General features: G+C 34.8%; 112 protein-coding genes, 1 tRNA gene, 1 rRNA gene and 1 pseudogene (1 of these 115 running past the window's edge). 70 read left to right on the forward strand and 45 right to left on the reverse strand.

Annotation, left to right across the window (positions count from 1 at the left end):
- Positions 1-158, reverse strand: a 158-nt coding sequence (locus tag F1Z66_RS16425) for an NAD(P)-binding domain-containing protein (protein WP_438502941.1), incomplete at its 3' end; no start/stop codon positions are given.
- Between the two features lie 108 nt (positions 159-266).
- The gene (locus F1Z66_RS07145; RefSeq protein WP_320410717.1) at positions 267-974 is read right to left on the reverse strand and encodes a hypothetical protein; all 708 of its coding nucleotides are present in this window, start codon (positions 972-974) and stop codon (positions 267-269) included.
- A 50-nt stretch (positions 975-1,024) separates the two neighbouring features.
- Here F1Z66_RS07145 and F1Z66_RS07150 point away from each other — a divergent pair, with 50 nt between their 5' ends.
- The 6 genes from F1Z66_RS07150 to F1Z66_RS07175 all read left to right on the forward strand — a co-directional run bounded on the left by F1Z66_RS07150 (position 1,025) and on the right by F1Z66_RS07175 (position 6,441).
- The gene (locus F1Z66_RS07150) at positions 1,025-1,291 is read left to right on the forward strand and encodes an LSM domain-containing protein (RefSeq protein ID WP_201448517.1); all 267 of its coding nucleotides are present in this window, start codon (positions 1,025-1,027) and stop codon (positions 1,289-1,291) included.
- Between the two features lie 33 nt (positions 1,292-1,324).
- Entirely contained in the window at positions 1,325-2,476 is a 1,152-nt protein-coding gene (gene metK / locus F1Z66_RS07155) for a methionine adenosyltransferase (protein ID WP_149862928.1), read from the forward strand.
- 58 nt (positions 2,477-2,534) lie between these two features.
- Positions 2,535-3,713 carry a cobalt-precorrin-5B (C(1))-methyltransferase gene (locus F1Z66_RS07160; RefSeq protein ID WP_230207483.1) on the forward strand — a complete coding sequence of 393 codons (1,179 nt, stop codon included), beginning with the start codon at positions 2,535-2,537 and terminating at the stop codon, positions 3,711-3,713.
- Between the two features lie 204 nt (positions 3,714-3,917).
- Positions 3,918-4,997 carry a cobalt-precorrin 5A hydrolase gene (locus F1Z66_RS07165; RefSeq protein WP_149862929.1) on the forward strand — a complete coding sequence of 360 codons (1,080 nt, stop codon included), beginning with the start codon at positions 3,918-3,920 and terminating at the stop codon, positions 4,995-4,997.
- Positions 4,998-5,756 carry a sirohydrochlorin chelatase gene (locus F1Z66_RS07170; protein ID WP_159357343.1) on the forward strand — a complete coding sequence of 253 codons (759 nt, stop codon included), beginning with the start codon at positions 4,998-5,000 and terminating at the stop codon, positions 5,754-5,756.
- Positions 5,743-6,441, forward strand: a complete 699-nt coding sequence (locus tag F1Z66_RS07175; RefSeq protein ID WP_230207484.1) for a precorrin-8X methylmutase — start codon at positions 5,743-5,745, stop codon at positions 6,439-6,441. The genes F1Z66_RS07170 and F1Z66_RS07175 overlap by 14 nt, the downstream gene beginning before the upstream one ends.
- 35 nt (positions 6,442-6,476) lie before the next feature.
- Here F1Z66_RS07175 and F1Z66_RS07180 read toward each other — a convergent pair whose 3' ends face one another.
- The 5 genes from F1Z66_RS07180 to F1Z66_RS07200 form a co-directional block, all read right to left on the reverse strand.
- On the reverse strand, positions 6,477-7,925 hold the full coding sequence (locus tag F1Z66_RS07180) for a cobyrinate a,c-diamide synthase (protein WP_149862931.1): 1,449 nt from the start codon (positions 7,923-7,925) through the stop codon (positions 6,477-6,479).
- A gap of 69 nt (positions 7,926-7,994) precedes the next feature.
- A complete protein-coding gene (uvrC, locus tag F1Z66_RS07185; RefSeq protein WP_230207485.1) occupies positions 7,995-9,710 on the reverse strand; it encodes an excinuclease ABC subunit UvrC in 1,716 nt (571 codons plus the stop codon).
- Positions 9,711-9,782: 72 nt separating this feature from the next.
- Positions 9,783-12,665, reverse strand: coding sequence for an excinuclease ABC subunit UvrA (gene uvrA / locus F1Z66_RS07190; RefSeq protein WP_149862932.1), 2,883 nt, complete (start codon positions 12,663-12,665; stop codon positions 9,783-9,785).
- A 6-nt stretch (positions 12,666-12,671) separates the two neighbouring features.
- Entirely contained in the window at positions 12,672-14,630 is a 1,959-nt protein-coding gene (uvrB, locus tag F1Z66_RS07195; RefSeq protein WP_149862933.1) for an excinuclease ABC subunit UvrB, read from the reverse strand.
- Positions 14,631-14,728: 98 nt separating this feature from the next.
- A complete protein-coding gene (locus tag F1Z66_RS07200; protein WP_149862934.1) occupies positions 14,729-16,075 on the reverse strand; it encodes an ABC transporter permease in 1,347 nt (448 codons plus the stop codon).
- Between the two features lie 58 nt (positions 16,076-16,133).
- Between F1Z66_RS07200 and F1Z66_RS07205 the strand changes: the two genes are divergently transcribed.
- On the forward strand, positions 16,134-16,832 hold the full coding sequence (locus F1Z66_RS07205; protein ID WP_159357345.1) for a type 1 glutamine amidotransferase: 699 nt from the start codon (positions 16,134-16,136) through the stop codon (positions 16,830-16,832).
- Between the two features lie 260 nt (positions 16,833-17,092).
- Here F1Z66_RS07205 and F1Z66_RS15370 read toward each other — a convergent pair whose 3' ends face one another.
- Positions 17,093-17,260 (reverse strand): hypothetical protein, encoded by a 168-nt coding sequence (locus F1Z66_RS15370; protein WP_154670507.1) that lies wholly within the window; start codon positions 17,258-17,260, stop codon positions 17,093-17,095.
- A gap of 127 nt (positions 17,261-17,387) precedes the next feature.
- On the opposite strand from F1Z66_RS15370, the gene F1Z66_RS07210 reads away from it, so the two are divergent.
- A complete protein-coding gene (locus F1Z66_RS07210) occupies positions 17,388-17,975 on the forward strand; it encodes a DDE-type integrase/transposase/recombinase (RefSeq protein WP_149862936.1) in 588 nt (195 codons plus the stop codon).
- Between the two features lie 496 nt (positions 17,976-18,471).
- Here the strand turns inward: F1Z66_RS07210 and F1Z66_RS07215 are convergent, their stop codons facing one another.
- On the reverse strand, positions 18,472-18,651 hold the full coding sequence (locus F1Z66_RS07215; RefSeq protein ID WP_149862937.1) for a hypothetical protein: 180 nt from the start codon (positions 18,649-18,651) through the stop codon (positions 18,472-18,474).
- Positions 18,652-18,793: 142 nt separating this feature from the next.
- Positions 18,794-18,898, reverse strand: a tRNA-His gene (locus tag F1Z66_RS07220).
- A gap of 134 nt (positions 18,899-19,032) precedes the next feature.
- Here F1Z66_RS07220 and twy1 point away from each other — a divergent pair.
- Positions 19,033-20,064, forward strand: coding sequence for a 4-demethylwyosine synthase TYW1 (gene twy1, locus F1Z66_RS07225; RefSeq protein ID WP_149862938.1), 1,032 nt, complete (start codon positions 19,033-19,035; stop codon positions 20,062-20,064).
- Between the two features lie 16 nt (positions 20,065-20,080).
- On the opposite strand, the gene rdgB is transcribed toward twy1, so the two are convergent.
- A complete protein-coding gene (rdgB, locus tag F1Z66_RS07230) occupies positions 20,081-20,641 on the reverse strand; it encodes an RdgB/HAM1 family non-canonical purine NTP pyrophosphatase (protein WP_149862939.1) in 561 nt (186 codons plus the stop codon).
- A 108-nt stretch (positions 20,642-20,749) separates the two neighbouring features.
- Here rdgB and F1Z66_RS07235 point away from each other — a divergent pair, with 108 nt between their 5' ends.
- Positions 20,750-21,793, forward strand: a complete 1,044-nt coding sequence (locus tag F1Z66_RS07235; RefSeq protein ID WP_149862940.1) for a sodium:calcium antiporter — start codon at positions 20,750-20,752, stop codon at positions 21,791-21,793.
- 165 nt (positions 21,794-21,958) lie between these two features.
- A complete protein-coding gene (locus F1Z66_RS07240) occupies positions 21,959-22,423 on the forward strand; it encodes a hypothetical protein (RefSeq protein WP_149862941.1) in 465 nt (154 codons plus the stop codon).
- A gap of 52 nt (positions 22,424-22,475) precedes the next feature.
- Here F1Z66_RS07240 and F1Z66_RS07245 read toward each other — a convergent pair whose 3' ends face one another.
- Both F1Z66_RS07245 and F1Z66_RS07250 read right to left on the reverse strand, forming a co-directional pair.
- On the reverse strand, positions 22,476-23,357 hold the full coding sequence (locus tag F1Z66_RS07245; protein WP_149862942.1) for a radical SAM protein: 882 nt from the start codon (positions 23,355-23,357) through the stop codon (positions 22,476-22,478).
- 398 nt (positions 23,358-23,755) lie between these two features.
- Positions 23,756-24,883: a M24 family metallopeptidase gene (locus F1Z66_RS07250; protein ID WP_149862943.1), complete on the reverse strand. Its 1,128-nt coding sequence runs from the start codon at positions 24,881-24,883 to the stop codon at positions 23,756-23,758.
- Between the two features lie 94 nt (positions 24,884-24,977).
- Between F1Z66_RS07250 and F1Z66_RS07255 the strand changes: the two genes are divergently transcribed.
- Positions 24,978-26,096: a pyridoxal-phosphate-dependent aminotransferase family protein gene (locus tag F1Z66_RS07255; protein WP_201448518.1), complete on the forward strand. Its 1,119-nt coding sequence runs from the start codon at positions 24,978-24,980 to the stop codon at positions 26,094-26,096.
- Between the two features lie 55 nt (positions 26,097-26,151).
- Positions 26,152-26,991, forward strand: a complete 840-nt coding sequence (locus F1Z66_RS07260) for a peptidylprolyl isomerase (RefSeq protein ID WP_149862945.1) — start codon at positions 26,152-26,154, stop codon at positions 26,989-26,991.
- A gap of 34 nt (positions 26,992-27,025) precedes the next feature.
- On the opposite strand, the gene F1Z66_RS07265 is transcribed toward F1Z66_RS07260, so the two are convergent.
- Together F1Z66_RS07265 and F1Z66_RS16040 are read right to left on the reverse strand one after the other, a co-directional pair.
- Complete coding sequence (locus tag F1Z66_RS07265; protein WP_149862946.1) at positions 27,026-28,099, reverse strand: sn-glycerol-1-phosphate dehydrogenase; 1,074 nt, start codon at positions 28,097-28,099, stop codon at positions 27,026-27,028.
- Positions 28,100-28,145: 46 nt separating this feature from the next.
- The gene (locus tag F1Z66_RS16040) at positions 28,146-28,490 is read right to left on the reverse strand and encodes a TRAM domain-containing protein (RefSeq protein ID WP_201448520.1); all 345 of its coding nucleotides are present in this window, start codon (positions 28,488-28,490) and stop codon (positions 28,146-28,148) included.
- Positions 28,491-28,597: 107 nt separating this feature from the next.
- Here F1Z66_RS16040 and egtB point away from each other — a divergent pair, with 107 nt between their 5' ends.
- Entirely contained in the window at positions 28,598-29,935 is a 1,338-nt protein-coding gene (egtB, locus tag F1Z66_RS07275; protein ID WP_149862947.1) for an ergothioneine biosynthesis protein EgtB, read from the forward strand.
- A 32-nt stretch (positions 29,936-29,967) separates the two neighbouring features.
- Here egtB and F1Z66_RS07280 read toward each other — a convergent pair whose 3' ends face one another.
- On the reverse strand, positions 29,968-31,818 hold the full coding sequence (locus tag F1Z66_RS07280; protein WP_149862948.1) for a Vgb family protein: 1,851 nt from the start codon (positions 31,816-31,818) through the stop codon (positions 29,968-29,970).
- 285 nt (positions 31,819-32,103) lie between these two features.
- On the opposite strand from F1Z66_RS07280, the gene F1Z66_RS07285 reads away from it, so the two are divergent.
- The 6 genes from F1Z66_RS07285 (at position 32,104) to sepF (ending at position 35,696) form a co-directional block, all read left to right on the forward strand.
- Positions 32,104-32,814: a 30S ribosomal protein S3ae gene (locus F1Z66_RS07285; protein WP_149862949.1), complete on the forward strand. Its 711-nt coding sequence runs from the start codon at positions 32,104-32,106 to the stop codon at positions 32,812-32,814.
- A gap of 14 nt (positions 32,815-32,828) precedes the next feature.
- Positions 32,829-33,233 (forward strand): RNA-binding domain-containing protein, encoded by a 405-nt coding sequence (locus F1Z66_RS07290; RefSeq protein ID WP_149862950.1) that lies wholly within the window; start codon positions 32,829-32,831, stop codon positions 33,231-33,233.
- Entirely contained in the window at positions 33,230-33,826 is a 597-nt protein-coding gene (locus F1Z66_RS07295; RefSeq protein ID WP_149862951.1) for a hypothetical protein, read from the forward strand. The genes F1Z66_RS07290 and F1Z66_RS07295 overlap by 4 nt, the downstream gene beginning before the upstream one ends.
- Entirely contained in the window at positions 33,813-34,181 is a 369-nt protein-coding gene (locus tag F1Z66_RS07300) for a hypothetical protein (RefSeq protein WP_149862952.1), read from the forward strand. The genes F1Z66_RS07295 and F1Z66_RS07300 overlap by 14 nt, the downstream gene beginning before the upstream one ends.
- A gap of 41 nt (positions 34,182-34,222) precedes the next feature.
- The gene (locus F1Z66_RS07305; protein ID WP_230207486.1) at positions 34,223-35,338 is read left to right on the forward strand and encodes a tRNA (5-methylaminomethyl-2-thiouridylate)-methyltransferase; all 1,116 of its coding nucleotides are present in this window, start codon (positions 34,223-34,225) and stop codon (positions 35,336-35,338) included.
- An 82-nt stretch (positions 35,339-35,420) separates the two neighbouring features.
- The gene (sepF, locus tag F1Z66_RS07310) at positions 35,421-35,696 is read left to right on the forward strand and encodes a cell division protein SepF (protein ID WP_149862953.1); all 276 of its coding nucleotides are present in this window, start codon (positions 35,421-35,423) and stop codon (positions 35,694-35,696) included.
- 73 nt (positions 35,697-35,769) lie between these two features.
- Here sepF and F1Z66_RS07315 read toward each other — a convergent pair whose 3' ends face one another.
- Positions 35,770-37,665, reverse strand: a complete 1,896-nt coding sequence (locus tag F1Z66_RS07315) for an MBL fold metallo-hydrolase (protein WP_149862954.1) — start codon at positions 37,663-37,665, stop codon at positions 35,770-35,772.
- 315 nt (positions 37,666-37,980) lie between these two features.
- Here F1Z66_RS07315 and F1Z66_RS07320 point away from each other — a divergent pair, with 315 nt between their 5' ends.
- Complete coding sequence (locus F1Z66_RS07320) at positions 37,981-40,797, forward strand: DEAD/DEAH box helicase (RefSeq protein WP_195907499.1); 2,817 nt, start codon at positions 37,981-37,983, stop codon at positions 40,795-40,797.
- Positions 40,798-40,824: 27 nt separating this feature from the next.
- Here the strand turns inward: F1Z66_RS07320 and F1Z66_RS07325 are convergent, their stop codons facing one another.
- Positions 40,825-42,249: a hypothetical protein gene (locus F1Z66_RS07325; RefSeq protein WP_159357347.1), complete on the reverse strand. Its 1,425-nt coding sequence runs from the start codon at positions 42,247-42,249 to the stop codon at positions 40,825-40,827.
- Positions 42,250-42,643: 394 nt separating this feature from the next.
- A complete protein-coding gene (locus tag F1Z66_RS07330) occupies positions 42,644-43,855 on the reverse strand; it encodes a hypothetical protein (RefSeq protein WP_149862957.1) in 1,212 nt (403 codons plus the stop codon).
- A 314-nt stretch (positions 43,856-44,169) separates the two neighbouring features.
- On the opposite strand from F1Z66_RS07330, the gene F1Z66_RS07335 reads away from it, so the two are divergent.
- From F1Z66_RS07335 to F1Z66_RS07400, 14 genes are all read left to right on the forward strand, one after another.
- A complete protein-coding gene (locus tag F1Z66_RS07335; RefSeq protein ID WP_149862958.1) occupies positions 44,170-44,421 on the forward strand; it encodes a DNA-directed RNA polymerase subunit H in 252 nt (83 codons plus the stop codon).
- A gap of 8 nt (positions 44,422-44,429) precedes the next feature.
- Positions 44,430-47,795 carry a DNA-directed RNA polymerase subunit B gene (locus F1Z66_RS07340; RefSeq protein WP_149862959.1) on the forward strand — a complete coding sequence of 1,122 codons (3,366 nt, stop codon included), beginning with the start codon at positions 44,430-44,432 and terminating at the stop codon, positions 47,793-47,795.
- 38 nt (positions 47,796-47,833) lie between these two features.
- Positions 47,834-51,628, forward strand: coding sequence for a DNA-directed RNA polymerase subunit A' (locus F1Z66_RS07345; RefSeq protein ID WP_149862960.1), 3,795 nt, complete (start codon positions 47,834-47,836; stop codon positions 51,626-51,628).
- A 6-nt stretch (positions 51,629-51,634) separates the two neighbouring features.
- Complete coding sequence (locus tag F1Z66_RS07350; protein WP_149862961.1) at positions 51,635-51,934, forward strand: ribosomal L7Ae/L30e/S12e/Gadd45 family protein; 300 nt, start codon at positions 51,635-51,637, stop codon at positions 51,932-51,934.
- A gap of 159 nt (positions 51,935-52,093) precedes the next feature.
- Positions 52,094-52,564 (forward strand): NusA-like transcription termination signal-binding factor, encoded by a 471-nt coding sequence (locus tag F1Z66_RS07355; RefSeq protein WP_149862962.1) that lies wholly within the window; start codon positions 52,094-52,096, stop codon positions 52,562-52,564.
- 6 nt (positions 52,565-52,570) lie between these two features.
- A complete protein-coding gene (locus tag F1Z66_RS07360; RefSeq protein ID WP_149862963.1) occupies positions 52,571-53,008 on the forward strand; it encodes a 30S ribosomal protein S12 in 438 nt (145 codons plus the stop codon).
- Positions 53,009-53,010: 2 nt separating this feature from the next.
- Positions 53,011-53,619, forward strand: coding sequence for a 30S ribosomal protein S7 (locus F1Z66_RS07365; RefSeq protein ID WP_149862964.1), 609 nt, complete (start codon positions 53,011-53,013; stop codon positions 53,617-53,619).
- Positions 53,620-53,655: 36 nt separating this feature from the next.
- On the forward strand, positions 53,656-54,783 hold the full coding sequence (locus F1Z66_RS07370) for a hypothetical protein (protein ID WP_149862965.1): 1,128 nt from the start codon (positions 53,656-53,658) through the stop codon (positions 54,781-54,783).
- A 23-nt stretch (positions 54,784-54,806) separates the two neighbouring features.
- Positions 54,807-56,033, forward strand: coding sequence for an AAA family ATPase (locus tag F1Z66_RS07375; protein WP_149862966.1), 1,227 nt, complete (start codon positions 54,807-54,809; stop codon positions 56,031-56,033).
- Positions 56,034-56,093: 60 nt separating this feature from the next.
- Positions 56,094-56,549: a hypothetical protein gene (locus tag F1Z66_RS07380; protein ID WP_149862967.1), complete on the forward strand. Its 456-nt coding sequence runs from the start codon at positions 56,094-56,096 to the stop codon at positions 56,547-56,549.
- Between the two features lie 65 nt (positions 56,550-56,614).
- Complete coding sequence (locus F1Z66_RS07385; RefSeq protein WP_149862968.1) at positions 56,615-56,842, forward strand: hypothetical protein; 228 nt, start codon at positions 56,615-56,617, stop codon at positions 56,840-56,842.
- A gap of 178 nt (positions 56,843-57,020) precedes the next feature.
- The gene (locus F1Z66_RS07390; protein WP_149862969.1) at positions 57,021-58,565 is read left to right on the forward strand and encodes an acyl-CoA carboxylase subunit beta; all 1,545 of its coding nucleotides are present in this window, start codon (positions 57,021-57,023) and stop codon (positions 58,563-58,565) included.
- An 11-nt stretch (positions 58,566-58,576) separates the two neighbouring features.
- Positions 58,577-60,088 (forward strand): acetyl-CoA carboxylase biotin carboxylase subunit, encoded by a 1,512-nt coding sequence (locus F1Z66_RS07395; RefSeq protein WP_149862970.1) that lies wholly within the window; start codon positions 58,577-58,579, stop codon positions 60,086-60,088.
- Positions 60,089-60,601 carry a biotin/lipoyl-containing protein gene (locus F1Z66_RS07400; RefSeq protein ID WP_149862971.1) on the forward strand — a complete coding sequence of 171 codons (513 nt, stop codon included), beginning with the start codon at positions 60,089-60,091 and terminating at the stop codon, positions 60,599-60,601.
- A 60-nt stretch (positions 60,602-60,661) separates the two neighbouring features.
- Here F1Z66_RS07400 and F1Z66_RS07405 read toward each other — a convergent pair whose 3' ends face one another.
- From F1Z66_RS07405 to larC, 4 genes are all read right to left on the reverse strand, one after another.
- Positions 60,662-61,156: a redoxin domain-containing protein gene (locus F1Z66_RS07405; RefSeq protein ID WP_149862972.1), complete on the reverse strand. Its 495-nt coding sequence runs from the start codon at positions 61,154-61,156 to the stop codon at positions 60,662-60,664.
- Positions 61,157-61,259: 103 nt separating this feature from the next.
- On the reverse strand, positions 61,260-62,459 hold the full coding sequence (locus F1Z66_RS07410; protein ID WP_149862973.1) for a cysteine desulfurase family protein: 1,200 nt from the start codon (positions 62,457-62,459) through the stop codon (positions 61,260-61,262).
- A 39-nt stretch (positions 62,460-62,498) separates the two neighbouring features.
- On the reverse strand, positions 62,499-63,332 hold the full coding sequence (larE, locus tag F1Z66_RS07415) for an ATP-dependent sacrificial sulfur transferase LarE (protein ID WP_149862974.1): 834 nt from the start codon (positions 63,330-63,332) through the stop codon (positions 62,499-62,501).
- Between the two features lie 2 nt (positions 63,333-63,334).
- Positions 63,335-64,600 (reverse strand): nickel pincer cofactor biosynthesis protein LarC, encoded by a 1,266-nt coding sequence (gene larC / locus F1Z66_RS07420; protein WP_149862975.1) that lies wholly within the window; start codon positions 64,598-64,600, stop codon positions 63,335-63,337.
- A 131-nt stretch (positions 64,601-64,731) separates the two neighbouring features.
- Here larC and F1Z66_RS07425 point away from each other — a divergent pair, with 131 nt between their 5' ends.
- The 10 genes from F1Z66_RS07425 (at position 64,732) to F1Z66_RS07470 (ending at position 73,088) form a co-directional block, all read left to right on the forward strand.
- Positions 64,732-65,649 (forward strand): malate dehydrogenase, encoded by a 918-nt coding sequence (locus tag F1Z66_RS07425; RefSeq protein ID WP_149862976.1) that lies wholly within the window; start codon positions 64,732-64,734, stop codon positions 65,647-65,649.
- 93 nt (positions 65,650-65,742) lie between these two features.
- A complete protein-coding gene (gene larB / locus F1Z66_RS07430; protein ID WP_159357349.1) occupies positions 65,743-66,462 on the forward strand; it encodes a nickel pincer cofactor biosynthesis protein LarB in 720 nt (239 codons plus the stop codon).
- A gap of 297 nt (positions 66,463-66,759) precedes the next feature.
- A complete protein-coding gene (locus tag F1Z66_RS07435; RefSeq protein ID WP_149862978.1) occupies positions 66,760-67,332 on the forward strand; it encodes a 50S ribosomal protein L18 in 573 nt (190 codons plus the stop codon).
- Between the two features lie 141 nt (positions 67,333-67,473).
- Positions 67,474-68,085 carry a 30S ribosomal protein S5 gene (locus tag F1Z66_RS07440; RefSeq protein WP_149863043.1) on the forward strand — a complete coding sequence of 204 codons (612 nt, stop codon included), beginning with the start codon at positions 67,474-67,476 and terminating at the stop codon, positions 68,083-68,085.
- 7 nt (positions 68,086-68,092) lie between these two features.
- A complete protein-coding gene (locus tag F1Z66_RS07445) occupies positions 68,093-68,563 on the forward strand; it encodes an uL30 family ribosomal protein (RefSeq protein ID WP_149862979.1) in 471 nt (156 codons plus the stop codon).
- 99 nt (positions 68,564-68,662) lie between these two features.
- Positions 68,663-69,100 (forward strand): uL15 family ribosomal protein, encoded by a 438-nt coding sequence (locus tag F1Z66_RS07450; protein ID WP_149862980.1) that lies wholly within the window; start codon positions 68,663-68,665, stop codon positions 69,098-69,100.
- Positions 69,081-70,532: a preprotein translocase subunit SecY gene (secY, locus tag F1Z66_RS07455; RefSeq protein WP_149862981.1), complete on the forward strand. Its 1,452-nt coding sequence runs from the start codon at positions 69,081-69,083 to the stop codon at positions 70,530-70,532. Before F1Z66_RS07450 ends, secY begins: the two co-directional genes overlap by 20 nt.
- 151 nt (positions 70,533-70,683) lie before the next feature.
- Positions 70,684-71,259 (forward strand): adenylate kinase, encoded by a 576-nt coding sequence (locus tag F1Z66_RS07460; protein ID WP_149862982.1) that lies wholly within the window; start codon positions 70,684-70,686, stop codon positions 71,257-71,259.
- A 70-nt stretch (positions 71,260-71,329) separates the two neighbouring features.
- Positions 71,330-71,956, forward strand: coding sequence for an AAA family ATPase (locus tag F1Z66_RS07465; RefSeq protein WP_149862983.1), 627 nt, complete (start codon positions 71,330-71,332; stop codon positions 71,954-71,956).
- 25 nt (positions 71,957-71,981) lie between these two features.
- Positions 71,982-73,088, forward strand: a complete 1,107-nt coding sequence (locus tag F1Z66_RS07470; RefSeq protein WP_149862984.1) for an RNA-guided pseudouridylation complex pseudouridine synthase subunit Cbf5 — start codon at positions 71,982-71,984, stop codon at positions 73,086-73,088.
- Between the two features lie 64 nt (positions 73,089-73,152).
- Here the strand turns inward: F1Z66_RS07470 and F1Z66_RS15375 are convergent, their stop codons facing one another.
- Positions 73,153-73,311, reverse strand: a complete 159-nt coding sequence (locus F1Z66_RS15375) for a hypothetical protein (RefSeq protein ID WP_154670508.1) — start codon at positions 73,309-73,311, stop codon at positions 73,153-73,155.
- Between the two features lie 91 nt (positions 73,312-73,402).
- Between F1Z66_RS15375 and F1Z66_RS07475 the strand changes: the two genes are divergently transcribed.
- Genes F1Z66_RS07475 through F1Z66_RS07485 form a run of 3 tightly spaced genes read left to right on the forward strand, consistent with a single transcriptional unit; the run spans position 73,403 to position 76,139 of the window.
- Positions 73,403-74,458 carry a hypothetical protein gene (locus F1Z66_RS07475; RefSeq protein ID WP_149862985.1) on the forward strand — a complete coding sequence of 352 codons (1,056 nt, stop codon included), beginning with the start codon at positions 73,403-73,405 and terminating at the stop codon, positions 74,456-74,458.
- Entirely contained in the window at positions 74,455-75,708 is a 1,254-nt protein-coding gene (locus F1Z66_RS07480) for a DNA primase small subunit domain-containing protein (RefSeq protein WP_149862986.1), read from the forward strand. Before F1Z66_RS07475 ends, F1Z66_RS07480 begins: the two co-directional genes overlap by 4 nt.
- Before the next feature lie 35 nt (positions 75,709-75,743).
- Positions 75,744-76,139 (forward strand): hypothetical protein, encoded by a 396-nt coding sequence (locus tag F1Z66_RS07485; protein WP_149862987.1) that lies wholly within the window; start codon positions 75,744-75,746, stop codon positions 76,137-76,139.
- Here the strand turns inward: F1Z66_RS07485 and F1Z66_RS07490 are convergent.
- Positions 76,136-76,534 carry a hypothetical protein gene (locus F1Z66_RS07490; RefSeq protein ID WP_149862988.1) on the reverse strand — a complete coding sequence of 133 codons (399 nt, stop codon included), beginning with the start codon at positions 76,532-76,534 and terminating at the stop codon, positions 76,136-76,138. The two genes, F1Z66_RS07485 and F1Z66_RS07490, sit on opposite strands and share 4 nt — an antisense overlap.
- 97 nt (positions 76,535-76,631) lie before the next feature.
- Here F1Z66_RS07490 and mtnA point away from each other — a divergent pair, with 97 nt between their 5' ends.
- Positions 76,632-77,708 (forward strand): S-methyl-5-thioribose-1-phosphate isomerase, encoded by a 1,077-nt coding sequence (gene mtnA / locus F1Z66_RS07495; protein WP_149862989.1) that lies wholly within the window; start codon positions 76,632-76,634, stop codon positions 77,706-77,708.
- A gap of 51 nt (positions 77,709-77,759) precedes the next feature.
- Positions 77,760-78,386 carry a PqqD family peptide modification chaperone gene (locus F1Z66_RS07500; RefSeq protein WP_230207487.1) on the forward strand — a complete coding sequence of 209 codons (627 nt, stop codon included), beginning with the start codon at positions 77,760-77,762 and terminating at the stop codon, positions 78,384-78,386.
- A gap of 20 nt (positions 78,387-78,406) precedes the next feature.
- Here the strand turns inward: F1Z66_RS07500 and F1Z66_RS07505 are convergent, their stop codons facing one another.
- Entirely contained in the window at positions 78,407-78,817 is a 411-nt protein-coding gene (locus F1Z66_RS07505; protein WP_149862990.1) for a hypothetical protein, read from the reverse strand.
- Positions 78,818-78,939: 122 nt separating this feature from the next.
- Here F1Z66_RS07505 and F1Z66_RS07510 point away from each other — a divergent pair, with 122 nt between their 5' ends.
- The 3 genes from F1Z66_RS07510 to F1Z66_RS07520 all read left to right on the forward strand — a co-directional run bounded on the left by F1Z66_RS07510 (position 78,940) and on the right by F1Z66_RS07520 (position 82,608).
- Entirely contained in the window at positions 78,940-80,349 is a 1,410-nt protein-coding gene (locus F1Z66_RS07510) for a nucleotide sugar dehydrogenase (protein ID WP_159357350.1), read from the forward strand.
- 53 nt (positions 80,350-80,402) lie between these two features.
- Positions 80,403-80,957 (forward strand): thioredoxin family protein, encoded by a 555-nt coding sequence (locus F1Z66_RS07515; protein ID WP_149862992.1) that lies wholly within the window; start codon positions 80,403-80,405, stop codon positions 80,955-80,957.
- 121 nt (positions 80,958-81,078) lie between these two features.
- The gene (locus F1Z66_RS07520) at positions 81,079-82,608 is read left to right on the forward strand and encodes a leucyl aminopeptidase (RefSeq protein ID WP_149862993.1); all 1,530 of its coding nucleotides are present in this window, start codon (positions 81,079-81,081) and stop codon (positions 82,606-82,608) included.
- A 71-nt stretch (positions 82,609-82,679) separates the two neighbouring features.
- Here the strand turns inward: F1Z66_RS07520 and rrf are convergent.
- Positions 82,680-82,798 (reverse strand): 5S ribosomal RNA (gene rrf, locus F1Z66_RS07525).
- A 500-nt stretch (positions 82,799-83,298) separates the two neighbouring features.
- Between rrf and F1Z66_RS07530 the strand changes: the two genes are divergently transcribed.
- Positions 83,299-85,107, forward strand: coding sequence for a ribosome biogenesis/translation initiation ATPase RLI (locus tag F1Z66_RS07530; protein WP_149862994.1), 1,809 nt, complete (start codon positions 83,299-83,301; stop codon positions 85,105-85,107).
- A gap of 20 nt (positions 85,108-85,127) precedes the next feature.
- The gene (locus tag F1Z66_RS07535; protein WP_149862995.1) at positions 85,128-85,982 is read left to right on the forward strand and encodes a class I SAM-dependent methyltransferase; all 855 of its coding nucleotides are present in this window, start codon (positions 85,128-85,130) and stop codon (positions 85,980-85,982) included.
- Positions 85,983-85,986: 4 nt separating this feature from the next.
- Here F1Z66_RS07535 and F1Z66_RS07540 read toward each other — a convergent pair whose 3' ends face one another.
- The 6 genes from F1Z66_RS07540 to F1Z66_RS07565 form a co-directional block, all read right to left on the reverse strand.
- Positions 85,987-86,199: a transcriptional regulator gene (locus tag F1Z66_RS07540; RefSeq protein WP_149862996.1), complete on the reverse strand. Its 213-nt coding sequence runs from the start codon at positions 86,197-86,199 to the stop codon at positions 85,987-85,989.
- Positions 86,200-86,267: 68 nt separating this feature from the next.
- The gene (cobT, locus tag F1Z66_RS07545; protein ID WP_230207488.1) at positions 86,268-87,392 is read right to left on the reverse strand and encodes a nicotinate mononucleotide-dependent phosphoribosyltransferase CobT; all 1,125 of its coding nucleotides are present in this window, start codon (positions 87,390-87,392) and stop codon (positions 86,268-86,270) included.
- A gap of 97 nt (positions 87,393-87,489) precedes the next feature.
- On the reverse strand, positions 87,490-88,104 hold the full coding sequence (locus F1Z66_RS07550; RefSeq protein ID WP_149862997.1) for an MBL fold metallo-hydrolase: 615 nt from the start codon (positions 88,102-88,104) through the stop codon (positions 87,490-87,492).
- Positions 88,101-88,847 (reverse strand): NAD(P)H-hydrate epimerase, encoded by a 747-nt coding sequence (locus F1Z66_RS07555; protein WP_149862998.1) that lies wholly within the window; start codon positions 88,845-88,847, stop codon positions 88,101-88,103. The genes F1Z66_RS07550 and F1Z66_RS07555 overlap by 4 nt, the downstream gene beginning before the upstream one ends.
- 46 nt (positions 88,848-88,893) lie before the next feature.
- The gene (locus F1Z66_RS07560; RefSeq protein ID WP_149862999.1) at positions 88,894-89,139 is read right to left on the reverse strand and encodes a hypothetical protein; all 246 of its coding nucleotides are present in this window, start codon (positions 89,137-89,139) and stop codon (positions 88,894-88,896) included.
- A 26-nt stretch (positions 89,140-89,165) separates the two neighbouring features.
- On the reverse strand, positions 89,166-89,690 hold the full coding sequence (locus tag F1Z66_RS07565; protein ID WP_149863000.1) for a resolvase: 525 nt from the start codon (positions 89,688-89,690) through the stop codon (positions 89,166-89,168).
- Positions 89,691-89,755: 65 nt separating this feature from the next.
- Between F1Z66_RS07565 and F1Z66_RS07570 the strand changes: the two genes are divergently transcribed.
- Complete coding sequence (locus tag F1Z66_RS07570) at positions 89,756-90,388, forward strand: translin family protein (RefSeq protein ID WP_149863001.1); 633 nt, start codon at positions 89,756-89,758, stop codon at positions 90,386-90,388.
- A 22-nt stretch (positions 90,389-90,410) separates the two neighbouring features.
- On the opposite strand, the gene F1Z66_RS07575 is transcribed toward F1Z66_RS07570, so the two are convergent.
- Positions 90,411-91,874, reverse strand: coding sequence for an NAD(P)/FAD-dependent oxidoreductase (locus tag F1Z66_RS07575; RefSeq protein WP_149863002.1), 1,464 nt, complete (start codon positions 91,872-91,874; stop codon positions 90,411-90,413).
- A 571-nt stretch (positions 91,875-92,445) separates the two neighbouring features.
- Between F1Z66_RS07575 and F1Z66_RS07580 the strand changes: the two genes are divergently transcribed.
- A complete protein-coding gene (locus F1Z66_RS07580; protein ID WP_154670509.1) occupies positions 92,446-92,850 on the forward strand; it encodes a YybH family protein in 405 nt (134 codons plus the stop codon).
- A gap of 198 nt (positions 92,851-93,048) precedes the next feature.
- Here F1Z66_RS07580 and F1Z66_RS07585 read toward each other — a convergent pair.
- The 4 genes and pseudogenes from F1Z66_RS07585 to arsM form a co-directional block, all read right to left on the reverse strand.
- Positions 93,049-93,528: pseudogene (locus F1Z66_RS07585) on the reverse strand (aquaporin).
- Positions 93,529-93,801: 273 nt separating this feature from the next.
- On the reverse strand, positions 93,802-94,008 hold the full coding sequence (locus tag F1Z66_RS16045) for a hypothetical protein (protein ID WP_201448522.1): 207 nt from the start codon (positions 94,006-94,008) through the stop codon (positions 93,802-93,804).
- Between the two features lie 62 nt (positions 94,009-94,070).
- Positions 94,071-94,166: a hypothetical protein gene (locus F1Z66_RS16430; protein ID WP_438502942.1), complete on the reverse strand. Its 96-nt coding sequence runs from the start codon at positions 94,164-94,166 to the stop codon at positions 94,071-94,073.
- 112 nt (positions 94,167-94,278) lie between these two features.
- A complete protein-coding gene (arsM, locus tag F1Z66_RS07595; protein WP_149863004.1) occupies positions 94,279-95,082 on the reverse strand; it encodes an arsenite methyltransferase in 804 nt (267 codons plus the stop codon).
- Between the two features lie 57 nt (positions 95,083-95,139).
- On the opposite strand from arsM, the gene F1Z66_RS07600 reads away from it, so the two are divergent.
- The 4 genes from F1Z66_RS07600 (at position 95,140) to F1Z66_RS07615 (ending at position 99,151) form a co-directional block, all read left to right on the forward strand.
- Positions 95,140-95,565, forward strand: a complete 426-nt coding sequence (locus F1Z66_RS07600) for a winged helix-turn-helix transcriptional regulator (RefSeq protein WP_230207489.1) — start codon at positions 95,140-95,142, stop codon at positions 95,563-95,565.
- 572 nt (positions 95,566-96,137) lie between these two features.
- The gene (locus F1Z66_RS07605; protein ID WP_149863005.1) at positions 96,138-97,256 is read left to right on the forward strand and encodes an Acg family FMN-binding oxidoreductase; all 1,119 of its coding nucleotides are present in this window, start codon (positions 96,138-96,140) and stop codon (positions 97,254-97,256) included.
- A 56-nt stretch (positions 97,257-97,312) separates the two neighbouring features.
- On the forward strand, positions 97,313-98,191 hold the full coding sequence (locus F1Z66_RS07610) for a DUF6920 family protein (protein WP_149863006.1): 879 nt from the start codon (positions 97,313-97,315) through the stop codon (positions 98,189-98,191).
- A gap of 243 nt (positions 98,192-98,434) precedes the next feature.
- A complete protein-coding gene (locus F1Z66_RS07615) occupies positions 98,435-99,151 on the forward strand; it encodes a DUF4386 family protein (protein WP_149863007.1) in 717 nt (238 codons plus the stop codon).
- 158 nt (positions 99,152-99,309) lie between these two features.
- On the opposite strand, the gene F1Z66_RS07620 is transcribed toward F1Z66_RS07615, so the two are convergent.
- Together F1Z66_RS07620 and F1Z66_RS07625 are read right to left on the reverse strand one after the other, a co-directional pair.
- Positions 99,310-99,864, reverse strand: a complete 555-nt coding sequence (locus F1Z66_RS07620; protein ID WP_149863008.1) for a hypothetical protein — start codon at positions 99,862-99,864, stop codon at positions 99,310-99,312.
- A gap of 825 nt (positions 99,865-100,689) precedes the next feature.
- Positions 100,690-101,244: a hypothetical protein gene (locus F1Z66_RS07625; protein WP_159357351.1), complete on the reverse strand. Its 555-nt coding sequence runs from the start codon at positions 101,242-101,244 to the stop codon at positions 100,690-100,692.
- A gap of 770 nt (positions 101,245-102,014) precedes the next feature.
- Here F1Z66_RS07625 and F1Z66_RS07630 point away from each other — a divergent pair.
- Positions 102,015-103,163 (forward strand): hypothetical protein, encoded by a 1,149-nt coding sequence (locus F1Z66_RS07630; protein ID WP_149863010.1) that lies wholly within the window; start codon positions 102,015-102,017, stop codon positions 103,161-103,163.
- A gap of 54 nt (positions 103,164-103,217) precedes the next feature.
- Positions 103,218-103,388, forward strand: a complete 171-nt coding sequence (locus F1Z66_RS15380; protein ID WP_154670510.1) for a hypothetical protein — start codon at positions 103,218-103,220, stop codon at positions 103,386-103,388.
- Between the two features lie 757 nt (positions 103,389-104,145).
- On the opposite strand, the gene F1Z66_RS07635 is transcribed toward F1Z66_RS15380, so the two are convergent.
- Both F1Z66_RS07635 and F1Z66_RS07640 read right to left on the reverse strand, forming a co-directional pair.
- Complete coding sequence (locus F1Z66_RS07635; RefSeq protein ID WP_149863011.1) at positions 104,146-104,577, reverse strand: helix-turn-helix domain-containing protein; 432 nt, start codon at positions 104,575-104,577, stop codon at positions 104,146-104,148.
- Between the two features lie 1,176 nt (positions 104,578-105,753).
- Entirely contained in the window at positions 105,754-106,362 is a 609-nt protein-coding gene (locus F1Z66_RS07640) for a hypothetical protein (protein WP_149863012.1), read from the reverse strand.
- Positions 106,363-106,475: 113 nt separating this feature from the next.
- Between F1Z66_RS07640 and F1Z66_RS07645 the strand changes: the two genes are divergently transcribed.
- Together F1Z66_RS07645 and F1Z66_RS07650 are read left to right on the forward strand one after the other, a co-directional pair.
- Positions 106,476-107,036, forward strand: a complete 561-nt coding sequence (locus tag F1Z66_RS07645; protein ID WP_149863013.1) for a hypothetical protein — start codon at positions 106,476-106,478, stop codon at positions 107,034-107,036.
- 459 nt (positions 107,037-107,495) lie between these two features.
- A complete protein-coding gene (locus F1Z66_RS07650) occupies positions 107,496-108,599 on the forward strand; it encodes an alpha/beta fold hydrolase (protein WP_149863014.1) in 1,104 nt (367 codons plus the stop codon).
- A gap of 228 nt (positions 108,600-108,827) precedes the next feature.
- Here F1Z66_RS07650 and F1Z66_RS07655 read toward each other — a convergent pair whose 3' ends face one another.
- Positions 108,828-109,337: a pyridoxamine 5'-phosphate oxidase family protein gene (locus F1Z66_RS07655; RefSeq protein WP_159357352.1), complete on the reverse strand. Its 510-nt coding sequence runs from the start codon at positions 109,335-109,337 to the stop codon at positions 108,828-108,830.
- A 304-nt stretch (positions 109,338-109,641) separates the two neighbouring features.
- Between F1Z66_RS07655 and F1Z66_RS07660 the strand changes: the two genes are divergently transcribed.
- The 3 genes from F1Z66_RS07660 (at position 109,642) to F1Z66_RS07670 (ending at position 112,343) form a co-directional block, all read left to right on the forward strand.
- Positions 109,642-110,331 carry a phosphoribosyltransferase gene (locus tag F1Z66_RS07660; RefSeq protein ID WP_149863016.1) on the forward strand — a complete coding sequence of 230 codons (690 nt, stop codon included), beginning with the start codon at positions 109,642-109,644 and terminating at the stop codon, positions 110,329-110,331.
- A gap of 207 nt (positions 110,332-110,538) precedes the next feature.
- Positions 110,539-110,784 carry a hypothetical protein gene (locus F1Z66_RS07665; protein ID WP_149863017.1) on the forward strand — a complete coding sequence of 82 codons (246 nt, stop codon included), beginning with the start codon at positions 110,539-110,541 and terminating at the stop codon, positions 110,782-110,784.
- Positions 110,785-110,990: 206 nt separating this feature from the next.
- Positions 110,991-112,343, forward strand: a complete 1,353-nt coding sequence (locus F1Z66_RS07670) for an erythromycin esterase family protein (protein WP_230207490.1) — start codon at positions 110,991-110,993, stop codon at positions 112,341-112,343.
- A gap of 321 nt (positions 112,344-112,664) precedes the next feature.
- Here the strand turns inward: F1Z66_RS07670 and F1Z66_RS16435 are convergent, their stop codons facing one another.
- A complete protein-coding gene (locus F1Z66_RS16435) occupies positions 112,665-113,444 on the reverse strand; it encodes an APC family permease (protein ID WP_149863047.1) in 780 nt (259 codons plus the stop codon).
- Between the two features lie 231 nt (positions 113,445-113,675).
- On the opposite strand from F1Z66_RS16435, the gene F1Z66_RS15385 reads away from it, so the two are divergent.
- Both F1Z66_RS15385 and F1Z66_RS07680 read left to right on the forward strand, forming a co-directional pair.
- Positions 113,676-113,828: a hypothetical protein gene (locus tag F1Z66_RS15385; RefSeq protein ID WP_154670511.1), complete on the forward strand. Its 153-nt coding sequence runs from the start codon at positions 113,676-113,678 to the stop codon at positions 113,826-113,828.
- Positions 113,829-114,100: 272 nt separating this feature from the next.
- Complete coding sequence (locus F1Z66_RS07680) at positions 114,101-114,541, forward strand: CBS domain-containing protein (RefSeq protein ID WP_149863019.1); 441 nt, start codon at positions 114,101-114,103, stop codon at positions 114,539-114,541.
- Positions 114,542-114,556: 15 nt separating this feature from the next.
- Here the strand turns inward: F1Z66_RS07680 and gap are convergent, their stop codons facing one another.
- Positions 114,557-115,343 carry the 3' portion of a type I glyceraldehyde-3-phosphate dehydrogenase gene (gene gap / locus F1Z66_RS07685; protein ID WP_149863020.1) on the reverse strand. 242 nt of this gene lie beyond the right edge of the window, so the window shows 787 of its 1,029 coding nt (coding positions 243-1,029); its start codon lies off the right edge, out of view — the gene reads right to left on this strand; its stop codon occupies positions 114,557-114,559.

Below are 115,343 nucleotides of genomic sequence, written 5' to 3' on the forward strand. Positions count from 1 at the left end.
TAGTTGGTTTCAGCTGATTGCATGGCCTTTTGATTGATATCATAACCATAAGTATCAAAGCCATGTTCTTTGACATATTTCGCAACTGGAAGCCCAAGCTGACCAAGGCCAATAATAACTACCTTGTCGTAGTTGTTTTTATAATTATAATTAAACATTCTTTTAGTTTCTTCTTTCAAATACCTGAATAGAATAAATAATGATTTCTTATGATTCTATCATTTTTTAAATCTATTACATTTTACTAGAATATTTTCTAGTAGGGTTTAAATCCTATATTTTTTACTTGCTCTTGGAAATAAAATCAATTTCATATTTTCTAATTTCGCTGGATAAACAAATTCACATTCAAGCATATTATGCATTCCCTTACTGATGATTGCCTTAAAATGAATATATCTGACAATGTCGTTGAATCGCAATTCATGTGTAGTAGACCTTGAGGCAAATTTATTGTTAGAGTCCACGAGAAAGGGGTTAGTAAATATTATACAAACTCTTTTACAGAGTGCTAATAAAGCGATCTCTCTGATGATGTTTCTGATCTCTTCCTTTGCATTTCTATCTTGTCGATAAGAATAATAAGTTAATAGATCATCAATTACCACGCAAGCATAATCCATAATCCATAATTTCTTGATAATTGAAAATAAATCACCAACTTCATAAGCCCTTGCATGAGAAACAAGTTTCATTTTCGCATAAATCTCATTGTTCTTTAAAGTTTGGGTGCCTTCCAAGTATTTAAAAATAAATTCGGGATCAAACCTACCCACATTATCTACATAACAAGTCTTTGTATTCTTCAATGAGTTTATTGAGCACATGATATGCAATAGCAAGGTTTTTCCTGATTGTCTACCTCCAGCAAATTCCACTAAAGCACCTGTGGTGGTAAACTCAGTCATTAAATCAGCAAGCTTATGAATATCTGTCGTTATAATGCCTATGACTTTCAGAAATAAAAATATGATGAAATCTCTTTAGGGGAAGCTTTTTATTGTAGCCTAGGGTCCTTTCACAATTGATTAACGAAATGGCAGCATCTTCTTCACAACAACCTACTAAAAGACCATTGAATGTATTACAGCGTTCTTTAAATAGAAAAGTTGCTGTAAGGTTAAAAAGCGAAATCGAATATAGAGGCAAAATGTCTAATGTGGATTCATATATGAACCTCATATTGGTTGATGCCGAAGAATTTGATGGATCTGATTTGTTAGCTAATTACGGCAAGGTCGTTATCAGAGGAAATAATGTACTTTTCATTAAATTAGAAAAAGAATTCTAGATGATATATCAACTTCCTCAATAGACGATTATTATGGAACCAAGAAAATTTATATTCACTTCTGAAAGCGTTACCGAGGGTCATCCAGATAAAATTTGTGATAGAATTTCAGACTCAATACTAGATGAATTCTTAAAACTAGATCCTGACTCGAGAGTAGCGGTAGAAACCATGACCACCACGGGAGTTGTTATAGTTGCAGGTGAAGTTACATCTAAAAACAAATTAGACATACAAGACATTGTGCGAAATGAGATAATAGATATTGGATATGATAAACCTGAATATGGTTTTGATGGTAGCACCTGCTCTGTGCTGGTTTCTTTACACGAACAAAGTCCTGATATTTCTATTGGTGTGACTTCAAATCACGAACGGGAACAAGGCGCAGGTGATCAGGGATTGATGTTTGGATTTGCAATAAACGAAACTTCAGAACTTATGCCATTACCTATTACTTTGGCGCATAATTTGTCTATGCGTCTTTCACAAGTTAGGAAGAAAAAAGAGTTAGATTGGGTTAGACCGGATGGTAAATCTCAGGTTTCAGTAATATATGAGGATAATCAGCCAAAAGCAATTGATACCATAGTTTTATCAACTCAGCATTCTCCTGAAATTTCACAAGATCAATTAACAGAGGATTTAAAGAAAATAGTAATTTCCCCTGTATGCGAGGAGTGGATCACTCCTGAGACCAAAGTATTTGTAAACCCAACTGGGCGATTTGTAATAGGAGGACCACCAGGCGATACTGGTCTAACTGGAAGAAAAATAATTGCAGATACTTATGGAGGTATGGGTAGACATGGTGGTGGGGCCTTTTCTGGTAAAGATCCTACAAAGGTCGATAGATCTGCATGTTATATGGCCAGGTATATTTCGAAGAATATTGTTGCCGCTGATTTAGCTACCAAGTGCGAAGTTCAAATAGCTTATGCAATTGGTGTTGCCAAACCCGTTTCTATAATGGTAGACACTTTCAGAACTGCTAAAGTACCTGAAGAAAAGATTGAGGCTAAGGTAAGGGAAATTTTTGATACTAGTCCGGCCGGCATAATAAAAACATTAGATCTTAAAAGACCAATATATAAGAAAACTTCTGCATATGGGCATTTTGGCAGACGGGATCCCGACTTTAAGTGGGAGCAGACAGACAAAGTAGACTCCTTGGGAAATATCTGATAGCCTTACCTAAAACTTTTTTTGTAAAAATTGAATTTATTATTATTGATGAATTTTATTGAGCAGGTCCAATAACACATTCATTGATGATTTGTCCATCGCTGAAGGCGAACAGGATCTTCCAAAAGAGATTAGCGAAAAGAAATCAAAAGGCCAACTCCGTACTGGATACACAACTGGGACCTCTGCGTCAGCTGCCACAAAAGCGGCATTATATGCTTTAATCTCTAAAAAATCATTGGATAAAGTTACAGTTACTCTTCCAAAAGGACAGGTGGTGAATTTACCTGTTGCCTGGACTAAGCAGTCTGAAACTTCTGCAACATCTGCCGTAATAAAGGACGGTGGTGACGATCCAGATGTTACCCATGGTGCTGAAATATGTTCTACGGTTCAACTTACTTCCGATGCCGGAAAGGTATCTGTTGATGGTGGTTTGGGTGTTGGGAGGGTTACCAAACCTGGTTTGGGCCTTAAGATAGGTGATGCTGCGATTAATCCCGTACCTATGAAAATGATAAGGGAATCTGTAAAAGAACTTTTGACTCAGGTTGCCTATCCATTGAACACTTCTGGCTTAAACATAACCATCTCTGTACCTAACGGTCATACTTTAGCAAAAAAAACTGATAACCCGCGGCTAGGCATACTAGGTGGAATATCGATCCTAGGTACAACTGGAATTGTATTGCCTTATTCAACTGCATCCTTTGCTGCTGCCATTAGGCAGAGTCTAGATGTTGGGATAGCACTAAAAGCTGATACCTTTATTTTGACAACTGGTGGAAGGAGCGAAGATTTTTCAAAAGCTCTTTTTGGTGAAATATACCCGGATCATTGTTATGTACAAATGGGTGATTTTGCTGGTTACAGTATAAAACAATGCCATGATAAAGGGGTAACGAAAGTATTTATTGGCGGATTTATAGGTAAATTAACAAAAATTGCTATGGGTGTGAAACAAACTCATGTCAGAGGATCACATGTTAGCATGGATTTTATGGCCAAATTAGCAAAAGATTCTGGTGCAAATGAAGAAGTAGTGAAATTGATATTAGATGCAAATACTGCAAGACATGTTTCTGAAATAATTGAATCAAACCGACTAGTAGGATTTTACGATCGTATTTGCCGTGAAGCTGTTAGGCAATTGGAGAATTATTCAAAGAAAGAAATGCGTATCGAAGTTATAATGTTTGATTTTGATGGTAAAATTGTTGGTCGTTTCCCTCGTTAGTATTTATTCTGTTGGTGAATTTACTTTGAAATTTTTTATTCTGATTAGTATTTAAAAATCTAAAACAATAATCTTTTAGCTAATTTTAGAGTATTATTGCAAACTCTGTTATAGTAGACCTTACGGCCTTGAAATCCATTGAATGCAAAACCATATTATAAATATGATTTAAAGAGATGTAATAATCTAGGTGAAATCTACTTAATGAATGACTTTCTTGAACCAGATAAAATTGCTATAATAGCTATAACGAGAAAAGGTATTGATATCGCTAAACGAATCAAAAACACCATTAAAGGATCTCATATCTATGTGCCAAAAAAATTTGATAATTCAGATCCTACATTAATTTTTTTTTCGGAATCCGTTACCGATAAGATCGGAACAATTTTTAAAAGTCATAATTCATTAATTTGCATTTTTTCTCTTGGAGCAGTAATCAGATTAATTTCTCCTCATATTAAAGATAAAAAGACAGATCCCGCAGTGGTAGTGATTGATGATGCCGCAAAGTTTGTTATCAGTACATTATCAGGACATTTGGGAGGTGCAAATGAATTAACTCTAAAAATATCTGAATTGTTAAATTCTATCCCAGTTGTAACTACAGCTGCTGATGTAAACAATACTATACCTGTCGACCTACTGGGCAAGACTTTTGGTTGGACTATCGATAATTTTGACAATGTGACAAAAGTGAGCGCAATGATGGTTAATGAGGATACTATAGGTTTCTATCAGGATACAGGTGAAAGAAAATGGTGGAAAGATGATGCTCTTCCTAAAAATATAAAGCTGACAAATAATCTCAAAGACCTATTGTCTGACGAATATAAAGGAGCTCTAATAGTGACTGATCGCATGGTTGAAAACCTTGAATTACTAAAGAAATCGGTAGTTTATCGACCAAAATCCCTTTACGTGGGTATAGGTCTTCATTGGAATACTTCATCTGAAACTATTATTAATGGTGTTACAAAGGTCTTGGAGGAAAATAAGTTGAGTTTTAAGAGTATTAAAGCAGTAACGTCTTTAGACAAGGGTAAACGCGTTAGAGGTTTGGATGAATTTTGTCAGAAGTTTGATATACAGTTGCAATTATACTCCAAAAACGACTTGGATAAAATTCAAGTACCTAATCCATCTGAAATAGTAGGCAAATATGAGGGAACGGCGAGTGTTTCCGAAGCTTCATCAATTGCAGCGTCAAAGGGTAAATTGGTTGTACCTAAAAATAAATTTCCACCCGATTTGACTGTAGCCATTAGCCGGGGGGAATTTTGAGTGAAGAAAGCCTTGTTGATTATAGATCGAGGTAGTAAAATGAATGAGGTCCGTGAAGAATTATTAGAAACATGTAATATCATCAAGAAAGTGTCTGATTATGCTATAGTTGAATATTGCTTTTTGGAAGTTGTACCTCCCTTTATAGACCAAGGAATAAAAACTTGCATTGAAAAAGGTGCTGATTCGATTACCATAGTTCCTTACTTTTTATACCCTGGTATGAAACTTAAAGATGCTGTAACAAAAACAGCTGCTATAATTTCTGAAGAAAAAATTAGGATGGTGGTAACAAAGCCACTGTCTTATCAGCCAACAATCCCAAAAATTGTTATAGATCGTTTACAATACTTGTTAAAAGATAAAAAAATTGATCCAACTAAGAATATTTGTTTATTACTGATTGGACATGGAAGCAGTGATAGGCGAGCCAGAGATGCTTTTATATATACTGTTAAAAGCTTAGAAGCGATTTATCCCAATGTTAGATATTGCTTTTTAGAACTCGAACCCCCTGATATAAACGAAGGATATAAAAATTGTGTTTCACTAGATCCTGACTATATTATTGTGGTTCCTTATTTCTTGCATAAAGGTATACACATACAAAGAGATATTTTGGTCGACCTAGAAAAGGCAAGGGAAAATTATGGACAAAGAGATATCTATATATCCTCTCATATTGGAGTGAATGATTCAATTGTGGACCTCGTTATCTATTTGGCAAAGGAGGCTGAAATGAAAAGTGGATTATTCTAATCCTGACTCGCAAAAAAAATATCATATAGGTAATCCAATTTCGAGGGATATGTCAAATCGTGCCTTTAACATAGAAAAGCAAAGTTTTGACATTATTGAATCTGAAATAGGTAATCATGATTACTCCGAAAATGAATGGACTATAGTAAGACGTGTTATTCATGCAACCGCTGATTTTGATTTTGCCAGATCTAATAAAATTTTATTTCATAAACGTTCCATTGATTCTGCGTTTAAAGCTTTTGAAAGGGGATGCTACATCGTAACAGATGTTGAAATGGTCTTACACGGACTAAACAAACAATCTTTGTCAAAGTTAGGGTTAGAGGGAGTCTGTTTGATTAATGAGCCTCGATTAAAGGATATGGCAAAAACATCTGATAAAACTCGTTCTGAACTTGCAATGCAGGCCTCATCTGAAAAGATTGATCAGGGGATTGTTATTATTGGAAATGCTCCAACCGCTTTGTACGAAGTAATTTCCATGATGAAGGCAAAAAAGATCAATCCATTTCTTGTAATTGGGATACCGGTTGGTTTCGTTTCGGCGGTGGAATCTAAAGAAGAATTATCAAAAATTGATTCACCATATATTACAAATATTGGTAGGAAAGGTGGTAGTTCTGCGGCGTCGTCAATAATTAACTCTCTGATGTTGTTGTATATTTCCAAAAAGTACCAATAACTATATAATGATATTGCTATGAGAGAACAATAATTTTATGATTTTGAATATTTAATACAACATTTAACAAAATTCTCTGATCTTTTTCTTGAAATAAAGCTGTGCATATAAGAAGCCAAGCAGTTTTTTTCATATAAGCCATCCTTTCCATCATTAATACCATTCCCTCTTTTTAAATCATACAACATTTTTGAATCGTTACTGTTGACAGTTACATGCGAATAGTGAAACTCGTGACCTTTAACATTTTTAACTCCTTTAAAAAATGGATGCTGTTGGGAAATTAATCCTTCTGTATATCCAAGTGTCAACTTTCCTGTCATTTTGGTTTCTGCATCAAAAAAACCTACCATTCTATATTTTTTTTTAGAATCTCTAAATCCTGAAATTGATTTGGTTAAATACATCAATCCTCCACATTCTGCGTGAACTGGCATTCCATCTTCCATTAGATTAAAAATTTTTTTACGAAGGTGAGCATTTTCCTCTAATTTATCTGCAATTACTTCAGGAAACCCTCCACCTAATATTATTCCGCTACAGTCATGGGGAATTTCTTTATCATCGATCGGACTAAAGAATTGGATACTCGTCTGCCCAGCAAGGTCGTCTAAGGTATCCTGGTAGTAAAAATTAAAAGATTTATCCAAAGCAACCAATATTTTAACTTTAGATTTAGTTTGACTACTAGTAAAATTCTTCCTCAATTCCTTATTTTGCAGTATATTATTTGATAGGTTTGATTTTGCAAATTGTGAATGCATTTGTGCTAATTGAATTATCTCATCTAGATTCAAATCTCCTGAAATTTTACGTGCGTCGTTGATGATTTTTTGTTTGTTATATCTATCCAATTCTAAACTAGGTATCAGTCCTAAATGTCTCTCCACATAACTACTATAGGGATTTCTAAAAATAGATCCTAAAATTGGTAACTTAATTTTGGTATTAATTGCTTCTTTAATATATTTTAAATGTCTTGCACTTGACAAATTATTGATAATAATTCCTATGATTCTAATTTTTGGTTCAAATTTTAAGAACCCTAATATTACAGCTGCTAAAGATCTAGCAGCCTTTTTCGCGTCTATTATAAGGATTATTGGTAAGCCTAGAATTTTAGAAATATGAGCCGTACTAGCAAAATTGTTCTTTCCATTGAGCCCATCATAAAGCCCCATTACACCCTCTAAAACTGTAAAATCTGTATCAATACTATTTTTAATATATGATTCGATCAGACCTTGTTTATCCATCAACCAAATATCCAAATTCCTTGATTTTCTTTTTGAAATTACGTTATGATATGAGGGGTCAATATAATCTGGTCCAATTTTGAAAGGTTGAACAGTATACCCTCTTGATAATAGTCCGTATATAATCCCCAATGAGATAGTTGTTTTCCCGACCCCACTACTTGTTCCTGCAATAACCACTCCTGGTATTTTCGGGAAGTTTGATAAAATTTTGGTATCTATTCGCATATCTGTTTTTGGTTCCTTTATTTTAGATTTAGAATAATTACACTATCTAAACGTTATATATTTCATATACTATTTGAAAATTTCGTTTCTTAATTTTCTGTTATATCTTAACCCAAATCTATGTGATTCGTCTCTTATATGTTGAAGTATCTTGATTGCCTTTTGATCACGTGGAATGATTATCGGGTCGGCTGCAAATTTCGTGAATATTTCTTCATTTTCTTTAGCGATAGATATGCAATCCGTTTCTTTGAAACCTAACTCTTCAAGTGCCCTAAGTGCAGTGTTTAAGTGACCTCTTCCTCCATCTATTAGTATTAGATCAGGATTCTCTCTAAATTCAGGCTGATTACTGTTGTGACTTTTATACAGATGCACTCTTCCATATCTTCTCTTTATCAACTCGTCCATCATTGAATAATCATTTTGTTGATTTACTTTTTTTACTTTGAATTTCATATATTCGCTTTTTTTTGGTTTTCCATTAACAAATCTAGTACAGGCACCCACTGCATAATCATCTCCGAAATTTGATATATCAAAACAATCTATAATGTAAGGAAGTCTATTAAGTTTCAGTATTTGAACCAAGTCGTCAAGCGCTGGTTCATGACCTTTTTCTATATAGTTCTTTAAATTTGTAAGTAAAAGCCGCATTATTTTTGTTTTCTTTGTTATATAGTCTGAATCATGGGAAACTTCATTCTCATTTTGATTTTGTAGTGTGATTATTCTGATATTGGTGTTAGTAATGTCTAAAATGATTTCTTCTAGTTTTGGAGCATCAGCAATTTCAATATTAGTAAAAACAGTTCTGGGGATTTCTGGATTAGATATATAATATTGACTTATAAAGCTCGAAATTGAGTTATCTCCAATGAGATCAAATTGATACCTTTTCATATCGCTGATAACGCCATTCCTACTTAGAAGGGTCATGACATGTACCATTCCATTTAATTTATCTGAATAGAATCCCATGTACTCTTCTAAAGATCTTTCATATACATTACTTTCAATTTTCTGATTCTCTAGCAAATTCTGGAGTCTATGAATAGTGTCACGAAAATAAATTGCTCGTTCAAACTCTTTGTTCTTTGAGGATTCTCTCATCTCTACTTCTAATTTTTGGCAAAATTCATTCAAGTTATTGTTGTTCTTCAATATACTCTTTAATGATTCCACATTTGCCTTGTATTCTTCAGAGCTGACTTTGTTAATACAAGGCGCATCACAATTTCCAATATGATATTCTAAACACTCTTTCTTTGGAAGAGTATTACATATCCTAATCTTGAACATTTTCCTTAACAGCCCTACCGTTAAATATCTGGAACTTCCTTTGACAAAAGGGCCTATGATTTCACCTGATTCATTTGATAGGTCGCCCTTTCTATTCCTCCTTGCAACATTTAGTCTTGGAAATTTCTCATTTGTAATTCTTAAATACGTATATTTTTGCTGATCCTTAAGCTCTATATTATAAATCGGTCTATATTTTTTTATTAGGTTTGATTCGAGTAAAAAAGCTTCAATTTCATTGTCTGTAATAATATAATCTATGTGTTTGACTTTTGATATCAGAATGCTTGTTTTCCAATGCTGATTGTCTCTATTTGAAGATCTATCGATGAAGTAACTCTTTACCCTTTTTCTGAGGTTTTTTGCTTTTCCAATGTAAATTACTTTGCCTTTGGAATCTTGCATCATATATACCCCAGGTTTTTGAGGATAGGGAAAATCTGATAAATTATTAAGAATGTCTATCATTTTATGCTGTATCATCAGTATCCACAAATATCCCTACTGAAAAGAATTGAATCCAAACCCATGACTGGATCAGTATTTATCATTCCTTCAACTTGTAATTATTTCAGTCTCTTTACCTGCAGATACCAATTTTTCCTTTAAAAATTTTCCAGTATAACTTTTTTTATTTTTAGATATCTCTTCTGGCAATCCCATATCGACAATATATCCGCCATTGATTCCGCCTTCTGGTCCAAGATCGACTATCCAGTCTGCTGAAGATATTACGTCCAGATTATGTTCTATGATTATGATTGTATTTCCTAGATCTCTTAGTCTAAATAAGATATTCAACAACTTTCTTACATCTGAGAAATGTAGTCCTGTAGTAGGTTCATCCAAAATATACAGCGTATTCCCAGAGTCTTTTTTTGAGAGTTCTGAAGCCAACTTTATCCTTTGAGCTTCACCGCCAGATAATGTAGTTGCTGGCTGACCTAGATGTAAGTAACCTAATCCTACATCTTGCAATAGTTCTAATTTTCTCTTTATAGCTAAATTATGTTTGAAAAATTCCAGGGCTTCATCAACCGTCATATTAAGGACCTCTGAAATACTTTTACCTTTGTATTTTACATCTAACGTTTCATCGTTGTATCTATTTCCATTACATTGATCACAAGTTATGTAAACATCTGGCAGAAATTGCATCTCAATTTTTCTAACTCCAGCTCCGTCACAGACGTCGCATCGGCCGCCATGTATATTAAAAGAAAATCTGCCCATTTTATATCCTCTCTCTCTCGAAATTTGAGTTTTTGAGAATATGTCTCTAATATACGTAAAGGCATTGACATAGGTAATGGCGTTGGATCTTGGTGTTCTTCCGATAGGGGACTGATCGATACCAATTACTTTATCAATATATTCAAATCCTTCTATGCTCTTGACTTTTCCTACCCTGAGTTTTGATTTATTAAAGTAGTTGTTTAGAGAGTTAAATAAAATGTCATTTACCAGGGTAGATTTGCCTGAACCAGAAACACCTGTAACTACTGTAATAGCTCCGATCGGAAATTTTGGATTAATTTTTTTTAGATTATTTTCACTTGCATCATTTACACGGATGAATTTGTCTGAAATATTCTTTCTATTTGATTGCTGGTGTGCGGTTTCGTTACCATTTAAAAATCCTGCAGTTATTGATCCTGGATTCGACACAATGCATTCTAATGGGCCTTCAGCAACTACCTGTCCACCATGGATCCCTGCTTTGGGACCAATATCTATTATCCAGTCTGCGTTTTTTATGATTTCTTCGTCATGTTCTACCACAATTACTGTGTTTCCTAAATTTCTGAGATGAAATAGTGTGTTGATTAATAAACTGTTGTCTTTCTGATGAAGACCAATAGTAGGTTCATCAAGTACGTATAAAACTCCGGTAAGATTTGTGCCTATTTGTGTGGCAAGTCGAATTCTCTGAGATTCACCTCCTGATAGTGTTCCTGCACTTCTATTCAAATTTAAATAATCCAAACCTACGTTTGACAAAAATTTTAATCTGCTGTTTATTTCCTTTAACACCTGCTTTGAAATGGTTATATCTGTTTGATTCAATGACAAATTACCAAAGAACTCGATAATTTTATCAACAGAAAGATCACAAACTTCTATGATGGATTTACCATTTATTTTGACCGCTAGACTTTCTTCTTTTAGTCTTTTGCCCTTGCAAGATTCACATGGTTTTTCAATCATGAATTCTTTTATCTCTTCCCTTTTGGAGTCTGATTCTGTCTCGTTGAATACTCTCTGCAGGTTTGGAATGACTCCCTCAAATCTACCTGAATATTCCCATGAACTATCGCTTGATCTGGAAGTATAGTTGTACCGTATTTTAGAATCAGTTCCGTACAATATGGTCTCAATTTGCTTGTGGCTTAGCTTATTTATTGGTGTATTTAAACTAAAACCGAACTGTTTACCTACATCCTTTAGCATAGAAACCCTGAAATTCGCAAATTGTCCCTGTGACCATGGTTTTATAGCTCCTTCCAAAATACTCAAATTCTTATCAGGAATGATCAAATCTGGATCAAATTCTGTTTCGATACCTAGTCCGTGACATGCCTGGCAGGCCCCGAATGGTGAATTGAATGAAAATGATCTAGGTTCCATCTCTCCAATACTTATATTACACACAGGGCAGGCATTCTTTTGAGAGTAGATGTATTCATTGTCTCCAGTTAGTATTTGAACAACTCCTTTACTCTTGTTTAATGCTGTTTGGACAGCTTCAGAAATTCGATCTTTTTCCTCTGTCAAGTCTTCTGAAAAAATTCTGTCTACGACAATTTCAATGGAATGTCTCAAATGCTTCTCTTTTGCAGGAATTAGATTTAGATCTTTTAGTTCACTAAGATCTACTATTTGTTTATCAAGTCTTATTCTGTAATATCCTTCACTCTTGATATCTTCAAGTAATTTTTCATGAGTTCCTTTACGTTCTTTTATTATAGGACTCAAAATGTAAATGAATTCTCCGATCAAATTCGTTTTTGTACTAAGGATTGAGTTAACTATAGAATCAAGTGATTGATAAGAAATTTCTCGATTGCACTTTGGACAATAGGGCACTCCTATCTTCGAATATAACAATCTTAAATAATCATATATTTCAGTTATGGTCCCTACGGTAGAACGAGGATTCTTATTCGTAGTTTTCTGTTGAATAGCTATTGCTGGAGACAGTCCTTCTATAGTATCAACATCTGGTTTGTCCATCGTTTGTAAAAACTGTCTTGCATAAGCTGACAATGATTCAACATATCTTCTCTGTCCTTCTGCAAAAATAGTATCAAAAGCCAGAGTTGATTTTCCTGATCCTGAGAGCCCAGTAATTACCACCAATTTATTTTTGGGAATTTCAAGGCTTATGTTCTTTAAATTGTGCTGTCTTGCACCTTTAATAATAATTCTATTTTCCATTTCAATCTAACTTGTTACTTTTATTGATAACATATCGTTAATCCTTTTTAAGTTTTCCCTGGATTCGATTGCCTTCTCAAATTCCAATTCATCTGCGTATTCATTCATCTGAGCCTCTAATTTTAAAGCGAGCTCTAATAAATCATTACGTGTCATGGTTTTTAGGTCTACCATAGTATTTGAAATGTTCAAATTCTGCGCTGGAATAGACTTAATGATACTGGTAGGGACAATATTATGAGCCGTATTATATTCTATTTGTTTTTTACGTCTTCTCGTTGTTTCTGTAATTGCCTCTTTGATGGATTTTGTAATCTTGTCTGAATACAAAATAACCTTACCATCCACATTTCTTGCAGCCCTCCCAAAGGTCTGAATTAAGCTAGAATAATTACGTAAAAATCCTTCCTTATCGGCATCCAATATAGCAACAAGAGATACTTCGGGCAAGTCTAGCCCTTCTCTTAATAGGTTTATTCCTACTAAAACATCGAACTCACCAATCCGTAACTTTCGAAGCAATTCTGTCCTTTCCAAGCCATTTATTTCTGAATGTATATACCTGACTTTGATTTTGTTCCTTGAAAGGTACTCAGCTAAATCCTCTGCCATTTTCTTAGTCAAAGTTGTAACGAGAGTTCGTTGTTGATTTAATACTCTCTTGTTGATTTGCTCTATTAAATCTTGCATTTGATTATTTGTTTTCTTGATTTCGATTTCAGGGTCGACTAGACCTGTGGGTCTTACCAATTGCTCTACAAGGTTATTTTTATTTTTTATTTCGTAACTTCCTGGTGTCGCAGAAACAAAAATTACATTCTGAAGATATTTTTCAAATTCCTCAAATTTTAGTGGACGGTTGTCAAATGCGCTAGGCAGTCTGAATCCATAATCCACTAATGTTTTCTTTCTCGAAAAATCTCCTTTATACATTCCCATGACTTGAGGTAATGTTACATGTGATTCATCTATTACAAGGAGAAAGTCATCGCCAAAAAAATCTAATAAACAATATGCAGGCTGCCCTGGAGCTCTCCCATCAAAATGTCTTGAATAATTTTCAATACCATTGCAATATCCTAACTCAGATAACATTTCTAGATCATAATTTGTTCTCGAAAGTAGTCTTTGACGTTCCAATTCAGTTGGTAAATGACCCAACCAGTCTGCAAGTTCTGATTTAATCGATTTTATAGCTCGCTTATGACTCTCTTCATCAACGATATAATGTTTTGCTGGAAAGATTGTAATATATTCCAGTTCCTTTTTAAAGTTCTTTGTTATCTTATCATGAATAGTAATCTTTTCGAGGGTTTTAGCAAATAAACTTATCCTTAAAAGCTCGTCTGAATAACCTGGGATTATCTCTATGAGATCGCCCTTTACACTAAAGGTTCCATTTTTAAATTCCAAGTCGTTACGTTCGTATCTTATTTTGAGTAATCTTTTTATTATGTCTCTCCTGTCGACTATCATTTTTTTCCTTAATATAATTGACTGATCTTTCCATTCTTGAGGTGAACCTAGAGAGTATATGCATGATACGGTTGCAACGATTATGGTGGGTTCTCCCGAAAGTAACATAGATGTTGCCTCTAATCTGAATTGTTCTATTCTTGAATTAATCTCAGTATCTTTCTCTATATAAGTATCACTTTGAGGGATATAGCTCTCTGGTTGGTAATAATCATAAAAACTAACAAAGTATCCAACATTATTGTTTGGAAAAAATTCCTTGAATTCTGTATATAACTGAGCTGCTAAAGTTTTGTTGTGAGAAATGATAAGTGTATTTTTATTTACTTTTTGGATTACGTTTGCAATCGTAAAGGTCTTACCACTGCCAGTGACTCCCAAAAGTACTTGTTTGTTCTTGCCGTTCTTTAAACCCTCTACCAAACCCTTAATTGCGCTAGGCTGGTCGCCTTTTGGTACTAGTTCTTTAGAAATTTCAAATCTGTCCATAATTTAAACCCCAAAATTAATTTCACGGAAAAGATAATATTTTCCACCACTCACGGTTTTATCGAGCAATTCGGATAAATAATATTTTGCATAATATCTCAAGTAAACTTGGATAGCGCATCGACTGGGGGAATTTTAGACCCTTTATAAGCTGGATATAAACCTGCAAAAATACTCAAGACTATTACTGTAAATGCTATTTTAGAAATTTCAAGAACATTAAAAATCGGAAGAATCTCAAGAGGTAAATCAAGGAAGTACAAAAAGCCTATTAGCAATAAATAGGAACCAATAAAACCAAATACTATTCCAAATATGGCCCCGAAAACCCCAACAAAAACAGATTCGGTAAGAAACATTCCGAGAATTATTCTGTTGGTACCACCAAGTGCTTTTAGTATGCCTATCTCTCTGGTCCTTTCAACTACTGAAGTGTAAATCGTTATTATTATCCCTAACGCACCAACAATCAAGGATATTACCGCGATGCTTGAAATAAAGGTTGTTACCCCAATTATGAATTTTGTTATACTCTTGACAATTTCCATAGAATTCAATATCGTAATTTGATTATTGAAATGCTTTTGAATTTGCTTTACTAGATCATCTACTTTATTCACGTCGTCATATGTCAGAAATAACAAATCATAATCATTTCCTTTATCAAGAATCTTCTTTCCATTATTTACATCAATAAAAATTGAGTTATCAATAATTGGATTACCTGTAGAATTTAGTAAACTAAAAAGATTGTATTGATTACTCTCAGAAGGTTTGTCTGAAGTTTCAATTATTTCTCGGATTTTGTTTATTGTCACGACAATATTTTTCTGTTGAGGGGGTTCTCTTCCTTCAATGTTACTTTGAATGTCTTTTCGAATCCCTTGCGAGTGAGTAAGTGAAATTTTTTCACCAATTTTTTCTGGAATTATCACACTATTATGATCATTATCCTTGCTTAGTATGGGATCCAGTTTCGCATTTGGAATTATTTTGTTGATGTTTTTGAAGTCCACAGCTAGTATGTTAGTAACTTGAGAATGGTTCTTGTAATTTAGCATCGCAACACCTTGATATGCGGGGTAAATGTCTTGTACTCCGTTTAAATTTTCCAAATAATTAATTGTAGTGCTGTTAAGCGGGATACTCTTTCCTATCATAGTTGTATTTTGATCAAAAAGTACTTGGAGTTTGTTTCGTATTCCTTCTACGCTTGATTCTTGAATGTTATCTGTATTTGAGATAATAATTTGGTTTGGAAGTATATTTTTAAAATTCTGTTCCACAAAGTGTACTAAACCTTGTGATAGACTATTTAAAGAGACAAGCAGTCCACACCCCATAATTATCATTAAGATGGTGAGTGTGTTACGGGTTCTTCTTTCCTTTATCGAACTATAGGTTAAAAAAAGCATCTCCTTAAAGTCCATATGTATTAATATCACGATTTAAGCAACTGGTTATATAATGCTTTTAAGACGTAGCGAACATTAGTTAATGAACTTGGGCCGCAATAATCAAATTTTGTGTTTAAGAAATATTGATATAGAAACCTTAGGTAACTATGAGAAATTATTAACAGAGGATGGCTACCGTATAATTGACATTATGGCCAGTGATTTAGTTACACTATCAGTCCAAGTTGATAGATATGATGCAATTTTTGTTTTAGGTGGACCAATGTCTGCAAACGATGACTATGATTATCTACATTATGAGAAGCAATTGATCTCCCGTGCAGTAGAGAATCACATTCCTTTAATGGGTATTTGTTTAGGATCGCAGCTAATTGCAGCTTCATGCGGAGGGAAAGTCTACAAGGGCGTAAAAAAAGAAATTGGTTGGGGAGATGTCTCTCTGACTAAAATTGGGTCGGAAAGAATATTCAAGAATAATTTTACTAACTCTCTACAGGTGTTTCATTGGCATGGAGATACTTTTTTGCCCCCGGTCGGTGCAGAAATCTTATCTAGAAACGAGTTATATATACAAGCTTTTAAGTATCGATCTGCAATTGGAATCCAATTTCATATTGAAGTTAATCAACGAATGATTATGGATTGGTCTAATAGATATAAAAAAGAAATCGAGCTTGAGGGTATCTCAGTAGATAATTTTTTTCGCAAAAAAGAGCAAGATTTTGCGAGGTTGACTGACACATCGAAAGTGTTCTATGAATATTTCAAATCCTTCTTTAACTGATTAAATGTCATGTGTTACTCTGTTATTATGGTGAAGTTGGGTCGATTTCAGAATTTTAGTTCAATACATTACTAGAAAAATAAAAAACCCATTAATTCTAACTTAACTTGAATTTTGAATATAAATATTTAATTTTTGACTCTAAACGATTTTAGTTGGTGTTTGTATAGATCTTCCAAATTTACTGAACCCTGCTCTGAATACCAAATGTTATATTCTATTTTCTCCGACTTGAACACACAAATTGACACCCTTGTCTGTCACCGATTGGGAATATAAAAATCGGTAAAAACTGCATAGTAAATCTTGCCTATCAAATTCCGAGTATCCTCAAGCTTAACATTAGCCATTGGTTTGACTGTATTACAAGTTCTAACTTTATCATGTAAATTCTTTTCAATTGCTAGTGCTCCCTCGGGATTTACCATATCGTTTAGACAATCAATAAATATTTTTAAATAAAATTCCAGGCTCTGTTAACTTAACGAAAAAGCTATAGTTTGAAGATGTTGTCCCTATTTCAATTATGGTTATAAAAAGAAATAAAGAACATCTTTGTTTGATATCGAACGTGCATTATATTTGTACTTTCTTGGTTTGTCGACTAGATGTGTTGCCAAAGCATTGTTATTCTTACATAATGTTAAGAGAAGCCATGTTTCAATTTGGAAATGGATTCAAAAATGTCATCCTAGAAAAACATCCTCAAAGAAAAGAAGAACAGTTGAGGAATTCATTGTTGATGAAACATTACTTAAGGTAGGTCCAGAATTAATATGGCTTTGGATTGCAATTGAGCCAGAAAACAGGCAGATTCTCGCACAAAATATAACTCAAGAAAGAAACATGTTAATTGCTGAGAGGTTTCTGTCAGGAGCTGTCAGAGACTATGGAAAACACCCTGTATCCACAGATGGCGGAACCTGGTATCCAATGGCTTGTCAGTTTCTCGGACTAGATCATCATGTTCATTCTCCTTTAGAGAAAAGCATGATTGAAAGGACAATGCAATATATCAAGGACATAACGGAAAGTTTTGATGACTACTTTCCGTATAGACAGAAGAACTGTAAACTAAAACATGTGCGGAACTGGTTGAATCTTTTTGTCAACTATCATAATAAGGAGCTGATTTATGCTTAAGTTAACAGCGCCAAATTCCATATCGATTGATTTGTAATCGGAAAGTGCCGAAAATAAGATTTTTTTCCAATTTTAACTTCTTTTCGGCTTGCACCCCCTATGGATTGCATATGATTTTCAAAACCATAAAACTTTCTCGAGATTAATTTGCCAGACTAACAAAAAGATCCCAAACCCTAATCCCATGTCTGCAACCTTGCCTTCAAAAAGAAGAGTACTATTAACATCATGTAGGAGGAGTGTCCAGGTTTTAAAAGATTGGTGAATGATAGGGCTGCAAAAACTCGTTGTTTCTTCAAACAAATCATTGTGGCGAACACCCTACGAACCATCCTTGCCAAATTTAAACATATAAACAAATTTATTCTCATAATTTACCATAGATCTCACTTGATACCCTTTATGAAGAACAATGGGACTTTCTACTTCAGCAAATACCTATTCTTATATTCAAGATAAATAGAATTTTTTTTGTCAGGAGCTTAGGATAGGCAATCTATGACCGCCTGACCGGATATAGATTCTGTGATGTATCTTTTGAAGATGTCTGCCTTCTAGGCAAGTTCTTCAGACAATAACGACTTGTTTTGTTGAGAGCCTTGTACAAACCTGATCTTTCAACTAATATGATTATCATAGCTCCTAAACTACTTTCGATATCTCCTACAGCTCTCATTACAACTTCTTATGATTTTTTGCTGTCTACAGAAATAATGAATTATTATCCATTTAACTATTATTGGCTAGGAAATTGCTTTCATAATATTTACAAAGCAAGTATCGTCTCTATGTGTTAGAATCTTTAAATAATTATGATATGGGGCCTTCGGAGGGATTTGAACCCTCCTCAAGCGGTTTCTATCCTCCTCAAATTTTTTGGAGTTCCACAGCCGCCTATACTAACCAGGCTATACTACGAAGGCCACTCGAATTTGAAATCTTTGTAGGGTTAATTTGTATATAATTGTTTTAAATTTTAAATCGCACCATATTCAAATTAGTGTGTAATGATTCTTGTTCTACAAAACTTATATCTTCAAATTGAGTTTTAAACTCCATGAGTTGTTCAGGGGAGTATTATTCTCATAATAATCAAGGAGATAATTTGATCCAAATTACACCTGCATTAAAGCAAAAGCTAAAGAAAGCTAAATACGGTGTTTTTAATCATTCAGCAGTAGAACTATGCCATTGGACAAAAAAGTCCTTTGCAGATGAGGGCACTTGTTACAAACACAAATTCTATGGGATTTCTACTCATAGATGCATGGAGATGACTCCAACTGCGCTTAATTGTGAAAACCGTTGCCTGTATTGTTGGAGGCCGACTGAGTTTTATGATACCCTTAATATGCCTGCACAACTTGTTGATAGTCCTGACGTAATAGTTCATTCGCTCTTGGAGGAACGTAGGAAATTGATAGTTGGCTTTTACGGTAGTGAGGGTATCAATAAATCAAAATTGGATGAATCTCTTTTTCCCGAGCATTACGCGATATCACTTTCAGGGGAACCTACCATGTACCCTAAATTACCTGACTTGATAAAGTACTTGTTTAGTTTAAAAGCAACAAAATCTATTTTTTTGGTAACAAATGGCCAAGAGCCTGAAATGCTTCAAAGACTATCTGAAGAGGATGCTTTGCCCACTCAACTTTATCTTTCAACCAATGCTTCGAATAAGAATATGTTTTACAAGATAAATGGACCAAAGTATAAAGACGCATGGGAGCGGTGGCTCAAAAGTTTGGAACTTGTTTCACAGTTACGGACAAGAACTGTTTTACGATTTACTCTAATTAGGGATTTTAATACTGATCTAAATTATTTGGATGATTTTGCAAACTTGGTCAAAATAGGGTCTCCTCATTTTATTGAATTAAAGTCTTACATGCATGTAGGAATGTCCACTAACAGGCTAGAGCAATCAAATATGCTCGAAATGGCAGAAGTCAAGAAATTCGCAGAAGGTCTCAAATCAAAGTTGAGCAACTATAGTTATGTAGATGAGAGCATACCTTCAAGAATCGTCTTACTTCAGAATCAATACAGATCCATTGATAGGTGGATTGAAAATTATCGATCCTAGTGACGATCTCATCCTTTTATTTTTGTTTATTTGCTAAAAACCAGGTACATAACTTTTCTAGAGCTATCCTTCTATGTGATATCTTGTTCTTAAATTCATACCCCAGATGCGCAAAGGTATTTTCAAAACCCTCTGGAATAAAAATCGGGTCATATCCCCAACCTTCGCCTTCAGGGGAATGCGATATTGACCCGCATTTTTCTCCAACAAATATCTGGATATTTTTGCCATCATGAAATGCAAAAACAGAACGAAACACTGCTTTCCTGTTCTTTTCATCAGAAAGTAATTTGATAATTCCGCTATTGCCTATAGTTTTAAAGATATATGATGAATATACGCCGGGAAATCCATTCAATGCATCGATAAATAATCCGTCATCTTCTATTAGGGTTAAATATCTTACCCTTTCGAAAGCTTTGAGTGCCTTATGTTCAGAGACTTTCTCAAGGGAATCTGATTGAATTTCCTCAAGTTCTAATTGCTTGAACTTTATGGTAAAATTGGGGCGATCAAGCGCTTGAATAAAATCCACTATTTCTTTATATTTATTTTCATTACTACTTACGAAATACATATGACTAAATGCGGTAAATGTGGTCTTTTATTTAGTTATTTCATATTTCACTCCAGGATTGAACAATATTAAATTTATATTCTGTATCTTGATTAGTCTACTTGATTTTTGAATATTGAAAATTTTTTTCTAATGTTGGGCTGGCTCGGTGAGTTGATTTTTGCCAGCTGGGTGCTATCCTATGGAGCAGAGCACCTTTCAATGAGATTTGGGGCAAAGTTTGTTGGAAGGACTTTATTGTCAGTAGCAACTACTTTACCCGAAATTGCAATAGTTATGTACGCAGCATCAGTTGGTCTATACGAAGTTGCAATTGGAGCAGGTTTGGGTAGTAATGTTTTGATGATGACTTTGGGGCTAGCATTAATGCTACTAATAGCTACAACGAAGTTATCAAAGGCACCACTGACACGGATTGATGTGAGCACGTTTAAGGTGGATAAAATTTTTCTATTGGTTTCTGCTTTGATAAGTGCGATTTTGCTGGTTGATGGATATAATTTTATAGATGGTTTTATTTTCATAGGGATGTTTGTTGGATATGTATTAATCGCATATGTTGAGATGAAAAGGGAGCAAAAAATTAGTAGACCAACAGTTATGCATGTTGCGGATAATCAATCAGTTTCTTCAAGTGAATATACTTTGTCTAACAGGAATGATATGGCGAAAGCCATCTTAGCATTTATCGTAGGAACAATTGGGATTGTCATCGGTGCGGGCCCATTCATTCATTCTCTGCAAACATTTTCTGAGGATATCGGTGTTTCAACGATAGTGCTAGCAGTAATTATAAGTCCAATAGCAGGAGAAATGCCCGAAAAGATTTCTATGATGATTTTGGCAAGAAAAGGGGCAGCAGGTGCTGCTATTGCAATTGCTAATGTACTTGGATCCAAAATTTTAAACAACTCTTTACTCTTAGGTGTCGCAGTTATCGCAGCAATGTATCATGGTGGATTTTTTACTACGATACATAATAGTGAATTATTATGGTTTCAAATGATCCTCGCTACCACTATTACCGTAGTAGCTTTGATTCCGTTGTTTAGACACTACATTGGAATTAAGGTCGGCATATTTTTGATCGCTTTATATATCTTGAGCATTATTGTTCAGTTTTTTGCACCAGGAGAAATAAAACCCCACTAGTTTTTTTAGAAATAATTATTTATTAGAATTTTACTATTATTTGAATATACATAAAAATTATATAATATATTTAAATTGCTGATTTATATAATTTATTATTATTGCAATTTTCTATAAAATTATTATATGTAAATTTTAAAAATAACCCTATACTATTACTTTTTAATGTATTTCAGCAAATATGCAGCAGGGATATTCGTTTTTGCAGGCATTTTATCAATGATCGGTGGAATAAGTGGAGTTACATTCACTCCTAATGTAAGTGCTCAAACTGTTGGAGAACAAATTGGCGATACTTTGGGTGGAGCAATCGATCAAGCCGGTGAAGCAGTAGGAAATGCTAGTCAAAGTTTAAGCAATGCCGCAAATGAAACTGGTCAAGCAGCAGACAACGCAACAACCATCGATGAAAGTGCAAGTCAAGCTGTAAATAACACTGCAAGTGAAGCTGGTCAAGCAGCAGACAACGCAACAACCATCGATGAAAGTGCAAGTCAAGCTGTAAATAACACTGCAAGTGAAGCTGGTCAAGCAGCAGACAACGCAACCTCCGCAGGAGGAAACGCATCTAACGACACATCAAATAATCCACTTGACATGTTGATGAATTTATTCAAAGGAAATAAATAACCTGAAATTATAAAACTATATTTTTATTTCCAATCTGATTTTTTTTGCTCTTTTAGAATCTTCTCAAGACTTTTGGCTTTAACAATTCGGGATGGGTCTTTAAATAATCAATCTTAGATAGAATCTGATTTTTATCGCGAGGTAGTGTACCACCTATTGCATATACGTTTGAAGCGTGGTTTGCCCTAAATAATACATCATTTTTCACGTTAATATTATCTACTAAATTGCCAAGTTCTACAAGAATTTCTCTGTCCTCAAGTGCTGCAAAGGGTTCCTCAAATTTCTGTAAGAATTCTTCTTCAATTTCCGGTTCCATGTACAAAGTTAATGCACCCACATAGTTTGGCTCAATGGAATTTATAACTCGAGCCGTATCTTTTGCGTGCTGTAATGTATATTTCTTACCACCAAGCCCTAATATAACCATACAAGACAATATAAAATTGGCCTCCTTTGCCTTTTTACAACTATCAATTATCATTTTAGAAGTCGCACCTTTAGTAACTTTCTTCAGAATCCTGTCATTACCGCTTTCAATTCCTAAATACACCATATCCAAACCCGCAGATTTTAGAACTTTTAATTCCTCCATAGATTTTTGCATTAGATTCTTTGGCATAGAATAACTTGAGATTCTTTCGATATTCTTAAACCTCTGCTTTATATTGAGCAATATCTTCGCCAGTTTGTCAGTTCTTAGATTCAAGGCATCACCATCAGCCAGGAATACTCTTTTTGTTTGCGGGTAATATTTTGCCATTAGTTCTATCTCCTCGTGGATTTCTTCCATAGGTCTTTCAGAATAATCTTTAGTTCTATACATATTACAAAATGAACATTTGTTAAAAGAACATCCTAGCGTGACTTGAAATATTAGTGAGCGCGCTTCTGAAGGTGGTCTATATAATGGATAATCGTACGCTAATTCCATTGTCTCTTTAAAGACCTTGAAGAATTATAATTTAACTATTCGTTATGTGAAAGGTTGTGCTGTATTACGGAAAACTCTGAGTCACTCTGAGTTACTCATAATGATTGTAGTATTAGATACTCTTAATTAAATTTCTTTATAAATTGATTCGATTCACCAGTTTTTAATTCATCTTACATCAACTCATTTATTGATTGCCTTTATATTTTCAGATTTTCAAATTTTCTAACAACTGCTGGCTCTTTTTATAGAAAAATATTTAAATTAATGTTTTATACAAATTGGGTCAGTTCGTCGCAGGGTCATCATTGATTGCTCTCAGACTGGAGCAGCGATACACTTCATCCCCAATAATGAATGAAACACAATCAAATATGAATATTCAATTTTCTTTTGATTTATAGGATGATAAGTTCTTTATCATATGAATGAAAGTTCAAAAACTCAAATCCTTTTTTTGAGTCAGACACAGACTTTATTAGCAAACTATCCTCTATTCTGACTCCAAATTTGTTTGAAATATAAATGCCGGGTTCAATAGTAATAGTCATATTCTCGCTTATCTTTGATTTAAAATTTGGTCTAATCCAAGGTAATTCATGAACTTCCAAACCAATCCCATGACCAGTTGAATGTATGAATTTTTCCCCATACCCTGCTTCCTTTATTAAATTCCTGCATGCCGCATCTATCTCGGAAAAATCGGTTGATGTGGCGATTTTTCCGATACCTTGTAGCTGAGCTTGATAAACTATGTCGTAAACTTCTTTCTTCTCTGGAGAAACATTGCCTATTCCAAATGTGCGTGTCGCATCAGATATATAATGATTATAACTTAAAGTAATATCTAAAACAATCAAATCGCCGTCTTGGATTTTTCTAGATGAAGTTTCAGCATGCGGAAAGGATCCATTGGGACCACTAGCAACAATTAATGGATTCGACGTAAATTGGTAAGTAGGGAATCGTGCACCCAAACGCATGGCCTCATATACCAGCGTTGATTGAATTTCTTCTTCTGAAATATTTACTTTAATTTCATTTCTGGCGACTTTGTATAATCTGTCGATTATATTTGAGGCCTTTTGAATTCTTTCTATTTCCACAGGTTCTTTAATTTGTCTAACCTGTCTCAATGCCTCTGGGTTAAGTTTTAATTTACTTTTTCCTATTTTCCTTGATATTTCATCAATAATCCAAAAATCGGTTCCACCATAGAATACCAAAACTTCAGTTCCAAGGAGATTTACAACTGATTCAGTCAAACTCTTCCCTCTCTCCGATTGGATAATATCACAATCAATTGATGTTTCTGTGGCTCTGAAATATTCTAATTTTGGAACTATGAGTTTACTAGCTTTATCTTGAGTAATTATTAAAATTCCTTCCCCCCAATATCTAGAATAATAATATAGGTCTTCTGGATTGTCGATTATGAAAATCAAGTTATTATTATGGGTAAAATCTTCAAATAATTTCTTGCATATCTCAAACAGGTTTTGCTTTCTATCTTGCCAATTTTCCAACTCTTTTATACCTAGTATGCTATACCTTGTGAATTACTTATAAATAACGGGTAAGCATGCTGTAAATTTGAAAGTTGCGATGGAATATTTAGTAATGTTGCCTGGTCCTACCAATGTTCCGAATAGGGTAATGAACGCTATGTTAGCACCCATAATTAATCATAGAAGTGAAGATTTTAGGATTTTATATAAATCAATTGTTGAGAAAACTAAGAAACTATTTCAAACTGAAAGTGATATAGTTTTGCTATCTTCGTCTGGTACTGGTGCGGTAGAAACCTCTGTCATAAATTTAGTTAAAAAAGGGGACAAGGTTGTAATTCCTGTCAACGGGGAATTTAGTACTCGCTTAGCCGATTTGATTGACAGTTGGGGTGGACAATCAATACGTATCGAATCACCATTCGGTGAAAATCCTCCTTACGAAAAATTCGAAGAGGTACTTGATCAGCATAAAGATATCAAAGCATTATATGCAGTTTACAATGAAACCTCCACTGGTACAACTATCCGTTATATGGATAAACTTGGTGAATTATGTTCTAAGAAAGATATATTTTTTATCGCAGACTCTGTGTCTATATTGGGCGGTGACGATCTCCCTGTGGACAAATGGAATATAGATTTATGTGTAACGGCATCACAAAAGGCCATTGCAGCACCACCAGGAGTTTCGCCTATTTCTGTGAGCAAAAAAGCAAAAAAGTATATTCAGGATAATCCTCCTCCAACCTTGTATTTTAACTTAAAGAGGTACTTCAAATACTTTGAGGAACATTATGAGACTCCATTTACCCCTGCTTTACCATTATGTTATGCATACGATGAAGCCTTAAATCTTATTTTTGAAGAGGGACTAGCACAACGCATCGAAAGACACAAAAAATGCGCATCTGCTTTTTACGAGGGACTAGGAGCTATGGGTTTGACTCCATTTGCGAAACCTGATGCACGAAGTAATGTTGTGATCGCGGTAAATTATTTGCCAAATATTGATGATAAAAGGTTCCGAGATTTATTGTCAAATGAATTTAAAGTATTGATAGCAGGTGGCTTTGGAAACCTTAAGGGTAAGGTTTTTAGAATAGGTTCGATGGGTGAGGTTAACAAATATCATGTCGTAAGAACACTGTCTGCTATTGAATCGGCCTTTAAAATGATGAATATAGATGTTCCTTCAGGGGCCATAAACAAAGCTTTGACAAAAATTTAATCTCTAATTTTGTTCTTTGTCAAACTTAATATAAGGTAAATTTATAGCGATTTTTATGACATTAGAAAAAGGTTCCCTAATTCTACTAGATTATACTGCTAAGATTAAAGATACTAATGAAATTTTTGAGACTACGAGAGTTGATGATATAAAAAATGATTCTAATTTTGATCCAAATAAAAAATATGAACCTAGACTTTTAGGTGTAGGTGAGGGCTGGGTACTAAAGGGGCTTGATGAAGCCCTACTCGAGTCTAGCATTGGTACACCTTTGGATATTGAGATTCCGCCCGAAAAAGCATTTGGGGAGCGAGATCCTTCCAAAGTGCGAATGATACCTTTGCGCAAATTGGGCGAAAAAGCAAATGAAGTCGGGATCGGCGATGTGATTGAAATAGATGATAGGATTGGAATTATAAGATTTATAGGGTCTGGGCGTGTTCAGGTTGATTTTAATCACAAATATGCAGGTAGAACTCTTGTTTATAATGCTAACATATTGAAAAAATTGGAAAGTGATGACGAAAAGATCACAAATCTTATCCATCGTCGTTTGCCAATAGAATTGTCAGAAATAAAATTCGAAAACAATGAGTCGGAGATTCAAATTTCACTTCCTGAAAATACTTTTTTGATAGAAGGTATTCAAATTATCAAAAGGGGTATATCTGCAGATATATTCAAATTTGTACCAAATATCAAAAGTGTCATATTTTTGGAAAAGTATGATAATACCTCTACTAAAAATGATGCAACTAAGCAGGCCGATTTCGAGGAAAGCCCGGACACAAATATAGAATCTAAGAAAGAAGACTCAAACAGTGAACAACAAAGTGAATCAACAGATGATGCTAATAAACTTGATGGGACTGATGCTACCAAAAACAAGTCCTAACTTTCTACTCAACAGGGTACAACTCTTTTCTTAACTAGTCTAGTATTCCTGTTTCTACTATTACCTTTTCAAAATCTTTTTTATCGTATTTGTTCTTGCTTAGAATTGTATATCTTTCAGGACGTAGTGTACGTGCTAACAACAAAGCATCAATCATTTGATCTTTGTCTACATTGATGGCCTTGCCAGTAACTGGTGCTCCAATCTTCCTTAAGGATTCTCTAATTTCCTGCCAATCAAGACCATGTAGTTTTGACATGATTATTGTGCCAATGCCTACTCTTTCTCCATGGAGGCCGCAATGACCCTTTGCGATGTACTCCAGAGCATGGCTAAATAAATGCTCTGAACCCGAGCATGGTCTACTGCTCCCTGCTATTCCTGCTGCCACCCCGGAACTGATTAATCCCTCTACAATAGTACGTGTTAACTGAGTAGCAGTTTGAATTGTGGAAATTGAATTAGATATGTCAATTATCATTCTCGATCCTAAATATGCCAGTTTAGCCGCATACTCCCCATAATACTCATTATTAAAGTCTCTAGCAAGTTCCCAATCTTTAACCGCTGTTGTTTTTGCTATCAAGTCCCCACACCCACTTGCCAGTAGCCTGCGGGGTGCATTGGCAATAATTTCTAGGTCTCCTATTATTTCAGTTGGGGTTTCAGTCATTATGGAATAAGGTCTTTCATTTCCTTTTAGAGATACAAATGGACTTGAGATGCCATCATGGGAGGCAGATGTTGGAATGCTTATGAACGGTACCTTCAATCTACTCGCGACCAATTTACCCAGATCGATACATCTCCCGCCTCCAAGTCCAATAATCAGTGCGGACTTTTGTTTGTTAAGTTGAGTCGTTACTTCATCACCAAATTGAAAAGTTGCTTCCTTGGCTATAATCCACTCCAGATCAAATCCATGTTCCAGCATACTTTCCTCTATTGATTTTGATACTGAATCTCTAATATTTGGACCAGTTATAATTGCTAATGATTTTAAAAATGGATAATTTCCTTTTATAAGGAGACCACAATTCTGTAGAATTCCGCATCCAATAGTTACTTTTCTTGGTAACTGCATTACATGAGTTGAATTATAACTCATTTGTGTTTAAATAATAATAAAATATTGAAAAAAACTTTGAGGTCTTTTATTCTTCTGACTTTGATTCTACCAGATCTGCTGTCGCATAACCTCTTCCTACACGAGTAATTTTAACTTTGACTTTGTCCCCGACTTTTGTATTCGGAACGAATATTACTAGTCCTTGGATCCTACCAACTCCCGCATCTCCTCTCTTACTCATAGATTCGATGTCAATTTCATGCTCCTCGCCTGCATTTACAGGGGATGGTTTAAAAAATCTGTTGTAGCTTCCGCCGCCATTACCATTTCCGCCGCCATTTTCATTTCTTCTATTAGAAAATCTTCTTTGACTGTTGTCACCTTGAGAAATTTGCTCTATTCCTGATGGTTGTGATTCACTGTTTTCCAAACTATATCAGTACATTACTATAATATTATTGGATATTTCAACTTTGATATTCATAGCACGTTCTACTTAAATATCTTAAAATAGTTTTTTATCAATTATTGTTCAAGATGCAAACCTCAGCAAGTTTGGAAGGATTTGTACAAGAATTTGTGGATGTTCGAAATAAAACTATTGAACTGTTTTCGCCGCTCGATATCGAAGATGCGGTTATCCAATCAAATGAGTTTGGAAGTCCTCCAAATTGGCATATTGCACATGTAACGTGGTTTTTTCAAAAAATATTGGAAAAGTATTACGGACATAAACTCAACCTAAAGGATAATTTTGATTTATCTTATCTAAACTCATATTACCAAAAATATGGTTCTATTCTTAAGAAAAGCGAAAGAGGTAAATATCCTAGACCGACCGTCATACAAACTCTCAAATACCGAAAAGAAATCGAAAGACATTTTATCGAATTCTTAAAGACATATAAAATCAAATCTCAAAACGACGAAGATAATGTATTTTTCGATATACTTACTGCTATAAATCATGAACGACAGCACCAGGAGTTGATGATTTACGATTTCCAACACTATTTTAATAGATTTAAGAGTGAGAGTGATAATTATTTACCTCGGCTAAAATCACAAGTCCCTCGTAGTGTAAGCATTGAAAATGAAATGATTCCAATTGATGGAGGAATTTTTGAAATGGGTTTTACGGGACACGATTTTTGCTACGATAATGAATTACCGTTACATAAAGTGTATTTGGACAATTACAAAATTAGTAACAAATTGGTAACAAACGGTGAATTTATGGAATTTATTGAATCGGGAGGTTATGACAATTATCGATATTGGTTATCTGATGGCTGGGATCTCGTTATAAGCGAAAACTGGACTTCACCATTATACTGGAAGTTTGAAAAGGATAAGAATAGGTGGATTAAGAAAGATTTTCGTGGATATCATAAGATTGTTGAGGAAGAACCAGTTGTAAATGTCAGCTATTTTGAAGCCGATGCTTACTGTAAATGGGCAAAGAAACGATTACCCACTGAAGCTGAATGGGAAAAGGCTGCAACTTGGGACGATCATACCGGATTGAAGACGATATATCCATGGGGTAATGAAATGATATCCAGTGAACACGCGAATGTTTTGGACAGTTATACGTGGCAACCCACTGTGGCAGGAAGTTTTTCAAAAGGCAAGAGTCATTGTGGATGTTTTCAAATGATTGGCGATGTTTGGGAATGGACATCTTCTGAATATATTCTCTTTCCTGGTTTTAGATCACGCTTTGAAGAATACACGGACAAGTGGGCAATAAACCAAAAAGTGCTTCGAGGAGGGAGTTTTGCAACTCCTGGCAAACAGATTCGCAGCAGCTATCGAAACTACTTTAAACCTCATGAAAGAATATTGTTCGCAGGTTTCAGATGTGCTTTATAAACCATTACCTACTGAATTCTTATGACATTGTTTTATTCACTGACTTTTATTTTTACCTTTTTTAGTATGGAAAAATCTTTGCTTTCTATACCTACTATTAAATTGTAATTGCCCGGGTTGATTTTATGATTGATCTTTAACTCCACTTTAACATTTGCATATGTTTGTTTTGAGTCTATATTAGATTGATTGTATTCCATATTCAGAAGATTTGGAGTAAACGTCGCACTAAATCCTGATAGATTGCCATTTGGACTAAAGGATGTAGACCAGATGGGCTTTAGGCTCATATTTTTGTCTTCGGTATTGTTGTATTCAAGCTCTTGTTGCAATAACGACAAATTGACTAACACATTCATATTCAACTTTACCGTATCATTGACACCATTTTTCAGGTTTAAGAAAGAAGGATTCACAACAATATTTATTGGAATTTTTTTTCCAAGGTCTACATAGCCAATTTTATTTTCAGATTGTTCGGAAAACCATATTCTTGCATCCTTGTTTATCGTATTGTCGGTTGTGTTGTATTGGATATCAAATTGCAGAGCATTTGAGTATCCACATATATTTGTACTACTTTGAGGACTGCATACAGAATACAGGATGTTTTGGCTGGGAATCCAATACTCGGTTAGGGTGTCATTATGGGGAGAATATTTTGCTATCTTATTTCCTACATGTTCATTTGTGAAGATGTTATCCTCCTCGGTAGACTTGATCCAATAAGGTAGGGAACTTTGATACAAATTAACTGTGTTATTGCTTAAATCATCATGTTTTATACCTATTATCCTTGAAGATAATGGGGCAGTCACAAAATGTTCAACCTCATTCATATTGATCATAGAGGAATTAGAAGGTGGGGAGATCTTGTAAAACGAACTTGTAGCATGGTCAGTAATCCATAAATTTCCATCCTTATCTATTGATATACCTGTTGGTGACTTGATAGTATCCGGCAGTTCATATAAGGAAAATTTTTTGTCAGGGATATTGTATTTAACTAGTAATCCTTTTTTATCAAATGCCAGAGCTGTAATCCAAATATTTTGGTTCCCATGATCAATTGCAAGGGAACCTAACCCCACCTCGTAGTCTGGAATTCCTTTAAATGAATCACTAAGCGGAATTGGTATTTCTTCTATTCCTTTACTAGTACCGCTTTTCATTCCATCCAGAGATCCGTGCCAAAGTGACAGGGATCGTATACCCACAAAATAAACATTATTTTCATCAGGAAAGGCCAGTGAAATGGGATAAGATGTAGAGTAAGATTCTGATTTATATGGTACTATGTATTGTTCAAATTGTCTATTAGTTTTATTAAACTTCCATAGGGAATCTAGTTTTTCGTCGGTGAACCAGATATTATTATAAGTTTTGTCAAACTTTAAAGCCCAACTCCAAGAAGTTCCTGCGGGCAATTCTCTTGAATACCAATTAGGTATTTTATATGAACTAAAGTTATTTGCATCTGGGTCATACTCCAATAGAGTTCCGTTTCTTGTCCCAACTAGCCAAACTTTATTATCTTTTTCATCATATCCTATTGCAATGGGAACACTACATTTTTCTGGAATCCTAATTTCTTTGATAAAATAATTTGAATTTACTGTGCTGTTTATCCCGCAGTTCCAATCCTGAAAGGTTCTTATTTGTTCAACTTCAGTAGGGGATGCAAACACAAGTTCGAATTCTTGGATTTCAGACCACAAAAGAGAATTAAGAATTACAAAAATTATCAAAAGGAAAATACTGCAAAGTAGAGTTCTACAAGGCAGCCTATAAGAATTCAACTTATTGTGAGGATACACTTTCTTTCTTATACTCTTTTCTACAGCCAAAGTACTGATGGTATCAAAAGTGTTGGTTAAGCACAAATGCTTTCTATGAAGTCAGGTTAGTGGGTAATAAATTTTGAATACTTTTGATTGTTGATAATCCGCTATTAATGGGAAAATTTTTGATACAAACTTTGAAATTCATATTTTTAAAGTATTTTCAGAATTCCACGAGTTAGACAATTATCCGATTATGTTTTTTTATAATATTTATTCAATTATAATCGCTTTGGGTAGGATAAATATAATTTAATCAAATAAATTCCATATGTTCAACAATATAGCCAGTATGACTTATATTTTGGATTCAAGGATTGGCTGAATATGGCAAAAGGTTCCAGACGAGGGGGAAGAGTTCGAGATAAATGGCGAGACAAACAATGGATTATTGTAAATGCCCCATCAGCTTTTGATAGAGTACCATTAAATTATATTCCGATATCTGATATTAATAATGCTAAAGGCAGAGTAATTGAAAATACTCTTTATGATATGTTGAAGCAAGATCCAACTCAGCATCAAACAAAGATTTTTGTCCAAATAGACAAGATAAACGCAGGTATGGCTACGACTATTTTTAAGGGTCACGAATACGCAAAAGAATTCCTAAGAAGCTTAATTAGAAGAGGTAGTTCAATGATAAACTTTGTGAATGAGTACAAAACTAGTGACGGCTATTTATTTAGAGTTTCATCAACCGCATTTAGCCATAGGAGAATCAATACAGCAAAGAAACATGAAATAAGATTGGCCATGGATAACCTGCTAAAAGAACGCATTCCCAACTTAACGTTAGATGAATTTGTTAAGGAAGTCACGATGGGCAAGATGAGTAATGATATGATGGAGGAGGCCAAGAAGATAGCGGTTATCAGACATGTTGGAGTCCGAAAAACTAAATTATTGTCATCACCATTGCAAAATGAAGATACTTCAACAAGTAATGATTTTACATCTGAGACCAGCGAGGAAATATCTTCTGATTCGCCTGATAATCCAGATGCCGAGGAAGTCCAGGATGAAACAAATGCTTAATTTCCTAAAGGACTTTGTATTCTTCATTTGATATTTCTGTATTATCCCACGCGACTGAGGATGAGGACAAGCTCCTAAATTGTTTGAAAACCCATTTGGGAAGATTTTCAAATCTTAAAAAGGTTGAATTGATAAAAACAGAAGGACACTGGAAAAATCCTATAATCCGTATTAACCTTCACTATACGAAAAATAGTGATTCTTTATATTCTGAAGTAGTAGATAGGCTTAGTCATATCTATGGGAAAGACGACCTAAAGTCATACCTGGATAACAACGTAGATGAAAAAGGATCTGTTTATTTAAGGTTAGATAAACAGAAATTGTGCTCGGGAGAATTGTCAATATCTGAAAAAGATTCTGTAAGGCTTGTTTTTAAAAGAAAAGGAAAATTTTCTAATAATAATGATATAGTTTGAATGACATCCGTTACTATGTTGATTTGTCTATAAATTTTGAGTGTAGTGACAACATTGTCAGGTTTATGGATAAATTCCTTAAAATAAATAAATTAGGAGTTATTTCAACACAGTCAATTAATGAGAAATGGGGCTCTATAATATTAAGGGTTAAAAATAAAGACTATGTGCTAAATGGCCGACATTCAAATTATCCTCATTTAACTTATGTGGATACAGAATTTTACAGCCATGAAAAGGTTTCTTCTTGTGATATAATAGTAGTAACAAATTTCTTGGAATCAAAACCCCTTCTTCAAAAACTCTCTGGTAAGAACTTGGGATTCGAAGTTCTTATTTCAAAACTAAAGTACATGAAAGCTGACGAAATTGGAAAATGGTTTTGGGATGTTAAATATCTTTCCGACCTTTGTAGGAAACACAACCAACAGCTAATACTTTCCAGCGGTGCCAGAGATATTTTTGAATTAGTTTCCCTAAGGACATTCAATTCAATACTTGCCAAGTTAAATATATCCCCCTCGGAATATTGGTCTGATTTAAATATGTGGTTAAATTCGAGATTGCGGGGTGGTTTTATTGACTTTAACTAAGAAAAAGTTCCGCTACATAGCAATTTATATTCCTGATGATTCTTTATCTCACAGGAATCTGATAATAAATAGAATTTCTGATCGCTTCGTTGATTTGTTTGGAACAATATATTACTCAAGTTCCCGAAACAGAATTATCAAGTCAAGCCAACTCAATTCAAACATTTTAGTTTTAAAGTGTAGTCTTGACACTATATCAGAAATGATTCTATCAATTTACTCGATCAAAGAAGATTTGATAATAATCTCCATTTCTGGATCCTTAAAACAGCTAAAGATAAGGTCAAATGACTTTCTAGGTCAAATTGCTATGATCTTTGGATCGGTTAATTCTGATCGAATAAAATCTACTTGAATAGCTAAGTATAAAGATGTCAATTGATAACAAGTTTATAAGTGAGTAAAATATCTCAGGATTCTCTCAAAAACGACGAGCAAAAGATCAATGAAGTTAATTCTGTAGTTGATTCTAATACTCAAGAAAATAGTAAGGTTAAGGCAGTGGCGTTACTTTCAGGAGGATTAGATAGTCAATTAGCTGTAAGAATGATTAAAGAACAAGGAATAGAGGTAGAGGCTGTTGCAATAAAGACCCCTTTTTGCGATTTTGATTGTGGAAAAGGATGTGGTCATAAGGTATTAGAGGTGGCCACCGAATTAGACATAAAATTAAAAACTGTTTTTTTGGGAAAAGATTATTTAAAAATGCTAAAGAATCCCAAGTATGGATACGGCTCAGGTATGAACCCATGTATAGATTGTCGAATGATGATGTATGATGAGGCAAAAAAGCACATGAAGAAAATAGGTGCCACATTCTTGATCACGGGTGAGGTATTACATCAAAGACCTATGAGCCAAAATTCAAATGCTTTATCTATTATAGAAAAAAATACTGAAATGGAGGGGAAAGTATTACGGCCATTATCTGCTAAACTAATGCCCCCAACTGAACCGGAAGCTAGAGGGCTAGTAAAAAGATCTTTATTAGGATCAATTCGAGGTAGGTCGAGGAGGGGACAGTTAGAATTGGCAAATAATTTTGGAATCGAAGACCCGCCTAATTCAGCTGGAGGCTGTCTGCTTACCGATCCTGAATTTTCTAAAAGAGTCAGAGATTTATTTCGATATTCTATAACCGAACCAAGTCTAAATGATATGGAGTTGCTCAAAATTGGCAGACATTTTAGAATGAATTCAGAGTCCAAACTAATAGTGGGAAGAAATCATGGCGAAAATGAAATGCTGAAGTCACTTGGTGAAGAATTGGATTATATTTTACAACCAACCATTGTCCCTGGGCCAGTTTCAATTTTGCGATTTCATGATAAGCCTGATTTGCGGAAACATAAATTATTACTTGAATGCAGTTCTAAGATTACATTGAGATATTCGGATACACTAGAAGATCGAAGTTATGAAGTATCCATAACTAATCAAAAACGGAAATTGAATAGAAGATTGTATATTCGACCCTTTACTAAAAATGATGTAGAATCATTCAGAATTTAATTCTCCTATTAAAATTTATTGTCATAAATTTTCAATCTTTATATTAGTGATGCGTTCTATTATAGCATATCACATTTAAAAAATGCACGGTAATAATTTAGAACAAAGACCTATTTATTTGAGGACCTTTACTCTTCGTGGATTAAATGATCTAGACGAAATCAAGAAAGGTATCGAAAAGAATATGATAATAATTATACGCATCACCCCTTTAGCTCACAAGGATGTCGAAGAGCTCAAGAATGCCGTTGAAACTTTACACAAGTCTGTTACCATGATGGGCGGTGATATTGCTAGGCTGGGCGAGGAACGAATCATCTTAACTCCCTCTGCGGTCAAAATTTGGCAAGGTGCCTGAAAACCAGCATCATAGTTAGTTTCTGAAATTGTTCACAGTTTGACTTGTATTTCTTTCGAATTTCTATATATTATTAAAGGATCCTTATTGATTCTTGATTCTGCAAATACTGAGTAGGAATATTGTGAACTTTACTTGAATATCCAGAAAAATTCTGAACCTTAGATCTCTCTCCATGATTTACTATTATTCGCTTTAATTTTGGTCTTAGTCTTGCAATATAGGCGTTTAATTGATTAAAGTCTGAATGTGAATTAAAAGAATAAAGAGCTTCAATTTTACAACGAATTTCATACTCCTCGTCTTCAATAAAGAATTTTCTATTTCCATCTGACAAATCTTTATAGAATCCACTCCCTGTAGGCTTGGTTGTCAAGATCATTAAATTTTCGGGATCAGTTGCTATTCTTTTTAGATATTTCCTACTAGATTCGCAATGAAGCATGGATGAGGGACAAATCACTATACCCGAGTCTAAATTTTGCCCCTCAATATCTGTCAAAATTGATAATGTTCTTGATCTAAACGGATTATTCTCACCTGTGGAAATGTTTTGGTGTAATTCTTTATTTAGAAATTCTGATTCAAATTCGTGAATTGAATTAACCTCTGCTATTAGTTCATCGATATAAATTTTGCATTTTTTGATTTTCTTTTCTTTTATTAATTGATTCAAAGTGATGATCATTTCTTGTGAAGTGCCAATTAATTGAGTCGGTATCAATACTGTTTTCTTAATCTTGATAATTTTATTGATCTCCTCGATTAATTTTATCTCTGACTCTTCCCTCGATGTGAATGAGTCTTCTCTACCGCCATTTGTGCACTCTATTAATAGCGTTTCTACTCTTGGAAAATTCCAAACTGCATTTTCCAAATAAGCACTCTTTCCAAATTTTATATCCCCAGTATAGACAAAATTGTGATCACCATTTCCTATATGAAAATGAAAAGATGAAGATCCGAGTATATGTCCTGCATTGTACGGGGTAACTTTGATTTCAGGAGTTAGGTCTGTTACAATATTGTTATTTAGGAAAATCAAATGAGAGTAAATTTTTTCAATGTCGGATTCGTCATAACTTGAAAATGAATTATCGTTCTTTACAAATTCTCTGAATAACATGAACATCAAATAGGCAGTAGGTTCAGTGCAATAAACCGGACCGATGAAACCATATTTAAATAAAACAGGTAAGAACCCTGTATGATCAAAGTGTGCATGAGTTAATAAAATCGCATCAATTTCTGATAGTCGAAGGCCAACTGAGTCGAATCTTGGATACTTTAGCAACGGATCTTTCGTATAAGTGTTTAATCCACAATCCAAAAGCACGCTGCTTTCATTAGTGCTTAGTAGCACTGAGGATCGTCCAACTTCAGCGAAACCACCAAGCGAAATTAAGCTAGTTTCTATAACGGGATTCATACGATCGCGAAAGATTTTCTCTCCTACTTTCTTGTAGAATTGAATTCTGTATTCTGAGGATTTTTTCATAATTTTATTAATTTGTTTTATTATGTCGAAATTCCTGGGAGTTTTTTTAAAGGTGATTTTCCAACCTGTTGCCAAAATGATTTCATTGATTATTCGTTCGGTATCTAAGGACTGGGGTAATTTCTTTAGAAATATTGTAGCCTCTCCTATTGCTGGGTCAAAGAGTATATCTGTAACATTTGATTTACCTAAAACATATTTTTCTACAATTTTTCTTGCTTCATCTTCATCTTTTCTTATTGCTACATCCGTTCGCAGTACTATCCTCTTTTTGATCTGGGCTACAATATTTGGAAGAATTTTATTATTTTCTAAAAGGAATTGTGGGTTATTTGTGTGCAACGCGATTCTTGGTCCCTCGTACTCTATTTTGGTAAGGGCGCATTCTTTAGGTAAGTTCTGTAATATTGTCGCCATTATATTTTGGTTATCTTGATAACTATTACTCGATTCAAAGGACCTCGCATTCATAATACCCACTATTTAAGAGGAAAATCAAAGGTAAAACAATTAACAAAGAACAATTGTATATAAAAACTTATTTAACCTAATTTTTAAAAGTTTAACGTATTTATACTATAATTACAAAACTAAATCTAAACGATATGGCAATTTCCTTCGATAATCTTGTTTTCACATCCTCTCTAATAATATTTATACTTTCATTGGTTTCAATATTTGCTTATCAATTCATTTCGACCAAAGAACAAAGACAAGAAGTGAGAAAGATTGCGAGTACTGGAAAAACCCGAAAAAAATCGACCAAACAGGTAAATAAAAAACAATTTGACAAAATTGAATGAAGATTACAGCAAATTAGAACAATCTATCCTGGATAAATACAGAAAGGAATTATTCTATAATTTAACCTCAATTCAAGAGCAGTCTTATAAAGTGTTGGCTCAAAGGTCCAATGCTTTATTGGTTGCGCCTACAGGATCTGGAAAGACTGAAGCGGCAATCCTACCCGTAATAAGCTTAATAGCAATTAATAATGAACGAAATACATCTGATAATAAATCAAAGAGGGGGATAAAGTGTCTGTACATTACTCCACAACGTTCACTCAACAATGATGTATTTAGAAGAATTATCAAATATGCTACTTCAGAAGAGATTGATGTACAAATTAGACATGGGGATACCACATACTCGAAGCGGAAGAAAATTATTGAGAATCCCCCTGAGATTCTAATCACGACACCTGAATCATTAGGTGTGATCCTTGTAAATGAAAAAATGAATGTACTACTTCGAGATGTGGAATGGGTTATAATCGATGAAATACATGAAATAATGCCATCCAAAAGGGGTGCATATCTCTCTTTGTGCCTTGAAAGGCTAACTTTGATTTCCACCGAATTCTGTCGAATTGGTATCTCAGCAACAATTGGCAACATTTCGGATACCGCGAAATTCTTGGTAGGAAAGAATAGAAAATGCGAGATTCTAATCGACAAATCACTTAGAAAATATGATCTTGAACTAAAATTTGTTCAAGGATCAATAAAAGATACTTGCAATCATATAATAAAATACATTTCCCAAGATTTTAGTAAATCTTCCGTGTTGCTGTTTACTAATACAAGGGATGAATCTGAATTTTTAGGAACTGTGTTAAAGGATCAAAGTAATATCCCTATCCAGGTTCACCATGGATCACTTTCAAAAGATGCTAGAGAGGAAACTGAACAATTTCTTAGACGGGGATTCAATGGAATTGTTGTTTGCACTTCATCATTAGAGTTGGGCTTAGATATCGGTTCCATCGACTTGGTCATTCACTATGGATCGCCAAGGCAAGTTTCAAAATTGATCCAAAGGATAGGTAGAAGTAGACATACTCGGCATACGTCCGCTAAGGGGTTGATTATAACGAATAATTATGATGATTATCTTGAATCGATGAGTATAATTCAACGCGTTAATATGGGTTCAATCGAGGAGCAACAACCACATGAATGTTCTTTAGATGTATTGGCACATAATATCGTTGGCTCCGTATTGCAGGAGAAAAAACCTTTAGACTTGAGAGTTTTATACGAAACATTAAAATCTGCTTTTCTTTACAAATCGTTATCTTTCTATGACTATAATGATTGTATAAACATTTTGATAAATTCTTATTTATTACGAATAGAGCGTGATAAGAATCTTATTTTTAGAACTGGAAAATCTCTTCGGTATTATTATGAGAATGTTTCTACCATTCCGCACGTTTCTAAGTTCGAGGTAATAGACTCGATCTCTAATAGGAAAATTGGTACCCTTGATCAACAGTTTGTGGGCGATTATGGTGAAAAAGGGAATGTTTTTGTCCTGAAGGGTTCCCAGTGGAGAATTTTGGTGGTTAATGAAACCAAATTTCAGGTTCATGTGGAGCCTTTAATGGGTGCCCCAATCAACATCCCGTATTGGGTTGGTGAAACTATTCCAGTTGATTATGAGACTGCTAGAATAGTTGGTCAAATAAGAAAAAGTATCTTGTCTTCGAGTTCATTTGATCCAAAAAAATATTATTTGTCAAATCTGATGACTTCTGAAATTCATTCCAAGCTGGCCGAAAACATAAAACCGTTAAAGATAATTCCTAATTCAAACGACATTGTAATAGAGTCTGTTGCTTCCGAGGATGTTACTATAATCCATTGTACACTAGGTACAAAGGTAAATAATACATTAGGTTCTCTCCTTTCAACATTTATTTCTTCAAGAACAGGACATGTGGTAGAATATAGAGCGGACCCTTATAGAATTTTGCTGAGTTCAGTGAATAGTCGAATAACAAAAGAACATATAATCTCATTATTTACGGATGAATTTGATGTTGAATCAGTTCTAATTGCATCTTTTACAGGAACCTATAATATTAATTGGAAAGTCTGGATGGTTGCCAAAAGATTTGGACTTATCCAAAAGGAATCTGTTTATGATAAAAGATTGGCACGATTATTGTACGATAGATATCGCAAGACTTCGCTAAGCAAAGAGTCAATAAGAGAACTTATCCACGACAAATATGATGTCAACAACACTAAAACTATAGTAAAAAAGATCAAGAATGGATTCATAAAATTACATTGGAATGAGGACTATCGCTTTTCGGGCTTGTCACAACCCATTCTTAATAGGTCTAAGAAAAGTATTTCGACCCCAATTGGAATGGAAAGTGGAATTTTAGAGCTTATTAAAGAGCGTTTGACTAATACAAAGCACAAATTAATTTGCGTAAGATGCGCTAAATGGGAACGAATATTCGAAACACATGAAATCCCTGATAAACTATCATGTCCGTTTTGTAAATCTAGGTTAATTACTGCCACTTTTTGGAAAGATGTGGAATTGAGGATTATAATTGGTCAAAAACTTGCGGGAGAGACATTATCTAGGGTAGAAGAAAATAAATTTGATCGAGCCTGGAAATTAGCTTCGTTAATTAATAATTTTGGAAAGTTGGCTATCTTTGTCCTGTCTGGTCATGGTATAGGGGTTGATACCTGTGCGAGATTGCTAAGAAACTTTACAGACGAGCAAAATCTATTGAAATCTATATACGAAGCTGAAAAACAATATGTAATGACAAGAGGTTTTTGGGATAATTAATTTTAGCAACAAAAGTAAGGATCAGTCCTAATTTATGATTGTTATGTCTGAATAAGGCCTTAACGATAACTCCAAATTACCTTCCTTTCCTTGCGCTGCCTCAACACCAACTAGTCTTATTCTTTCTCCTATTTTCAACTGATTAATTACCCTACTATTGTCTCTCCATCCAACTAATCTGATTTCTCCTGTATCATCCCCAACAATAGTGTCTGCAACTGTTACAGTGTCTCCGCTTTTGGTATTGACATCCGTTTTGTTTGGATTTTGAAGAACAATTGCTTCAATTATGTAGGGCCGATTCGTTGTAGCAATGTCTCGTATTTTGATTTCCAACACCGATTTGTCGGGAATGTCTTCGTTTCCTTCAATTTTTTGAATAAAAGAACTTTGATCCATTACTTCAACTGTGTTACCCAAAACACGACTCGGATAACATTCAATTATGTTATCCACGTCAAGTTCAAGATCAAAGATCTCATTGTTTACTTTTAGTACAAATGGATAAGCTTCTCTATTGATGGCAAGATAGCTTGAAAAATTTCCTAATGTGTTAACTCGTTTTGATAAGATTCTCAAAAGGAAGTTTTCATCCGTACTCTTTTCATTAACCAATTCTATAGTCGTACCTTCGTCACCATGAATTTCCATGTCACCATTCCCAAAATTTGGATTTCCTACCTTGGTTCTAACTCCTATCAGTTTGATTTGTGAATCTCGAGTAAGTAGCTTTGGGATTATAGCTTCATTTATATTCCAAATAATACTTCGTATTTGACGAGTGTTATCCTCATTCGATAACATCAATTGCAATGATTTTGACAATTCGCCTCTATTATTTGTAAACTGAGTAATTCTGGGATCTGAAACAATTTTTCCCATAACTGCAATATTGTCGACAGGTTCAGATGGGATTCCATCTATTGATTTAGTTATATCTGTTATTGATGGAATCTCGTATTTTTTATCATCTCTGATAACCTCGATATTGCCATTATTGCCTAGATTTACCACTGGTCTATTATCTAAACCTGATTTTATTTGACAATTTACAACCTTTATCAAATCTCCAACTCTCAAATTCTGAATCTCTGGAATATCGACTAGATCATCCCATAACTTAATTCGAACACTAGCCTCTTTATCAAATATGGTTAAAGTCCTATTTCTTGCTTCTTGATCTGAGTCTCTTTTTAAAAATGACTTTATAGGATTTATTGTTATAATCCGTCCGAGAATTGAAATGTCTCTAGCACCTATGAAAATATCCTTTAAATTATACTCTGATTTCGGGGATTTTTCTAACGAAATACCTAAATCTGCGGCAACTAAGAAAAGTGCTCCCTGGTCTGTTAAGTAACCTGCACCAACATTAGCTTTTTTCTCCTCTATTAACGCTTTCAATTTACCATGGTCCAAATCCTGTTTTTCTTCAAGGATAGTTTCAATCATCTTATTATAGTCTAATGTCAATTACAAATGATATATTTCGCATTACATATTTTAATTTAATAATTCGCACATCCATGGAACAGTGTAATATCTATATTATTTTGAGTTAGCTTGTCTAATTTTTTTCTTAAATCTAGGTAGGTGAAAAAACCTATGCCTGAGATGTTTGCGAGAACTATATTTTAGGTATAAACTGTAGGCATTCCCACAACTTTACCTTGAATTTGCTATATCAATTTTTAATCGCATTTTGTATTTGTCATATCCCTTTAGCAAAAAATGCAACTTTTATCGAGAAAGTATGAGAAAAACAGGAAAACCTTGAGTTTAATTAGCTGATTATTCAAACTTGGTGGTTTTTATTTCCAATAATTGGATGACCTTTACCAGGATACTATTTCTTTTTACTTCTCTTGAATTTTATTTTATTCTTACTGTAAAGGGTATAAATAAAAGCTACTATTACTCCTGTCGACGCTGATATTATTGCTATTAGGATATTTTGTTGTTCTTCATTATTTAAAGTACTTGACTGTCCGGTCATGCTACTTTGATTGTTTTGATTAACTTGATTACGGGGTTCGTTTATATCCATTCCTGTTATTTTGATTATCTTTGAGTCTTGTGCAAATTCAATTGCTAATTTTCTATTGTCGCCTATTTGGTTAATATTCTCCAAACTAGTCGTATTGTCTTTTGTAGAATTTGATTTTATACTCGATATGATTTTTTTGGTAGTTTCTTTGAATTTTGTAGGGTGACCATCGATCGTCACAGTAAAATTTTGGTCAATTTTGTTAATTTGAGAATTGAGAATGACTCTTGGAATTTCGATATCTAGTGTCCCTTTTTCTTTATAAGGTATTATCGACAATAGAAGACTTTGATTGCTTGAATTTGATTGGAACTGTGAGAAGCCAAGGTTAGCCCCGTCTAAATAAATCGATATGAATTTGATTGAATCTTCAGCATTGAAGGGGATGTCAATTCTCAATAGTTCTTGCCTACTACCATCCATTTGATTACGGGGTTCGTTTATATCCATTCCTGTTATTTTGATTATCTTTGAGTCTTGTGCAAATTCAATTGCTAATTTTCTATTGTCGCCTATTTGGTTAATATTCTCCAAACTAGTCGTATTGTCTTTTGTAGAATTTGATTTTATACTCGATATGATTTTTTTGGTAGTTTCTTTGAATTTTGTAGGGTGACCATCGATCGTCACAGTAAAATTTTGGTCAATTTTGTTAATTTGAGAATTGAGAATGACTCTTGGAATTTCGATATCTAGTGTCCCATTATTGGATGTGTTATTGATATCTGGGGGTTCCATGATGAGAACTAAACTCTTTTCATCTGTGTCATAAAGTAAATTATTAACTTGTCTACCACTACTTGAGATTTCCACCGGATACAATGAATTACCAATTTTTACCTGGTAGAGTAGAATTGTATTGTTGCTGACCTCCTTATTCGATCCATTTAATAAAATGCTATTTCTGACATTTTCCATGTTATTATCTGAATTATCAGGAATTTGGGCAAAAGAGGAGTCGCAATAATGACTCGTAATTGCAAGGTATGCTATCAATACACAGGAGACCATACAACAAGTCATCATCATTTTAGATGAGATGACAATGACATATGCTGATTCTCCTGTCTTGCACAATACTTCAATATAACGGATCTTTCACAATATAAGAATTCTTAAATAGAAATCTTTCTTATGGACAAAGATTTCTATTTCCTTTCTTTTTTATTCTTACAATATGATTTTGCTGGAAATACTTTCTAGTTGGATTTGTCTAATCACAAACCGGGGGAATATTATATATATTGCATTACAGTTTTATTGAATATTTGACGATTCTTTTGTTATTATTTAATTGCACTTTATGCATGGAGAGCGAATGAATTATGTCTTCGGAAAAAAAAGAAATTAGGATAGTTAATCACATATATCAGCCTAAGCATGAAATTCTCTCGAAAGATGAAGCGGAGTTAGTTTTTAAAAAATTTAATTCAAAACCGAGCCAATTTCCATATATAATGTCCTCAGATAAAGGAATTCAAGGACTAGATGCCCTGCCTGGTGATGTAATAAAAATAACACGTAAGAGTTCCACCGCGGGTGAAAGTGTATATTACCGTTATGTGGTAGAAGGTTAATCTAAGCAATGACTGTTAATATTAACAATAATTCTGTCGTTGATATGTGGCCAATTATTAACGACATTTTACGAAGGGAGGGAGTCGCCAGACAACATCTTAATTCCTACAATGAATTTATAGAAAGAGGACTTCAAAGCATCATAGATGAAGTCAACGAAATCGAAATTGAGACCGCTGAATATCCTTACAAGATAAAGTTAGGCAAAATCAAAATGCAACAACCTAGAATCATGGAATTAGATGGCTCAATTACTCACGTTGCCCCTGTAGAAGCTCGCCTTAGAAATTTAACTTATGCATCCCCGATTATGCTTGAGTGTAGCATTGTAGAAGAAGGGAAGACATTGGAATCACGATTTATACATATTGGTGATATGCCCGTGATGGTAAAATCCAACGCATGTATGCTAAATAATTATTCTGAAAATAAACTCATTGACGTAGGGGAAGACCCTAAAGATCCAGGGGGCTATTTTATTATAAATGGATCCGAAAGAGTGATAGTTGGACTAGAAGACCTTTCCTATAATAAGATCATAGTGGATATTGAAGAGACATCTGGCACTTTGCTCTATAAGGCTAAAGTATATTCATCAATAGTGGGATATCGTGCAAAATTGGAGTTAATTATGCGTCCTGACGGATCTATTGTTTCAAAGATTCCTGGATCACCTGTTGATATTCCACTCATTATTTTAATACGGGCTCTCGGGTTAGAATCTGATAAAGATATTGCAAACGCTGTTTCTTTGAATGATACAATTCAAGATGAATTGGAGCCTTCATTTGAGAAATCAGGTGAAGTAGCTACGAGTCGTGATGCCATTATCTACATAAGTAAGAGAATCGCCCCGGGTATGTTAGAAGAATTTCAAATAAAAAGGGCTGAAACTTTGCTGGATTGGGGTTTGTTACCACATTTAGGAAAAAATCCTGATAATAGGTATGAAAAGGCACTTTTCTTAGGTGAATCTGCATGTAAACTTATTGAGCTTAACCTTAACTGGATAGAACCAGATGATAAGGATCATTATGGAAACAAAGTGATAAAATTTGCAGGCCAAATGTTAGCTGATCTCTTTAGAACTGCATTTAGAAATTTGATCCGTGACATGAAATACCAATTGGAGAGATCTGGTCAGAAAAGAGGAATTAATGCCGTGGCAGCAGCGGTGCGTCCTGGAATTATCTCCGACAAATTGAATAATGCAATTGCTACTGGAAATTGGGGGAGAGGTAGAGTTGGTGTTACCCAATTATTAGATCGAACCAATTATATGTCGACTGTAAGTCACTTGAGGCGTATTCAATCACCCCTTAGCAGGAGCCAACCTAATTTTGAGGCTCGAGACTTGCATGCTACTCACTTTGGACGCATTTGTCCTTCTGAAACACCCGAAGGATCCAACTGTGGGTTGGTAAAAAACTTGGCTCTATCTGCTGTAATATCTGTTAGCGTATTGTCGTCCGATGTTATAGAAAAATTATATGAACTGGGAGTTCAAAATGTAAATGAGACAAATGATGAGTTAAAACAAAAAGGTGCTAGAATTTTTGTTGATGGGCGATTAATCGGCTATATCGAAGACGGTGGTTACCTGGCAAATCGGCTTCGTACTATGCGAAGGTCAGGGAGAATGCATCCACATATGGGGATTTATTATTATTCATCACTTAATGATAATGCAACAAAGAGATTATACATTAGTTGCAATTCGGGTAGAGTTTTACGACCCATTGCAATAGTGAAAGATGGGAATATTCTATTAACTAGGGAAGTTATTGAAAAAATTTCAAAAAAATTCCTGTCCTGGACTGATTTGTTATATATGGGAATTATAGAATTAGTTGATGCAAATGAGGAAGAAAATTGCTATATCGCAAGCGAATTAAAAGGCATTTCCAATGATCACACTCACGTCGAGATTTTTCTTTCATCTATTTTGGGTGTAGGTGCATCGATTATCCCTTACCCCGAACATAATCAATCCCCGAGGAATACCTACGAAAGTGCAATGGCAAAACAAAGTTTAGGTTTTTCTACTCCGCTTATGAACGCAAGCACTTATGTCAGACAGCATTTCATGCTTTATCCACAAATGCCTGTTGTAAGCACCAAGGCTATCAATTTGCTTGGATTAGATGAACGGCCGACAGGACAGAATTGTGTAGTTGCAGTGTTGCCATTTGAAGGATATAACATCGAGGATGCCGTGGTGTTTAGTAAATCATCAGTTGATAGAGGATTGGCAAGGACATTTTTTTACAGGGTTTATGAAGCTGAGGCCAAACAATATCCTGGTGGGATGAAGGATACCTTTGAGATTCCATCATCTGATGCGAACATTCGGGGTTATCGTGGCGAGAAATCCTATCGATTGCTGGAGCAGGATGGGGCAATCATGCACGAATCTGTTGTTAATGGTGGAGACATTCTCATAGGCCGGACCTCACCGCCTAGATTTATGGAAGAATATAAAGAATTTGAGGTTAAAGGACCATATAGACGTGATACCTCTATTGGTGTAAGACCTTCAGAGAATGGGGTTGTGGATACAGTAATCATGACTCAGTCAGTTGAAGGTGGAAAAATGTACAAGATTAGGGTGCGAGATATGCGAATTCCAGAAATTGGAGACAAATTCGCTTCTAGACACGGACAAAAAGGTGTGGTAGGAATGTTGGTAAATCAGGAGGATTTGCCTTATACGGAGGATGGGGTTGTCCCCGATGTAATGATTAATCCGCATGCTTTTCCTTCTAGAATGACTGTAGGGATGTTTATGGAGTCACTTGGTGGAAAGGCTGCATCTTTGAGGGGAAAAATCGTGGACGGTTCTGCATTCTTGGGTGAAAAATTGAATGACATTAAGGATATTATGGAAAGTTATGGTTTTAAGCACAGCGGGAAGGAGATTATGTATGATGGACGGACAGGAAAGAAGTTTCCGATGGATGTTTACGTTGGAGTTGTATATTACCAAAAACTTCATCACATGGTAGCAGATAAGATACACAGCAGAGCTCGGGGACAAGTTCAAATGTTAACAAAGCAACCAACAGAAGGTAGAGCTCGAGGCGGTGGGCTAAGGTTTGGTGAGATGGAACGAGATTGCTTAATAGCATATGGAGCTTCAATGATGCTAAAGGATCGATTATTAGAGGAATCTGACAAAGCTGAAATTAATGTATGTGAGCGATGTGGACTTTTATCATATTATGATACCAAGCAAAGAAAATATGTATGTCGTGTTTGTGGCGACAAAGCGAAAATATCTAATGTAATAATTGCATATGCCTTCAAATTGTTGTTACAAGAAATGATGAGTTTAAATGTGGCTCCGAGATTATTAGTCAAGGAGAAGGTTTGAGCCTTTTTATTTTTGTTACTTTGAGGAGGTTTATTTAAATGAATGACGAGTCGATTAAAATATTAGATGGAATTAGGTTTAGTATCTGGTCACCTGTAGAAGTGAGAAAATTCAGCGTAACTGAAGTTACTGCACCTGAGACGTACGATGAAGATGGAATGCCAGTCCAGGGAGGGTTAATGGATAATCGATTAGGGACCCTTGAACCTGGTCAAAAATGTGCTACATGTGGGAACACTTCCGCACGTTGTCCTGGACATTTTGGACACATTGAATTGGCCGAACCGGTATTACACATCGCGTTTATTGACGATATTCATAAACTGTTACTAATCACATGCAGATCTTGTAATAGAATAAAACTAGCAAGCGAAGACCTGGAAAAATACAAAAAGTTGAGAGATAGCAAAGCAGCTTATGCAGTAATTACTTTAGAAAATGTGAAAGATGAAATTATTGAGAAGGCGAAAAAAGTAAAAGTTTGCCCGCATTGTCAAAAAGAGCAATATGACTTAATATTTACAAAACCAACGATTTTTGTTGAAAAAACTGATGTTGGTGAAAACAGATTGTTACCAATCACCATAAGGGAAAGATTGCTCAATGTATCAAATGATGATTTGATTTTACTCGGATATGATCCAAAAACTGCAAGGCCTGAATGGTTTATTCTTCAGGTCTTGCCAGTTCCGCCAGTAACTGTTAGACCTTCAATAATTTTGGAAACAGGTATTAGGTCTGAGGATGATCTGACTCACAAATTAGTTGATATTATCCGAGTAAATCAGAGACTAAAAGAGAGCAAGGAGGCAGGAACACCACCACTTATAGTTCAAGATCTTGTTGATCTTCTACAATACCATGTAACTACCTACTTTGATAATGAAGTTTCTGGAATCCCGCAGGCTCATCACCGTTCTGGGAGACCACTAAAGACTATAACACAGAGATTAAAGGGCAAAGAAGGTAGATTCCGTGGTTCTTTATCTGGTAAAAGAGTAGACTTTTCAAGTCGTACAGTTATATCTCCCGATCCTAATTTGACTATCTCTGATGTAGGAGTTCCAACCGATGTTGCAAAGAAATTAACAATTCCAGAAACTGTATCAACTTGGAATATGGAAAAGTTAAAAGGGTTAGTCTTAAATGGCCCAAATAACTATCCTGGCGCCAATTATATTATTAGACCCGATGGCGTTAAAATACGTCTAGACTATGTCACGGATAGAGCTGCAATAGCTGATTCCTTAATGAATGGTTATACTGTTGAAAGACATTTGATGGACGGCGATGTAGTGATATTCAATCGTCAGCCATCTCTTCATAGAATGTCTATTATGGCTCATAATGTTAGGGTTTTGCCATATAGGACTTTTAGACTCCACCCCGCTGTTTGCCCTCCGTATAATGCAGACTTTGACGGCGATGAGATGAATTTACATGTACCTCAAAGTCAAGAAGCTCGAGCCGAGGCCGCATTGTTGATGAAAGTACAGGATCAATTGATATCTCCACGTTATGGGGGACCAATAATTGGTGGTATAAGGGATTTCATTACCGGAGCTTTCTTGTTAACTAAGGACGAGACATTGTTAACAGCTGACGAAATATCAAATTTTGCGTATTTGGGTGGATATAATGGACCGTTACCTGATCCTCAGATTGAGAAAGATGGAAAAAAGTTTTATACTGGGAAACAATTGTTCTCTCTTTTCTTACCAAAAGATTTCAATTTTGTAATTACCTCCAAATGGAATAAAGCATCTAAGTTACAGGGAAAGGATGTTGTCATAAAGAATGGCCAACTAATCTCTGGTGTCATAGATAAGGCTTCTATAGGGGCAGAAGAGCCTGATAGTGTATTGCATAGGATTGCCAAAGACTATGGTAACGATGAAGCAAAAAAGTTTTTAGATGCTATTTTAATCATGCTCAAAACCTATATAACCCATAAAGGATTCAGTTACGGATATTCGGATCTCTGGCTTAGCGAAGAAACACGTAATGAGATTTCTGAAGTCATAGAAAAGACGTATAACAAGATTGGTGAATTAATTAAACAGTATCACGATGGTACGCTTCCTTTGACCAGGGGATTGTCGCCAGAAGAAGCCTTGGAGTTGTATGTAGTAAATGAATTGTCTCGCGCTAGAGATAGGGCTGGAAAAATTGCAGATCGTTCATTTCCAGATGATAACTCAGGGGTCATTATGGCATCAACAGGAGCAAGAGGTTCGACACTAAACATTGGGCAGATGACTGCAGCACTCGGTCAACAATCCATTCGAGGAAAACGAATTATCAAAGGCTATAGGAATAGGGCATTGCCACATTTTAGACCCGGTGATCAAAATCCTGACTCTAAAGGGTTTGTAAAGTCTAATTATCGTGATGGACTTAGCCCGATTGAGTTTTTCTTCCATGCCATGGGAGGTCGTGAAGGTTTGGTAGATACTGCAGTCAGAACACAACAATCCGGATACATGCAGCGTAGATTGATAAATGCTTTGGAACATTTGAAGATAGAATATGATCTAACAGTACGTGATCCACATGGTAATATAGTTCAGTACGTCTATGGTGATGATGGGATTGATCCTGCCAAAAGTGATCATGGCGATGCGGTAAATATCATCAGGCTTGTCGAAAGTGAATCAGTTGTTGATGAGGGTGTGAAAACTACTGAAACTGAGATGAAGGAAATGCTGCAAAAGTTTAAAGAAAAGATGAATCCAAAGTTAGGTTCTGAATTAGAATCTGCATTAATCACTTATCCTTTGAGTAAATCGGGCATTAAGAAAGTTATTCACAAGATAATGGATCTGTTCGAGAGAGCTATGGTAGAACCCGGTGAAGCTGCTGGAGTTGTAACTGCTCAATCGATTGGCGAACCCGGTACACAGATGACTTTAAGAACCTTTCACTTTGCAGGAGTCAAGGAAAGAAACGTTACCTTAGGTTTACCAAGATTGATTGAACTTGTTGATGCACGAAAGAAACCTGTCACCCCCACCATGGATATCTATTTAGATGAAGATCATAAATCATCCAGAGAGAAAGCACTAGAAGTTGCAAAACGTATAATATTTACTCGTATCTCCGATCTCACAAGCAAAGTTGATACAGATTATGCAGGAAACTTGTCATTTTATTTTTCTGACAAAAAAATCGCTGATAGGGGTACATCTATTCAGGAAATTCATGAAGTCTTGAAAAGTTCAAAGAAACGTTACGAAGTGACGGTGAATGATGAATTGCTATTGGTAAAGATCTCTTTATCTCAAGAACCAGATGCTCAAACCCTATTGACGTTAAGGAACAAATTACTTAATGCTCGAGTTAAAGGAGTACCTGATATAGAAAGAGTGACAATTGTAAAACAAAATGATGAATGGGTTATTCAGACAGCTGGTTCTAATTTAGCCAAGGTTGTACTCGTTGAAGGAATCGACGTAGATCGAATCACCACCAATAATGTGTTCGAGATATGGCAAACTTTAGGAATTGAAGCCGCAAGAACAGCTCTAGTTAAGGAAATTACCAATACTTTGGAAGAGCAAGGATTGGAGGTGGATATTCGACACATTATGCTTGTTGCTGATCTCATGACATCAAAAGGCTATCTTCAACAGATAGGACGACATGGAATCGCTGGAACCAAGACTTCAGTGTTGGCTAGAGCTGCTTTTGAAATTACGGTGCCAACTATTGCAAGGGCTGCTTTAGAAGGCCAAGTTGAGCCTTTGAAGGGGGTTACCGAAAATGTAATTGTTGGGGCTACAGTACCAGTCGGAACTGGAATGATTGATCTATATATGAGTGTGAAGGAGTAAACCTATATGAATGAAAAGAAATTAGGAAAAGTATTAAAAGATGCAGCAAATAACAACAAGATAAAGACTGGTTTTAAGGAAGTATCGCAATATATTAAAGGGACAAAGCTATTGGTCATATCAAAATCGTTACCAGAAGATTCCGAAGAAAAGTTAAGGAGAATTGCGGAAGAGGGGAAAGTCACTGTAATTAACTATCCCGGGAATTCTGTATCCTTGGGACGATTATGCAGTTTGTCTTATGGTACAAGCGTCGTATCTCTGAAAAATGTTACTGATGAGGAAATAAATGATATAACATCTTAGCCACGAACATTTTATTAAGAATTTTGTCTTCGATCGAATTTTATTTATCTCATTTTATTTTCCTAACTTGAAATCCAAAAATAAACTTAAATGGGGAGATCCTAGAGAGATTTATTTATACTTGAATCAATTATTCTTTCATGATGGGATGAATGCACAGTGAGCGAGAAAATCAAGTTGTCTCCTGATGAGTTTCGGTTATTGTCTTTATTTCAAAGCGTAACTTCTGCAGATGCTCGGGATTGTATTTTAGATGACAAATTGCAACGTGTTATCTTTGTTGTAAATAGAGGCCAAATGGGCATGGCGATTGGAAAAGGTGGATCAAATATAAAACAGCTTCAAACCGTAATAAATAAAAGGATCGAGCTGGTTGAACACTCAGATCAGCCTGCTGAATTTGTGAAAAATATTTTTAATTCTGATATGATTATTGAAGTTAAAATCAATGACAAGATGGATGGTAGTAAACAGGCATTGGTGGTCGTGGATGCCAAAAAGAAGGGATTGGTTGTGGGAAAAGATGGTAGGAATGTTGAGAAAGCAAGATTGCTGGCGAAGAGATATTACAACATAACGAATGTTCTTGTGATAAGTCCGGAACAATTAATTAAAAGTGAAAAGATGTGATATGTATTGAGTAAATCGCCATTAGGTTTATTTTCGGGTAGAGTTTTGAAGACAAAAAGAAAACGAGCCCGTTGGTCAAACAAATATTATAAACGTAGAATGTTAATGCTTGACAAGAAAGCTAATCCATTAGAAGGTGCTCCTCAGGCAAGAGGTATAGTTTTAGAAAAAGTAGGTATAGAATCTAAACAGCCTAACTCAGCTGTTCGAAAATGTGTAAGAGTTCAGCTAATTAAAAATGGAAAGTCGATTACTGCTTTTCTTCCACGTGACGGTGCATTAAATTTCGTGGATGAACATGACGAAGTTGTTTTGGAAGGTATAGGTGGTTCTATGGGGGGAGCAATGGGTGATATTCCTGGAGTAAGATGGCAAGTGTTTAAGGTGAATGGGGTTTCTTTAAATATGCTTGTACGCGGCAAGAAGGAAAAACCGAGGAGATAATTATGAGTGGAAAGGAACAAGTTAATTTACTGTTATTTAGCAAGTGGGATACTACAAATATTGAAATTATCGATCCTGGTCTAAAAAATGTCATACATCTAAGTCCATCCATGAAAATACCTATAACCTTTGGACGACATGAACATCAGAGACTTAAAAAGGCAGAAGTTAACATCATTGAAAGGCTAGCAAACAAATTAATGCATTTTGGAAAGAGATATGCAAAAAATACTGGTAGAATGGGTGGCAAAAAGGCCAGAGTCATGAATGTTGTAAAAACCTCTTTAGATATTATATTCTTAGAAACTGGAAAAAACCCTGTGGAGTTACTCGTAAGAGCTATTGAAAATGCGGCTCCTAATGAAGACACGACCAGAATTGTATATGGAGGGGTTGTTTACCATGTTTCCGTTGATGTTGCTCCATTAAGGCGCATTGACCTTGCATTGAGATTTATTGCTGAAGGAGTAAGAGAATCAACCTATTCTAGTCCACAGACAATGGAAGAAGTTCTTGCAAAGGAGATATTACTAGCATCTGAAAGTGATATGAATAGCTATGCTATCAAGAAAAAGAACGAGCAAGAACGTATAGCAATGTCTTCTAGGTAATCCATCTTTTTTTATTCATTTACTTAGGGACTCTAGATGAGCAGTAAGGATGATTATATTTTTGAGAAACGCAACCTACTTCGAACTCCATCTGGTAGAAAAATACTAAAAAGTGGCTTAGTTAAAGACAGAGGATATAACCTCTTTAAATATTATTTGACTGAATCCAAAATTGAATATGCTAAATTCATACAAAGATATAAAGATGGCATACATCAACTGATAATTTCGGATCAAACGCCTGTCGAAACACACAATCGGTTTTTGGAACAAGTCGGTGATTCAACAGAACTTCAACTTGATTATGATAAAATATTATTGTTTAGTAACAAGATGAGGGAAAAGGAGATTGTCTTCGATAGGATTGATAGGATTTTGAATTCTAATTTTGTTAAGATGACTTTTCCTGTTTTTTATGCTTTATATGATGGTTTTGCAAGTCTTAGCGGACAAAACAATGATCGCATTAGAAATAATGTTATTGATGGCCATTTAATCGCCATTGATCTAAGCGAACCGATGGACAGAATTTTAGACAAAGATGAGGATTTGGATTATTTGGAAGATTACAAATTTCTTAATCCATATATCTTAATGCTGGCCAAACAAAATATAAAAAATGCTGGACCTGAGGTATATGAAGTATTCAAAACTGGATTTGCAGATGCATTATTGGGACAAAAAATAGACTATGAACTAAAAATCAAAAGTATTGAACTGTCTTACGATAATTTGGAACGAAGTTATAAAAAATATCGTTCTGTACTCGGGACCGCAGGAAGAAATATGTGTCTAAATCGAAATCCATTGTCTGAAATTTATTATATTGGCATGGCGAAGGCAGCAGAATGCGTTGGGTGTGGGAATGAAATTCAAGATGCAATTTTAACAAGGGGAATAAAATCACCTTCTTGGCCTCTTTATTATTCAATTTTAACAAATGATGTTAAGATGGGGTTTAAACTAACATTAGAAAAAAGCAAAGCCTATTTAGCAGAAGCCTATTTGGCATTAGAAATGTTAAACGATGATTTCAAGATTAAACCCTTTCTTAAATTCTTATTTTTAACTGTTAGTCATTACAATGAATATTGGTATAGAGAATTAGTCACCAACAGAAATGATTTATTGGAAAAATTCCAAACTGATTTGCAAGAAAAATAACACAATATGGGGAGCAGTTTGAAATGATGTGGACAGAAAAATATAGAATGAAATCAATAGATGGATTCTTTGGCAATGAAAAGGAAAGACACATTGTCATAGATTGGTTATCCCATTGGGTAAAAGGCTCAAAACCATTGCTTATGATGGGGCCACCAGGTACTGGGAAAACATCTTTTGTAAAATCACTGGCAAAATATTTTGATTATGATTTGGTAGAATTAAATGCAAGTGATCTCAGGAATAAATCTAACCTAGAGGCACTTATTCTGCCACTCCTTATCAACTCTAGCTTGTTTGGTAAGAAATTGATGCTCTTTCTCGATGAAATTGATGGCATATCCGGTAGGGATGACTATGGTGGCCTCTCTTTCTTGGCTGTAGTCCTGAAAGATGCCGATATTCCAATCATTATGGCTTCAAATTCAAAAAATCAAAAAATGAAAGATGTCTTAAAAAGTAGCAAGATCGTAACATTTTTACCATTAACGCCTTTTGCAAGCTACTTATTAATCAAGTATATACTAAATAGGGAAAGTAAAATCTTAGATCAGGATACTATTATAAAAATAATAAGAGATGCTCGTGGTGATGCGAGGGGCTTAATCAATGGTTTACAAATGATAATTGAGGGAACGATCGAGGGTTATTCTAAAATTGGATCAGAGTATGAAATTGAGGAGAGCATTAGCAAGTTCTTTACTTTTGAAAATATTAATGAAACCAAACAAATGTTATTGAATTCTGTATTGCAGTTTTCTACCCCAAAGTTCGGGTATAGTCAGGAGGAAAGAAGTAGGGATTTTTTAAACGCCTTGTATAATAGTATTGTTAGCAATCATAAGAACATTTCTGATGAGAAACTTGCAAATTTGTTGCATTGTTTGTCTGAGGTTGATTTGTTTGTAAATCGTATTTATGAAAATCGTAATTGGAGACTATTGAAATATTCAAACGACATTTTATTAACAAAGTTGTTTAAAACCAGTAGAAACCTGGGTATAAAGTATAGTCAATATTCTATACCTTTTCCTTTAATTGGAACCATTTTTATGCGAGGTCAATCACTTCGACCGCTAAGAAATGCACTTTCAAAGCAATTTCATACAAGTACTAGTACTGTAGGTCTTTTCTGCTTATCATATTTTCTTCAAGTCATCAAGAATGGCAAGTTTGGTGTCCTTGACTTTAATAGTAACGAGGATGATAAGATTAATGAAATTATAGTAAAAGAAAAATTACGTGCTTAGCCATCATTATGGTATTGAAAATAAATAATAACCCATTAACTGTTATTTCGGGTTGATAAGATGTCTTTAGATTCCTTTTCAGCGGATGGTGATTGGATTAGAATTAGAGTCAAATTCCCTGGTAGATGTATCAAATGTAACAAGAAACTGGAACCTGGAAATTTTTGTTATTGGTCAAAAGCATCTAAAGCCATATTACATGAAGATTGTTATCAGCTTGGAACTTCTGATCGACCCCAAATTGCTTCTTATGATGGTGCCAAGAATTTATCGCTAGTTAAATCAAAAAAAACCCTATCAACACTAAATTCTAAAACAACAAAGGATCTTGGTAGAAAATGTATCATTTGCTCAGATATCATAGATATTGATAACGAATTGATATCAAAGCTTAGTATAATCAGAGATAACGGAGGGGATGTTGATTATAGTTATTGTGCTAAATGTTTGGTGAATTTTGATGATGAAAAATACGAATTGTATAAGAAACAGTTTATGCGAAAAATTCGAAAATAAAAAAAAGACATTCAGTAATCAAAAACGTTAAAATGCTGAATTTCTCCATGAATAGTAGGTATCAATTGTCAAGCGAATATGAATATAATGTAAGCAAATTAATATCAGAAAAGGTAAAAAAATTACAGGAGTTACAAAATTCCGGCAATTCTTCTTCTTATGAAAAGGATTTTTTGAAAATGGAAATTGAAACCCTAGAATCTTTGTATGAAAATTATAACGTTGGTCTCAATTACTTTAGACGTGCCAAAGGTGGGAGAAATGGGCTTCGCGAATTAAGCACGAAAGAGTAGGGGGTGATATTGCATTTTTATGCGGATTCATTTTGCAATTTATAGCAGAGTCTAAATTTATAGCAGAGTCTAAATTTATAGCAGAGTCTAAATTTATAGCAGAGTCTAAATTTATAGCAAAGTCTAAATTTATAGCAAAGTCTATATTAAATGGCACGAAGGATTAAGAACATAATATATGCATGAGGAGAAACTAAAACAATATTATGACCGTAAGGAGAGTGCAGAAGCTGGCGGCGGTCAGGATAAGGTTGAATCCCAGCATTCAAAGGGGAAACTAACAGCAAGAGAAAGGATCAATCTATTATTAGATCCTAATACTTTTACTGAGATTGATAAATTTGTAACACATCGGGGAGACGATCCTGAAGTCCAAAAATACTTTGGCGATGGATTGGTGACTGGATTTGGTACTGTTGGCGGTAGACAGGTTTTCATTTATGTTTATGATTTTACAGTTTTAGGAGGCTCATTGGGTGAAATGGCTGGAAAAAAGGTGTCAAAGGTTATGACACACGCGTTGAAAGTTGGTTGTCCTATTATAGGAATTCTTGACTCAGGTGGAGCAAGAATTCAAGAAGGTGTTTCTAGTTTGGATGGGTATGGTGATATATTTTTGAAGAATGCAATGGCTTCAGGTGTTATACCTCAGATAACTGCTAGCATCGGACCATGTGCTGGAGGTGCAGTTTATTCTCCATCCATGACTGATTTTGTAATTATGGTTGAAAATGTTGGTCAGATGTTCGTTACAGGACCTGAGGTTGTAAAAGAAGTCTTAAGTCAGGATGTGACATTCGAAGAATTGGGCGGCGCCAGAACTCATGCAACAAAGTCAGGGGTTGCACATTTTATTGCAAAAGATGAGGTTGATTGCATGGACAAGATAAAGACACTGATCTCTTATCTACCTCAGAATAATAGAGAGGAGCCTGAAATAATAACAGAAAATGCTGACGACCCCAACAGATTGGATCCCAATTTAATTAAAATCCTCCCTGAAAATCCTTACCAGTCGTATGATATGAAAGAGATTATTAATTCGATAGTAGATAATGGAAACTTTTTTCAAGTCCATGAATTATTCGCTGAAAATATTATTGTAGGATTTGCTCGGATGGGTGGAAGATCGGTTGGTATAGTTGCAAATCAACCTATGTTTTTGGCGGGAGCTTTGGATATACATTCTTCTAACAAAGCTGCTAGATTCGTACGTTTTTGTGATTCTTTTAATATTCCGATAATAACCCTGGTGGATACGCCTGGATACTTACCAGGTACGGATCAAGAGCACAATGGTATAATCAGACATGGGAGTAAATTATTATTTGCCTATTGCGAGGCTACTGTGCCAAAAATTACATGTATCATTGGAAAGGCTTATGGTGGTGCCTACATTGCCATGGGGAGTAAGAATCTTGGAACCGATCTAAACATTGCCTGGCCCACAGCCGAGATAGCTGTCCTTGGTCCTGAGGCAGCGATTACTATTATTCACCGAAAGAGCTTGAAAGATTCTTCAGACGCTGTCAGCAGAAAGAAAGATTTAGCAAGAGAATATAGGAATAAGTTTGCTAATCCATACATTGCTGCAGAAAGAGGTACTATTGACTCTGTGATTGACCCCATGGAGACTAGGACTACAATAATCAGCGCGCTTTATGCTTTATCAAATAAGAGAGAACCAAGACCGTGGAAAAAGCATGGTAACATCAATCTTTAAGTGGTTTTTAAATGACATCAAAAATTTCTAGTATATTGATTGCAAATCGTGGGGAAATCGCTCTTAGAATAATAAGAGCATGTAGGGAATTAGGTTTGAAATCTGTTGCCATTTATTCAGATGAAGATACTAGGTCTATTCATGTAAAACGAGCTGATTCTGCATACCACGTTGGTCCAGCTGCCCCGGCTCAAAGCTACTTGAACATGAACAAGATCATGGAAATTGCTATTGCAGCAGGTGTAGATGCCATACATCCTGGTTATGGCTTTTTATCAGAAAATGAAACTTTTGCACAATTATGTGAAAAAAATAATATTATTTTTATTGGCCCCAAGAGTCTCGCTATGGACCTCACAGGAGACAAGATGAAATGTAAAGAACTCATGAAAAAAGCTGAGGTTCCAACAGTCCCAGGCAGTGATGGCGTTATTGAAGACGTTGAATTGGCGGCTGAAATAGCTAGGGAAGCTGGATATCCTGTATTATTGAAATCTGCATTTGGTGGTGGAGGAAGAGGAATCCGTTTGGCAAGAGATGAGAACGAGCTTAGACAAGAGTTTGAAATGGCTTCTGCTGAATCAAAGGCAGCGTTCGGGAAGGCTGCGTTGTTTGTAGAAAAATTTCTAGAAAGGATCAGACATGTTGAATTTCAGCTAGTGCGCGATTCGCATGGTAACACTAGACACCTTTTTGAACGAGAATGTTCTATACAAAGAAGACACCAGAAACTGATAGAGATGTCTCCGTCTCCAATAATGACTGTCGACAAGAGAAATGAGATAGGTGAAATAGCTAAGAGGGCGGTAGATGCAGTGGATTATTTGAACGCTGGGACTGCTGAATTTTTATGTGATCCACAAGGAAATTTTTATTTCATTGAAATAAATTCTAGGCTGCAGGTTGAACATCCTGTTACTGAATTAATTACAGGCATTGATCTTGTCAAGTTACAGATTTCTATCGCAAACGGGGAAGCCATCCCTTTCAAGCAGGAAGATTTGAAGCTCAATGGTAGTGCGATTGAATGTCGTATCAATGCTGAAGATCCTTTTTATGAATTTGCACCTTCTGTTGGAAAAGTTCCCAATTGTAATTTACCTTACGGGCCTGGTATAAGAGTGGATACTTATTTGTATCCTGGTTGTACTGTCTCTGGTTTTTACGATTCGCTTACAGCCAAACTTATCTCCTGGGGATCCGATTTTGATGAGTCACGAAGGAGGATGAGAAATGCTTTGGACGAATTTGTGATTGAGGGGATAAATACTACCATCCCACTTTATAAGACGATAATGAATGAAGATCACTTTATTAAAGGTGAGCTTTCTACGGATTACCTTGATAGGTATTCTATTATAGAAAAAATGAAAACCGAGTTAAAAGATAAAAACTCCAATTTCCAGAATAGGATTTTGCCAGCCGTGGCAACAGCATTACTCCAATCGGAATATATCAAGAAAAATGCACATTCACGTCAGGGATCACAAAATAATTGGAGATTTGGAGGTATGACAAACTAAATGCAAATCAAAATTGATGAGTTTTCTGAGGAGCTTCACGGTAAAATTGAAGGATTTACTCGTAGTGGTGATCTAGTTCTCAAAATAAACGATAAAGAACACTTGCTAAAAATAATAGAAATTGGCACAGACAAATTCGAGTTTATTTTTGATAATAAATTCCACGAGGCCAAAATTGCAGAGTCTACAAGCACAGAGTTAAAAATAGCACTTGATAATCAAATTCTTGTCCTTAAGAAGCATAGCAAGTTATCGGAGATAATAGAAAAATCAACCAGTTCTACCGGTGGGGCTAATTCAATGAATACGATATCGAGTCAAATTCCTGGAAGGGTGATTTCAATAGCAATAAGTAAAGGTGATGAAGTAAAACAAGGCGACAGTATAGTAGTCTTGGAGTCTATGAAAATGCAAGTTGCGATAAAATCTCACCGAGATGGTAAGATAAGAGATTTGAAGGTAAAAGAGGGACAGAGTATTTCTAGAAATGATGTAGTTGCAATTCTCGAATAATATGGAACCTAAAAATAACTATTGCAAAAAATAGTAATTCCTTGAAATAGGATTACAAATTTACTTAGTAGAAGTAACTTTTTTTATTTCTTCATAGTTGGGTTCTACTAGGGGATTGTCGCTTACCCATTTGTAAATCACTTTTAGTTTGTCATCTATTACAAAAATAGATCTCTTTGCCACCTTGAAATCCTTCAACTTGCCCAGGCTTGGCATGACCACATTATATTTTTCTATGACATCCCTATCGTAATCGCTTAGTATTGGAAAATTGAATTTGTGATGTTCTGCGAATACTTTGTTTGCAAAAGGCGAGTCTACAGAAATTCCTAAAATTTTAACATTTTTTCCTTCCAGATCATTGATTGAATCCCTAAAATTACATAATTCCACCGTGCAAACAGGTGATCCGGCTGCTGGGAAAAATGCCAGTATTGTTAGTCCTTTCTTGTTATAATCCGATAATTTTTGAGACTCTTGATTCGTGTCTAATAACTCAAAATCTGGTGCGGTATCGCCGACTTCAATGTCTTTGCTGTTTTGAACACTGCTCATAATAAATATTATTTGTGGTACAAAGCTAATAAGTTATTCTGTCCATTCAAATGTGGTAAGAATTCTTTTACGCCTATTATCCCAAGTTTCACTTATGAAAATTCTATTTTGAATTTTTAATTTCAAGGATTGCTCTTTTCAAAATATCGGTGGCAGTATTTATTTCCTCAATGGAATTCTGAATGCCCAAGCTAAATCTGATTGAACTTGAAATTTCATCATACGATAGGCCAATTGATTCCAGTACATGGGATGCTTTTTTCTTTCTTTTTGATGAGCATGCAGAACCAGTTGAAACTTCCAAGCCTAGCTCATCTAATTTTATAAGCAAATCTTCTCCGTTTATCCCGTTGAAAGAATAATTTAGATTATTCCAAATTCTGTTCTCAAGAGAGCCATTTATTTTAGCTTCTGGTATTTCGTTGTTAATTCTTTCGACAAAATATTTTTGAAGCTGCATCAAGTGTGAGTTGTAAGGTCCAATTTTTTTTCTGTATATTTCACATGCTTTACCAAATCCGACGATAGAAGCTACATTTTCTGTTCCAGATCTTAACCTAATCTCTTGACCGCCTCCATAAATGATAGGTTCGATTAGGATCCCTTTTTTCAAATACAATGCGCCAACTCCTTTCGGCCCATTGATTTTGTGCGAAGATAGTGATAGCATATCTACACCTAACTCCTCCACATCGATAGGAATCTTGCCTAGTGCCTGGACAGAATCCGAATGAAAAATTATTTCCTTACTTACGCTTTTGGCATACTTTACCAACTCTTTAATGGGCTGAATCGTTCCTATTTCGTTATTAACTAGCATAATAGTTACTAAGCCGGTTTCTTTGGTAATCATTTCTTTGAATGTTACTAGGTCAACAAATCCGTTCCTGCTGGAGGGCACATAATCAATTACAAAACCCAGTTCATTTTGGATGTACTTTACCGTTTCTAGTATCGATTCATGTTCAATTGCTGAGGTCAAAAGTCTATTACATTTTGGATTCTCTTTTCTAATTTTTTTTGCACTTCCAATAATTGAAAGATTATTAGATTCTGTCCCTCCAGATGTAAAGTATATTTCAGATGGGTCTGCATTGATCAACTTTGCTATGCGCATTCTCGACTTGGAAATGGCCAAGGCAGCTTGTCTTCCCATCCTGTGAAGTGAAGAAGGATTACCGTAATGCTCAAATAAATATGGCATCATGTCATTGATTACCTCTGAATTAACTGGCGTTGAGGCAGCGTTATCCATATAAATACTGTTATTTGATTGTGATTTGGACTCTAGTTTATCTTTCATGCTTTATCATTATTTATTTATATTTTGAAAGTTCCAGACTTATTCTTGATTACTTCTATAACCTTCTAGATCCAAAGTTATAAATTTAAAGCCATACTGGTGCATAATTTTTAGGACTCTACTTAATTCTTCTTGGGAACCAAACAATTTCGTAAAATCTTTTTTATTTAATTCAATCCTGGCAATGTCACCATGGTCTCTTACCCTAATATGATTTAACCCTATCTCTTTTTTTATGACTAATTCTGATTTTTCTATTCTACTTAATTTAAAATGGGTAACTTCAGAGCCGTGAGGTATCCGTGATGCAAGACACGAATTCGATGGTTTGTCGTAAATAGATATATTATTTGATTTGGCCAAAAATCTTACTTCTTTCTTATTTAGACCATTTTCTATCAGCGGACTCTTTATTCCTTTTTTCTTAAGTGCTATCATCCCTGGCCTGTATTCACTAAGATCATCCATATGGCTGCCGTCAACAACCATATCAAATTTTTTAATTTCAGCCAATTCCAAAAGATGATCTGCCAGTTCATTTCTACAGTGGTAGCATCTAGACATATCATTTTTTACAAATTGAGGATTTTCTAACTCATTATATTGTATCATTAAATGCTTTACGTCAATCTCGCCTGCCACTTTTATGGCACTATCTAGTTCCTCTGCTGCAAGGGTTTTGTAGTTTGCTGTAATTGCTAAAACTCGATCTTTGCCAAGGGCTTGTCTGGCTGCAAAAGCGACTAATGCACTGTCAACTCCTCCAGATAGAGCAACGATTACTTTACTATTTTTTTCTTCAAACCATGAGATTAGATTTGCATATTTCTTACTACTTGACTCAATTATATCTTCAATACCTTTGGTCGACATTGCTACGACTTTATATCATTTAGTCTCTTTTGGAATATTAAACTATTGACCTTACTTTGGGTTTCCTTAAAGGAAATTCCTGCCTTTATTGATAATTTCTTTATATCTTCGTACTCTGGTTTAATGCCCATAAAATTACCATTCGAATCCTTGGCAACTTTGATACTAATGGTTTGTTTAACATTGTTTAGTTTCACCGGCATAGACAGACTATACCTATCAAGTTTGAATCTCTCACATAACATTCTTCTTATCCCGAGCGAGCCGGTTTCTACGAATATTAAATTCACAACCTTCATTTCGATTTCAACCGAACAAATTATCTTTAAGATATGGACTGGTCTATTTTTCTTCGTTAGTCCATTGACAATGGTAACGTCTTTCACTTGATCGCCATATTTGGCAATCTTTTCTATCAAATAACCCATTACCTCCCCAGTCATATCATCGATATTGGTTTCAAGAACAGATACTAAATCTTTTGAGACCATTTCTCTTAGCGGTGAATTTCCTATGCAGATTCTTAAAATGTTGGGAACTTTTTCAAAAACCTTCGTCCCAGTACCACATCCAATATTTGTAATGATAAATTCTGGATAATATTTTGTGCTTTTTGCCCCAAGTCCAAAGAGTATTGCAGCACCAGTCGGAGTGGTAATTTCTGAAGGAACTGGACCTCCTATTATTGGAATTTTCATGATTCTTAGAATCTCTAGAACTGCACTTGTGGGATTTGAAACGATACCATGTGAAAATTCAGTAACTCCTCCGCCTATCGCTACACCGGATACAAAGAATTCTGCGTCGTCTAACAATCCTAAATCCTCCAATGCAATGGCACACCCTATCAAATCAATACCAGTGTCTATACTACCTGATTCATGCAAATGTAGTTCTTTGGGCTTCAAACCGTGGACGTAACTTTCTGCTCTAATAATTGCTTTGAGGGAATTAGTTACAAGTTCAGTGCCCCTCGTTGACATTTCTACTTTTTTACAACAATTATTTAATATCCTGAGCATCTCTAGCGCATTACGTTCTCTTGTTTCCTCTTCTACCCTAACATACAGTCTTGTGGCTTGGATACCATTGACCTTTACATTCTTAAAAGATATTTTCCTTATGTTTGAGCCTGGAAACTCTTTTTCAATGAGGTTAATTTTCTTAATTATTTTATCTTTGTTTGCTCCAGCGTTTACTAGAGATGATAGAAACATATCCCCTGAAATGCCGCAAATATGGGTATCCACACAGACGAGTTTACTCACAATATATACTTGGACATTCAATTCTATATATTGAGTTTTTCATCTCGTAAATCTTTAATATGCAAATATGTTAGCCATGGGATGGCTCTATATTTTAAAACTATAAATAAAAAATACAAATTCACAACTGTATGACAATATCAATTATTGGTTCTGGGAAAGTGGGTGCTTCGGTAGCTCTAAATTGTGGATTGAGGGAATTAGATCCAAAAATTAACCTTATAGACATTATTGAGGGTCTTCCACAAGGCGAAGCAATGGATATCAATCATCAATTATCAGTCCAGGGATTGGATAGTTTCGTGACTGGTACCAATGATTTTTCATCAATAACCGATTCCGAAATAGTCATTCTTGTTGCAGGTGTTGGCAGGAAGCCCGGTATGACTCGTATGGATTTGCTAAAAACAAATGCCACTATTGTAAAGGATGTCGCTTCAAAGATTTCGCAATACAATCAAAACTGTCACTTGATAGTTGTGACCAATCCATTGGATCCTATGACTTACCTAGCATTAAAAACTACAAAATATGCCCGCAGCAAGGTTATGGGTATGGGTGGAATGTTAGATTTGTCTAGATTTACCAGTTTCATACACGAATATACCCGATTTTCGAGAGATTCGATATCTGCAATGGTAATAAGTGAACATGGTGAAAAGATGTTGCCTTTGATCAGATTTTCATCAATTTCTGGTATACCTCTCAGTAACTTCATTAACGAAAATCAATCAAATGAAATTTATGAAAAAACCAAACAAGTCGCTGCTGAGGTTATTAAGCTCAAAGGAGCAACGGTATATGCACCTGGCAATGCGGTTTCAATAATGGCAGAGTCTATAATCAAGGATAAAAAAAGGATAATTCCTTTGTCTGCTTATCTTGACGGTGAGTATGGAGTAAAAGATATCTGCATAGGTGTCCCCGCAGTTGTTGGCGCAAAAGGTGTTGAAAAGATAGTTGAATTAAATCTAAACGATTTTGAACGAAGTGAGTTTGATGCTGGAGTTAAAAATGTCCGTGAAGCCATCTCCAACCTGCCTATTTAATTTAATTTAATTTAATTTAATTAAGTTTGATATATGGATTTAAGGGAAATATTAATAGAATATAAAAAAAATAGGAAAAGTTTGGAGGATGTAGTGCAATATTTATCTCTCTTTTCCGTTAAATACATTGGGGATCAAATAGCTCAGATTGATATTGATAGATCTAGACGAAAAAATGTCCCTGAAATTGTACTGGGATCACACAAGAAGCTTAATGATTTGATACTCATTTTAAATGAGATCTTAAAAAATAATGGTTATGTATTAGCAAGCAAAATTAAACCGAGTATGATGGACAAAATTCTAAAATACTATGGTGGGAAAAAATTAAAAATCGATAGAGGAATCAATAGCACCTCTTTACTTATTTACGATAATGAGACCTCGCTTCCAAAAGATAGGGGTGGGAAAGTCGGAATTATTTGTGCAGGAACCTCTGACATAGGTATAGCTGAGGAAGCTCGGCTAGCCACCCGAACAATGGGGTGTACATGTCACCTGGCATATGATGTGGGCATTGCAGGTATCCATAGATTATTAAATTCAATCGTAAAAATGACAGCAGAAAAAGTTGACTCAATTGTTACTGTAGCTGGAATGGAAGGGGCTTTACCCGCCGTAACTGCATCGTTGGTTAACGTCCCTGTCATAGGTGTACCTGTCTCTGTCGGCTATGGCTATGGTTCTAATGGAAGGGGGGCCCTAGCATCCATGCTACAAACATGTTCTTTTGGACTGGTCGCGGTAAATATTGACAACGGAGTTGGTGGTGGGATTTTTGCTAGTATGATTGCAAATAAAGGAAGGAGTTAAACGATTCCAGTTAAACCCATTGATCCTCTCAACTAGGGTTAAACGGAGATTATAAACCCTTTGGGCCGAACAAAATATGGGTCTTTTTCAACCTACTTGTTTTTTTTAATAATCGAGCGTCACTATAAATGAGATATATTACTTAAACTGCTATAAGATTTGCCAACTAACTATCGATTTTCGTTCTACTTGCTTGTAATTGAGAATAAATTTGACTCTGGGTCTTTTTTTCAAACGTTTATAAGAGATTTAAAAGTGTTTTTTTGATTGTAATAAATAAAGGAGAAAAGATAGTGGATGTCTTATGTTAAAACTCTTAAGAGAATAAGAAACAATAAAACAAATTATAGAAAGAGGAAAGCTGTATTAATCAGCAAACGAGATTTTATAACAGTCAAACTGAGTAACCAGAATATTCACTGCCAACTAATAAAACCCTCTATCAAAGGAGATCTTGTTTTGGCTCACGCAAGCAGCAAAGAATTAGAAAAACATTCCTGGAAAGGATCTACAAACAATATGTCTGCTTGCTATTTAGTCGGGTACATACTAGGAAAGAAAATATTATCTAAAAAATTAGATTCTGCAATTCTATATACTGGAAAAACCTCATTTACAAGCAAAGTCGCCTCATGCCTGAAGGGTATTGCTGCTGCTGGGGTTAATATACCCCTGTCTGAGGATTCATTACCTGATGAGAATCGTGTAAATGGTGGCCATATCTCTCAAATTGCTTCGAGTTTGAAAAATGATCATGATAAGTATGAAAAGAGATTTTCAAAACTAATTGAAAATCAAATTGATCCAGAACAATATTCCAAACATTTTGATGAAGTAAAAAATAATATTACTAACTTTAATTTTGTCTGAATGAATATGTTGGGATTTTACCGAAAGAATAATAAACAAAATTATATTGAAGTTTATAAGGTTATGATGAACTAGGAATGAAAGTTTTGTTATTATTAGAATTAATAAATCTAAAACAAGAGGGTGATAGTGTTGAGTAGAATGGCTAGACCTAGCGAATCGGAGATAGAGTGGAAACCCCGAACTACTTTAGGTATGATGGTTTCAAGCGGGAAAATTAACTCTATGGAACAGATTTTCGAAAACGGCATGAGGATTCAAGAGTCAGAAATCGTTAAACATCTATTACCTGATATTAAAACGCAGGTTGTAAGCGTAGAAATAGTTCAAAAACAAACAGATGCAGGTGAATTGACAAGATTCAATGCTCTTGTGGCAATAGGAAATGAAGCCGGTTGGTTTGGAATTGGAAAGGGTAAAGCATCACAAATGAGAAATGCAATTGATAAAGCAACCAATGCTTCATATCTTAACGTAATTCCAGTCAAACTAGGATGTGGTAGTTGGGAATGCCGATGTCATCAATTTCATTCTGTTCCATTTAAGGTGAAGGGTAGAGGAGGAAGTGTAACTATTGAATTGATTCCGGGTCCTAGAGGGTTAGGTCTTGTAGCAGGTGAAAATATACGAAACTTGTTAAAATTAGCTGGATTAAAGGATTGCTGGAGTAGATCTTCTGGTTCTACTAACACCATGTCGTCTACCGCAAAGGCTATATTTAACGCTCTTAGGAGCACTTTCATTACGGGTTAGACTAAGAATGGTATATCTAGTAGTTCGAATGAAGGGAACTGTTAACATACCTAACTGGGCTGAGGTTACATTGGAAAATTTACATTTACAAAAGAAATTTCGTGCAACACTTGTTCCAGAAAATGCTCACACATTGGGTATGCTGAGAAAGATAAAGGAAATAGTGGCATGGACCTCGGTTGAAGAAGGTTTTATCAAAGAATTCATTGAGAAAAAAGGACGAGTTTCATACTCTAAATTACTATCTGCTCAAGAAACGGGTCCAGAAAATAAATCTACATCCGAAAGCATTAATACTATTGTTACAGAAATTCTCAAAAACGAGTCATTCTTAACAAAAATTGGAGGACTAAAACCATGGTTCGCATTAAATCCTCCAAAGGGTGGCTTTAAGAAAAAGTCAAAGCTATTGCATTCTCAGAATGGAATATTGGGTGAGAATAAAGATTTGGTTGATATTGTGAGGAGAATGATGTGACGAAAATGTTTCTAAAGATTGACGTAGATTTTGTATTGCAAACTTTAATATTTACACCTAAGGTTGCTTATCACCTGTAGGTAAAATCGGTGAACATGGATGGCTACTCGATTAAGAAAAAGTAGAAAGCAACGCGGAAGTCGTTTTTGCGGATGGGGTCAAATTGGTCAGCATAGGGCATCTGGAAGTCGTGGAGGAGTTGGCGGAGCCGGAAAGCATAAGCACTTTTATATTCGAACTCTGAAAGAAGAACCTGATCATTTTGGTCATGAACAATTTCATGCTTTGAGACCTAGCGATATTAAGACGTGGGTAAACGTAAAGGACCTAAATGATTTGATCCGATTTTCGGAGACGACTAGCGATGGTAAGGTATTGCTAGATTTAGATAAACTAAAAATAGGCAAAGTATTGGGAACTGGTTCAATCAATTCTGCACTTTCTATTAAAGTGAGTAAGATATCGGAATCAGCTAAAAATAAGATACTTGCCGCCGGTGGTGAGGTGCTATTATCAAATGAGCTCAATACAGAATGATGGTCTTTTTAGAACAGTCGTAAAGACTATTTCTCCTTTTATACCTCAGGTTGAGAAACCAAAAAAGAAAATCACATTAACAAACAAGTTAATTTGGACTGGAATAGCTCTTCTTATTTATTTGGTGATGGGGCAGGTACCGTTATTTGGTGTTAATGTAGATCCTGCTACCGATCCACTAGCTTTTGCTAGGGTTATTTTTGCTGCACAACAAAGAACGTTATTAGAGCTTGGAATTGGTCCTATTGTTACTGCAGGATTGCTGATGCAGTTATTGAAGGGATCTGATATATTGAAATTAAACTTTAGAGATCCAAATGATCGATCTCTATTTACTTCTGCTACAAAGATAGTTACTATTATTGTAATTGTAGCTGAAACTGTTTTGTATGGAGTTAGTGTCTATGGAGGCGCGACGCCATCTGGCTATCATTTGTCAGTGCTAATAGCGCAGTTGGCGGCGGCGAGTATTGTAGTGATGTACCTGGATGAGCTGGTTCAAAAAGGGTGGGGGTTAGGATCAGGCATCAGTGTGTTCATTATGGCCGGTGTGGCACAGGCAATACTGTGGAGTATCTTCAATCCACTTCCGATACCAAATGGTGTGGAGCCAAGTGGAATGATTCCTTTCATGATTACTAGCGGAATGGAAGGACATTTTGGTGACACTTTACTAAGATCTGCTCCTCCCGCCCCAGTTCCTAACATGCCGAGTCTATTTGGATTTGGAATTACCGCGGGAATATTGCTGCTGCTAGTATATGTGCAGGGGATTCATGTTGACATACCGATCGTATCGACTCGGTATAGGGGATTTACTGCAACATACCCTATCAAGCTCTTGTACACTTCCAACATTCCTGTCATACTTGCGTCGGCGTTGATGGCGAATGCGCTATTCATTGGGCAGATGGTGTGGATTAATTATAATCCTAACAACGATAATCCTGCTTTTAATTGGATAGCGCAATATAACCCGCAGTCCCAGAACCCAACCGGAGGTTTGTTTTACTACCTAACTGCGCCAAGGTCATTTGATGCCACGATGCATGATCCCGTAAGAGCGGTAGTCTATGTACTGTTCTTGACGACCATCGTTACGATATTTGGTCGGTTGTGGGTCGAGCTCGGAGGGCTGTCAGCGAAGGCTGCTGCAAAGAATCTTTTGGATGCAGACGTACAGGTTCCAGGATTTAGGCGGTCTGAAAGCTCCGTGGAATCCCTACTTAATCGATACATACCGTCTGTGACTATAATAGGAGGTGTAATAATCGGGTTATTGGCCTCTGTCTCAGACGTATTCAGTGTATTCGGAACAGGCATCGGTATGCTATTGATGGTTGACATTTTGGTTAATTACTACAATCTGCTGGTAAGGGAACAAGTGGATGTCCATTTGCCAAAATTGGCGTCTTTGTTAGGACGTACTTAAAAAATGGGTGCGGACCTAAGAAGCAAAACCGATCACAACCTAATTTTTTTTGATCTACTGCCAACCATTAATGCACTTTTTATTTGTTTTTCAATGACATATCGAAATTCTAAAACTAGAAATACAGGTTTAAATCTTAAATTAAAATCGTATGACTAAACGTGTTATAATAGTTGGAATTCCTGGGGTGGGAAAATCTACTGTTATAACAAGAGTGTTTGAAATTTTATCTCAACAGGGTATAGACACACGGATTGCGGAATTCGGAAAGATTATGTTTGATCAGGCCAAACAATTAGATATTAATAATAGGGATCAACTTCGGAAGCTTTCCATTGACCAACAAAGAACACTTCAAGAAATGACTGCTAATTTTATAAATTCACTTGGCAACGACATTGTAATTATAGATACTCATCTGTTGATTAGCACCGAACATGGATTTTATCCTGGACTACCTATGAAGTTACTAAATATAATAAACCCTACACATCTTGTACTAGTTACGGCCTCTCCTGAAGAAATTTTTAATCGGAGGGCAAGCGACAGTAGTAGACAAAGGGATTTAGTTTCTATAGAACAAATAAAATCGGATTTGAGAGTGTCCGAGAGCATGATCTCAACAAGCTCTATTATTACTGGAAGTCCTTTTTATTTAATTCATAACAATACTGATCAAATAGAGGCCGCATCAAATTCGATAGTAAAGGTAATTTTGGGACGATAGCCCTTTTTTTATTGATACCTTTATATACTCATAGGTAGCTACTCACCAAAATCTAGTTTTAGTGTTTAACATGGGATCGAACCAAATCAATGATATAAAGAAAAATAATACTGCTGGTGAAGAAGACCAAAAGCTAAGTATAGTAATTTCTGGCTGGCCAGCTGTAGGAAAAACTACAATTGCTGAAAACCTTGCTAGGGATTTTAATCTAAAACTATGGAATGGTGGGGATATATTAAAAATGATGGCTTATGAACGCGGATACTCTTCGTCGTTGAATCATGATTGGTGGGATACCGAAGAAGCAGCAAGATTTATGAATGAACGGAATAATAATCCTAATTTTGATAGAGAAGTTGATAACCGTTTAATTGAATTGCTAAATGAAGGCAACGTTATAATAACTAGTTATACTTTGCCCTGGATTGCTGATGCCCGAATAAACTTTTGGTTGCAAGGTTCTGTAGACAATAGATCACGGCGTATGTCAATGCGTGACAACATCGATATACAGACAGCTAGGAACATTGTACAGAGAAGAGATGCCGAAAACAAACTAATCTACAGGAAATTATACCAGTTTGAATTTGGAGAACGACTTGATGTCTTTGATTTTGCGATGAATACCGACATATTGTCGCTAGAATCTCTCATTAAAATTTCCAAAAATATTGTAGAATATGTGCTATCTTCGTAATAATTATTGAGTAGGGATCAGGAAAATGGATTCAAGGCTAACTCAATTCGATACCATGATAAAAGTTAATGATGGAACTACTAATAATGACTATGGCTATTATCCTGAAAACAGGCCCATTTCTCAACTATTAAATTATGGTTTAATCTTATTAGACAAACCCTCTGGAAATACTAGTCATGAAATAGTTTCTTATGTGAAAAAGATTTTACAATTAGAGAAGGCCGGACATAGTGGAACACTAGATCCCGGGACTACTGGTTTGTTACCAATAGGGCTAGAAGAAGGAACCAAAATTGTTCCAGTACTTCTTTTGGGGCCAAAGGAGTACGTGGCACTGGGTAGACTGCACAGCCATGTGTCGCATGAAAAAATGAATCAAATTGTTAGAGAATTTACCGGCACAATATATCAGAGACCTCCTCAACGATCCTCTGTAAAAAGACAAACTCGAATTAGGTCTATTTATGAATTTGAGATTCTGGATCAATTTGATAGATTGTTATTATTTAGAATTTTATGCGAGTCAGGAACCTATATTAGAAAATTAATTTACGATATAGGGGAAGTATTGAGTGTTGGCGCCTCTATGATCGAGTTGCGTAGGACTCGAGTTAGTAACTTCGCCGATGAATCAATGTTTGTTAGACTTCATGACTTGGTCAATGCTTTTGAAACCTATAAGGAGACCGGACAGGAAGATAAACTAAGGAAAATTATTCATCCAATTGAAATTGCAATGACTAACCTGCCAGCCGTTATGGTACGCGATACTGCTGTTGACGCTCTTTGTCATGGAGCACAATTAGCTCTACCTGGGATTGTATCCATCTCAAAGGGAATCAACAAAGGAGATTTGGTTGGAATTTATTCACTAAAGGGCGAAATAGTAGGGTTGGGTATATCATTACTTGATTTTAATGATTTTTTTCACATGAAGAAGGGAATATGTCTGGAAATCAAGCGAATTGTCATGAAGCCAAATACATATCCAAAGTTTTGGTCAAGTGGAGATTCAGCAGAGTTTAGAAAAAATGATGATGATGATGATGGTAGTGTTGATGGAGTAGCCGAGATTGACCAAACGGATGATGATAGTATTGTTGTTGATGACGATAGTGTTGAGGATTAAAAACATGAAAATATTCTAACAATAAATGTGTTAGTTAGTAAACTATTGTTACAAGTTTACATAATCATATTGTTTCGCCAATACCTGGATTATTCTTGTCTAGCATCGAAATTTTTCTTGCAAGGTTTTCCATGGTACCAGGTACATGACAATTACACATGCAGTCATCACATTCAACGTGTTTTTGATTCTTGCAGGAGTTAGATAGCTGTAATTTTTCCATATACCGAGTTTTATATGGGGATCTCTAAATTTAATTGTTTAATCAAAGGAAAATTTTAATTAATTAATGGACAATACTTTATTAACTTTAATTGATCAGATTTGGTAATAAGGATTTTGCTAGATATCCATTCCTTAAGGAGGCATTAGCCTATGTGACAAGGAATGATTTTAGATTAGAAGATCTTGATAATCCTGACTATCGCCATTTAATTAGGAAGGCAGAAAAAAAAATCCAAAACTTTGTTTTTGACGGAAAAATTGAATATTTCATAGATTATGAAAAAACTCACGATACAATAGTCCAAGAAGAGGTGATCGTATTTCTAATATCCCTATTAATAATAAGATCAATTTCTATAGAGCCCGTGACAAAGAAATACGCTCTTAATGAGTCTATGAGATTTGAAAAGTATTTAATTGCTGATTTGAACAACGTCAACCAAAATGACAAGACCGTGAGAGATATCTTGTATAAAATTTTTAACGAGTTATTTGGGACTGAAATTTTATTAGAGCGCAACATATATAACTTTTTTAAAATTAGAATCGATGACTACCTGGATCACACTATTGCATATCAGGAACGGGAGTGGAATCTAATAAATAGAACTTTAGACAAGGGATTTGTTTATCTTGATGGGACAGAAATAGTAAGACTGTTTAGAAATGAATTAAACTTATTGATTATAGACAGAATTAAAAAAATGAATCCAGAAAGGATACCAAGCACAATTGCATCCATTTCAAATTCCTTCAAATTACAATGGGAGAAACTGTATCCTTCCATTAGAATAACTAACATGCATTCAATTACTCCGCCATGCATTGATCACATTTATGAGTTAATTAAAAAAGGTGAGAATCTTCCACATCCTGCTAGAGTACTGTTAGCTACTTTTCTGATTTATACTAACAAATCATTTGACGAGATGTTAAATTTGTTTAAAAGACTTCCTGATTACAATGAACAAATAACCCGATATCAATTAGAACATCTGGCAGGCAAGAGGGGTCTTTCAAAACGATATTTTGTACCCTCATGTGAAAAAGTCAAGTTGAATAACCTTTGTTTTGAAACCAAAATATGTCAAGGTATTACAAACCCTTCTCAATTGGTGAACAGGAAAAAATATGAAACACTATGAATGGTCAAACAATACCGCCAATTGATACTAGTGATAATAATAGCAAAAATCATGATTTGACGAGCAAATCCGATGAAAATATGAAAGAAAATGGCAATGGCAGTACTAGACTATGGCTCGAAAACATGTTTAAAAAGTATTATTTTAAATCCAATTCTAATATAGAAACAGACAGTTTTTTTTCTGAAAGGGAGTTTGGATTTAAATTATTTGATGGTAAAATTCGTCGCCACCTAACATTTAGGGATCATAAAGAATTATTTGCTAACATTATGAGATACGTTCCTTCCGATATTTATTGTTCTTCAGCTAGATATCAAAATCCAACTGCTAACATGGAGGATAAGGGTTGGAAGGGATCTGATCTGATATTTGATATTGATGGTAAGGATTTGAATCTGGCTTGTGCAAAAGTCCATAATTTGACTCATTGTAAACAATGTAATGGATTCACAAACGGGATTTTATCAAAATGCAGTATTTGTGAATCCTCACTTGTTGAGATGATTGATTTGCCTTGTAAAAAGTGTATCAGTGCTCTCAAAGTCGAGGTAAATAAATTGGTTACTATATTACTGGATGATTTTGGCATTAAAAAGGATACTTTGTATATTTATTTTTCTGGAAACAATGGATTTCATATCAAAGTTGTAGACGATGTGTTTTTTAACTCCTCTTCTCAGAAAAGACGTGCATATATTCAGTATTTACAAGGCAAGGATTTTATTATAGATAACTTGGGATTCAAAATTAATAAAATCAACAATGAGGTAACGATATTACCCAATAAAACGCTTTTCAATAGTGGTTGGAGAGCTCGAATACTACATGAACTGGGTCTCAAAACACGTAACCATAAATTAGATGAGAGGTCATTTAATAAAATTATACATTTTAATAATACTCACGAAACAACGCTTTATCATTATATTTCAGAAAAGATATCTAATTTCGCGGTTAGGATTGATCCAAGTGTTACTATGGATGTACACAGGATATTTAGACTTTCAGGGACCATTAATAGTAAAAGCGGATTGATAAAGACGGTTTGCAACAATATACAAACATTTGATCCTTTTGTGGATGCTTGTGTAGTTGGAGATTCTATTACAAAAGTAAACTCCAAAGTAAGCTTAAAGTTGTCATTAAATAACAGACGTTTTGAAATTAAGGTTGGAATTAACCGGGTTCCAGAATTTGTTGCTGTTTATTTGGTTTTAAAGCATTTAGGAGATTATATTGATGCATGACATTGTAAAAATAGAGATTGTGGGGGTGTCACTCGATGGAACAAGATAACGAAGACCACGGACTGATTTCCGAATATTGGATTTTAGCTTTTACTAGTCCGACCAAAACAGAATCAGTTATTTATAGGCAATTTTTGGCGACCGATTACTATGATGCATACGACAAGGTTTTGACTTTCGCTGAAAAGACTTTTAATAAAGTGATTTGGTTTAAGGAAAAACGAAAGTGCGGGTTAGATTTGGGCAACAGGGTATTACCTGATCTTGAACACATTTGCACTTTCTGCAACAAAGAATTCAATCTATTAGAACCTGTCAGATGCGGCTATAATTCTAATCAAAAAACATGCAACGCGGAATTTTGTTCATTTAACTGTAAGGATGAACATTTTTACCTGATGCATATAAAGAGAAATTCTAATATTCTTTAGTTGTTTTTTTCCTTGGAAACAATGTCTAGATATGCCCTAATTAAATCGGGTTCAATTATTCCCTGAACCACATATACTTCGCCTGTAGGAAGTAGAATATCCATTGCAACAGCGCTGTAAGGGATTTCAAAATTTTGTATATTAGATTCGTCATTTGTGTCATAAATCAATTCATCCCCGTTTGGAAAAATTCTGTAACCTTCTATTCTGGATATTTTCCTCATTCCTGACCCTCCTCCTCTTCCTCCAGCAGAACCTCTGGACTCTTGGACAAACAAGATAAATACAAAATTTTCAAAGATATCACCTTTATTTTTGGTTAAATCAATCTCTTGCATTGATACAATTAACTTTCTTTGTGGAAGCATGATTGATTCTGAAAGTGAATTACTCATCTGACAGAATATTGTCCCTTGTTGTAAAAATGTGTATTGGATTTGTATGTGAATGGAGTAATAAATAATAGTTGAGACGGTTTTCATAGAACTAACAATGAGCAAAGAATCCACTATAAAGTCAGGAGAATTAACTACAATTTCTTGGGAAGAAGATGGTGTTAGAATCATTGACCAAACAAAACTGCCCGAATCTCTTGAATTTATCACGTGCTCTACTTATTATGATATAGCCGATGCCATAAAGAAATTGGCAATTCGTGGTGCTCCGGCTATAGGAGTTGCTGCAGCTATGGGTCTGGCATTATGTGCAAAGAAAAGTACCGGACCTACGAAACCAACCCTGTTAAGTGATTTAAAGACTGCCTATCAAATTCTATTAAGTACTAGACCAACCGCAATTAATCTAAAATGGGGTTTGGATACGATTATGGAAGTTGCATTGAAATACGATAAAGTGGAGGACATCAAGGATGCAGTAATTCAATCGGCTATCAATCTTTCTCGAGAAGATATCGCTATTAACAAGAGGCTTGGTGGGTATGGATCAGAGTTAATCAAGGATGGCGAGGTAGTGATGACTCATTGTAATGCTGGAGCATTGGCAACTGTGTCTTATGGGACTGCGCTTGGAGTCATAAGATCTGTCAAGCAGTCTGGAAAAAAAATTAGTGTAATTGCTACTGAAACTAGGCCAGTGATGCAGGGTTCAAGACTTACGGCTTTTGAACTTGTTCATGATGATATTGATGTAAGTTTAATTCCTGATACAGCAGTAGGCCACTTGATGGCAAACAAGATGATCGACAAGGTCGTAGTCGGGGCAGATAGGATATTAAGTACTGGTCACGTTTACAATAAGATAGGAACCTATCAGGTAGCACTCCTTGCGAATTCTCACAAAATACCATTTTATGTTGCTGCTCCAATGTCTACATTTGATTTGAAAAACGAGATTAGTAGCATAATTATAGAGGAAAGGTCAAAGGATGAAGTCATAAAAATTGGTGATAAGCGAATTGCACCTGCCGGTGTAAAAATATTCAATCCTGCATTTGATTTGACTCCTCCTGAATTGATTTCTGGGATTATAACAGAAAGAGGTGTTGTATACCCGCCGTTTAAGGAAAATATTGCAGCATTGTTTGAAGCTAAATCGAACATAGGCAACTGAGGGAGCAAACTAAGAAAAAAATTTAAAAAGCGTGTACGCTGAAAATCATTAGTGCATACTGAGCAAATCACAAAAGAACGAGTATTTTCCGAATTACGAAAGTGTATGGATCCAGAAATTCCAGTCAATGTTGTAGACTTGGGGCTTATATATAATGTGGATGTGACTGAAAAAAACAACGTAGACATAAAAATGACAATGACGACTCGTGGATGTCCATTGCACGATACTTTAGTGAATGATGTTAAAAAATACATAAACACAATCGAGGGTGTAGGACAAATAAACGTGGAAATTGTTTGGGATCCTCCTTGGTCAATTGAAAAAATGAATCCTACTGTAAGAGATAAGTTAGGTTTTGGAAAACCTGCTTTAAGATTCCAAATCGATTACGATAAATTTATGGCTCAAAAAAGCGGTAGAGTCTTAAAACAAGAAGACGGATCACTAGCTCTTGTAAATGCAAAAGAGCAGGGCTTTATGGTAAATGAGAATATCATCCAATTTTGGGAGAGCTGTACAGGTAATCGTACGATTAGCCAATTAGCTGATGATTTTTCTCAAAAGTTAAATTTGCCACGACAACAAGTCGAACAAGAAGTAGTCCAACTAATTCAGCAATTACTTGAAGCAGAACTACTGGAGGCGCCAAAATCAGGGGCTGACTCTAAAACCTAGTCTCATATATAACGCTAAATTCAATATTCCTTTTCCTTATCCTTTTCCTTATTGATTTTTAATTTCTGCGAAATTTTAGTCCTTAAATCGTCATCCAAAAGGTTTTCAAACTCTATGCCGAGTGATTTTGCTATTATTTCTAACTTTTCTCTTTCTGACGAAATAGGGTGATAAACCTTGGGTCCGACGTATTTATTTTCGATTATTTCTCCTTTTTGGTCAGGAATGATCATATTTTTTTGATCCATTATCTTGCGCCTTGCTTTTTCGTATTCACCAATGACCTTACCCATTGTTTTGGAAAATCCGCTAATATTTTTGGGAAAGATGAATATTACTACAATGATAATTAAAATAAACCATTCAGTTCCAGCAATATTGAGTTCATATCCTGGAAATATCATATAGACCACTATAATAATTGAAATCATTCTATAAATAATCTTTTACAAAGATTGTAACCAAATTGTTACTTTCTAAGAAAACAAAATTAGGACTCATTTGCAATTTGATTTTCAAAAATATAATAAAGAGTTGATAAATTATTGACCTTGTGAACAAAGCAGGACTTGTAGGTAGCTCAGTTGGACAAACAGAAAACGACCTACAACGGGAGCCAATAGATTCGGTAATTAGCAAATTCAAAACTGGAGAATATGTTGTTGCCATCTATGGGCTGGGGCATGTAGGAGCACCACTTGCTTCAACATGGCTTCGCGCAGGGATTAAATTGATAGGCATTGACAAATCGCCAAAGGTTCTTGAAAATGCAAAAAAAGGGCTCACCCATATCCCAGAACCAAATGTAAACGAATCATATGCTGAGGGAATTAAGGAAAATCGCTTTGTGATTTATGATGACCCAATAAAAGCCTCACAGGATTCTAAATTAAAAATGATGTGTGTACCTGTTTTGATGAATAGAAATAAGCCTGACTTTGCCGCTCTAAAAGAAGTCGCAATGGCTATTGGCAAAGGCCTGAAAAAACATGATATCGTTTCTGTGCATCCTTCCCTCCCACCAACAACGACAGAAAAATTTCTCATACCTTTATTAGAAAAGACCAGTGGATTGCATGCTGATTCAGACTTTTCTGTAATATACAATCCTGAGAGGATTTACGAAGGGAGGGCAATTTATGACATAGAAGAAGGTCATCCTGGAATAATATCTGCCAATAATGCCTACGACTTGCAATTAGGATCAGCCTTATTTTCGCTAATTTTTAAAAAAGGTGTTGTCAAGATGTTTAGTATAAAGGCTGCTGAAGCCGAAAAACTGTTTGAAGGTGTTTACAGGGATGTGAATATTTCATTGGCCAATGAACTTGCTAAATTATGTGATCGCTTGGGAATTGATTTTTGGGAAGCAAAGGAAGCAGCAAATTCGCAATCATATTGCCATATCCATGATCCAGGTATAGGTGTTGGAGGTGCTTGTATTCCTATATATCCTCAATTTATAATTGATGTCGCGACAAAGAATAAGATCAGCTGCAAAATTACAAAGTTAGGTCGAACTGTAAATAATGAAATGCCTTCTTACACTCTAAGCAAAGCTCTAAAAATGCTAGGTAGAGGTCAATTGAGAAAATCAAAAATAACTATCCTAGGGCTTGCTTTTCGTGGAGGCGTATCTGACACCAGGTTGTCTCCAACTTATGATTTGTTAAGAGAGCTTGTCAAATTAAAGATTAAGGATGTTATAGTACACGATCCTTTGGTGAAAGATGACGCTATGATAAAGAAATTCAAAAATGCTACATTAGTGTCTGATTTGAATTATGCAATTACCGGAAGAGATCTTATTATTTTAGCTACAAATCATAAGGAGTATTTAGAACTGAATTCTTCAGCTGTCGGATCAACGCCAATTTATGATGGAAGGGGGTATCTTGATAAGAGAAAGTTTGAGGATAGCTTTTTTGCTGGAATTGGGAGACCATCAATCACAAAAAAATAAAATCTTTTTTAAAGTAAATAACATTTTTATTTATTTTCGTAAGCATAGTGTTTATGGCAAAAACACAGTCTTCTCAAAAATTAGTATCCGGTTCTCCTATGCCAAAATTTAACTTGAAAGGTGTAGATGGAAAAAATTATTCGTCAGATGATATAAAGTCCAGATCAATTCTGGTTGTTTTTATTTGCAATCATTGCCCATACGTCAAAGCTAGGATTAATGACTTGGTTAATTTACAGGCAAAATTTAATCCCAGTGACCTTCAGATCATAGGCATAAACAGCAATGATCCTGATTATGCTGACGAAGGATTTGAAAATATGAAAATTTTTTCAGACAAGTATTCACTTAATTTCCCATATTTGATAGATGACACACAGAGGGTGGCAAAGGAATTTGGTGCTGTTTGTACACCTGATCCCTTCCTATTTGACGAAAACAAATTCCTTGTCTTTCATGGTAAAATTAACGATGCATTGGATCCCGATGCCATTCCCACAATTAATACTATGGAGGAAAACGTAAAAAAACTCTTGGATGGAAAGAAATCATCAATTGAACCTTCTTTTGATCCTTCGATAGGATGTTCTATAAAATGGATTAGTTAATTTCCATTTTTAAATATTGTTTTAGACCCGATAATAATAATAATAATAAAAATAAAAATAAGAATATGTTATTTTATCATAATTTAGTTAAGTAATTATAAAATGCGATCCAAATATCGCTATGGTAAAAATAACTATCAAAAATATAGATGAAATTGAAATTGTTGCTAATCAATTGGTCGTTATTGGGTTATTTGAAGATAATTCGTACTCAGAGCATTTAAAGAATAATTCAAAGCTAAATGTAGTAATTGATTATCTTGATTCGCTTGATAAGAAAAAATTGGATCAGATCAAAAAATACGGCAAAACTATTGCGTTAGGGCTATTTGCAGATAATAATCCCATAAATACTCTTCTTATTGGTTTGGGAAATTCTCATGATTTTAACAAAGACAAAATGAGACATATTTCAGGTTTGATATCTTTAAGGGCCAAAGAGATGGGATATAATGACATTGTAATTCCTAATTTGATTTCTGAAGAAGAATCAAAACTTGAACCATTAGTCGAAGGCATTGTTTTGTCGCTTTATGAATTTAATAAATTTAAAACTGATATTGCAAATGAAAGCAGGAATCATCATCTTTCCTCCAATAATGAATACACTTTCACAGTGGGTTTAAATCATGCTGACTTTGATAAGTGCAATGCTTTGGTCAAAACCGTAAAATCTGTTTGTGATGGGGTAATTTTTAGTAGAGATTTGGCAAATTCACCTCCCAATATCATCTATCCAGATACCCTCGCTAAAGCTGCACAAACATTAGAGAGTAAAAATGACAAGATACACGTTGAAGTAATGGATTTAAAGAAAATAGAAGAGTTGGGATTAAATGGTATTATTTCAGTCGGAAAGGGTAGTCAAAATGAACCGCGATTAATAATTGTCGAGTACAATAACTCTTCAACAAACGACAAACCGGTTCTTCTAGTTGGTAAAGCAGTAACGTTTGATACCGGTGGCATCTCAATTAAGCCTAGTGAACGAATGGATGAAATGAAATTTGACAAGAGTGGTGGCTGTACCGTATTAGGTATTATGCATGCATTAAGTAGCTTAAATCTTCCAGTTAATGTAGTAGCTGTAATTCCGTCTGTTGAAAATATGCCTTCAGGAACCTCATATCGTCCTGGGGATATCATTCGTATGTATAATGGAAAAACTGTAGAAGTATTAAATACTGATGCTGAAGGCCGTTTAATCTTGGCCGATGCGTTGGCCTATGGGATATCAAAGTACTCGCCAAAGTCTGTCATCGATTTTGCTACCTTAACCGGTGCTTGTATTATAGCCTTAGGTACCAACGTAGCTGGTTTAATAGGAAACGATGAAAAATTGATTCAGAAATTACTTTCGAGTTCTAAAAATACTGGAGAAAAGATTTGGCAACTTCCATTGTCCGACGAATTTCTTGACTTGATAAAGAGTAACGTTGCCACAATAAAGAATATCGGAGGTAGAACAGGAGGGACCATAACTGCTGCTGCATTTCTTTCTCACTTTGTTCAAAATGTTCCATGGGCACATTTGGATATTGCTGGAACAGCCTGGACCCAAGACGGAACTGCTGATCGGAGTTATAATCCTAAGGGGTCAACTGGCTTTGGTGTAAGGTTCATAATGAAATTTCTTATGGACTCTCAATAGATTATCTTTATATTTTTTTACTTTCTGATTTAAAAGTTGCTGTAATAGATTTTTTTTAATTTTAAATTAAAAGGTGCCAGCACTGCTGTTTCCCAACGGCTCACGCACGTCAGTATCCAGCAGCGACATTAGGTTTGACTTCCGGGTTCGGAATGGGACCGGGTCGGGCCCTAACGCTGTGGCCGGCTACCTTTATTAACAAATCTCGATAATTTAATCCTTACTAACCTAATTTTATTACCTCTGTTCGAATATTCATAAAAATTATTATTATTATTATTATTGTGCACAGAAAATCTAAAATTTGGGTTTGATTGACTGCCAAAAAAAGAAATTGACTAGATTACCGTGCTTTACATTATTCTGAATTAAAAGATTTACTGAAATCCGTAAGCCGGTTTTTTGGGTGACCGTACTTTTCATTTTAGGATTTTGAATAAAAATAATCCTCTGATGATTTTTGTTTTTTTTTGGTATAAACAAAACATCTTTACTCTTTATGTAGATATCTTTTATCAAAAAGCCTTAGACTAAATATTTATCCTTTGAGATGTCAAAAGTACAAACAGGTCAAACGTGTATAAAAAGGGCACAGATGCTTTGTAATGGATTTAGTACTATTGTTTTTTCTGTGAATTGTTAGAGTAATCCAGGATTTATATAAAAGAAATGGGCATATATTAACATCTATTGGACAATCCAAAGAACTTTACGCATAGAGTAGCCGTACTCGACCAAGAGTTATGTCAGCCTCGAAAATGTGGCCTTGAATGCATAATTTATTGCCCTGTTAATAAAACTGGTGGGGAATGCATCACGCAGCGTCCAGAGGATAGCAAGGCTGTGATTTCTGAAGACCTTTGTACGGGATGTACTATTTGTATTAAAAAATGTCCATTTGATGCGATTGTTATCGTAAACTTGGCACAAGAACTTAGTGTAGATAAGGTACATCAATATGGCATCAACAGTTTTAGATTATACAAAATTCCTATACCCAAAGAGGGAGTTGTCACTGGACTGGTGGGCAGAAATGGAATGGGCAAATCTACTATTATAAATCTGTTATCGGGAAATCTTAAACCAAATTTTGGAGAATTCGATCGTGAATTATCATGGGAGGAAATCTTTAAACGTACTAGCAATGTCGAGCTAAGAAAACATTTTGAGAAAATAGAAAACAAATCATTAAGAACTTCCATAAAACCACAACTAGTTTATCTTATCCCAAAAGTATTCAAAGGAACAGTCTCTGAGCTATTAAAAAAATATGATGAACGAAATGTTTCAGATTCGCTTATAAAAGAACTAGGACTCGAAAAATCGTTAGATAAACAACTCACTGCGCTGAGCGGTGGAGAACTACAGAGAGTCGCCGTTGCCGTTGCTGCCGCAAAGGATGCAGATTATTACTTTTTTGATGAGCCTTCGTCGTTTAACGATATCTATCAAAGATTGGCAGTGGGTAGAGTAATCAGCAACTTGGCAAAAGAGGGCAAGAGCGTTATGATTGTAGAACATGATATGTCATTGTTGGATTATCTCTCAGATAATGTGTTTATTATGTACGGCGAACCCGGAGCATATGGTATAGTGTCTTCTTTGCAAAGCACAAAAGTTGGAATTAATAATTTCCTCGAAGGCTTCATACCTACCGAAAATGTCAGATTTAGGGATAAAGCATACAAATTTGATATATCTGGCGTCACTGAAACAGTACTTTCTACAACTTCTATTGTTCAATATCCTGATATCTCAAAAACTTTGGGTCATTTTAATGTCAAAGTGGATTCTGGAACCATACAAAAAGGGGAGGTTATAGGAATAGTTGGAGCAAATGCCTTGGGCAAAACTACATTTATGAAAGTTCTTTCGGGAATTGAAAAAAATGATGGGAATGTTTTGGACGAAAAAATCAAGATTTCTTATAAACCTCAATACTTGAACCAAGACATAGATGGTGATGTAAGAACTTTGATAGAAAGAGCTAATAACGGTCCTTTTGAAGGAACTTTGATTGAAGACCAAATCTTTAATCCATTGGGGCTAAAAAAGTTATATGACAAATCTCTGAAAGGCTTGAGCGGAGGCGAACTTCAAAAAGTTGCAGTTTCATTATCTCTTATTAGGGAATCGGATATTTTTGCTCTTGACGAACCATCAGCTTTCCTTGATATTGAAGATAGAATTGCGCTTGCTAAATTTATACAAAGATACATTAAAGCTAGTGGTAAATCCGCTTTGATTATTGATCATGATATTCAGTTAATTGACTTGGTTTCTGACAGATTAATTATTTTTGAGGGTATACCAGGTGTTGAGGGACGGGGTTCATCACCAGTCTTAAAGGAACTTGGGATGAATGATTTTCTGAAATCACTTTCGATTTCTTTCAGAAGGGATGAAACTACTGGAAGACCGCGGGTGAACAAAGAAAGTAGTCGTTTGGACCGACAGCAAAAATCAGAGGGTAATTATTACTATATTAAGAACCCCTGATACTAAATCGATTAGAATTAATGAGCAAATTTCTGAAATCTGTGTTAGCTGACAATCTCGCAGAAAATGAACTTCAATATCTTTATTCATCATATGATATTATTGGCGATATCGCGATAATCAAAATCCCAGACGTTCTTGTACACAAAAAGAAGGTAATTTGCGATGCTCTTCTCAAAAACGTAAAGAACTTGAAGGCAGTTTACATGCAAAGTGGTTCAGTAACTGGTGAATACCGTCTCAGAGACTTGGAATTTGTGTCCGGTATGGAAATATATCTTACAACCTATAAAGAATATGGATGCAAATTCTTGGTAAATGTCGCTACTTCTTATTTTTCGCCTAGGCTTTCAACTGAGAGGCGCCGCCTATCAAAGTTAGTCAAAGATGACGAAGCCGTTCTGAACATGTTTGCAGGTGTGGGAACCTTTTCGGTTATTATGGCAAAAGAGAAGAGAATAAAGATAACTAATTTTGATTCAAACCTTGATGCTTTTATTCTCAGTGTGATTAACTCAAAGATCAATAAGGTAGATGGTTCGATATCATCCGTTCACGGAGATGCTAAAATACTTCTTGAAAGTGATACATACAAAGATAAATTCGATAGAATATTATTACCACTTCCAGAGAAAGCTCATGAATTTATTGATGTTTCTATCAAATGTTTAAAGCCTAAGGGGGGTTTTTTGCATTTTTTTTCACATGTAAAAGGTGATGAAAAATCTAGTGTAATTGCAAATTCTGAAGCAAACATCCGCAAACTCTTTGGGAGGTATTCTTATCAAATAACTCATACACAAATTGTAAGAGCTGTGGCGCCAAGGATTTATCAAACAGTTACTGACTTGTTTTTAGTAAAGGATTGTATCTGAGAAGTTATGCTCCCTCTTCTTGCTCTTTTTCATTAATTGCAAGGGTAATTCCAATCCAGCCGACAACAAAGCATATTACGCCAACAATTACAGCAATGGTTAGTTTCAAAATAAGGATTCCAAGACCTGTGGCAAATAACAAGTATGCATAGACAGAAAACAATGCTATGGCTATCAATACCATCGCCATTCCCTTGAATTTTTCTGTTCCTTTCATATCTTTTCCATTCCAAAACACTATTTATAGTATTGAATTATCAAGCCAATACGGCAATAGACATCAATTCAATTCTTTCCTGTTAATAGTAATCGAGGAGTCTCTATTGTTTCTTGATAATTATTTTCAATTTCTCGGAGAAATTCATTTGTGGACAAGGCTGGATTGTTTATGAAAGCCGCCAATGCCATGCCACCTGCCCCTGCCCCTTCTTTTACAAATCCTTGAGAATAGGCTCGTAATCCATCTTTTTTAGAATTTTCAAGGCCCAAGTTAACAAAATAAATTGGTAGGTCTTCATCAACTTGGCCTGCTAAATCTGATATATCAGATGTTCTATCATTATGCACGTATGAGGTTGTTCCTATACAAACGTTGGTCTTTAAACTAACTTTTAAATTCTTTAAAATTGCAGCAATACAACACATTTGAGTTCCCCCTGCCAGGATGACTTTTTTACCCCTTGTCAACATCGATTCTGTTATTCCCGTAACGGTCGGCATCATAGGATCGCCCAGATTTGATACCGCTTTGAAGGGGTCATTTTTATATTCTTCCACAGTCAAAGCAGACCTTGCTAGGGCTTGTTTCACAACCTTGTTTTTTAGGGTAACAGGGTTTTCTGGCATGCTGCTGCTGACTTTATTAAATGCATCTATCCCTAATGCCTGCAAGACTCCAAGTGCAGTGGTAGTACCACCTGGAATGCTTTCACCTATTACAATGGTGTCTTGATTTTTAGATAATTGTACTCCCAAAAGTTTTCCCATTTCATAATTATTGATTACGTCAGAATAATTGAGTCCAGCTTCGACCGAAATGTTGTTGCCTGGCTTGGAATTCACAGTTACATATGGTAAAATAGGTTTTATTTCTGATCCTGAATCAACTACAATCATTGGAAAATTAGTTGATTCAAGTGCTGTTTTGGTAATGATTGAAGGGGTAGGTTTACCGTCTGGAGTAGCGGGAATCATATCTATGCTTTTACAATTTCCGTAGAGGATAAATTCCGCATCAGCGGGAGGAGTGTATTTGACTAGTTCAGGATTAGCTCCTGCAACTGTGATACCTGGGATGGAAGATGTAAGTGTATGAGAAATTACCAAAACAAATCCTGACTTTTCTGATTTGTATGACTCCAGATCAGCCAATCTGTTGCTTTGATTATCGCAAGAGATCCTATTATCCAACAATGCTTCTATTAACTAAATTTGACCAACAAAAACCTTGCTTTGGTAAGTATGATGATTTATTCCCACCAATACTTACGGAAATTACAAGTACTTGTTATCTGTTCATAAAGGCCACGAATTCGTCTTTATCTTTGAATTTAAAAACAAAATTGGTATCTATCTCTTTTTGCAATGTTGAAGTTTTACTTGAACCGTAATGATGACCAGGCAGAACTTTCAATTCACCTTTCATATTTATTAATTTTCCATATATGGAATCATACATCTCCTCAGCACTACCGCCAGGTAAATCCAAACGCCCACAGCTTCCTACAAAAATTGTATCCCCCGTAATTATGAATTCGTTGTCGACGACTAGGCAAATGCTGTCCTTTGAATGACCGGGCGTGTGCACTACTTTTATTGTAAATTTTCCAAAGGGGATTAAATCACCATCATGAAGTTCAACGTCTTTAGGCAGAGGTGATGAAGTATGTTGCATAACTTTTGCTCCTGTGTCTTTTGAGACAAAATCGTTTCCTACTACATGATCAAAATGGGAGTGAGTATTTATTATAAATCTGTTTTTCAATGAATTCTCTTTCATAAAGTTTGTAATGGTATCCAAATCCCACGAAGGATCAATCACAATCGCGCTTTGGTTTTCCTCGTCAATCATGATATAAGTAAAATTTTGCATATTGCCAACCAAGAATTGTTCTATTCTCATTCTTGGATAACACCTCTCTCAGCCTCATAAGGGATGCCGATCTTATCTACTATTAATCTCCCAGGTGACTTTGATCCGATGGAGTGTCCCGATTTGAGCCGGTGAAATGTAATGGTTACATCAGCCATAACTGATTTTTCTGCAAGTAATCCTGTGTCCGGATCAGTTCCAGATGGAAAATCAATTGCCACTATGAATGCTTTGCCTTTATTTTTGTTGATACATTCAATAACCATGGAATAAGGTTCACGCATCTTTCCCTTTATACCAGTTCCAAGAATTCCATCCAAAATTATATGGGATTCTTCAATCTTTTTTTCAATTTCATTTATGTTATCTTGATTATATACGAGAGTATTAATCGATTTCATCCTTTCTATTATATCCCAGTTTGACTTTGCTTCAGTAGTTTTTAAATCTGTAGGGTTACATAGTAGAATAACAGTTAAGGAAGAGTTTGGCCCAATATCAATCATTGAGAACATGTATCCTTGCAAATGACGAATCGCGACCATTGCATCTCCGCCATTATTTCCCTTACCACATATTGCTACTATAGATTTGGTAGTAATATCGTTACCAAATTCAGAAATTAAAAAGTCTGCTACTCTGGATCCTGCATTTTCCATCATCAATATTTTGTTCATAGAACAAACTGTTTCACCATTATTCTCAATTCGATACATTTGTTCAGAAGTAATGGCTGTAAAGCCTTTAGGTACATGTGAATCTTTAATCTCCATTAATCAGATACCTCTTTGAATCTATTTAAAAAATTTCCAATAGTCTTCACTGATATGAATGTAATCGTTTTTCCCTATGATCTGCCATCTTTGTCTCAAGTAGGTCTTGATGTTCTTCAATTATATGAGTATTACAGCAATTTTCATGAAAGATACCTGCTTGACAAAATTCACATGAGGTCACAAAATCAAGTTCCTTAAACTCATTGTTACACTTTGCACATTTCTCGCTTGGTAGAGACTCTGTCAACAGGGGCTTTAGCCAGCCTTCTCTCCATAATACATTTACCAATTAATATCTTTGTCCCTTTCCTTCTTTTATAATTTCGTCAAGAAAAAAGGCATTTCATGATTTTTTAATTTGACTTTCATGGCTTTGGTAGGATAAATGGCGAAGGTGTCCCCATCATAATTGCACTTTATGGTTGGAAAAATTCGAGGAGTTTTTTTGAAACTAACTCTTTTAAAATACATCCTGCCTTTTCTGGGTAAATATTTCACTTCACCCCTAATTACTTGTCTTTTAAGTCTCATGAATTTAAATGCTAATATTATATACCTTTCCTGGTAAATGCCAAACATTTTTGTAATGTCAAAACACCTTCCAATTTGATCAGGCGGTACATAAATACTGCTTCCAGTAGCAGATTTTGCCTCTATCGAAAGTAATACGGATTCTTTGTTGTTTACAGCTATGATATCTGGTAGCCCTGTGCTGGAGCCCCCTAATCTACGGGCAATCCAATCCCCGTTGCTTAATAATTTAACTAATTTATATTCAAAGCTATATCCCCTACTCCTTCGGATGTTGGTCAATACGAACATGACACAGATAATGTGCATTAAATCCTTTGTTTATTGTAGAGCAACTGTTAAACGACACAAGGTGTAAATGAAAATAAATTAAGATGACAGACGAAGGAAAGTATTCGAGATTGCAAATTTCATTGAATGAATTCACCAATAATTTGATACAGATTGAATCAAGTAGAGATAGATTATTGAAAGAAAACAGAGATATAATTGCTAATTGTAGCAAGGCAATCATATTGTTACATGGTAACAAAATAACTCAGGCCTCTGAAATATTAAAAAATACGTTCACATCATTGCAATCTCTAAAAAAATTGATTATCTCTGATCTGGATCGTTATATTTGGCCAGCTGAGCAGGAATATGTTGAAGCCGTTATTCTCTTAGAAATTATTGAAAAAAAAGAAATCCTAAGCAATAACACCGATTTGAACATTTCTCACAATGCTTATCTGACGGGTTTACTAGATTGCATTGGGGAAATTAAGAGAATGATTTATGATAAACTTAGAATAAACGACTTTGAAACTTGTATTTCTCTTTTTGATATTATGCAATCGATTTTTGATCATGCATATCCTTTCGCTATATATGACAATATTGTTCCGGGGGTTAGAAAAAAGTTGGATGTTTCAAAGCGAATAATTGAAGATGTACGAATAACTATTACTGAGGAGGTAAGAAGGAAAGATTTCTTAACGAGACTTGAAAATAAAATTCAACAATAATAAAATAAAATATTTTTTTATATCAGCTTGAGAATCTAGCGAATGCCTCTGTTAAATATTTGTTTAGTTTAGAAGACCATTCTGGAAATCCTTCCGGTCCTTCAGGATAATTCCTATAATGAGTAACCAGTTCTTCATTCATTTTTGAGGTAAACTTTAAATCCTCTGCTAATTTTTTATTTAATGCTCCTCTGATCATCATGCCTAATTTGCTTACTGTACTAAATTCAGGATGTTCACCATTCGTAATTTTTTCGACGTCCATCTTTGATAAAAAGTGCTTCATCCCATAGTTTATCTGTTCGTTATCTAGCTGTTGTAACATTCTTCTAAAGACCTCTAATCCGGCAGTCTTGTAACCATACTCATTAATAAAATTCTTGTTATAGCTCCACAGACCTGACTCTGAAACATCATTTGATTCTATGGCTTGGACCAAATCCTTTCCTGCAATAGTGGCTGCAATAATAGCGGGTCCTATACCACCGGCATCTAGAGGTTTGGGCATCCATGCAGAATCACCCACCATCATGTAACCATTTGCTACCATGCAATCATTTTGTCTCCTAACAGAAACTTGCCAAGTGCCCCATTCGTTTCCTATATCTTCTTCTCCAGTTGATAACCTAGGGTTACTAATAGCAGGATTTAAGTTTACATACTCATCTATCAATTTTTTTAAATCTCGTTTTTTTCCAATTTTTTTATTTGCTTTATCAAACAATCTTTGTTGTACTCCTAAACCAATATTGACCTTATTTTTCCCCTTTGGAAACACCCATCCATAACCCCCTGGTGCGAGGTTTTGATCCAAATGGATTATGCAGTAGTCAGGATCAAAGAATGTTTTGTCCTCTACGCCTTCATTATCAAAATCGTAGATATATCTGCCTGTTGCTTCCAAATCATTTCTATCTATTCTCCTTTGTATGAAAGATTTTATGGGAAGATTTGTCCGAAGTACCGAAGTAACACCAGTACAATCAACCACAACTTTTGCGGTTTTTTTGAATATTTCTTTAGTATTAGAGTTCTCTCCTTCTATTCCTACTACATAATTGTTATCGGTGATTAATTGTCTGACTACTATGTTACTCATAGTCTCTACTCCTAACTTGTTTGCTTCTCTAATTTGCTTTTGAGGTAGTTGCTTTCTATTTAGAATGTAGCCTTCCCCATCAAACGAGACCTTTGTTTCATGATCGGGTGAAAATGCCACCACGCCTTTTACAGGATGCTCTATTTCAGGCTGACCCCATGCTATTTTTATCCTTTCAGTCATATAATCAACAGTATTTTTTCCAACGGCGTCCCCACATATCCATCCTGAGATGGTTTTCCTGCCTTGGATCTCTATGGAATTCCTATCTACCACAAGAATCTTGAGTCGCTGGTTTGAATAGTAAGCCGCAGAGGAAGCTACTATCAATCCTGCTAACCCTCCACCAGCAACTATGATATCGTAATCAGTTTTTGACAGGCTCATCTTTTCCTATAAATACCAATAATAAAGGATAATTAAAGCTATGTTGTTATTATGTACGCATAAATATTATCCATTTTTTTAGAGAAAGGCAGCTTTAAATTTCCAAGTTTAAAAGCATTATGCCACATTCAGGCTGTTCGAATTTAATGTAGAATCTAGTCTAAGTATAATGTACAAACTCGTGAGATTAAGAAGTGCCTTCATATCCTATACATTCGAATTTGATGGCTGTATTCAATTATACGATAGCTTAAACCAATTTAATCCAAAATCTATTGTTTCAATGAAAAACAAGTTGAATTCTTTTTTTTTGCAGTGATAACACCCCCGAAGCCTTTGCCCCATTAAGTGCCATAGTATTGCTTGGGACTAACTAATCAGTCCTTTTAATAAGTAAATCAAGTAATTTACATCTAAAAGGTAAACTGTCCCAAGATAATACTAAACTCATATTATTTCTCCTAGGTTCAAATCCCTTCTTCTTTTTATTCAAGGTTAGTTTCATTACTTAATATTACTTTACCATTTTACTCTTACTAATTTATATAGTTTACAAAGTAAACCAAAGGTAATGAGTAAACAAATCTACAATCAAAATGAGAATAAAACATCGACACCTGAAAAAGTCTTGGACGCAATAGTTGAAGGTATCAATTCCGGAAATTTGGAATCATTAATGACGCTCTATGAAGCAGAATCATGTTTTGCAACCCTTCCAGGACAGCTTGCAAAGAGCCCAGAATCCATCCGCGAAAGTCTACGTAGTTTCATAGATTTGAAAGGAAAATTAGATCTTAAAGTAAAGAGAGTTCTTCATGTAAGTGATCTTGCATTAGTAACTACAGAATGGTCATATAGCGGAACAGGGCCTGATAACGAGCCTGTCAACCTTTTAGCAAAATCTGCAGATGTTCTCCGTTTACAATCTGATGGAACATGGCGAATTGTCATAGATAATCCTTGGGGGACAGGCTAAAGAAGGCAGATTCACTACAAGTATAATTATTCTTTTGTATATCTATTCATTTATCTTAGGATAAAAATTAGATGATGTATATATTGAGTAAAGACGGAACTAAAATCCAATTGATTGTTCTATGGATCATATTATTATAAGAATAAAATGAAAATATTGTAAATCGAGGTTTAATGTGCTTATCGCAATCAATTCAATCTAACTATTAGCTATTTTCTTTCTATAAAGAAAAGCAATCAAAGATGTACCAATAAATGTTGTCGTCCAGTATAACCATAGATCTGTCAATACCCCAGAGAATAAAGCAGGAGCCAGGGAACGTGCAGGATTCATGGATGCACCAGAAATAAAATCTATAAACAAATTGTCCAATCCAATAATGCCTCCAATAGCGATACTTCCAAATCCTTTCAAACCTTTTGTGTAAACTATTACCAGTATTACCGCCATTAAAAGACCTGAAGCAAAAACTTCTATTCCAAATATTAAAGGTAATGGATATGAATAGTTAGGTGCATTGGCTCCCAAGTTTGCCTCATTACCTATTACTATACTCACAAAAAGATTTACTAGTAAAGAGCCGAAAATCTCTGCTAAAAGATATAAACCTAATAATTATTTCGTGATGTGCTTAGTTATCGAGAATCCCACTGAAACAGCCGGATTGAAATGAGCCATAGAAATTTTACCAAATAGATAAACACCTATTGCAACACCTATGAAGTGAGCAAATGCAATAAAAGGTTAGCCCAAAATACTATTTAATTTTGCATCAGCAACCACTGAACCTGTTGCTAAAACTACAACAATAAATGTACCTGAGTTCTACGAGAAATCTTTTTTGATTTACAGTCAGTTTGTCAACTACAGACTCAGATGCAGAATCCTTTAACATGATTATTTGCTATTTAACTGAAATTATTTTCGATGGATTAAATGAGACTTATCGTCCTAAATTGGAATTTTATGGTCTTGGGTGGAATCAATTATTTCTAAAACTCTTTTTTCAATTTCATCTCTTATTTCTCCTACTTTCTCTATAGGCTTGTTTTTTGGGTCTTCAATACCCCAATCTATAACTTTTGGAACAAATAAAGCAGGACAGAACTTGTCATCCATACAGCCCATATTTACAATGGCTGTTGCATTTCGCATCATGTCTTCTGTCAAGTCTTTGAGTTTTTGTTTTCAAATATCTATTCCAACTTCTTTCATAACTTTTACTGCAATTGGATTAATTTGAGAAGTAGGAACCGTACCAGCACTACAGTTTCGTAGCCTTTTGAAGCATACTTTCTGAAGAAACCCTCAGCCATCTGACTTCTTCCAGCATTTTGAACACATACAAAGAGGATAATTTCTTTTCGTTTGCCCTGATCTAGTTTACCAAATGAAAATTTTATTTGTATCACTCCTTTCTATAATCAACTACTCTTTAACAGCCCTTATCGAAATACTACTAATTTGTCTTTTTTCTTGATCCCTTTCATCCTCTTCTAGTTCCATGTATAATTTTTCGTCAAGTATCTCGACGTTGGTAAATCCTGCTTTTTTAATACTGCCCATGTAATTTTCTTTTGTTAGTGTACCATCAATACAACTACACCAATTGTCTATATTGACAGAATCTGCATCTATTTCTTTAGAGGTGACCAAATCTGATATAATCATTTTTCCTTTGCCTTTTGGTTTCAAAATTCGGTAAATCTCTCTAAACGTTTTTTCCTTGTTTGTTGTCAAGTTGATAACACAATTACTTGTAACTATATCAACTGAATTATCATCAACTGGAATTTTTTCTTCGATATCACCTTTTTTAAATTCTACATTGTGGTACCCATGAATTTCAGTGTACTTTCTCGCCTTGTCTAACATAGCATCTGTTATATCGACACCTATGACTTTTCCTGTCTCTTTGACGATGTTTGAAGCTATAAATACATCAATTCCGGCTCCAGAACCTAAATCTACCACTACATCACCCTCTTTTATATGAGCAAAGGTAGAAGGATTACCACAACCTAAACCAAGGATAGATGACTGTGGAATAGATTCTAGATTACTTTGATTGTATCCAACTGTTTTAGACGATTCTATTGGTGACACTACTGCTGTCTCAGCTGTACCACAACATCCGCCCGAAGAAGAGCAACAGGATAGTGAACCACCTGCCATTGCTATTTTTTCATATTGTTCTTGAATCTTGTTTTTTCTATTTAATTGTTTACTCATTACCTTTAGTTTACCAAGTAAACTATATAAATTGGTAAGAGCAAAATAGTAAAGCAAGTGAAATCACAGAAACCAAAAGAAAATGGAATTAATAAAACAATATCAAAACCATCGAAGCTACCAATACTCGAAGGCGATAATAATGCATGCAACTTCTATGGTTATGATATTGAGAGCTTAATGAAAGAAACGTCTCGATTAAGAAATATAATCACTAAAAGAGGAACTCTAGAAATATTGATACCACTTTGCTGTTCTACCGATCCTGTAAGATACGTTACTTTTAGAAAGTCAATGAAAGGTTTCAGCAGTAGAACCCTCACGATACGTTTAAAGGAATTGGAAAAGAGTGGTATTTTGAATAGACAATCCTTTCATGAGATTCCACCCAGGGTAGAATATAGACTTACTCCAAAGGGTCAAGAACTTGTTGGATCAATTATCAATCTGCTTCAGTGGATGAGAAAATGGTCAAACAAATAATCACTTTTAATTAAAAATGTGCCCAATCTTATGGTTTTGGATTTTACTTGCGGTATAATCCTTATTCTTATTTATTGTATGGCGATATGAAATTAGCGGTGACTATCTTGCATGATTTTGTTAGAGTGTGAGAGAAAAGAGCATATAAAAAATAGTCTTCAACCACTTTATAATATGTTTATTCTGAAATCTTGATGTTTTGAATCTGGAATACTACACTATGAACCCGAGTCTTGATTCCATTAACTTTGGCTAGTCAAATATTATTTAACCCATATGTAAGTCTAAACCCATGACTTCCTGACATGTGAACAAATCCTATTTCCTTCATTATGGGACTATCGGTGTTTAAAAATAAAACACAATCGCTTTATTTTCAATGAAAATTAATTATCTGAATGAAATGCAGTCTGTGAATCCTTTTTAAGTATTAATGGAACAACACAAACTTTTGGCCCGCATCCGACCTCACAATATTTAGACTTGTTCATTTTTGGAAAATAAAAAATACTGTCAAATGACTCTATCTACGATACATAATACTTTTCTAATTGCTCCTTCTTTGAATCTCATTGCCTTTATCAACAAAAAAAGACACGGATAATAAGGGTCTTGAACCTTGGAAGATATCTGAAACTTTGTTTCCTAGTTATGATAAACCATTTGATAAGTTAAAATTTTTTCTCAATTATGCTATTTTGGCCCCATCAGGTCACAATACCCAACCTTGGGCATTTAGAATATCTACTGATGATAACACAATTCATCTATATGCTGATAGAACCCGAGCATTATCTGTAGTAGATCCTGATGACCGGGAATTAATAATCAGTTGTGGGTCTGCCTTGTTTAATTTACAGTTAGCAATATCATATTTTGGCTATAGATTTGAAACTTCCATGTTACCACTACGACCAAAAGGAGAAGACACAGTAGATAATAGCCATGATTTATTGGCTACCGTTAGGATTATAGACATTCATAAAAAACCAGAGAAAACCAAAGATGAGGAAATAAAGAGAGTATTTAACTCAATTACCCTGAGAAGAACTAACAGATTCAGATTTGATGAGGGTAAGGAAATCTCACAAGAGGTTCTGTCTAACCTCCAATCCATCGCTCATAAATACGACAGTGTCTGGCTTCATATTGAAAAGAACAAAGAGGAAAAAGAGCGAATTGCTAAACTGATTACAGAAGGAGATATTATTCAAATGTCCAACAAAAAGCTTAGAAGGGAGTTGGCTTCATGGGTCCACGCAAATAGAAATCATCTTAGAGATGGAATGCCTGGCTATGCGTTTGGATTTGGTGATATCCTGTCTTTAGTCGGACCATTTGTGATACGAACATTTGACTTTGGTAAAGGGCAAGCCGCCAAGGACAAGGAACTTGCTACAGGTTCGCCTATTCTAATAGTGATAGGTACTAATTCAGATAATACTCATTCATGGATAAATACAGGACTAGCTATGTCAAACATACTTTTGTATCTAAAATCCGAGAATATATGGTCTTCTTACCTAAACCAGCCTATAGAAGTTCCCCACTTGAGAAAAAGACTTGCCACTCTCATACGTGGTCATAGTGACAAAAATCCCCAATTACTTTTGCGAATAGGCTATTCGGATATAGAAGTACTGCCAACACCAAGAAGGTCGATTGAACAAACTATGCTTGGTGAAGAATGATCGGTGAGAAAGAAAGTACTGGTTAGTGGGTAGTAAAGACAAGGCGATGTCAACCTGTGAATTTACAGCACAAGAAGAAAATCTTGATACTAGCGATAATAATGTCTTTTGTTGTCGTTTTTGCATACTTTGTTACTATTAGTCTTGGTGATATGTTATTTAAGCAACAAATCGAAAGAGAAATCAAAAGACTTTATTCTGCTTCAGGGGATATATCAAACAAAACCTTTTCGCCTGAGCAGATAAAGGATCTTCCAGAGCCTGTCAAGAGATACTTCACACATTCCTTAGAGGAAGGTCAACATTATATCAGTTATGTTAAACTAAAGCATACGGGCGAGTTCCGTCAGGACGAAAACCAAAAATGGATGCCAATAGAAGGACACGAGTACTTTACCACTGAAATTCCTGGTTTTATTTGGATAGGAAAAATATCCTTATTGCCTTTGGTATGGATTACCGGTATTGACATGTATTTAGAAGGGAGGGGAGCATTTCAAATAAAAATCATGTCTATCTTTACAATATCTGATGCTCCCAGAGGTAAAGAGTTGGATGAGAGTGAGCTTATGAGATGGCTAGCAGAATCACCTTTATTTCCGACTGCATTATTACCCAGTAATTATTTACATTGGGAACCAGTGGATTCTGATTCTGCAAAGGCCATGATTAATTACTCTGGGACCAAAGTTGAGGCACTCTTTCATTTTAATAAAAAAGGTGAAATAATACAAATGAATGCTGACAGATACCGTGCAGTAGATAATTCTTTTGTAAAGGAAAAATGGCTTGGTCATTACTCTAATTATGCTCCTGCTGAAAATATGGTGGTCCCCTGGAACATCGAGGTATCATGGAATAGTGAAATCGGAAACTTTACCTATGCCAAATTCAAGATAAATGACATTAAATATGATGATCCTGTCAAATACTGACACCGAAAGTATTCATTGAAAAATGATTTTATTTATAATCTGTCAGTTTAGATCTATATTATAAATTACAATTACAATTGAGGAATTGTAGAGTTTCTGTAAGATGCAAAAATTATTACGAAAGTAATTAATCTGTAAAATGTATATTAACTTATTCTTTTTAGATCCACTGTTTGTGATACTAATATAACTTCATAGTATCTTAAAAAATATCCGAGATGAAAAAAGAACAAAGGTTGAGATATGACCTCTCTAAATACTAATACACTGTGGCAGGACCTCCACAGGGTAGCATCTTTTTCTGCTGTAGCTATAGTTATATTGATTCCAGTTCAAATCCTTGTTTTTGTGATTAATCCTCCTCCGAGTACGGTAGAGGAGTTTTTTATGCTATTTCAGAATAACGCTCTTCTGGGCCTATTGAGTCTTGACCTTTTGCTTATGGTTGACTATATTCTCATGATTCCTATTTTTTTAGCACTATACATAATACTGAGAAATACAAATCAATCCATTGCAGCAATTAGCGTTACAATGGGACTTTTAGGTATATTTGTATATTTTTCATCCAATACTGCTTTTGACATGCTGTACTTGTCTCAGCTGTATGATATCACCAAAACTGACTTCCAACAATCTTTTATGTTACTGGCAGCAGGCCAGTCAAAGCTAGCTACATTTCAGGGAACAACCTTTTACATAAGCTATGTACTCTTGTCTATATCTACGCTCATACTGTCCATTCTAATGCTAAAAAACAAAGCGTTTGGTAAAGGTGCCAGCATCTCTGGAATTTTATTGGCCATAGTTGGATTGGGATTGTATCTGCCTAGTATAGGACTTTATCTATCTATAGTCTCGTTAATTCCAGCAATGGCTTGGTATCTGCTGATGGCCAGAAGCCTTCATAAAACATCAAAACAAGCCGCAAATACAGGTTCTCAATCCGCGATAAAGTAAAAGGAGCAAGCAAGTTAAAAAAATATTTCTAAATTAATTGCTTAGTTCATAAATCTCTACCAAATTGAATATTTGTAGATATAAAGAAATCTATGATCTGAGATTAGATAAACTATATATCTTGTGTTTGAATGAGCATACTGGTCGCAATATATGTACTACTTTTTGATAAATTCTATGATAAATACAATTCCTCCGCATATAGCTCCTAATGAAGATACAAGGAGCATGATTCCAATAGGAACAATAAAATGGTTCAACATATTTTGTGAGACTTCATCTGGACTCATACCAAAACCTGCTATGTCTTGAGAAAAGACAGCTGTATCGCCTAAATAACCTGCATAAATCATAATTATGCTAACAGAGAAAACACCAATATTTGTTAGTATAAGATGACTAGATGCCAGAACTCCCGATAAGTTGTGGAAATTTTTCTTGAGAAGACTCTCAAAGTAATGATAAATAAATGCTAAAACTCCATTACCTAACACCCCTATTAAAAAATATACTCCTAGTCCTGCTAGGGCAGTTATTTCTATAAATCCTATGGAGGGATCGTCTAAAAGTTTTGAAACTAAATGTTCTGCATAAGATGTAGATATTATAAAAAGAGCAAGTAAGATAGTGAGAAAGGTTGCGATAGCGCCTTGAATCACCGATACAATCAAGAATCTGTTAGTCCATTTTGCCTCATTTTGTACAATCGTCATAAAATCTCTCTAAACAAAAAAATTATCATTCATAGAATTCATTCATTATTTGTTATATCCTGTTCTTTCCATATTTTTGACCATGGGAGGAATAAAACCAAGGGCAATACAACAGGGATTCCTTGCAAAAATCCAATTACATTATAGGTTTTAGAAGTATAATTATTGTCGTTACCTGAAAATGTATTTTGCTGTTAATTTTTGTTACGCTAAAAACAATATGATTTATTTATTAACAATCTAACAATGAAATGATAATCTGGAAGAGAATGGTAACATCATTAAAATGTTTTCCTAAATTTAAGCAATTGCTAAGCTAATAATAAATGGTATTTAGGTAATTAAATAATTGTTCTCTGTTATATTTCCATTTTCACTATTAAAAAACTCATTTGAAACAAAATGTTCTTATTGATAGTGGGAGAAAAATTCTTAATCTATTGAGATTTGTTGGAGTAGATTACACTTAGCTAATTTTAGGTTTATAACTCATGCCGAATACATGGTCAATTGAAAAAAGACAGATAACCTAGAATATTCATAAAAAAAAGGATCTGTTATTTCATTTATTATTATGTGGTATATTATTGATATTTATTTATAATATCAAAAACTTTAAAAAATAAATTAAAAATATATTGTCTATCTATTCTTTATCAGTATTTGAATTTCTCAAATGCAATGTTCATTATACAATGAATAAAATAGTTATTATTCAGGTTATGATGTTAATTCATGGTATTAGGTTCCAAATGGCTTGAAAGAAGTTACTCTACAGATAACATCCATTAAATAACTTTTGAATATAAATTAAGTTCTATGGCTTTAATAAGGAAGAGGTTGGAATAGTCTTTCAAAAAAACCTTGAGGTGACTGCGGATGGGGCACATCAATATCAAAAGCGGCAACGTTAAAAGCTGCATTATCCTTATAAATTTGCAGAATAACACGATGCTGTCCATCATCTGGAAAAATATACGAAATGTTAAACCTTCCATCCATCACTTGTTGTTTTGGGAATTTAAAGAGTCTGCCATCATGATCCGAAATTGTAGCATTAACCGTTAGAATATCATACTGAACTAGATTTCCAGAGCCTAACTCTTTAATTTCAAAATACATCTTTGTCCATTGATCTATAATTGGAACTGTTGGTTCAAGTTTTATATTTATGCTAAGATTGTCTCTTTTGCTAATCCACGTGTCATTAACGAGTATTTTTGGTGAAATGTCATCGTTACCCGTCTGTTGAGCAAACACTGGATTGTTGTTACTGTAATCTTTATGAATATCTATTGACAAATTAGCAGGCAGAGACATGGATGTAGGTGAAAAAGAAAATGTCGTGATCATGGTGATAATCGAAAATACAATAACCAACTTGAAAAATCTGTTATAATTCATAGTAAATAAAATGGTTTTTGATGTTTTAAAACCTATGTATCCAAGTTAAATTGACATACAAGTAAAATAATATCTTCAGGGAATGGTTGCTTAATAGAGAAGAAAAATCAGTTTGTTGTACGGATTAATCTGATATTTTGATTAAATTCGGATAGTGGGTTTTGACCTAAATATAAAACAATATTATTTGTTGTTGTAGATGTGGTGTTAGTAGTATTTTTTATGTTGTTGGACGATGGTTCATTTACTTGTTTTTTGATTCTAATGTATGGGAGAATGTTTAGCTTGGATTTAATGAATGAGATGCCTATAAAGTTAATGTATTAGGTGGGATATCTTCTATCTTAAACAATTGTCCATATAAAAAGAAGAAAATAAAATATAGTCTATAAACAAAAGATTCAATTGATCGTTTAATACTGATGATGATTCTAAATTTTTAGAAAATACGTAAAGAAGATTGTCCTATTTCGTAGAGTTCGAGGACATGGACTGCAAGAGGGAAACAGTTCTTTAGATTTTTTAATTATTAACGCTATTAACATTTAGAAATTTAGTAGTGTTAAAATACATAAATTTTATCCATTTGTCTGTTTGAAAGTAAGGGAATAAAGTAAGCTGTGACTACTTTTAAATGACAGTGCGATACTCAACTACAGGTAATTTTTTCCTTAATTCATGATTTTCGAAGAATTAACAATAATACATTTAGTTTCATTTGTATTTCTAAATATATATAAAGGTAAATGAACAACGATCAATTCTTAAAGATTATTAAAAAAACAAGAGATAGAAAAATCCGAAATGTTGTTTGTAATTTGATAATTTTTTTCTTTTCTATTTCTATTTTAACTGGCTTTACAACTCAAAATCTAATTGTATTTGGACAAAACAATATGACGGGTTCTTCAGCCGCAGATGACGTTGAAGTTATTCAGTCTTTTCAATCGGAGATTCAAAAAGAATCGAACAATAATCAAGACTCTATGAAATTGACCACTGATAATACCACTGCATCCTCTAATTCTGTTACAGATGGGTTAGCAAACAACGACGACGACGGCGATAACAACCAAGAACAAGACATAAATAATGATTCCGTTTCGTCAATGACCGTAAACCCTAGTCTTTCGAAGCCAGATCGAGATTGCTTATTTGATCCTTCTATGCCAAAGTGTGCTCAGGATGAAAACGGTCATTGTCCATCGGGCTTTGCGATGAATGAGGACGGCCAATGCTTTCCACGAGGTGGATGCCCTGACGGTTACTATAGGGCAGACGACGATGAAACTGGCCGCTGTATTCCAAATTCAGAGGGCTGTCCTTCTGATATGATTTTTAGGCCGGACCATAAAAGTTGTGGGTATAAAGACGATGTCTGTGGTCAGTATCCTGAGTTGAAAGCATGTCAAACAAATGATGAAGGAAATGAGCAGTCTAAAAAAGCAGCAGCATTTGATTCAGGATATACTCACGGATGTTCGGATGCCAAAATTCCAATAGATTCTCAGAGATACTTAAGTCAACCTGGCAAAGGCCCTTCCTATCATACCTCTGATTTTATGGATGGATATTATCAGGGTTTTGACTATTGTTCTGCTACTGCTAACAGCAATAATATTCCCTACGACTCTGGTTATCAACACGGATGCAATGATGCCAAAATAAATGATGTTTCCAAAAGGTACATAAATCAACTGGGTACTGGGCCCGCTTATCATACAAATGAGTTCATGAGAGGCTATGACGATGGTTTTGATGTATGTTCTAATGGCAGTAGTAGTAGTGACGGCTCCTCAACTATCGCAAAAGGAACATTTAAGATCACTGTAGAAGTTACGAACAACTCCCCAAATGACCTGACTGGAGATATAACTGTTAGTGTAGACCATTAGCCACAAAAGATAGTAAAAGATGCATATGGGCTTTACATTCCTGGTAAAGGAAATGTGATATCAAAGACCTTTACATTCAAAGCAAGCGATGTTCCAGTAGGAACTGACTTTGAGGTAAATCTTAACTATTGGGATGGCAACAATAACAATAATCAGAAGAAATTTGGCGAAAACAGTCCTCAAATGAAAACAGAGGTAGCTCAATTCGTAATTCCTTATAGTTGATTTTGGTGAATTATTAAGCAAAATTCAGTAAAAGATTTTACTTGTGAGGGAATAAGATTATTCGTATGACTGGGATACAGTAAGATCAAAACTTTTTAAACCCTCTTGACTTCATTTTATTCTTAGATTGTTTCAATTGTTTCTACTTAATCCACAATAAAACAATAAAAGATAAAATCTCATTGTCCACATTTCGACACCAATGAGAAAATACAAAAAATAATAGAATAAATATATTTTAATAAAGAGGAAATGGTGGGTTGTAATTCTCAGTATCGAAATTCGGTTATTCTAGATTTGTCCATGACAGACTATTATATTCAATGACGTTAGGATTGGAGAAGATGAAAGTTAACCCCTTTTACCTACTGTTACGTATACACTTTTGAATCTATTTTACCGTGAATTAATGATGGGATTGTGCTTTTATCCTCCCGTGTACAAAAAATTGATATTGCCGTAAGAAAATATTCAGGTAATAAAATAGTGGCAAATTGCAATATAATCACACTAACAATATAAAAGATTCAGCCAATACCGTAAGAATTACCAATAATTGATTATTGTAAGAAAGAAAAAGTATTTTTCAATATATTTTCGTTTTTGTCTCTAAAAATGACCTCATTAAGTAAAAGTATAGAAAACACTAGTTAATGGCATAAGTTGCAGGATTTGTGTTTCCTCGCATACCATTTATATAAAAACATAAGCTTAAACCATAAAACACATATGGAAGTGCCAATTGGCAGAATTTTACTTATGGTCTTGCTTCATCAATAATTTCGAGGGTTCGATTAAACTCTTGAGGAGTGATTTTTCCATATTTTAGTTTGTTTATAATTTTAAAAATGGAAGGCATATAGTCTTTGTAACCGTTATAGGCCGATCCAAAAGATTTCATACCTTGAAGATCCATATACTCAATGTAGTATTTCTTGACTTCTTCGTGTGTTAGGTCAAGTTTTATGGCCACTTGGACTGGGGTTTTACCCTTCAGAAATAGCGCATATGCTTTTGAAGAATCCAATTTGCAATAAATGGTAGTTTTTTCACCCGAGTATTCATTAATAATCCTTCCAATGTCTCTTGGAGAGATCCTTGCTATTGCTGCTATTTCTTTATACTTCTTACCTTCTTTGTACAGTTTTATAACTAATAATTTCTTTTCATTCTTAGATAATATCTCCATTGTGAGCACTCATGCAAATTATTTGCTTATAAGACTGTTATCCAAAATTATCTCTACTTTCATTTTGTTATCTTGTTATCACTAGGTTTGCTAGGTGTTCTGATATGAATAGACTAATTATGCTAAAGCCCTGAATTGTTCGCACTAGTTATTCTTATTTTTGTTTGATTCAGCGACTTGGATATTAATTAGTTTTTTCTAAATATATATATCGATTTAAAATACCAAAATGTAATCTTGTCTCATTACTGTCTTCACAAATTTATTGATTGTTCATCCAATTGACAAAATTACAATTTCTATAAGTGTTGGAAAAAGATAAAATCATTTCCTATGGTCAAACGGCAATAGAATCAACGCACTTGTCAGGTATTCATAGCGCCTTGGTTTGTAAGTGATTACACTATGCTTTATTTTATGTAGCTTACATTCCAATTTTAATACTCCGTCCACCTCAAATATAAAATTCAAAACGAGGCGCCCTTCTATTTCATGACTGACGGTAACTTTGGCAAAACATAACTGCGTCGTCATTATTGATGCTGGTGTTAATAAAACATCAACTTCTTTTGCAATCAACTACTTTTCATTATATTGATGTATCATTAACTTCATGTAAGGTTGGTAGGGCAATTCATAAACTAGGGGATTAAAGATCAACACAACATGAAATTTCAACACTTTTGACACATGTGATTGTTATTTTTGTATAACATCTTTGAATTAGATTGACTTGTACTGACATTGTAGAGAGGTTTAAATAAAATGATCCATTTATTCATTTTACTGTGTTCTATTTATACGACATGGTAACAATCTTTGCTGCAAGGAGATTGGTTAAAGGGTCATATTTCATTGAATAAATACAAATTTTGTTCGTGCAATATGACCTTTTTGCTATGAGGTTATAATTTAAATGGTAATAAAATTCTGTAATGCCTTATAAAATAAAGTCATATTCTTCTCGAATGAATCAGATAGGCCGGATGCTGATGGCTATTTTGGTTTTAGTTAGTTGCTAGTATTTTGAGGAATGATTGCCTTCTCAATTGGGGTCTTCCTCTAAGCATCGAACAAAATATTAAACCAAAGTCAAGGACATTCAAGTGGGAAAATTGATAACAACTAAAAGTTTGTCAAAATCAAAAATTGAAATAAAAAATCAAGAAAAAAATTTTAGGTAGAAGTTGCGTTTGCTTGACTGCCATCACTACCTTCTGTTATTGTTTTTACTACCCCAATCAATGGAAGATTCAAGAAGTGTCCCTCAGTCTTTGCTACATCAAATGATACATTAAGTATATGTCCGTTAATCAAATATACTAGTATTGGAACATCTTTCCATACTTTACCCGTCTCTAAGGTCTGGATATCTGCTATTCCCTTGAATTGAGTGTTGTTACCGATCAAGACAATCTCATTTCCAGTATTGTTTGTTAGAGGAGCAGCATCAGTTAGCCCGTTTATCACATGGGTTTCAACTTCATGACCTGATAATGAATGTCTATTTAGTTCGACTTTGAAGTCTTGTAACTGTCCGTTTGCCACATCAAAGCTCCAATCTCCACCAAGTACAAAATTTAAGTTAGTATCTTGTGATGCATTCAATGCCTGTAAAGCTGCAGGAGAAAGTGCCAAGTTTCCCATATATCCATTGGCGCCAAAAGTATTTACCCCTTCAGTTGACTGGGCATTCACATAGTTGCCATTCATTGCTGCAACAAGAATTATTGCTGCAGTAAACATCACTGTGACTGCTATTAATGAGCGTGCAATTTTTGTCATTTATTTCCTTTAATCTTCAAATTATTTATTGTCTATGTATTGGTTGCAATTATTAAATGCAAATAGATACATTGTACAACAGTTTTATACAAGAGATAACATAGTATATTTATATGCCCAAAACCGTCCCAAACGACGGTAATTCATATCACAAAAAGATGAGTGAGAGTATTACCTTGCGATTTGACAAGTTAATACTGGATGAATTACGTGAAGAATCAGAGTTAAAAATGGAGAGTATCAACACTCTTCTAAACCAAATAGTAAAATCATATATTAAATGGCACAAGCCGTCTGCAATTGCAGGCTTGATTTACATCAACAAGTTTTTATACAGAGACATTGTGGAACAACTTTCTAATGAATCGTTAAATCAAATAGTTGACAATTATGCACAACATCATTTTATGGATACTATTGAAATTTTTCATGGGAAGTCATCGGTCTCTATTTATCTTGACTATTTACTAACTTGGCTTAAAATATCAGGATTTCATTACCGGGTTGACGAAAATGAAGAAAATTACATTACCATCAAGATTCAAATTGATCTGGGCCTTAAATTTAGCAGATATATTTCAACTAAAATAAAGACAATACTTGAGACACTAAAACAACCTAAAGTGGATGTTAAGTTTACGGAACATATTGTGGTAGTGCGTATTCCTTCTTAGCTGTTTGATATTTCTTAATTTATTATTTTTTTTTGATCGTCCTCTAATTTCAAATTCCAAACTTCAAAAATTAAACAACACTGGGGTTATCCTCTTTTCAGTTGCCTATCTCACTCAATTATTATTTTGCAGATAGTAAATCAAACTGTAAAAAAATCGGATCAGTAGGTTCGAAATAATAGGGAGGTAAACTACCATGAATGCAAGATACTAGGCAAATTGATATTATATTTACATTTCAGCCATTAGTTTAATTATATCTTATTCTTGTTCTTCGTCAGAAAAAAAACCTTGACTTTCCAAACCAAGTCATTTGATTCATTTTTTGCTAGGGTGGTTTTGCAGTATCATCTGCATATAGGTTATATTTTCATAATCTTTACCAAGAGGAAAAGATAAAAATATGTGAGTCATTTGTTAATTTCTAAATCTTATTAATATCTCTAGAGTAGAAGTTCTATGACAATTATTCGATCAAGTTCTGCGGTCTTAATTGTGGTTATGATTATATCAAGCCTTGCAAGTACTGTGGTTCTTTCGAACTTGATAACTAATCTGGTATATGCAACAACATCTCTAAGCCAATCCATTCAACATAGTCAGGAAAAACTGCAATCAGAAATTGTTAATGAAGTCCAACAGACAATTAACCAAACTATAAACGATATTAATAACAACAATTCGGGTGCTAATAATCAAACTAATGATAGTGAAATTCAAAATTCTAACACGCTGCCTAAATCTAATCAGACTTTATCAGTGTTAGACAATAAATCTTCTCAAAAGATAAGAGTCGGAGATATAGATATTGCGTACAAGCAGTTTGGGAAGGGGGATCCTATTTTGATGATTCCAGGTTTTTCAATGACTATGGAAATGTGGGGATCAATTCTAAATGATTTGGCAAAGAATCATACCGTTGTTATATTCGACAATAGGGGAATCGGTGAAACAACATCCGGTACCAAAACCTTCTCAATGAGTCAATTTGTTAATGATACAGTTGGATTAATAGACGTATTAGGGATAAAAAAACCAATTGACGTTTTGGGACTTTCCCTTGGTGGAATGATTGCACAGGAGTTGGCTTTGTCGAATCCTGAAAAGATAAATCATCTTGTTCTGGTTGCTTCTTCCTGTGGAGGGCCAAACTCTCTGCCCCCACAACTGTCACCAATAGATCTGCAAAAGATGCAAACAGGAACTGCAAACAAAACTTTATTTCTACATGCTTTGTTCCCTGATGATTGGATAAGAGAAAATATGGATCAAATAAACAGAACATTTGTGTTCCCTCAGGTTGCGCAAGAAAATTTGTTGAAATATGGTGAGGCTTTGAGTCACTGGGAAGGTACGTGTAATAGATTGTCAAGTGTTGATAAGCCCGTGTTAGTTGTAACTGGAACCGAAGACATTACATCTCCTCCTATTAATTCATTAAAAATTGCAGAAAAGATACCTGGAGCATGGTTAATACAAATGCATGATGGAGGTCATGGAGTAATGCAGCAATATCCTGAAACCTTTAATAATATAATGGAGACATTTCTTTCCATTACATAATGTTTTCAAAGCTAAATCTTTTTTTGAATATGATGTTGTAATGAATTAGTCTCTATTATTAGGGACGACTACTGAGTCCATATCTTTACAGAACATTAATGTATATCTCAAGGTTACATGCAGCTCTGACAAAGTATTTAGTTATTGTCAAAAGAATATTAATACTAATTAAAAGAGCTAACACTAATTCTTCTTTCATCAAAGAAGAAGGCCAGTAGAATTTTTACTCTAATAGTATGAATTAGATTTTTCATCATCTCCAAACTTTCCTGTAACCTCATTTACCTTGATTCTGTATACCACCATTTCAAAAATTTCATTGTTTTTGCTGTGCAAAAAAGGTGATAAAAATGAGTGCAAAAATGCAAGATTTTCTCCTCCCAAGTTGCTATCACTAGATTCTTCTGTTGATAACGTTTTTCTATCTAATTTAGACATTATGGATTTCATCAAAATCTCTAATCCGTTCTTGGCATCAGATCCTGTTAGTTCCTCAAAAGTTCCAAAAGCGATCACGCTTTTCCAAGTGCTCATATTCTTCATCCAATCGATTTCAAAACATACTTTGGGATTCTTCCTCATTATACGAATTTTTAAACCATCTTTTGTGTGCCCATAAATATATCCATTATCATAGGCATAAGTGATTGGAACAACATATACTTTATCTTCGTCAAAGCAACCTATTCTACCTATAGTTTCTGATTTTAAAAGAGATTCAATTTGAATTTTATCCATGTCTCCCCACATAATTAGAGTATTTTATTCACAATGACAAAAAAACTTATACTCTATTAGACTTTTTACTTGCTTAGTTGTGATTTTAAATCAGATCAGATAAAGAAATAGGATACATGTATTCACCAAATAGATTGGATTCATATTTTAAATATTGTAATGCAAAAGTGATCAATCCTAAAGTCATATTATTAAAATTATATTAATTTTTTATTTGTCAAACTTGTGAAAGGGACGGGGTCTAACTATTTTTTTGATACTTGTGATATGATCAATTTTAATATATGTGCATTCTTTATCAAACATGCATGCATTGTTTCGCGATAGGATAGATGCAGGCCAGAAATTGGCAATTAGTATAGAGCAAGTTCTTAAAAACAAATTATCCGATGTTTCTATTACAAGGAATGAATTAATAGTCTTGGCTATTCCACGAGGAGGCATAATTCTTGCGGAAATTATTGCATCATATTTTAATTGTGACCTAGACATCTTAGTTACTAGAAAAATAAGGTATGAAATGAATGAGGAATTCGCAATAGGTGCAGTACTTCCTGATGGTTCCTACTTTTTAAATGACAATGTAGTCAAGTCCATTCCAATATCCCAAAGGTATTTGAATCAGGAAATTGAAATTCAAAAAAATGAAATTGAGAGGCGATTGCTAGAATTTAGAGGCACTATTTCTTATGATGACAAATTAAATAACAAAATTGTTGTTCTGGTAGATGACGGAATTGCGACAGGATCAACCATTGTTGCTGCGGCTAAGTGGCTCAAACACAATTATAACTACAAGAAACTCGTAATTGCGGTGCCAGTAGCCCCTGCGGAATCAGAAGTAATTAATAGACTAGATACCATTGCCGATGCATTGATCATATTGTATTCTCCACGGCAATTTAGTGCAGTGGGACAATTTTATGAAGAGTTCGATCAGGTTAGTGATTCTGAGGTAAAAAAAATTATGAAAACATATGGTTATGATATCTGATATGTTGTTGTTTCTGTTTTAATATGTTCCTTAATTATAAGATAAGATAATGTCTCAGTCTTTTATCATTCGCTCTTCTGGCAGGTTCTCTACACTTGTGGTGCATATTGGATAATAATATACATGTTGATTTTTTATCTAAATATATTAACAGCAATTGATAAGGAGTATTAAAGTATAATTAAAGGGTAAAATATTCAGAATGATATGAGTGGGGACACTGTTAATGATAAAGCTTCTTCTAATATTTATTATTACTTACCGGGTAAGTGGGAGAAGTCGCCACCTAACAAGCATCAAAATAAAGAAATTGATACGTCCTCAGGGCAAGATAACAATGCAAGTTTGGATATTTGCTACAACCACTTGGACTTTGATAATGTATCCGAATATTTACAATCTATCGATATTGATTTGAAGAACTTGCATAGAAAATGGAGTAACATGGACTAACCAAATTAAAAAGAAACTGTTAATCAAATAATAACTTTGACTTTATGTAGGATATTGATCAAACAATATTATTTGTTTAAAGTGAATAATGCAAATTTTATCTATGAATTTAATATAGCAACATGACTGGCTTTTAGTATGTGATTTGTTGCTATGCTTATAAAGTAGCTTTTGAATGTTAATAGCTGTGAGTATAATAGGTGAACTTGATTTATGATCTAGATAACACCGATAAAATAGACATCATATTGGACAGGATTGGTGAAGCTAATTGTGTATTATTGGGTGAAGCCTCCCATGGTACTTCTGAATTTTACCTGTGGCGTGCAGAAATATCAAAGCGACTCATATCCGAGAAAGGCTTTTCATTTGTAGCAGTAGAAGGGGATTGGCCAGATTGTTATAAAGTGAATCAATATATAAAAGACAATCCTGAATCTTACAGCACAGCTTCTCAAGTTCTTTTTTCTTTTAATAGATGGCCGACCTGGATGTGGGCAAATAAAGAAATGATAGAGTTAGTAGAATGGTTAGAAGATTATAACAAACTCCTCACCGATGGAACGAAGGTTGGATTCTATGGGTTGGATCTTTACAGTTTATGGGAATCTATGGAGGAAATAATAAGATATGTGAAGAGAGTAGATCCAACCCTTTTGAGAAATGCAATAAGAGCTTACAACTGTTTTGAACCTTATAACAAAGAAGTGGAAGCATATGCTCGAGCTACGGCATTTGTACCAAAAAACTGTGAACAAGAGGTCATTGAATTGCTTGTAGCATTGAGAAACAAATATTCTTTAGCAATTAACGAAAAATCAGTTAACACCGAGGATTACTTTAATGTCGAACAAAATGCAATTACAGTAGTAGATGCGGAGAATTACTATAGGACAATGATAAAGGGAGATGTCAACTCATGGAATTTAAGAGATACACACATGACAAATACATTGCAACGTTTACTCAATTACTATGGCAATCAGAGTCGAGTTCAAAATCCAAAGGCCATCATTTGGGCACACAATACGCATGTTGGAGATGCTCGCTTTACAGATATGTCATTGTCGGGAATGACAAACATAGGACAAATGATGAGAGAAAGGAACGGGATTCACAATACAGTACTGGTTGGATTCAGTACATATGAAGGTACTGTTATTGCTGCCGAAGAATGGGGTGCGAAAATGGAAATAATAAATGTACCTGCGGCCAGAGAAGGTAGTTGGGATTATATGTTACATCATGAATACGATGATTCAAAAAAAAATATTAAAAACAGACTATTGGTGTTTGAACGAAATGATGTTGTAAACACCATTTTAGACTCTAAAAAAGATGATTTTCTATATGATGAAAGTTTTGAAAATAGGGGTCAGAGAGCCATAGGGGTGGTTTACAATCCTAAATATGAAAGATTTGGTAACTATGTACCTACTGTACTGCCTTTGAGATATGATTTACTGTTATTTATCGATAGTACTAACGCACTTTATCCTCTCCACATAAAACAAGTCAAGGACAAAGATCTTCCTGATACATTCCCCCGCGGAGAATGACTATTTTTTAAATTTGGATAATGTGCTAATTGCTAAAGAAATTAATGTCATCTATTTAAATACCAATACAATGACAAAAACTACGTCAATATTTCCATTAAATTGATTTCGCCGGGATTGATGGTACAGCAAGATTAAATCCCCGTGTTTTTTCTTGAGATACATAATGCAAACAACATGGGCAGATTCAATAACACACAACACCGTATCAAAATAAGAGATCATATAAAAAACGTGTACACCGAAAAAGAAAGACTTGTGAAAAGGCAATTTTTAATCCACTAAAATCATATTCACCCTTTAGGTATGTTTGACAAAGCTTTACAATAGACAGTAAAAGAATTTCTGAAATAAAAATAAATAATCATAATTAGTATTTCTTACCCTTTTATTGTTTAAACAATTTTTTGATTTTATGATAACAAATATCAATAAAAATATGGCTGCGATACAAATTGACGCATTTTTGATTATATCGTGATGAATCTGAATTGATATTGCTATCCAAAAAATAATCCTCAAACCCGGAATCAATGGAAATATTTCGATACTGATAGGTGAAACAAGATGTCTAACTTGAGCATTCTTCAGGTATCGGAGTGAAATCATTGTAGTATTTATTATTCTTCTGTAAACTATGAGCACACAGAAGACAGATACACCTGCTATTAAAAATAGGCATGCTTCAAAGACCTGCACTATTATAATTGCAGCAAACATTGTAATAGCTATACAAACCCGTGGAGTTTTTCTTTTTACATGCACTTTTGTCAAATATTTTGATAATTGCGATTTCATGGTATTTGAAATGCCAAATATCTCTCTAGAACCAGAAATTAGTATCATTAAAACAGTATTTGCGGTTGCAAACAGACCTATAGCCGAGAGCAGAACTACCACTGCATTTCGACCCGCCTTTTTTGTGGCTGCTGCCAAAAGACCTGTGGATATGTACAGTTCATTCCACCCAACCAAGGAAATTGAAGTTACAGACACTAAAATATAGATAATAGTAGTTACTATATTTGATATTAATAGTGCTTTAGGTATGGTTTTATGTGGAGATTTTGGTTCATCCGCTATATTTACTAGTTTTCGAATCCAAAGAAGACAAAAAACATAGGATAATGACCGAAAATATTAATCCCTAGGTAGGAAAGGTGTCAATCTGTAGAGATTCAAAAGGAATCAGTAAAAAATTTGTATTATACATATGACCATAAGCAAATGCATCTACAATGATAAACAACAGACCAAATATTTCAATTAAAGTCTAAATAATATTTGTATCAATCTCTTATTTATATGCCACACAATGAGGACCATACAATCATGTTAAATGCTTCACACGTTGCTAAACCGCTTGTGTCGTTAGAATCCAACAAAACTTTTCTTGATGCAAGGAACATGATGTTAAGTTACAATATAAAGATGGTAGTTATCACATCTCCAGATGATAAAAAAAGCGATTGGTATAATTACTGAGAAAGATATTGGAAAGTTTTTGTCAAATCATATGCTTGATAAAAGGAATGTAGAAGAGGTAAAATTAAGTGAATTTCTTGACAACAATTCCAAATTATATGCAGTAAGTAGGATGCTTCTTTGGGTATTTGTGTTCAGTTAATGTTAGGTAAGGACATTAGTTCACTCTTAATTATGGGTGAGGATAATCAAGTAAACAAAATAATCACAAAGACGGTTTAATAGCATTAATTGCTTCTCGTCAATTTGATAATTTGATTGTAAGTGGATACATGACCAAAAATGTTATTACCGTGAGTCCGGAAGAGGATATAGCCATAGTATTTGATCTATTGAATCGGTATAAAATTTCAAGAATAATTGTAATAAAAGAAAATAAACCTTTAGGGATAATAACAGGTAGAGACATTATTCCACAGAGGAACTTTTTAAATATTGACGGCCATGGAAGGGAAGTTGAAAATGAGGGGAAAAGGAATAGAAAATTGACTGTATCAAACTTTACAACACCAATGACGGTGAAGGATATAATGACGCCTAATCCTCTAATCATTGGAGAAGAATCCAGTATAGACGAGGCCGCCAAATTGATGATTGAGAATCGTATAAGTGGTATACCAGTAATTAACAAATTCCAGAATCTAGCAGGAATAATCACAAAAAAAGATATCATAAGAGCAATCTTTGATGTGGGGAAGAAAGTAAAAATGTAAAATATCCAAAAAAAATTAATCCATTGTTTTTAAAATATGCTTAACCAGTTCCACCATTCTAAATGCGAATCCATATTCATTATCATACCAAGACAGAACTTTTACGACATTACCTTTTTCGCCTAGGACCATAGTACTTAGACCATCAACTATGGATGAATGGGGGTCTCCAATAATATCAGATGAAACTATAGGATCCTCTGTAAAAGAAAGTATGTTTTTGAACTTGCCCTCAGACGATTGTTTAAAGGTGTTATTAAGTTCTGCATTAGTGACATCTCTTTTTAGTGTTACCACCAGATCAATAATAGAACCATCACTTATCGGAACTCTTAAAGCCATTCCATCTAATTTTCCTTTTAATTCAGGAATGACGTCGCCGATTGAACGGGCTGCCCCGGTAGTTGTTGGAATTATAGACTCTGTCGCTGATCTAGCTCTCCTTAGATCCCGGTGTGACAGATCAAGCAAATTTTGATCGTTTGTAAAAGCATGCACTGTAGTCATGTATCCTTTCTCTATTCCAAAGTCATCGTTTAATATCTTCGCTACTGGAGCAAGTGCATTAGTCGTACATGAAGCCATTGAGATTATGTGATGTTCCTTAGGTTTGTATTTTTCATCATTAATTCCAAGAATCATTGTGATATCGGGATTTTTAGCTGGGGCTGAAATTACAACTTTGCTAGCCCCAGCGTGAATGTGTTTAATTGCTTTTTCTCTATCATTGAATTTGCCAGAAGATTCCAGAACCAGATCAACCTGCAATGATTTCCATGGCAACTTCTCCGGATCTTTTTCG

Origin of the sequence: Candidatus Nitrosocosmicus agrestis, from assembly GCF_008389435.1 — an archaeon.
Lineage (GTDB): Archaea > Thermoproteota > Nitrososphaeria > Nitrososphaerales > Nitrososphaeraceae > Nitrosocosmicus > Nitrosocosmicus agrestis.

Coding starts and splice junctions, on each gene's coding strand:
- F1Z66_RS07550 (WP_149862997.1), bottom strand. CDS start 88,104: ATGAGAATAGAACAATTCTTGGTTGGCAATATGCAAAATTTTACTTAT.
- F1Z66_RS07335 (WP_149862958.1), top strand. CDS start 44,170: ATGTCTTCGGAAAAAAAAGAAATTAGGATAGTTAATCACATATATCAG.
- F1Z66_RS07635 (WP_149863011.1), bottom strand. CDS start 104,577: ATGGAGATATTATCTAAGAATGAAAAGAAATTATTAGTTATAAAACTG.
- F1Z66_RS07350 (WP_149862961.1), top strand. CDS start 51,635: ATGAATGAAAAGAAATTAGGAAAAGTATTAAAAGATGCAGCAAATAAC.
- metK (WP_149862928.1), top strand. CDS start 1,325: ATGGAACCAAGAAAATTTATATTCACTTCTGAAAGCGTTACCGAGGGT.
- F1Z66_RS16430 (WP_438502942.1), bottom strand. CDS start 94,166: ATGGCTGAGGGTTTCTTCAGAAAGTATGCTTCAAAAGGCTACGAAACT.
- mtnA (WP_149862989.1), top strand. CDS start 76,632: ATGAGCAAAGAATCCACTATAAAGTCAGGAGAATTAACTACAATTTCT.
- F1Z66_RS07370 (WP_149862965.1), top strand. CDS start 53,656: ATGAGCAGTAAGGATGATTATATTTTTGAGAAACGCAACCTACTTCGA.
- F1Z66_RS07245 (WP_149862942.1), bottom strand. CDS start 23,357: ATGGAATTAGCGTACGATTATCCATTATATAGACCACCTTCAGAAGCG.
- F1Z66_RS07165 (WP_149862929.1), top strand. CDS start 3,918: ATGAATGACTTTCTTGAACCAGATAAAATTGCTATAATAGCTATAACG.
- F1Z66_RS16045 (WP_201448522.1), bottom strand. CDS start 94,008: ATGATGCGAAATGCAACAGCCATTGTAAATATGGGCTGTATGGATGAC.
- F1Z66_RS07620 (WP_149863008.1), bottom strand. CDS start 99,864: ATGACGATTGTACAAAATGAGGCAAAATGGACTAACAGATTCTTGATT.
- F1Z66_RS07680 (WP_149863019.1), top strand. CDS start 114,101: ATGACCAAAAATGTTATTACCGTGAGTCCGGAAGAGGATATAGCCATA.
- rdgB (WP_149862939.1), bottom strand. CDS start 20,641: ATGTATTTCGTAAGTAGTAATGAAAATAAATATAAAGAAATAGTGGAT.
- F1Z66_RS15385 (WP_154670511.1), top strand. CDS start 113,676: ATGTTAAATGCTTCACACGTTGCTAAACCGCTTGTGTCGTTAGAATCC.
- F1Z66_RS07390 (WP_149862969.1), top strand. CDS start 57,021: ATGCATGAGGAGAAACTAAAACAATATTATGACCGTAAGGAGAGTGCA.
- arsM (WP_149863004.1), bottom strand. CDS start 95,082: ATGAGTAAACAATTAAATAGAAAAAACAAGATTCAAGAACAATATGAA.
- F1Z66_RS07640 (WP_149863012.1), bottom strand. CDS start 106,362: ATGACAAAAATTGCACGCTCATTAATAGCAGTCACAGTGATGTTTACT.
- F1Z66_RS07260 (WP_149862945.1), top strand. CDS start 26,152: ATGACATTAGAAAAAGGTTCCCTAATTCTACTAGATTATACTGCTAAG.
- F1Z66_RS07255 (WP_201448518.1), top strand. CDS start 24,978: ATGTTGCCTGGTCCTACCAATGTTCCGAATAGGGTAATGAACGCTATG.
- F1Z66_RS07410 (WP_149862973.1), bottom strand. CDS start 62,459: ATGAAAGATAAACTAGAGTCCAAATCACAATCAAATAACAGTATTTAT.
- F1Z66_RS07570 (WP_149863001.1), top strand. CDS start 89,756: ATGACAGACGAAGGAAAGTATTCGAGATTGCAAATTTCATTGAATGAA.
- F1Z66_RS07450 (WP_149862980.1), top strand. CDS start 68,663: ATGGCTACTCGATTAAGAAAAAGTAGAAAGCAACGCGGAAGTCGTTTT.
- F1Z66_RS07180 (WP_149862931.1), bottom strand. CDS start 7,925: ATGCGAATAGATACCAAAATTTTATCAAACTTCCCGAAAATACCAGGA.
- F1Z66_RS07650 (WP_149863014.1), top strand. CDS start 107,496: ATGACAATTATTCGATCAAGTTCTGCGGTCTTAATTGTGGTTATGATT.
- F1Z66_RS07490 (WP_149862988.1), bottom strand. CDS start 76,534: ATGAGTAATTCACTTTCAGAATCAATCATGCTTCCACAAAGAAAGTTA.
- F1Z66_RS07575 (WP_149863002.1), bottom strand. CDS start 91,874: ATGAGCCTGTCAAAAACTGATTACGATATCATAGTTGCTGGTGGAGGG.
- F1Z66_RS15370 (WP_154670507.1), bottom strand. CDS start 17,260: ATGGTAAATCCCGAGGGAGCACTAGCAATTGAAAAGAATTTACATGAT.
- F1Z66_RS15375 (WP_154670508.1), bottom strand. CDS start 73,311: ATGGAAAAATTACAGCTATCTAACTCCTGCAAGAATCAAAAACACGTT.
- F1Z66_RS07405 (WP_149862972.1), bottom strand. CDS start 61,156: ATGAGCAGTGTTCAAAACAGCAAAGACATTGAAGTCGGCGATACCGCA.
- F1Z66_RS07330 (WP_149862957.1), bottom strand. CDS start 43,855: ATGGTCTCCTGTGTATTGATAGCATACCTTGCAATTACGAGTCATTAT.
- F1Z66_RS07375 (WP_149862966.1), top strand. CDS start 54,807: ATGATGTGGACAGAAAAATATAGAATGAAATCAATAGATGGATTCTTT.
- F1Z66_RS07425 (WP_149862976.1), top strand. CDS start 64,732: ATGACAATATCAATTATTGGTTCTGGGAAAGTGGGTGCTTCGGTAGCT.
- F1Z66_RS07265 (WP_149862946.1), bottom strand. CDS start 28,099: ATGAGTTATAATTCAACTCATGTAATGCAGTTACCAAGAAAAGTAACT.
- F1Z66_RS07345 (WP_149862960.1), top strand. CDS start 47,834: ATGAATGACGAGTCGATTAAAATATTAGATGGAATTAGGTTTAGTATC.
- F1Z66_RS07240 (WP_149862941.1), top strand. CDS start 21,959: ATGTATTTCAGCAAATATGCAGCAGGGATATTCGTTTTTGCAGGCATT.
- F1Z66_RS07505 (WP_149862990.1), bottom strand. CDS start 78,817: ATGATTTCAATTATTATAGTGGTCTATATGATATTTCCAGGATATGAA.
- F1Z66_RS07660 (WP_149863016.1), top strand. CDS start 109,642: ATGCATGCATTGTTTCGCGATAGGATAGATGCAGGCCAGAAATTGGCA.
- F1Z66_RS07485 (WP_149862987.1), top strand. CDS start 75,744: ATGGAACAAGATAACGAAGACCACGGACTGATTTCCGAATATTGGATT.
- F1Z66_RS07630 (WP_149863010.1), top strand. CDS start 102,015: ATGAACAACGATCAATTCTTAAAGATTATTAAAAAAACAAGAGATAGA.
- F1Z66_RS07580 (WP_154670509.1), top strand. CDS start 92,446: ATGAGTAAACAAATCTACAATCAAAATGAGAATAAAACATCGACACCT.
- F1Z66_RS07400 (WP_149862971.1), top strand. CDS start 60,089: ATGCAAATCAAAATTGATGAGTTTTCTGAGGAGCTTCACGGTAAAATT.
- F1Z66_RS07440 (WP_149863043.1), top strand. CDS start 67,474: ATGGCTAGACCTAGCGAATCGGAGATAGAGTGGAAACCCCGAACTACT.
- F1Z66_RS07540 (WP_149862996.1), bottom strand. CDS start 86,199: ATGAAAGGAACAGAAAAATTCAAGGGAATGGCGATGGTATTGATAGCC.
- F1Z66_RS07365 (WP_149862964.1), top strand. CDS start 53,011: ATGAGTGGAAAGGAACAAGTTAATTTACTGTTATTTAGCAAGTGGGAT.
- F1Z66_RS07565 (WP_149863000.1), bottom strand. CDS start 89,690: ATGCACATTATCTGTGTCATGTTCGTATTGACCAACATCCGAAGGAGT.
- F1Z66_RS07460 (WP_149862982.1), top strand. CDS start 70,684: ATGACTAAACGTGTTATAATAGTTGGAATTCCTGGGGTGGGAAAATCT.
- F1Z66_RS07615 (WP_149863007.1), top strand. CDS start 98,435: ATGACCTCTCTAAATACTAATACACTGTGGCAGGACCTCCACAGGGTA.
- uvrA (WP_149862932.1), bottom strand. CDS start 12,665: ATGGAAAATAGAATTATTATTAAAGGTGCAAGACAGCACAATTTAAAG.
- F1Z66_RS07215 (WP_149862937.1), bottom strand. CDS start 18,651: ATGAGAGCTGTAGGAGATATCGAAAGTAGTTTAGGAGCTATGATAATC.
- egtB (WP_149862947.1), top strand. CDS start 28,598: ATGCAAACCTCAGCAAGTTTGGAAGGATTTGTACAAGAATTTGTGGAT.
- F1Z66_RS07395 (WP_149862970.1), top strand. CDS start 58,577: ATGACATCAAAAATTTCTAGTATATTGATTGCAAATCGTGGGGAAATC.
- F1Z66_RS07315 (WP_149862954.1), bottom strand. CDS start 37,665: ATGAATGCGAGGTCCTTTGAATCGAGTAATAGTTATCAAGATAACCAA.
- F1Z66_RS07555 (WP_149862998.1), bottom strand. CDS start 88,847: ATGGAGATTAAAGATTCACATGTACCTAAAGGCTTTACAGCCATTACT.
- F1Z66_RS07285 (WP_149862949.1), top strand. CDS start 32,104: ATGGCAAAAGGTTCCAGACGAGGGGGAAGAGTTCGAGATAAATGGCGA.
- F1Z66_RS07480 (WP_149862986.1), top strand. CDS start 74,455: ATGAATGGTCAAACAATACCGCCAATTGATACTAGTGATAATAATAGC.
- F1Z66_RS07515 (WP_149862992.1), top strand. CDS start 80,403: ATGGCAAAAACACAGTCTTCTCAAAAATTAGTATCCGGTTCTCCTATG.
- F1Z66_RS07645 (WP_149863013.1), top strand. CDS start 106,476: ATGCCCAAAACCGTCCCAAACGACGGTAATTCATATCACAAAAAGATG.
- F1Z66_RS07470 (WP_149862984.1), top strand. CDS start 71,982: ATGGATTCAAGGCTAACTCAATTCGATACCATGATAAAAGTTAATGAT.
- F1Z66_RS07520 (WP_149862993.1), top strand. CDS start 81,079: ATGGTAAAAATAACTATCAAAAATATAGATGAAATTGAAATTGTTGCT.
- F1Z66_RS07340 (WP_149862959.1), top strand. CDS start 44,430: ATGACTGTTAATATTAACAATAATTCTGTCGTTGATATGTGGCCAATT.
- F1Z66_RS07535 (WP_149862995.1), top strand. CDS start 85,128: ATGAGCAAATTTCTGAAATCTGTGTTAGCTGACAATCTCGCAGAAAAT.
- F1Z66_RS07445 (WP_149862979.1), top strand. CDS start 68,093: ATGGTATATCTAGTAGTTCGAATGAAGGGAACTGTTAACATACCTAAC.
- F1Z66_RS07655 (WP_159357352.1), bottom strand. CDS start 109,337: ATGGATAAAATTCAAATTGAATCTCTTTTAAAATCAGAAACTATAGGT.
- sepF (WP_149862953.1), top strand. CDS start 35,421: ATGCACGGTAATAATTTAGAACAAAGACCTATTTATTTGAGGACCTTT.
- twy1 (WP_149862938.1), top strand. CDS start 19,033: ATGAGTTGTTCAGGGGAGTATTATTCTCATAATAATCAAGGAGATAAT.
- F1Z66_RS07665 (WP_149863017.1), top strand. CDS start 110,539: ATGAGTGGGGACACTGTTAATGATAAAGCTTCTTCTAATATTTATTAT.
- F1Z66_RS07435 (WP_149862978.1), top strand. CDS start 66,760: ATGTCTTATGTTAAAACTCTTAAGAGAATAAGAAACAATAAAACAAAT.
- F1Z66_RS07325 (WP_159357347.1), bottom strand. CDS start 42,249: ATGATTGAAACTATCCTTGAAGAAAAACAGGATTTGGACCATGGTAAA.
- uvrC (WP_230207485.1), bottom strand. CDS start 9,710: ATGATACAGCATAAAATGATAGACATTCTTAATAATTTATCAGATTTT.
- F1Z66_RS07465 (WP_149862983.1), top strand. CDS start 71,330: ATGGGATCGAACCAAATCAATGATATAAAGAAAAATAATACTGCTGGT.
- larE (WP_149862974.1), bottom strand. CDS start 63,332: ATGTCGACCAAAGGTATTGAAGATATAATTGAGTCAAGTAGTAAGAAA.
- F1Z66_RS07380 (WP_149862967.1), top strand. CDS start 56,094: ATGTCTTTAGATTCCTTTTCAGCGGATGGTGATTGGATTAGAATTAGA.
- uvrB (WP_149862933.1), bottom strand. CDS start 14,630: ATGGACAGATTTGAAATTTCTAAAGAACTAGTACCAAAAGGCGACCAG.
- secY (WP_149862981.1), top strand. CDS start 69,081: ATGAGCTCAATACAGAATGATGGTCTTTTTAGAACAGTCGTAAAGACT.